At 59.8% G+C, this 110,079-nt stretch carries 119 protein-coding genes, 1 tRNA gene, 1 rRNA gene and 1 pseudogene (2 of these 122 only partly in view); 38 read left to right on the forward strand and 84 right to left on the reverse strand.

The features are described 5' to 3' along the window. Positions 1–536: ribosomal RNA gene (locus EPZ47_RS19925) — 16S ribosomal RNA — on the reverse strand (it extends 1,001 nt beyond the left edge of the window). A 671-nt stretch (positions 537–1,207) separates the two neighbouring features. Here EPZ47_RS19925 and rhtA point away from each other — a divergent pair. After that, a complete protein-coding gene (gene rhtA, locus EPZ47_RS19935) occupies positions 1,208–2,095 on the forward strand; it encodes a threonine/homoserine exporter RhtA (protein WP_135846370.1) in 888 nt (295 codons plus the stop codon). Positions 2,096–2,263: 168 nt separating this feature from the next. Further along, positions 2,264–2,545 (forward strand): hypothetical protein, encoded by a 282-nt coding sequence (locus EPZ47_RS19940; protein ID WP_042729241.1) that lies wholly within the window; start codon positions 2,264–2,266, stop codon positions 2,543–2,545. Between the two features lie 8 nt (positions 2,546–2,553). On the opposite strand, the gene EPZ47_RS19945 is transcribed toward EPZ47_RS19940, so the two are convergent. After that, positions 2,554–3,123 (reverse strand): TetR/AcrR family transcriptional regulator, encoded by a 570-nt coding sequence (locus EPZ47_RS19945; RefSeq protein ID WP_135846371.1) that lies wholly within the window; start codon positions 3,121–3,123, stop codon positions 2,554–2,556. A gap of 89 nt (positions 3,124–3,212) precedes the next feature. Here EPZ47_RS19945 and EPZ47_RS19950 point away from each other — a divergent pair, with 89 nt between their 5' ends. Further along, the gene (locus tag EPZ47_RS19950; protein WP_135846372.1) at positions 3,213–3,941 is read left to right on the forward strand and encodes an SDR family oxidoreductase; all 729 of its coding nucleotides are present in this window, start codon (positions 3,213–3,215) and stop codon (positions 3,939–3,941) included. A gap of 34 nt (positions 3,942–3,975) precedes the next feature. Continuing rightward, positions 3,976–4,566, forward strand: a complete 591-nt coding sequence (locus EPZ47_RS19955) for a 2-hydroxychromene-2-carboxylate isomerase (RefSeq protein ID WP_135846373.1) — start codon at positions 3,976–3,978, stop codon at positions 4,564–4,566. A 9-nt stretch (positions 4,567–4,575) separates the two neighbouring features. Here EPZ47_RS19955 and EPZ47_RS19960 read toward each other — a convergent pair whose 3' ends face one another. The 5 genes from EPZ47_RS19960 to EPZ47_RS19980 form a co-directional block, all read right to left on the reverse strand. Continuing rightward, positions 4,576–6,384, reverse strand: coding sequence for an aminopeptidase P family protein (locus EPZ47_RS19960; protein WP_135846374.1), 1,809 nt, complete (start codon positions 6,382–6,384; stop codon positions 4,576–4,578). A 50-nt stretch (positions 6,385–6,434) separates the two neighbouring features. Beyond that, positions 6,435–7,601 carry a cysteine desulfurase family protein gene (locus EPZ47_RS19965; protein WP_135846375.1) on the reverse strand — a complete coding sequence of 389 codons (1,167 nt, stop codon included), beginning with the start codon at positions 7,599–7,601 and terminating at the stop codon, positions 6,435–6,437. 159 nt (positions 7,602–7,760) lie between these two features. Further along, positions 7,761–8,375 (reverse strand): LysE family translocator, encoded by a 615-nt coding sequence (locus tag EPZ47_RS19970; protein ID WP_135846376.1) that lies wholly within the window; start codon positions 8,373–8,375, stop codon positions 7,761–7,763. A gap of 102 nt (positions 8,376–8,477) precedes the next feature. Further along, entirely contained in the window at positions 8,478–8,744 is a 267-nt protein-coding gene (locus EPZ47_RS19975) for a hypothetical protein (protein ID WP_135846377.1), read from the reverse strand. Between the two features lie 116 nt (positions 8,745–8,860). After that, complete coding sequence (locus EPZ47_RS19980) at positions 8,861–9,226, reverse strand: antibiotic biosynthesis monooxygenase (protein ID WP_135846378.1); 366 nt, start codon at positions 9,224–9,226, stop codon at positions 8,861–8,863. A 96-nt stretch (positions 9,227–9,322) separates the two neighbouring features. Here EPZ47_RS19980 and soxR point away from each other — a divergent pair, with 96 nt between their 5' ends. From soxR to EPZ47_RS20030, 10 genes are all read left to right on the forward strand, one after another. After that, a complete protein-coding gene (soxR, locus tag EPZ47_RS19985) occupies positions 9,323–9,775 on the forward strand; it encodes a redox-sensitive transcriptional activator SoxR (protein WP_135846379.1) in 453 nt (150 codons plus the stop codon). A gap of 105 nt (positions 9,776–9,880) precedes the next feature. After that, a complete protein-coding gene (locus EPZ47_RS19990; protein WP_135846380.1) occupies positions 9,881–10,339 on the forward strand; it encodes a VOC family protein in 459 nt (152 codons plus the stop codon). 235 nt (positions 10,340–10,574) lie between these two features. Beyond that, on the forward strand, positions 10,575–11,789 hold the full coding sequence (locus EPZ47_RS19995) for a PepSY-associated TM helix domain-containing protein (RefSeq protein WP_135846381.1): 1,215 nt from the start codon (positions 10,575–10,577) through the stop codon (positions 11,787–11,789). After that, positions 11,786–12,325 (forward strand): thiamine pyrophosphate-binding protein, encoded by a 540-nt coding sequence (locus tag EPZ47_RS20000; RefSeq protein ID WP_135846382.1) that lies wholly within the window; start codon positions 11,786–11,788, stop codon positions 12,323–12,325. Before EPZ47_RS19995 ends, EPZ47_RS20000 begins: the two co-directional genes overlap by 4 nt. After that, positions 12,322–12,648 (forward strand): hypothetical protein, encoded by a 327-nt coding sequence (locus EPZ47_RS20005; RefSeq protein ID WP_135846383.1) that lies wholly within the window; start codon positions 12,322–12,324, stop codon positions 12,646–12,648. The genes EPZ47_RS20000 and EPZ47_RS20005 overlap by 4 nt, the downstream gene beginning before the upstream one ends. Continuing rightward, a complete protein-coding gene (locus tag EPZ47_RS20010; protein ID WP_135846384.1) occupies positions 12,645–13,220 on the forward strand; it encodes a DUF6162 family protein in 576 nt (191 codons plus the stop codon). The genes EPZ47_RS20005 and EPZ47_RS20010 overlap by 4 nt, the downstream gene beginning before the upstream one ends. A gap of 34 nt (positions 13,221–13,254) precedes the next feature. Beyond that, positions 13,255–14,184 (forward strand): metal ABC transporter substrate-binding protein, encoded by a 930-nt coding sequence (locus EPZ47_RS20015; protein ID WP_135846385.1) that lies wholly within the window; start codon positions 13,255–13,257, stop codon positions 14,182–14,184. Then, positions 14,181–14,933 (forward strand): metal ABC transporter ATP-binding protein, encoded by a 753-nt coding sequence (locus EPZ47_RS20020; RefSeq protein WP_135846386.1) that lies wholly within the window; start codon positions 14,181–14,183, stop codon positions 14,931–14,933. Before EPZ47_RS20015 ends, EPZ47_RS20020 begins: the two co-directional genes overlap by 4 nt. Beyond that, positions 14,933–15,832, forward strand: coding sequence for a metal ABC transporter permease (locus EPZ47_RS20025; RefSeq protein WP_135846387.1), 900 nt, complete (start codon positions 14,933–14,935; stop codon positions 15,830–15,832). The genes EPZ47_RS20020 and EPZ47_RS20025 overlap by 1 nt, the downstream gene beginning before the upstream one ends. Next, positions 15,833–16,726 (forward strand): metal ABC transporter solute-binding protein, Zn/Mn family, encoded by an 894-nt coding sequence (locus tag EPZ47_RS20030; RefSeq protein ID WP_135846388.1) that lies wholly within the window; start codon positions 15,833–15,835, stop codon positions 16,724–16,726. Between the two features lie 119 nt (positions 16,727–16,845). On the opposite strand, the gene prpF is transcribed toward EPZ47_RS20030, so the two are convergent. From prpF to EPZ47_RS20065, 5 genes are all read right to left on the reverse strand, one after another. Then, positions 16,846–18,039, reverse strand: a complete 1,194-nt coding sequence (prpF, locus tag EPZ47_RS20040) for a 2-methylaconitate cis-trans isomerase PrpF (RefSeq protein WP_135846389.1) — start codon at positions 18,037–18,039, stop codon at positions 16,846–16,848. Positions 18,040–18,081: 42 nt separating this feature from the next. Further along, a complete protein-coding gene (acnD, locus tag EPZ47_RS20045; RefSeq protein WP_135846390.1) occupies positions 18,082–20,673 on the reverse strand; it encodes a Fe/S-dependent 2-methylisocitrate dehydratase AcnD in 2,592 nt (863 codons plus the stop codon). 201 nt (positions 20,674–20,874) lie between these two features. Beyond that, positions 20,875–22,002, reverse strand: a complete 1,128-nt coding sequence (gene prpC / locus EPZ47_RS20055) for a bifunctional 2-methylcitrate synthase/citrate synthase (RefSeq protein WP_135846391.1) — start codon at positions 22,000–22,002, stop codon at positions 20,875–20,877. 57 nt (positions 22,003–22,059) lie between these two features. Further along, the gene (gene prpB, locus EPZ47_RS20060) at positions 22,060–22,950 is read right to left on the reverse strand and encodes a methylisocitrate lyase (protein WP_135846392.1); all 891 of its coding nucleotides are present in this window, start codon (positions 22,948–22,950) and stop codon (positions 22,060–22,062) included. Then, on the reverse strand, positions 22,947–23,660 hold the full coding sequence (locus tag EPZ47_RS20065) for a GntR family transcriptional regulator (RefSeq protein WP_135846393.1): 714 nt from the start codon (positions 23,658–23,660) through the stop codon (positions 22,947–22,949). Before EPZ47_RS20065 ends, prpB begins: the two co-directional genes overlap by 4 nt. 282 nt (positions 23,661–23,942) lie before the next feature. Between EPZ47_RS20065 and rloA the strand changes: the two genes are divergently transcribed. From rloA to pabB, 4 genes are all read left to right on the forward strand, one after another. After that, positions 23,943–24,479 (forward strand): retropepsin-like aspartic peptidase RloA, encoded by a 537-nt coding sequence (gene rloA, locus EPZ47_RS20070; protein WP_025214775.1) that lies wholly within the window; start codon positions 23,943–23,945, stop codon positions 24,477–24,479. A gap of 5 nt (positions 24,480–24,484) precedes the next feature. After that, positions 24,485–26,017, forward strand: a complete 1,533-nt coding sequence (rloB, locus tag EPZ47_RS20075; RefSeq protein WP_135846394.1) for an osmotic stress tolerance membrane protein RloB — start codon at positions 24,485–24,487, stop codon at positions 26,015–26,017. Then, entirely contained in the window at positions 26,017–27,003 is a 987-nt protein-coding gene (locus EPZ47_RS20080; RefSeq protein WP_135846395.1) for an alpha-L-glutamate ligase-like protein, read from the forward strand. The genes rloB and EPZ47_RS20080 overlap by 1 nt, the downstream gene beginning before the upstream one ends. Positions 27,004–27,170: 167 nt before the next feature. Next, positions 27,171–28,514 (forward strand): aminodeoxychorismate synthase component I, encoded by a 1,344-nt coding sequence (pabB, locus tag EPZ47_RS20085; protein WP_135846396.1) that lies wholly within the window; start codon positions 27,171–27,173, stop codon positions 28,512–28,514. Positions 28,515–28,643: 129 nt separating this feature from the next. Here the strand turns inward: pabB and thrH are convergent, their stop codons facing one another. After that, positions 28,644–29,261 carry a bifunctional phosphoserine phosphatase/homoserine phosphotransferase ThrH gene (gene thrH, locus EPZ47_RS20095; RefSeq protein WP_135846397.1) on the reverse strand — a complete coding sequence of 206 codons (618 nt, stop codon included), beginning with the start codon at positions 29,259–29,261 and terminating at the stop codon, positions 28,644–28,646. Between the two features lie 173 nt (positions 29,262–29,434). Here thrH and EPZ47_RS20100 point away from each other — a divergent pair, with 173 nt between their 5' ends. The 3 genes from EPZ47_RS20100 to EPZ47_RS20110 all read left to right on the forward strand — a co-directional run bounded on the left by EPZ47_RS20100 (position 29,435) and on the right by EPZ47_RS20110 (position 32,953). Further along, complete coding sequence (locus tag EPZ47_RS20100; RefSeq protein ID WP_135846398.1) at positions 29,435–30,178, forward strand: phosphoadenylyl-sulfate reductase; 744 nt, start codon at positions 29,435–29,437, stop codon at positions 30,176–30,178. A 450-nt stretch (positions 30,179–30,628) separates the two neighbouring features. Continuing rightward, positions 30,629–32,158 carry an NCS1 family nucleobase:cation symporter-1 gene (locus EPZ47_RS20105; RefSeq protein ID WP_135846399.1) on the forward strand — a complete coding sequence of 510 codons (1,530 nt, stop codon included), beginning with the start codon at positions 30,629–30,631 and terminating at the stop codon, positions 32,156–32,158. A 66-nt stretch (positions 32,159–32,224) separates the two neighbouring features. Beyond that, on the forward strand, positions 32,225–32,953 hold the full coding sequence (locus EPZ47_RS20110) for an aspartate/glutamate racemase family protein (protein ID WP_060741345.1): 729 nt from the start codon (positions 32,225–32,227) through the stop codon (positions 32,951–32,953). Positions 32,954–33,099: 146 nt separating this feature from the next. On the opposite strand, the gene EPZ47_RS20115 is transcribed toward EPZ47_RS20110, so the two are convergent. Continuing rightward, entirely contained in the window at positions 33,100–34,023 is a 924-nt protein-coding gene (locus EPZ47_RS20115; RefSeq protein ID WP_135846400.1) for a LysR family transcriptional regulator, read from the reverse strand. 126 nt (positions 34,024–34,149) lie between these two features. On the opposite strand from EPZ47_RS20115, the gene EPZ47_RS20120 reads away from it, so the two are divergent. After that, positions 34,150–34,896 (forward strand): 3-oxoacyl-ACP reductase family protein, encoded by a 747-nt coding sequence (locus EPZ47_RS20120; protein ID WP_135846401.1) that lies wholly within the window; start codon positions 34,150–34,152, stop codon positions 34,894–34,896. Positions 34,897–34,965: 69 nt separating this feature from the next. Here the strand turns inward: EPZ47_RS20120 and EPZ47_RS20125 are convergent, their stop codons facing one another. The 5 genes from EPZ47_RS20125 to EPZ47_RS20145 form a co-directional block, all read right to left on the reverse strand. Beyond that, entirely contained in the window at positions 34,966–35,661 is a 696-nt protein-coding gene (locus EPZ47_RS20125) for an HAD-IA family hydrolase (RefSeq protein WP_135846402.1), read from the reverse strand. Between the two features lie 143 nt (positions 35,662–35,804). After that, on the reverse strand, positions 35,805–36,017 hold the full coding sequence (locus EPZ47_RS20130; RefSeq protein ID WP_135846403.1) for a hypothetical protein: 213 nt from the start codon (positions 36,015–36,017) through the stop codon (positions 35,805–35,807). Positions 36,018–36,085: 68 nt separating this feature from the next. Then, positions 36,086–36,259 carry a hypothetical protein gene (locus EPZ47_RS30240; protein WP_178084270.1) on the reverse strand — a complete coding sequence of 58 codons (174 nt, stop codon included), beginning with the start codon at positions 36,257–36,259 and terminating at the stop codon, positions 36,086–36,088. A 119-nt stretch (positions 36,260–36,378) separates the two neighbouring features. After that, positions 36,379–36,789 (reverse strand): glycine zipper domain-containing protein, encoded by a 411-nt coding sequence (locus EPZ47_RS20135; protein ID WP_025214787.1) that lies wholly within the window; start codon positions 36,787–36,789, stop codon positions 36,379–36,381. A 661-nt stretch (positions 36,790–37,450) separates the two neighbouring features. After that, on the reverse strand, positions 37,451–39,640 hold the full coding sequence (locus tag EPZ47_RS20145; RefSeq protein WP_135846405.1) for a GAF domain-containing hybrid sensor histidine kinase/response regulator: 2,190 nt from the start codon (positions 39,638–39,640) through the stop codon (positions 37,451–37,453). 115 nt (positions 39,641–39,755) lie between these two features. Here EPZ47_RS20145 and EPZ47_RS30485 point away from each other — a divergent pair. Further along, positions 39,756–39,983, forward strand: a pseudogene (locus tag EPZ47_RS30485) (short-chain dehydrogenase); the annotation flags it as partial. Positions 39,984–40,084: 101 nt separating this feature from the next. On the opposite strand, the gene EPZ47_RS20150 reads toward EPZ47_RS30485, so the two are convergent. From EPZ47_RS20150 to EPZ47_RS20160, 3 genes are all read right to left on the reverse strand, one after another. Then, on the reverse strand, positions 40,085–40,918 hold the full coding sequence (locus EPZ47_RS20150; RefSeq protein ID WP_135846406.1) for a suppressor of fused domain protein: 834 nt from the start codon (positions 40,916–40,918) through the stop codon (positions 40,085–40,087). Further along, positions 40,915–42,012, reverse strand: a complete 1,098-nt coding sequence (locus EPZ47_RS20155) for a sterol desaturase family protein (protein ID WP_135846407.1) — start codon at positions 42,010–42,012, stop codon at positions 40,915–40,917. Before EPZ47_RS20155 ends, EPZ47_RS20150 begins: the two co-directional genes overlap by 4 nt. Positions 42,013–42,294: 282 nt before the next feature. Then, positions 42,295–42,804 carry a GNAT family N-acetyltransferase gene (locus EPZ47_RS20160; protein ID WP_135846408.1) on the reverse strand — a complete coding sequence of 170 codons (510 nt, stop codon included), beginning with the start codon at positions 42,802–42,804 and terminating at the stop codon, positions 42,295–42,297. 248 nt (positions 42,805–43,052) lie between these two features. Between EPZ47_RS20160 and EPZ47_RS20165 the strand changes: the two genes are divergently transcribed. Further along, complete coding sequence (locus EPZ47_RS20165) at positions 43,053–43,472, forward strand: hypothetical protein (RefSeq protein WP_238346666.1); 420 nt, start codon at positions 43,053–43,055, stop codon at positions 43,470–43,472. A gap of 39 nt (positions 43,473–43,511) precedes the next feature. Here the strand turns inward: EPZ47_RS20165 and dapF are convergent, their stop codons facing one another. The 3 genes from dapF to EPZ47_RS20180 all read right to left on the reverse strand — a co-directional run bounded on the left by dapF (position 43,512) and on the right by EPZ47_RS20180 (position 45,617). Beyond that, positions 43,512–44,318, reverse strand: coding sequence for a diaminopimelate epimerase (gene dapF, locus EPZ47_RS20170; RefSeq protein WP_135846409.1), 807 nt, complete (start codon positions 44,316–44,318; stop codon positions 43,512–43,514). A gap of 135 nt (positions 44,319–44,453) precedes the next feature. Further along, positions 44,454–44,831, reverse strand: coding sequence for a hypothetical protein (locus tag EPZ47_RS20175; protein ID WP_135846410.1), 378 nt, complete (start codon positions 44,829–44,831; stop codon positions 44,454–44,456). 12 nt (positions 44,832–44,843) lie between these two features. After that, positions 44,844–45,617, reverse strand: a complete 774-nt coding sequence (locus tag EPZ47_RS20180) for a PDZ domain-containing protein (protein WP_135846411.1) — start codon at positions 45,615–45,617, stop codon at positions 44,844–44,846. 515 nt (positions 45,618–46,132) lie between these two features. Between EPZ47_RS20180 and EPZ47_RS30145 the strand changes: the two genes are divergently transcribed. Continuing rightward, positions 46,133–46,552, forward strand: a complete 420-nt coding sequence (locus EPZ47_RS30145; protein ID WP_158296373.1) for a S1C family serine protease — start codon at positions 46,133–46,135, stop codon at positions 46,550–46,552. Between the two features lie 31 nt (positions 46,553–46,583). On the opposite strand, the gene EPZ47_RS20190 is transcribed toward EPZ47_RS30145, so the two are convergent. Then, positions 46,584–47,399 carry a helix-turn-helix domain-containing protein gene (locus tag EPZ47_RS20190; RefSeq protein WP_135846413.1) on the reverse strand — a complete coding sequence of 272 codons (816 nt, stop codon included), beginning with the start codon at positions 47,397–47,399 and terminating at the stop codon, positions 46,584–46,586. Positions 47,400–47,516: 117 nt separating this feature from the next. On the opposite strand from EPZ47_RS20190, the gene EPZ47_RS20195 reads away from it, so the two are divergent. Further along, positions 47,517–47,843 (forward strand): DUF2834 domain-containing protein, encoded by a 327-nt coding sequence (locus EPZ47_RS20195; RefSeq protein WP_135846414.1) that lies wholly within the window; start codon positions 47,517–47,519, stop codon positions 47,841–47,843. Between the two features lie 51 nt (positions 47,844–47,894). Here EPZ47_RS20195 and EPZ47_RS20200 read toward each other — a convergent pair whose 3' ends face one another. The 4 genes from EPZ47_RS20200 to EPZ47_RS20215 all read right to left on the reverse strand — a co-directional run bounded on the left by EPZ47_RS20200 (position 47,895) and on the right by EPZ47_RS20215 (position 50,441). Next, a complete protein-coding gene (locus EPZ47_RS20200; protein WP_135846415.1) occupies positions 47,895–48,296 on the reverse strand; it encodes a PaaI family thioesterase in 402 nt (133 codons plus the stop codon). A gap of 92 nt (positions 48,297–48,388) precedes the next feature. Next, positions 48,389–48,952 carry a GNAT family N-acetyltransferase gene (locus EPZ47_RS20205; RefSeq protein WP_135846416.1) on the reverse strand — a complete coding sequence of 188 codons (564 nt, stop codon included), beginning with the start codon at positions 48,950–48,952 and terminating at the stop codon, positions 48,389–48,391. Positions 48,953–48,997: 45 nt separating this feature from the next. Beyond that, entirely contained in the window at positions 48,998–49,579 is a 582-nt protein-coding gene (locus tag EPZ47_RS20210; protein ID WP_135846417.1) for a hypothetical protein, read from the reverse strand. A gap of 232 nt (positions 49,580–49,811) precedes the next feature. After that, complete coding sequence (locus tag EPZ47_RS20215) at positions 49,812–50,441, reverse strand: hypothetical protein (RefSeq protein ID WP_135846418.1); 630 nt, start codon at positions 50,439–50,441, stop codon at positions 49,812–49,814. Between the two features lie 188 nt (positions 50,442–50,629). On the opposite strand from EPZ47_RS20215, the gene EPZ47_RS20220 reads away from it, so the two are divergent. After that, positions 50,630–51,112 (forward strand): GNAT family N-acetyltransferase, encoded by a 483-nt coding sequence (locus tag EPZ47_RS20220; RefSeq protein ID WP_135846419.1) that lies wholly within the window; start codon positions 50,630–50,632, stop codon positions 51,110–51,112. An 18-nt stretch (positions 51,113–51,130) separates the two neighbouring features. Here the strand turns inward: EPZ47_RS20220 and EPZ47_RS20225 are convergent, their stop codons facing one another. From EPZ47_RS20225 to EPZ47_RS20240, 4 genes are all read right to left on the reverse strand, one after another. Then, a complete protein-coding gene (locus EPZ47_RS20225) occupies positions 51,131–51,358 on the reverse strand; it encodes an integrase (RefSeq protein WP_003204158.1) in 228 nt (75 codons plus the stop codon). A gap of 198 nt (positions 51,359–51,556) precedes the next feature. After that, positions 51,557–52,045: a nuclear transport factor 2 family protein gene (locus EPZ47_RS20230; RefSeq protein ID WP_135846420.1), complete on the reverse strand. Its 489-nt coding sequence runs from the start codon at positions 52,043–52,045 to the stop codon at positions 51,557–51,559. Positions 52,046–52,251: 206 nt separating this feature from the next. Further along, positions 52,252–53,454, reverse strand: a complete 1,203-nt coding sequence (locus EPZ47_RS20235; RefSeq protein WP_135846421.1) for an MFS transporter — start codon at positions 53,452–53,454, stop codon at positions 52,252–52,254. A gap of 215 nt (positions 53,455–53,669) precedes the next feature. Further along, positions 53,670–53,759 (reverse strand) — tRNA-Ser (locus EPZ47_RS20240). A gap of 308 nt (positions 53,760–54,067) precedes the next feature. Between EPZ47_RS20240 and EPZ47_RS20245 the strand changes: the two genes are divergently transcribed. The 3 genes from EPZ47_RS20245 (at position 54,068) to EPZ47_RS20255 (ending at position 56,859) form a co-directional block, all read left to right on the forward strand. After that, a complete protein-coding gene (locus EPZ47_RS20245) occupies positions 54,068–54,757 on the forward strand; it encodes a crotonase/enoyl-CoA hydratase family protein (protein ID WP_135846422.1) in 690 nt (229 codons plus the stop codon). Positions 54,758–55,028: 271 nt separating this feature from the next. Then, positions 55,029–55,751 (forward strand): 1-acylglycerol-3-phosphate O-acyltransferase, encoded by a 723-nt coding sequence (locus EPZ47_RS20250; protein ID WP_135846423.1) that lies wholly within the window; start codon positions 55,029–55,031, stop codon positions 55,749–55,751. Positions 55,752–55,887: 136 nt separating this feature from the next. Continuing rightward, on the forward strand, positions 55,888–56,859 hold the full coding sequence (locus EPZ47_RS20255) for a magnesium and cobalt transport protein CorA (RefSeq protein ID WP_135846424.1): 972 nt from the start codon (positions 55,888–55,890) through the stop codon (positions 56,857–56,859). A 26-nt stretch (positions 56,860–56,885) separates the two neighbouring features. Here EPZ47_RS20255 and EPZ47_RS20260 read toward each other — a convergent pair whose 3' ends face one another. The 3 genes from EPZ47_RS20260 to EPZ47_RS20270 all read right to left on the reverse strand — a co-directional run bounded on the left by EPZ47_RS20260 (position 56,886) and on the right by EPZ47_RS20270 (position 61,083). Further along, a complete protein-coding gene (locus EPZ47_RS20260; protein WP_135846425.1) occupies positions 56,886–57,620 on the reverse strand; it encodes an amidotransferase in 735 nt (244 codons plus the stop codon). Positions 57,621–57,707: 87 nt separating this feature from the next. Continuing rightward, positions 57,708–59,852 carry a 3-hydroxyacyl-CoA dehydrogenase NAD-binding domain-containing protein gene (locus tag EPZ47_RS20265; protein ID WP_135846426.1) on the reverse strand — a complete coding sequence of 715 codons (2,145 nt, stop codon included), beginning with the start codon at positions 59,850–59,852 and terminating at the stop codon, positions 57,708–57,710. A 25-nt stretch (positions 59,853–59,877) separates the two neighbouring features. Beyond that, on the reverse strand, positions 59,878–61,083 hold the full coding sequence (locus tag EPZ47_RS20270) for an acetyl-CoA C-acetyltransferase (RefSeq protein WP_135846427.1): 1,206 nt from the start codon (positions 61,081–61,083) through the stop codon (positions 59,878–59,880). 608 nt (positions 61,084–61,691) lie between these two features. On the opposite strand from EPZ47_RS20270, the gene EPZ47_RS20275 reads away from it, so the two are divergent. After that, entirely contained in the window at positions 61,692–62,504 is an 813-nt protein-coding gene (locus EPZ47_RS20275; protein WP_135846428.1) for a c-type cytochrome, read from the forward strand. Positions 62,505–62,621: 117 nt separating this feature from the next. Here the strand turns inward: EPZ47_RS20275 and EPZ47_RS20280 are convergent, their stop codons facing one another. From EPZ47_RS20280 to EPZ47_RS20345, 14 genes are all read right to left on the reverse strand, one after another. Further along, complete coding sequence (locus EPZ47_RS20280) at positions 62,622–63,422, reverse strand: transglutaminase family protein (RefSeq protein WP_135846429.1); 801 nt, start codon at positions 63,420–63,422, stop codon at positions 62,622–62,624. Next, positions 63,419–64,369 (reverse strand): alpha-E domain-containing protein, encoded by a 951-nt coding sequence (locus EPZ47_RS20285; protein ID WP_135846430.1) that lies wholly within the window; start codon positions 64,367–64,369, stop codon positions 63,419–63,421. The genes EPZ47_RS20280 and EPZ47_RS20285 overlap by 4 nt, the downstream gene beginning before the upstream one ends. A gap of 9 nt (positions 64,370–64,378) precedes the next feature. After that, positions 64,379–65,788: a circularly permuted type 2 ATP-grasp protein gene (locus EPZ47_RS20290; RefSeq protein ID WP_135846431.1), complete on the reverse strand. Its 1,410-nt coding sequence runs from the start codon at positions 65,786–65,788 to the stop codon at positions 64,379–64,381. A gap of 305 nt (positions 65,789–66,093) precedes the next feature. Then, on the reverse strand, positions 66,094–66,435 hold the full coding sequence (locus EPZ47_RS20295; protein WP_135846432.1) for a ribonuclease E inhibitor RraB: 342 nt from the start codon (positions 66,433–66,435) through the stop codon (positions 66,094–66,096). 203 nt (positions 66,436–66,638) lie between these two features. Further along, the gene (locus tag EPZ47_RS20300; protein WP_135846433.1) at positions 66,639–66,875 is read right to left on the reverse strand and encodes a hypothetical protein; all 237 of its coding nucleotides are present in this window, start codon (positions 66,873–66,875) and stop codon (positions 66,639–66,641) included. Positions 66,876–67,014: 139 nt separating this feature from the next. Continuing rightward, positions 67,015–67,623 carry an START domain-containing protein gene (locus EPZ47_RS20305; RefSeq protein WP_135846434.1) on the reverse strand — a complete coding sequence of 203 codons (609 nt, stop codon included), beginning with the start codon at positions 67,621–67,623 and terminating at the stop codon, positions 67,015–67,017. A 39-nt stretch (positions 67,624–67,662) separates the two neighbouring features. Further along, positions 67,663–67,917: a YkgJ family cysteine cluster protein gene (locus EPZ47_RS20310; protein ID WP_135846435.1), complete on the reverse strand. Its 255-nt coding sequence runs from the start codon at positions 67,915–67,917 to the stop codon at positions 67,663–67,665. A gap of 147 nt (positions 67,918–68,064) precedes the next feature. Continuing rightward, positions 68,065–68,535: a translation initiation factor 2 gene (locus tag EPZ47_RS20315; protein WP_135846436.1), complete on the reverse strand. Its 471-nt coding sequence runs from the start codon at positions 68,533–68,535 to the stop codon at positions 68,065–68,067. Between the two features lie 85 nt (positions 68,536–68,620). Next, complete coding sequence (locus EPZ47_RS20320) at positions 68,621–70,063, reverse strand: aminotransferase-like domain-containing protein (protein WP_072406270.1); 1,443 nt, start codon at positions 70,061–70,063, stop codon at positions 68,621–68,623. A 200-nt stretch (positions 70,064–70,263) separates the two neighbouring features. Then, a complete protein-coding gene (locus EPZ47_RS20325) occupies positions 70,264–71,073 on the reverse strand; it encodes an OmpA family protein (RefSeq protein ID WP_135846437.1) in 810 nt (269 codons plus the stop codon). Next, complete coding sequence (locus EPZ47_RS20330) at positions 71,070–71,429, reverse strand: DUF4398 domain-containing protein (protein WP_135846438.1); 360 nt, start codon at positions 71,427–71,429, stop codon at positions 71,070–71,072. The genes EPZ47_RS20325 and EPZ47_RS20330 overlap by 4 nt, the downstream gene beginning before the upstream one ends. Before the next feature lie 9 nt (positions 71,430–71,438). Next, positions 71,439–72,263 carry a substrate-binding periplasmic protein gene (locus EPZ47_RS20335; protein ID WP_135846439.1) on the reverse strand — a complete coding sequence of 275 codons (825 nt, stop codon included), beginning with the start codon at positions 72,261–72,263 and terminating at the stop codon, positions 71,439–71,441. Between the two features lie 91 nt (positions 72,264–72,354). After that, complete coding sequence (locus EPZ47_RS20340; protein WP_135846440.1) at positions 72,355–73,284, reverse strand: electron transfer flavoprotein subunit alpha/FixB family protein; 930 nt, start codon at positions 73,282–73,284, stop codon at positions 72,355–72,357. Between the two features lies 1 nt (position 73,285). Beyond that, the gene (locus EPZ47_RS20345; RefSeq protein ID WP_003179445.1) at positions 73,286–74,035 is read right to left on the reverse strand and encodes an electron transfer flavoprotein subunit beta/FixA family protein; all 750 of its coding nucleotides are present in this window, start codon (positions 74,033–74,035) and stop codon (positions 73,286–73,288) included. Between the two features lie 546 nt (positions 74,036–74,581). Here EPZ47_RS20345 and EPZ47_RS20350 point away from each other — a divergent pair. Beyond that, positions 74,582–76,246, forward strand: a complete 1,665-nt coding sequence (locus EPZ47_RS20350) for an electron transfer flavoprotein-ubiquinone oxidoreductase (protein WP_135846441.1) — start codon at positions 74,582–74,584, stop codon at positions 76,244–76,246. A gap of 185 nt (positions 76,247–76,431) precedes the next feature. Here the strand turns inward: EPZ47_RS20350 and EPZ47_RS20355 are convergent, their stop codons facing one another. Next, entirely contained in the window at positions 76,432–77,322 is an 891-nt protein-coding gene (locus EPZ47_RS20355; RefSeq protein WP_135846442.1) for an AraC family transcriptional regulator, read from the reverse strand. Between the two features lie 177 nt (positions 77,323–77,499). On the opposite strand from EPZ47_RS20355, the gene EPZ47_RS20360 reads away from it, so the two are divergent. Next, positions 77,500–78,552: an NAD(P)-dependent alcohol dehydrogenase gene (locus EPZ47_RS20360; protein WP_109754364.1), complete on the forward strand. Its 1,053-nt coding sequence runs from the start codon at positions 77,500–77,502 to the stop codon at positions 78,550–78,552. A gap of 3 nt (positions 78,553–78,555) precedes the next feature. Here the strand turns inward: EPZ47_RS20360 and EPZ47_RS20365 are convergent, their stop codons facing one another. The 5 genes from EPZ47_RS20365 to EPZ47_RS20385 form a co-directional block, all read right to left on the reverse strand. After that, entirely contained in the window at positions 78,556–79,359 is an 804-nt protein-coding gene (locus tag EPZ47_RS20365) for an IclR family transcriptional regulator (RefSeq protein ID WP_013693986.1), read from the reverse strand. Between the two features lie 59 nt (positions 79,360–79,418). Continuing rightward, positions 79,419–80,729: an MFS transporter gene (locus EPZ47_RS20370; protein WP_135846443.1), complete on the reverse strand. Its 1,311-nt coding sequence runs from the start codon at positions 80,727–80,729 to the stop codon at positions 79,419–79,421. Positions 80,730–80,916: 187 nt separating this feature from the next. After that, entirely contained in the window at positions 80,917–82,065 is a 1,149-nt protein-coding gene (gene dgoD / locus EPZ47_RS20375) for a galactonate dehydratase (protein ID WP_135846444.1), read from the reverse strand. 49 nt (positions 82,066–82,114) lie between these two features. Continuing rightward, positions 82,115–82,735: a 2-dehydro-3-deoxy-6-phosphogalactonate aldolase gene (locus tag EPZ47_RS20380; RefSeq protein ID WP_135846445.1), complete on the reverse strand. Its 621-nt coding sequence runs from the start codon at positions 82,733–82,735 to the stop codon at positions 82,115–82,117. Between the two features lie 17 nt (positions 82,736–82,752). Beyond that, the gene (locus tag EPZ47_RS20385; protein ID WP_135846446.1) at positions 82,753–83,736 is read right to left on the reverse strand and encodes a 2-dehydro-3-deoxygalactonokinase; all 984 of its coding nucleotides are present in this window, start codon (positions 83,734–83,736) and stop codon (positions 82,753–82,755) included. Positions 83,737–83,924: 188 nt separating this feature from the next. Here EPZ47_RS20385 and EPZ47_RS20390 point away from each other — a divergent pair, with 188 nt between their 5' ends. After that, entirely contained in the window at positions 83,925–84,557 is a 633-nt protein-coding gene (locus EPZ47_RS20390; RefSeq protein ID WP_135846447.1) for a glutathione S-transferase family protein, read from the forward strand. A gap of 5 nt (positions 84,558–84,562) precedes the next feature. Here EPZ47_RS20390 and EPZ47_RS20395 read toward each other — a convergent pair whose 3' ends face one another. Then, a complete protein-coding gene (locus tag EPZ47_RS20395; RefSeq protein WP_135846448.1) occupies positions 84,563–85,045 on the reverse strand; it encodes a GNAT family N-acetyltransferase in 483 nt (160 codons plus the stop codon). A gap of 109 nt (positions 85,046–85,154) precedes the next feature. Here EPZ47_RS20395 and EPZ47_RS20400 point away from each other — a divergent pair, with 109 nt between their 5' ends. From EPZ47_RS20400 to EPZ47_RS20410, 3 genes are all read left to right on the forward strand, one after another. Then, positions 85,155–85,808 carry an HD domain-containing protein gene (locus tag EPZ47_RS20400; RefSeq protein WP_135846449.1) on the forward strand — a complete coding sequence of 218 codons (654 nt, stop codon included), beginning with the start codon at positions 85,155–85,157 and terminating at the stop codon, positions 85,806–85,808. Positions 85,809–85,891: 83 nt separating this feature from the next. Next, positions 85,892–86,236, forward strand: a complete 345-nt coding sequence (locus EPZ47_RS20405; RefSeq protein WP_135846450.1) for a hypothetical protein — start codon at positions 85,892–85,894, stop codon at positions 86,234–86,236. A 32-nt stretch (positions 86,237–86,268) separates the two neighbouring features. Then, a complete protein-coding gene (locus tag EPZ47_RS20410; RefSeq protein WP_135846451.1) occupies positions 86,269–86,649 on the forward strand; it encodes a Rho termination factor N-terminal domain-containing protein in 381 nt (126 codons plus the stop codon). Between the two features lie 148 nt (positions 86,650–86,797). Here EPZ47_RS20410 and araH read toward each other — a convergent pair whose 3' ends face one another. The 23 genes from araH to EPZ47_RS20525 form a co-directional block, all read right to left on the reverse strand. After that, the gene (araH, locus tag EPZ47_RS20415) at positions 86,798–87,766 is read right to left on the reverse strand and encodes an L-arabinose ABC transporter permease AraH (protein WP_135846452.1); all 969 of its coding nucleotides are present in this window, start codon (positions 87,764–87,766) and stop codon (positions 86,798–86,800) included. 9 nt (positions 87,767–87,775) lie between these two features. Continuing rightward, complete coding sequence (araG, locus tag EPZ47_RS20420; protein ID WP_135846453.1) at positions 87,776–89,320, reverse strand: L-arabinose ABC transporter ATP-binding protein AraG; 1,545 nt, start codon at positions 89,318–89,320, stop codon at positions 87,776–87,778. Positions 89,321–89,385: 65 nt separating this feature from the next. Beyond that, a complete protein-coding gene (locus EPZ47_RS20425) occupies positions 89,386–90,390 on the reverse strand; it encodes a substrate-binding domain-containing protein (RefSeq protein ID WP_135846454.1) in 1,005 nt (334 codons plus the stop codon). Positions 90,391–90,565: 175 nt separating this feature from the next. Next, positions 90,566–91,384: an SDR family oxidoreductase gene (locus EPZ47_RS20430; RefSeq protein WP_135846455.1), complete on the reverse strand. Its 819-nt coding sequence runs from the start codon at positions 91,382–91,384 to the stop codon at positions 90,566–90,568. A gap of 215 nt (positions 91,385–91,599) precedes the next feature. Then, complete coding sequence (locus tag EPZ47_RS20435; RefSeq protein WP_135846456.1) at positions 91,600–92,496, reverse strand: SMP-30/gluconolactonase/LRE family protein; 897 nt, start codon at positions 92,494–92,496, stop codon at positions 91,600–91,602. Then, positions 92,493–93,239: a FadR/GntR family transcriptional regulator gene (locus EPZ47_RS20440; protein ID WP_135846457.1), complete on the reverse strand. Its 747-nt coding sequence runs from the start codon at positions 93,237–93,239 to the stop codon at positions 92,493–92,495. Before EPZ47_RS20440 ends, EPZ47_RS20435 begins: the two co-directional genes overlap by 4 nt. Before the next feature lie 177 nt (positions 93,240–93,416). Further along, positions 93,417–93,977 carry a DUF1285 domain-containing protein gene (locus EPZ47_RS20445; RefSeq protein ID WP_135846458.1) on the reverse strand — a complete coding sequence of 187 codons (561 nt, stop codon included), beginning with the start codon at positions 93,975–93,977 and terminating at the stop codon, positions 93,417–93,419. Positions 93,978–93,990: 13 nt separating this feature from the next. Beyond that, positions 93,991–94,596, reverse strand: a complete 606-nt coding sequence (locus tag EPZ47_RS20450) for a DUF4823 domain-containing protein (RefSeq protein WP_135846459.1) — start codon at positions 94,594–94,596, stop codon at positions 93,991–93,993. A gap of 134 nt (positions 94,597–94,730) precedes the next feature. Beyond that, entirely contained in the window at positions 94,731–95,699 is a 969-nt protein-coding gene (locus tag EPZ47_RS20455; RefSeq protein ID WP_135846460.1) for a GTP 3',8-cyclase MoaA, read from the reverse strand. A 136-nt stretch (positions 95,700–95,835) separates the two neighbouring features. Next, positions 95,836–96,474: a TetR/AcrR family transcriptional regulator gene (locus tag EPZ47_RS20460; RefSeq protein WP_060741238.1), complete on the reverse strand. Its 639-nt coding sequence runs from the start codon at positions 96,472–96,474 to the stop codon at positions 95,836–95,838. 384 nt (positions 96,475–96,858) lie between these two features. Then, positions 96,859–97,653, reverse strand: coding sequence for a TatD family hydrolase (locus EPZ47_RS20465; protein ID WP_135846461.1), 795 nt, complete (start codon positions 97,651–97,653; stop codon positions 96,859–96,861). A gap of 11 nt (positions 97,654–97,664) precedes the next feature. Beyond that, positions 97,665–98,021, reverse strand: a complete 357-nt coding sequence (locus EPZ47_RS20470; RefSeq protein WP_135846462.1) for a PilZ domain-containing protein — start codon at positions 98,019–98,021, stop codon at positions 97,665–97,667. A 33-nt stretch (positions 98,022–98,054) separates the two neighbouring features. Beyond that, positions 98,055–99,041 carry a DNA polymerase III subunit delta' gene (locus tag EPZ47_RS20475; protein WP_135846463.1) on the reverse strand — a complete coding sequence of 329 codons (987 nt, stop codon included), beginning with the start codon at positions 99,039–99,041 and terminating at the stop codon, positions 98,055–98,057. Beyond that, a complete protein-coding gene (gene tmk, locus EPZ47_RS20480) occupies positions 99,034–99,666 on the reverse strand; it encodes a dTMP kinase (protein WP_135846464.1) in 633 nt (210 codons plus the stop codon). The genes EPZ47_RS20475 and tmk overlap by 8 nt, the downstream gene beginning before the upstream one ends. 19 nt (positions 99,667–99,685) lie before the next feature. Beyond that, the gene (gene mltG, locus EPZ47_RS20485; protein WP_135846465.1) at positions 99,686–100,822 is read right to left on the reverse strand and encodes an endolytic transglycosylase MltG; all 1,137 of its coding nucleotides are present in this window, start codon (positions 100,820–100,822) and stop codon (positions 99,686–99,688) included. Between the two features lie 3 nt (positions 100,823–100,825). Beyond that, the gene (pabC, locus tag EPZ47_RS20490; RefSeq protein ID WP_135846466.1) at positions 100,826–101,641 is read right to left on the reverse strand and encodes an aminodeoxychorismate lyase; all 816 of its coding nucleotides are present in this window, start codon (positions 101,639–101,641) and stop codon (positions 100,826–100,828) included. After that, positions 101,641–102,885 carry a beta-ketoacyl-ACP synthase II gene (gene fabF, locus EPZ47_RS20495; RefSeq protein ID WP_135846467.1) on the reverse strand — a complete coding sequence of 415 codons (1,245 nt, stop codon included), beginning with the start codon at positions 102,883–102,885 and terminating at the stop codon, positions 101,641–101,643. The genes pabC and fabF overlap by 1 nt, the downstream gene beginning before the upstream one ends. A 108-nt stretch (positions 102,886–102,993) precedes the next feature. Further along, on the reverse strand, positions 102,994–103,230 hold the full coding sequence (gene acpP, locus EPZ47_RS20500) for an acyl carrier protein (RefSeq protein WP_003442511.1): 237 nt from the start codon (positions 103,228–103,230) through the stop codon (positions 102,994–102,996). 191 nt (positions 103,231–103,421) lie between these two features. Next, a complete protein-coding gene (gene fabG, locus EPZ47_RS20505; protein WP_025214858.1) occupies positions 103,422–104,165 on the reverse strand; it encodes a 3-oxoacyl-ACP reductase FabG in 744 nt (247 codons plus the stop codon). Between the two features lie 15 nt (positions 104,166–104,180). Then, positions 104,181–105,119 (reverse strand): ACP S-malonyltransferase, encoded by a 939-nt coding sequence (gene fabD, locus EPZ47_RS20510; RefSeq protein WP_135846468.1) that lies wholly within the window; start codon positions 105,117–105,119, stop codon positions 104,181–104,183. A 123-nt stretch (positions 105,120–105,242) separates the two neighbouring features. Next, a complete protein-coding gene (gene plsX, locus EPZ47_RS20515) occupies positions 105,243–106,253 on the reverse strand; it encodes a phosphate acyltransferase PlsX (RefSeq protein WP_135846469.1) in 1,011 nt (336 codons plus the stop codon). Between the two features lie 3 nt (positions 106,254–106,256). Continuing rightward, entirely contained in the window at positions 106,257–106,439 is a 183-nt protein-coding gene (gene rpmF / locus EPZ47_RS20520; RefSeq protein WP_003179396.1) for a 50S ribosomal protein L32, read from the reverse strand. Between the two features lie 13 nt (positions 106,440–106,452). Then, positions 106,453–106,980, reverse strand: coding sequence for a YceD family protein (locus tag EPZ47_RS20525; RefSeq protein ID WP_018613526.1), 528 nt, complete (start codon positions 106,978–106,980; stop codon positions 106,453–106,455). A 105-nt stretch (positions 106,981–107,085) separates the two neighbouring features. On the opposite strand from EPZ47_RS20525, the gene EPZ47_RS20530 reads away from it, so the two are divergent. Then, on the forward strand, positions 107,086–107,664 hold the full coding sequence (locus EPZ47_RS20530) for a Maf family protein (RefSeq protein ID WP_135846470.1): 579 nt from the start codon (positions 107,086–107,088) through the stop codon (positions 107,662–107,664). 60 nt (positions 107,665–107,724) lie between these two features. On the opposite strand, the gene EPZ47_RS20535 is transcribed toward EPZ47_RS20530, so the two are convergent. The 3 genes in view from EPZ47_RS20535 to rluC are tightly spaced (at most 20 nt apart) and all read right to left on the reverse strand, a layout consistent with a single transcriptional unit that may run on beyond the window. Further along, positions 107,725–108,714: a S49 family peptidase gene (locus EPZ47_RS20535; RefSeq protein WP_135846471.1), complete on the reverse strand. Its 990-nt coding sequence runs from the start codon at positions 108,712–108,714 to the stop codon at positions 107,725–107,727. 20 nt (positions 108,715–108,734) lie between these two features. Next, on the reverse strand, positions 108,735–109,397 hold the full coding sequence (locus EPZ47_RS20540) for an HAD-IA family hydrolase (RefSeq protein WP_135846472.1): 663 nt from the start codon (positions 109,395–109,397) through the stop codon (positions 108,735–108,737). Beyond that, on the reverse strand, positions 109,387–110,079 hold the 3' portion of the coding sequence (gene rluC / locus EPZ47_RS20545) for a 23S rRNA pseudouridine(955/2504/2580) synthase RluC (protein ID WP_135846473.1). 264 nt of this gene lie beyond the right edge of the window; the window shows 693 of its 957 coding nt (coding positions 265–957); its start codon lies off the right edge, out of view; its stop codon occupies positions 109,387–109,389. Before rluC ends, EPZ47_RS20540 begins: the two co-directional genes overlap by 11 nt.

Raw genomic sequence — 110,079 nt, forward strand, 5'->3', positions numbered from 1 at the left:
CCCTCTGTATTACCGCGGCTGCTGGCACAGAGTTAGCCGGTGCTTATTCTGTCGGTAACGTCAAGACAGTCACGTATTAAGTAACTGCCCTTCCTCCCAACTTAAAGTGCTTTACAATCCGAAGACCTTCTTCACACACGCGGCATGGCTGGATCAGGCTTTCGCCCATTGTCCAATATTCCCCACTGCTGCCTCCCGTAGGAGTCTGGACCGTGTCTCAGTTCCAGTGTGACTGATCATCCTCTCAGACCAGTTACGGATCGTCGCCTTGGTGAGCCATTACCCCACCAACTAGCTAATCCGACCTAGGCTCATCTGATAGCGCAAGGCCCGAAGGTCCCCTGCTTTCTCCCGTAGGACGTATGCGGTATTAGCGTCCGTTTCCGAGCGTTATCCCCCACTACCAGGCAGATTCCTAGGCATTACTCACCCGTCCGCCGCTCTCAAGAGGTGCAAGCACCTCTCTACCGCTCGACTTGCATGTGTTAGGCCTGCCGCCAGCGTTCAATCTGAGCCATGATCAAACTCTTCAGTTCAAACATCTTTGGGTTTTGAGAAAACCCTAAACTTGGCTCAGCAATCGTTGGTTACATCTTTGATTTCTCGCGGAGTAACTTGCGATGCTGATAATCTGTTGACTAGCAGTCTGACTCCACAAGCACCCACACGAATTGCTTGATTCAGTTGTTAAAGAGCGGTTGGTTAAGATCTTTCGTCTCAACCGAGGCGCGCATTCTACAGCGCCCCGTGTATCTGTCAAGCGGTTATTTTAAGAAGTTTTCAAAGTTTCCTTTGCAACTTCAACCACTTGCGCTTCCGATCTCTCGTTAGCGGGAGGCGAATTCTACAGCGTTACTCGCTGCTGTCAACACCTCTTTTTCTCCGCTTTCGACCGAGACGATCGAACCGCTGACAAGGCCAAACAACACCGCCTTATCAACTCCTTCCTGGCTTCGATGAACTGAAGCCCGACACCTTCAAAACAATGGTAACTCATTGATACTCAAGGAGTTTTCCGTTTCGACTGCGCCGGAAGTGGGGCGAATTATAGACGTCCAGAATTTGCCGTCAACCCTTAATTTGTTTTTTTATCCATAAGGTGCCTCTCCCATTTAAATCCACCTTGTATATAGACGGAAGCGTTTCGAATGCGCAGTATATTGCGCAAATCAGCCCTCCCCGCCTTCATTCTGGACGATACTTCGTAATGACTCCCCCACATCGCAGCCTGGCATCCACCCTGTACCCGGTTGCCTTGCTATTAATAGCCATGGCCTCCATCCAGTCTGGAGCCTCCCTGGCCAAAAGCATGTTCCCTATAGTGGGCGCACAAGGCACCACGACCCTGCGGCTCATTTTTGCCAGCATCATCATGCTTATATTGCTTCGCCCTTGGCGCGCCAAGCTCACCGCTCAATCCCTGCGCACTGTAATCGTCTATGGGATGGCCTTGGGCGGTATGAACTTTCTCTTCTATATGTCACTGCGCAGCGTTCCGCTGGGAATCGCCGTAGCGCTGGAATTCACAGGGCCCCTGGCGGTAGCCATTTACGCCTCCCGCCGGGCAATCGACTTTCTCTGGATCGCCCTGGCAGTGATTGGCCTGCTTCTGTTGATCCCCACCGGCGCCGCCAGTGCCGGCATTGACTTGGTAGGAGCCGGCTACGCACTGGGCGCGGGTGTCTGCTGGGCGCTGTACATTCTATTTGGCCAAAAGGCCGGCGCAGACAATGGCGTGCAAACCGCCGCACTGGGCGTCATGATCGCCGCCCTCTTCGTCGCTCCTATAGGTATTGTTCATGCCGGTGCTGCGCTACTGACACCGAGCCTGATTCCAATCGCCATCGGTGTCGCCATCTTGTCCACGGCCCTGCCCTATACCCTGGAGATGATCTCCTTGACTCGAATGCCAGCCCGCACCTTTGGCACCTTGATGAGCATCGAACCCGCATTCGGCGCCTTGTCCGGGCTCGTATTCCTCCAGGAGTACTTATCACTGGCCCAATGGGCAGCCATTACCTGCATCATCCTCGCCTCGGTCGGCGCAACACTGACCATGGGCAACACAGCAAAACCCGCCGTCGCGGCAGATTGAAGCAGGATTTAACGAAGGACTGGTATTTACCCCGCATTTAGGCCATGTTTAGGTCCGTAACCCAATGCCATACATGGACTTTTTTCATACAGGACGTCATGAACGCTTCAAGCGAAAGCGAACGCAACCGTAGGTGGGCATAAGATCCACGACGGTATAAGGACGGGAATGAAACGAATTTTGATATTGATCGCCGTACTTGCAGTTGCGGGCTGCGCGGCGACAACGAAAACTGAAGTCAAACGCGGTAAAAAGGGTTTGCACATCAACTGCTCCGGACTTTCTTCATCCTGGGACCAGTGCGCCGCCAGCGCCGCCAACTCATGTGCCCCCAAAGGTTACAAGGTCATCGCCAAATCGGGTGACGCGGTCGAGGAGCCGGGGGATTATCCCTTCGGACTCAACCCCGCCGGCTATACCAGCCGCAGCATGATTGTCATCTGTAAATAGGCGTCGGGTCAGTCAACCCGTTGCTCGGCCATACGACGACTGATTTCGTCGTAGCTGGATTTCAGGACATCACGCTGGACCTCTGGCGTGGCGAGCATCCGCGCAACTACCAACGCACCCACGCATTGCGAGAGGATGGCCCAGGCCAGGCTGTCACTTCCCAGTATTTGCGCCCAGCTTTCATGCAAGCGACAGATCCACGTCTGCGCCGCTTCCCTCACCTGCACTTCCGATCGCGCGATCTCGGCGCCCAGTACCGGCAGCGCACAACCTGCCTCCGGCTGCTCGACGTGACTCATGCTCAGGTACTGCCTGAGGCAACGCTCCAGTTTTGTCGCGTCCATGGCACTGTCGCCACTCAAGCGGTCCAGGCTCTGGGCCAACTCTCGCTCGACAATAGCCTTGAACAGCTCATCCTTGGATGAGAAGTGGCTGTAGAAAGCCCCACCGCTCAACCCGATCGCTTTCATCAAGCCATCGACGCCGACCGTGGAAAACCCCGATTTCTTGGCAGATTCGGCACTGCTGGAAAGCAGTTTTTCTCGGGTTTCCATTTTGTGATTGGCTGAATAACGCATAGTCCTGCCTCTAATTGCTCACCTTGACGCTCGCCGGATCTTAGCATAACGTCCGTTTAGTTAACGATCGTTTACCAATGAGGCTAATCATGAATAACAAGAAGGTCGTACTGGTTGTTGGCGCGGGCGATGCCACGGGTGGCGCGATTGCCAAGCGTTTTGCCCAGGAAGGTTTTATCGCCTGTGTGACCCGCCGTAGCGCCGACAAACTCGAGCCCTTGGTTGAGGGGATCCGCGCCCAGGGCGGCGAAGCCCACGGCTTTGCCTGCGACGCCCGAAAAGAAGACGACGTGATCGCGCTGATCGAAGAAATCGAGGACCAGATCGGCCCGATTGAAGCCTTTGTATTTAACATCGGTGCCAACGTGCCTTGCAGCATCCTCGAAGAAACCGCGCGCAAATATTTCAAGATTTGGGAGATGGCCTGCTTCTCCGGGTTTCTCAATGCACGGGAAGTGGCCAAGCGCATGGTCAAGCGCGAGCGCGGGACGATTCTGTTTACCGGGGCAACAGCGGGGTTGCGCGGCGCTTCAGGGTTCGCCGCATTCGCAGGCGCCAAACACGGCATCCGGGCATTAGCCCAGAGCATGGCTCGTGAACTGGGACCGATGAATATTCACGTAGCCCATGTGGTGGTGGACGGTGCTATCGACACGGACTTCATCCGCGATAATTTTCCGGAAAAATATGCAACCAAGAATGAGGACGGCATCCTCGATCCCGATCACATCGCCGACAACTATTGGTATCTGCACAGCCAACCTCGCGACGCCTGGACCTTTGAGCTAGACCTGCGCCCTTGGAGCGAACGCTGGTAAGCCCTCCCCTCACAACAACAAGAGAGCAGATACCATGAGCAAATCGGTAGAATTTTTCTTCGATCTCGGCAGCCCGACCACCTACCTGGCCTACACCCAGTTACCCGCGCTTTGTACACAGACCAATAGCAAACTGATCTACCGTCCAATGCTACTCGGCGGCGTCTTCAAGGCCACCGGCAATGCATCACCCGTTACCGTACCTGCCAAGGGGCCTTATCTATTCAAGGATCTGAATCGTTTCGCCGTGCGCTATGGTGTCGCCTTCAAGCTCAATCCCCACTTCCCTATCAATACGCTGTTACTGATGCGCGCCGTGACGGGCATGCAACTGCGCCATCCTGAACGTTTCGAGGCTTTTATCGACTGCCTGTTCCGCGCCCTGTGGGTGGACGCCCGTAACCTCAACGACCCGGCGACGGTAGCAGCGGTGCTGGATGAAGGCGGCTTCGATCCCGAATATGTGCTGGCCCTGACGACCGACGCACAGGTCAAGGACGCACTCAAGACCGTCACCGAAGAAGCCATTCGACGGGGCGTATTCGGCGCTCCGAGCATGTTCGTCGGCAACGAGCTGTTCTTTGGTCAGGATCGGCTGGACTTCGTCCGTGAAGCCCTGGCCTGATCCCTTACTTCAGATCGGCATTGTCCGCGTGTTCAGCCATTGCAGCGCGTCGCCCTCCAGCAACGGGCTCAAGCGACGCTGGACCTCGGCGTGGTAGGCGTTGAACCAGTCTTTTTCGTCCTGGCTCAGCAACGATGGCTCCAGGCAGCGGGTGTCGATCGGGCACAGGGTCAAGGTTTCAAACGCGAGAAACTCGCCGAACTCACTGCTTCCCGCCTCGCGGTTCAACACCAGGTTCTCGATGCGCACGCCCCAACGGCCCGGACGATAAGTACCCGGTTCGATGGAAGTGATCATGCCCGCCTGCATCGCCGTTTGCGGCGCTGCGGCGGCTTGATAGGCAATCACTTGCGGACCTTCGTGAACATTGAGGAAATAACCAACGCCGTGCCCGGTGCCGTGGCCGTAATCCACCTGCTCGGCCCAGATCGGCGCGCGGGCGATGGCATCCAGCAAGGGCGATAGAATGCCCCGTGGGAACTTGGCCCGGGACAAGGCAATCACGCCCTTGAGCACGCGGGTGCAATCACGCTTCTGCTCGGCAGTGGGTGTTCCGACCGGCACCATGCGGGTGATGTCGGTCGTGCCGCCGAGGTACTGGCCCCCGGAATCGATCAGAAGCAAGCCATCACCTTCGATGACTGCATGGGATTCTTGCGTAGCGTGGTAATGGGGCATCGCGCCGTTGGCATTGAACGCGGCGATGGTGTTGAAGCTCAGGGAGACAAAATCCGGCCGACGGGTGCGGGCCGCAGTCAGGTGCTCGTCGATGGTCAGTTCGGTGATTCGCTCGCGGCCCCAGGCACTTTCCAGCCAGGCAAAGAACTCACAGAGCGCCGCGCCGTCCTGCTCCATGGCCCGGCGGATATGCTCGGCGTCGGCCAGGCTTTTACGGGACTTGGCCAACGTCGTCGGATTGAGTCCTTCGACCAGCTTCACGCCGCTGCCCAGGTTATCCAGCAAGCCAACCGTGACCCGCGCCGGATCGATCTGCAGAGTCGCCCCACCCGGCACTTCACGCAACGCGGCGGCCGCTTCGCTGTAATCGCGCAGGGTCACGCCGTCCTGCTCAAGAACGGCCCGCAGCGCTGCATCAACCTTGTCCAGGGCGACGAACAGCGTGGCCTGTTGCTGGCTGATCAAAGCAAAGGAGACGAACACAGGGTTGAAGGACACGTCCGCGCCACGCAGGTTGAACAGCCAAGCGATGTCATCCAACGTGGCGATGAAATGCCAGTCGGCGCCGCGGTCCTTGAGAGATTCGCGAAGCTTGGCGAGCTTCTCGACCCGGCTGACGGTCGCCTGGGGTGGCAAGTGCGCGTAGACCGGTTGATCAGGCAGGCTTGGGCGATCGGTCCAGACTTCCTTGAGCAGGTCGATGTCGGTGCGCAACCGCGCGCCTCGCTCCTCAAGCTTGCCACCCAGGGTCCGCGCCGATGCTACGGCCATGACCTCACCGTCGACCGCAACCACTGCGCCTTCAGGCGTTTGTTCGGCCAACCAGTCCAAGGGCCCGGGCTGGCCCGGAACCAGCTTGACCAACTCGATGCCACTGCCCGCCAGTTCCTGGGTGGCCTGCTCCCAATAACGGCTGTCGGCCCAGACGCCGGCGAAACTGCCGGTCACGATCAAGGTGCCCACTGAACCATGGAACCCCGACAGCCATTGCCGCCCCTGCCAATAGCCCGGCAGGTACTCCGACAGATGCGGATCAGCCGATGGCACCAGCAGCGCGTGAATACCCTCACGGCTCATTAGTTGGCGGATTCGGGCCAGGCGCTGGGGAACCAGTCCATGGGTCAAAGACTCGGTGCTCATCGTTTCTCCTGTTCATTAATAATTGTTGTTCGTTGCCGAAGACGCTCGGTTTAAGGGGTCGTGACCCAGAATGCCGGCGCCGTCGCGCACGCAGCCTTGATCAACCGCACGGCCTCGTCGATATCCTGCTCGCTGGTAAAACGGCCCAGGCTCAAACGAATGGTCCGTCCGGCCGCGCGGGCATCGTGCCCCAAGGCCAGCAACACGTGAGACGGGGTGTTATTCGCCGAGTTGCAGGCCGAGGTCGCGGAAAATGCAATCGACGCGCCCAATGCAGCCGGGTTGAACTCACCTTCGTTGAAGGTCAGGCTCAGGGTGTGAGGAATTCGCTGGGTCGCACTGCCGTTTATACGCACACCGGGCAAGGCCAACAGCGGCTCGAGCAAACGATTGCGCAATCGGTCGATTTTAGCGAGCTCATCGTCAAAAGACTGAGCCGCCAGTTCGAATGCGGCGCCCATGCCCGCGATCTGATGGGTCGCCAAAGTGCCGGAACGCAAACCACCTTCGTGCCCGCCGCCATGAATCTGCGCCGACAGCCGCGGGCGGGCACGCTCGCCGACGTAAAGCGCACCGATGCCCTTGGGCCCGTAGACTTTATGGGCGGAAAAGGACATCAGGTCCACCGGCCAGCGGGCCAGATCAATCTTCACCTTGCCAGAGCCCTGGGCCGCGTCCACATGCAACAGCGCGCCATGCTCGCGAACGATCTCGCCAATGGCGACGACATCATTGACGGTGCCCAACTCGTTGTTCACCAGCATCAGCGACACCAGGAATGTGTCTTCGCGCAACGCCTCGCGAACAGCCTGCGGGTTGATCAGGCCCTCGGCGTCCGGCGCCAACCAAGTCACCGCGACACCACTGTCCTCAAGCTGCCGGGCCGTATCGAGAATCGCCTTGTGTTCGATCAGGCTGGTAATCACATGGCCGCCGGAACCACTGCGCGCCTGGGCCACACCTTTGAGGGCCAGGTTGTTGGATTCGGTGGCGCCGGATGTCCAGACGATCTGTTCGGACTGTGCGCCCACCAGTTCCGCCACCTGCTGGCGCGCCCGTTCCACCGAGCGGCGGGCCTCCTGGCCAAAAGCATGGGAACTGGAGGCCGGGTTGCCGAAGTTACCGTCAAAGCCCAGGCATCGGACCATGACCTGGATAACCCGCTCATCCACCGGCGTGGTGGCGGCGTAATCGAAATATAAAGGACGTTTATTCATGGGAAACTCGCAGAGCCTGCTCCGGGATCAGGCGCCCTCGTTGGGTTCGAGACTAGCAATACCTGATCAAAGACCTTAAAGAAGTCGGACTTCGTTTAAAAGTGCGTAGGAACGCTCCTGGACAGCGAGCTTAGCAGGCATCGCGTCGAAGCTCAGCCCTCAGCGGATGCTTTCGAGCAACAACGGATACAGGGAAGCGACCAACAACAGCGCCATGCCCCAGTTGAACAAGCGCAGCCAGCGACGATCACGCAGCAAATTGCGCAACAGACTGCCGCAGATCACCCACAGGCTGACGCTCGGCAGGTTGATCAGGGCAAACACCGACGCAATCACCACCACATTGAAGAAATAACCTTGAAGCGGCGTATAAGTGCTGATGGCACCAATGGCCATGATCCAAGCCTTCGGATTGACCCACTGGAACGCCGCTGCGCCCCAGTAACTGATCGGCGTATGTTCCCCTGCCTGGTTTTCCGAGACCGGGCCGGAGTGGGCAATTTTCCACGCCAGGTACAACAAGTACGCCGCACCGACGTAACGTAGCAGCGTGTAAAGCAACGGGTAAGTCTGGAACACCGCGCCCAGGCCGAGGCCCACCGCCAGCACCAGGAAAAAGAAGCCGCAAGTAATGCCCAGCATGTGGGGGATGGTGCGGTTGAAACCGAAATTGACACCCGAGGCCAACAACATGGTGTTGTTAGGGCCAGGCGTGATCGAGGTCACCAGGGCAAACAGGGCGAAGCCCAGCAACAGGTCAAGCGAAAGGGTCATGGCAGGTCAATCCATCGGGGCAGTCAGTCAAGTCATGACCCTACCCCACGTCCTGGCGCAAACCCATGGACAGTTGGGCAAAACTTCGAGCAGTACAGTCTCTCAGCTTGACCGGCCTGGTTGCTGCACGACCTGCTCGGCACTCATCTGGCCCTGATCGTCGAAGCCCACGTTTTTTTGCGCCGTACCGAGCAACTCGGCTTTTTTCGCGTGATATTCGTCGAACGACAGGCCTCGGCGATTCAAGGCTTCAAGGGCCAATTCACGGGTTTCGTCGGCGGTGTACGGGCGCAGCTCTGGAGACGAGGCGGCGCAACCGCTCAATACGGTGGCAGTCAACAGCAGCAAAACGGCAAGGGTACGGTTCATGGCGGGTGTCCGGTGTTCTGAAGTTGGGCGATGAACAAAGGCTACTCGCCGGCCCCGCACGGCAGAAATCAACCCTCTTGATAGTGGGTATCGCCCCCTCGGATCACCTGTTGCGCTCAATCGACTAACTGGCAGTGCAACGCGTTGTCCAGGCTGCGCTCGATGTTGTGCAGTACCTGAAACGAACCAAATGTCACGGCTTTGGCGCGGTGAGCCTGAATCAGCCGCCAGAAATCCTGCTCGCCGCTTTCGAAGCTTCGAAACGCCGCCTCGCCCGCCTCTCGGGTTTGCCATTGCAAGTAATTGAGGACGCGTCGGCCGTCTTCACTGGCCTGGATACTGGCACTCAGAAAGCCCTTATGGTCCCGCGCCAGGCGCTCGGTCTGCTCCGACAGGGCCGTTACCAGCGCCTGCAGCCATTGCGGCTCGATGTCGAACGCCATGAGTTGGGTGAAGCTGCGATTGTTCCTTGGCGATTGCATGAAAGGTCCCCGATGCTCGTAAAGCGAATCTTGCGATCCGAAGGCGTGCAGGGTAAAACCTCTAGTTAACTAGAGGTCAAGCGAGTAATTCAGGCGATGACGCAGATAAATGTCCACAAGGAGCTCACCGTCGGCCAACTGGCCGCCCGCAGCGGTGTGGCGATCACGGCCCTGCACTTTTATGAATCCAAGGGGTTGATCAAAAGCACGCGCAACCCAGGCAATCAGCGGCGTTATCCGCGGGAAGTGCTGCGCCGTGTGGCACTCATCAAGGTCGCCCAACGCCTGGGCATTCCCTTGGCTGAAATCGGCGAAGCATTGAAAACCCTGCCAGACAACCGCGCCCCAACGGCCGCCGACTGGAAGACTCTGTCGCAGCAGTGGAGCCGGGAGCTGGATGAGCGCATCAACCAATTGATGCTGCTGCGCGATCGGCTCAACGGTTGCATCGGCTGCGGTTGTCTGTCGATGGAAGCGTGCCCGCTGCGCAATCAGGCTGATGTGCTGGGCAAGCGCGGGCCGGGCGCGCATCTGCTGGGCCAGGCGTAAGACGTTCGTCGGGCCAGGAGCTGATCCCGGGTCGCTGTCCTATAGTGGATGGGCGCAAATCGACGAAGGCTCTCTTCGCCTCCCATAACAACAAGGAGAAACGTCATGGGCGTCAAATCCACTCCCGAAGGTTTCAATAACATCACGCCCTACCTGGGCATTCAAAAAGCCGCCGAAGCCATCGACTTCTACAAAAAAGCCTTCAATGCCACCGAAGTCATGCGCCTGGCCATGCCCGATGGCGGCATCGGGCATGCCGAGCTGCGGATCAACGGCTACCCGATCATGCTCGGCACGCCTTGCGATCAAGGCCCTCTGAGCAGCCCGGACCAATCGCCATCGGTGGGCCTCCATTTATATGTTGAAGACGTGGACAGCGCCTTTGCCCAAGCAATTGACGCCGGTGGCACGGTGATTTCCGAGGTCAAGGATCAGTTCTATGGTGACCGCACCGGGACGTTGAAAGACCCTTATGGGCATGTGTGGTTCCTGGCCACCCATAAGGAGGATCTGACCCAGGAGCAGATCGAACAGCGGGCCCGAGAAATGTTTCAACAGGGCTGACGTGCCCCAAGGCTAACTGGCCCCCGTGGTGAGGGAGCTTGCTCTCTCACCACAAAAACAGGGATGGCAAACGCGAAACATTTTCTTTCATCTTCCGCTTCAGGATTTCAGTTGCTCGTTCGTCTTAATTAGATGCAGCAGACCGCGTCGGCAAAAGCCACGGTCGGCTTTTCAAGGTTCATGGGATTGCGAAGCCCGTAATCCGGAACCTTTCATCGAATCAAGACGTTCAATCATGTCGAAGAAGTCCCGCTCCAAACTCTGGTTCCTGGTCCACAGCTGGCTGGCATTGCCCATCTGGTTTTTCGTGCTCATCGTCTGCGTGACCGGCACCCTGGCGGTGGTCAGCCAGGAGATCGTCTGGCTGGTCAACCCTGAGATGCGCGCCAGCAAACCCTCGGACGATGCGCCGCTGCTCAGCTATGACCAGGTCATCGCCGCCATCAAACAAGCCCAGCCGCAGACCCAGGTGCAAAGCATCGTGCGTCCAGACGAGTCGCATTTTGCGCTGGAGGTCGGCGTGACTTACCCCGACGGGCGCCCCGACAAGGTCTACGTCAACCCTTACAGCGGCGTCATCCAAGGCTCGGCGCCGGCGTTCAACTTCAGGGGGTTTACCCGCGCCCTGCATGGCTGGTGGCTGGTGCCGTTCACCAACGGCTACAGCTGGGGCTGGTACCTGGTGTCCTTGCTGGGGTTGCCGTTGCTGGCCTCCCTGGTAACCGGGCTGGTGGTCTACAAGCGTTTCTGGAAAGGTTTTTTCCGTCCGACCCTGCGGATCCGCCACGGCGCACGGATCTTCTGGGGCGATTTCCACCGGCTCAGCGGTATCTGGTCGATCTGGTTCATCGCGGTGATTTCCATTACCGGCACCTGGTTCCTGATCGAAGCCCTGCTGTCGGACAATCAGATTTCCATTTCCAGCGCGCCGGTCATTCCGGTGGTGGCGCGTGAAAGTGTTCCGCTGTCAGCCGATGCTCTTGCGCCCCCGCAACTGAACCTGGACCGCGCGATCGAAATCGCCCAGCAGCGAATCCCGGGCTTGGAAGCGAGTTTCGTCAGCCTGCCCGGCAACGCCTACAGCCACTTGGAAATCGGCGGCCGCGGTTGGTATCCGCTGATGTTCCAGACTGCCACCATCAACCCCTACAACGGTGACGTGGCCGCCTCGCGACTGCTGTCGGACCGCACGACGCTGGAGTTCGTCACCGAATCCATGCGCCCCTTGCACACCGGGGATTTCGGCGGCCTCTGGATCAAGCTCATCTGGTTCTTCTTCGGTTTGGTCCTGAGCATGATGGTCCTCAGCGGGCTGCTGATCTGGACCAAGCGCACAGCCCTGGCCACCGCCAATGCCTTCAAGCGCAGTCAGAAACCCACCCGCGCAGCTCGAATTGCACGATCACCGCAGCCGTCCATCCACCGTGAATCACCGGAGGGCAACCTGTGAATCCGTCCACCACGGCCTCGCCGTCACGCCTGAGTCTGTTCTGGCATAAATGGCGCTTCCACCTCAACGTGTTGTTGTTGCTGATTCCCCTGGGTTTCATGCCCAAGTATTTCTCGGAAGCGGCACTGTTCCGCGGGGATACCGGGCTTGGCGAACGGGAGGTCGGCGAAGTCCAGGTCGGCCCCTGGAGCCTGCGTCTTGCCGAGTTTCGCAACGAAGCCCCCCGCCCCGACGGCCCGGCCAGGTATATGAAACATTTCAATGCGGCCCTTTGCGAACGCTGCATCGGCCAGGTCAAGGCCACCTACCTGCGTATCGGCAAGCCCCGCAGCCTGCGGGCCGCCGGGGTCATTTTCTTCGGCTCGCCCTATCGCATGGGAGCCTCGTTGCCGGTGCCGCAAAAGACCCCGCTCGACGCCGAACTGTGGATAACCCTCGAGGGCTGGGACGGCTCGATGCACCAAGCCGCCATTCCCCTGAGCCAGGCCTCTCCCGCCACCATTGCCTGGCTGAAAACCCAAGGAGCCCAACCATGACCCCCCGCGCCTCTCTCAACAGCCTGGCGCTGCTGCTCTGCGCCGGTTTCGCCAGCAGCGCCCTGGCCCACAACCCGATGTGCGAATGCAAGGCCATCGACGCCGAGCAGATCCAGTGCACGGGTGGTTTTTCCGATGGCAGTGGTGCGCCTGGAGTCACGCTGGACGTGATCGGCTATGACGAAACCATTCTGGTACCGGGCAAGCTCGGCGCCGATTCGACGCTGACCTTCAAAAAACCGAACGCCGAATTCTACGTGCTCTTCGACGCCGGCCCCGGCCACGTGGTGGAAATCGACCAAGCCGATATCGAGGCCCCATGAACGATCCCACCACCCAAGTCATCCGCCCCGCGGGCGCGGGCCATGAAACCCTGTATGTGTTGCTGCTGTGCCTGATCATCGTGCTGGTGGCCGGGTCGGTTGTGGCCTGGCACGGCGAAGCCGAAGACACCGGCCACCTCGCTACGAACCAACTCGATGCCCGCCGCGATCTCAGCGCCGCCGAACAAGGCATCTATGCCGATCTGCGGGTGACCCTGGATGAAATCCGCCTGCTGCGCGAAGAACAACAGGCCCTGCCCAGCCCACAGACGCTGGCCGATGAAGGCTTTGCCCCGTTCGCCCAGGACGCCAGTTCTGTCAGCCGCGGCGGCCATGCCTGGCAGCAACTGGAAGACCGGGCCTACTTCGGCGCGAGCAGCAACTCATCCGTCGCCGGGTCGTTTCTGATGCGCATCGGCGAAGCATCCGACGCCGCTCCCGACATCTGGCTCAATCGCAGCAAGGGTTTGGCTGCCCCCGCCGTGTTGGACGATTCCGCGTTGTCCGCCGCCGGCTGGCAACAGATCGTCGCGCAATTCGACGCTGGCGTAACCCGCCAGCACCGGCACTGATCCCAAGCCTTATTCGAGAGAAGACCCTTCGCCCATGCCTATTGCATCTCAACGCCGCCCCTTGCTGCGCCTGCTGTTGATCGGCCTGCTGGCCTGCCTGTTCACCTCGCAGGCCAGCGCCGAAACAGCCAAGCGCCTGCGCATCGGCATCACCCTGCACCCCTATTACAGCTACGTGGCGAACATCGTCGGCGACAAGGCCGAGGTCGTGCCGCTGATCCCGGCCGGTTTCAACCCCCATGCCTACGAACCACGGGCCGAGGACATCAAGCGCATCGGCGGACTCGACGTGATCGTGCTCAACGGCGTGGGTCACGACGACTTCGCCGACCGCATGATCGCCGCCAGCGAAAACCCGAACGTGAAAGTGATCGAGGCCAACGAGAACGTGCCGCTGCTCGCCGCCACCGGCACGGCGGCCCGAGGCGCAGGCAAGGTCGTGAACCCGCACACGTTCCTGTCTATCAGCGCCTCCATTGCCCAGGTCAATAACATCGCCCGGGAGCTGGGCAAGCTCGACCCGGACAACGCCAAGACCTACACCCAGAACGCCCGCGCCTACGGCAAGCGCCTGCGGCAGATGCGTGCCGCCGCCCTGGCGAAGCTGACCCAGGCACCCAATGCCGAACTGCGGGTCGCCACGGTGCATGCTGCCTACGACTACCTGTTGCGCGAATTCGGCTTGGAAGTGACCGCCGTGGTCGAGCCCGCCCACGGCATCGAGCCGAGCCCCAGCCAGCTGAAGAAAACCATCGACCAATTGCGCGAGCTGGACGTGAAAGTGATCTTCTCGGAAATGGATTTTCCGTCCACCTACGTCGACACCATCCAGCGTGAATCGGGGGTGAAGCTGTACCCGCTCTCGCACATTTCCTACGGCGACTACAGTGCCGAGAAGTATGAAAAGGAAATGGCCGGCAACCTCGACACCGTGGTCCGGGCGATCCAGGAGTCCGGCGCATGACCATCCAGGAAACCCTCACTCTGCAACGCGCTGGGCCATTGATTGAGTTCGCCGATGTCAGCCTGAACCTGGGCCGCACCACGATCCTCGACAATGTGGGGTTTCAGGTGCAGCCCGGCAGCATCCATGCCCTGGTGGGCCCCAACGGCGGCGGCAAGAGTTCGTTGATCAAGACCTTGCTCGGACAGATGCCGCACCAGGGACGCCTGAGCCTGCAATGGCCGGGTGAACCCGGTGTCATCGGCTATGTGCCCCAGGCGCTGGAGTTCGACCGAGGCCTGCCCATGACCGTGGATGATTTCATGGCGGCGATGTGTCAGCGGCGCCCAGCCTTCCTCGGCCTGAGCAAGCATTACGCCGGCGCCATCGGCCAAGCCTTGGAGCGGGTGGGCATGCAGGACAAACGCAAGCGGCGCATGGGCGCGCTGTCCGGCGGCGAGCGCCAGCGGGTGTTGCTGGCCCAGGGGCTGATTCCGTCGCCGCAGTTGCTGGTGCTGGATGAGCCGATGTCGGCGCTGGATGAGGCCGGCATCCAGGTGTTCGAACGGTTGCTGCAGGACTGGCGTCAGGCCGGCATCACCGTGCTGTGGATCGAACATGACCTGGAAGCCGTCGGGCGCCTGGCCGACCGTGTCACCGGCCTGAACCGCCGAGTGCTGTTCGACGGCCCGCCACGCCAAACCCTGACCCCAGAGCGCTTGCTGACGCTGTTTTCCACCCATCCACGCACGAATGGGAGCGCTGCCTGATGAGTTATGAAGCCTTTCGCTTGATGGTCCAGGGTTGGGCCTCGTCCGGTTACTTGCCCGAGGCGCTGGCCTACGGGTTTGTGGTCAATGCGTTGCTGGCCGGGCTGTTGATCGGCCCGGTGCTGGGCGGTCTCGGCACGCTGGTGGTGGTCAAGCGCTTCGCGTTTTTCTCCGAGGCGGTGGGCCATGCGGCGCTGACCGGCGTGGCGGTCGGCATCCTGCTCGGCGAACCCTACACCGGGCCTTACGGCAGCCTGTTCGGTTACTGCCTGCTGTTCGGCATCCTGCTCAATTACCTGCGCAACCGTACCGGCCTGGCGCCGGACACGCTGATCGGCGTCTTCCTCTCGGTGTCCCTGGCCCTGGGCGCGAGCCTGCTGCTGATCCTGGCGGGCAAGATCAACGTGCACATTCTGGAGAACGTCCTGTTTGGTTCGGTACTGACGGTCAATGGCAATGACCTGCTGGTGCTGGCCGTGGTCGGCTCATTGGTCATGGCCCTGGCCTTGCCGCTCTATAACCGCATCATGCTCGCCAGCTTCAATCCGCAACTGGCGGCGGTACGCGGGGTGGCGGTCAAGACCCTGGATTATTTGTTCGTGGTGCTGGTGACGTTGATCACCGTGGCGGCGGTGAAAGTCATCGGGGCGATTCTGGTGGGGGCGCTGCTGGTGATTCCAGCAGCAGCGGCGCGCCTGCTCAGCCAATCGCTGAAAGGCTTTTTCTGGTGTTCAGTGCTGATCGCCACTGTCAGCACCTTGTGCGGGATTCTCGCGCCAATTGTGTTCGACCTGCCGATCCCGTCCGGCGCCGCGATCATCCTGGTAGCCGGCATCGCTTTCGCCCTGAGCGCCATCGCCCGTGGCGTCGTCCCCAGCCTCAAAGGGAATCTTGGATAAATGGTTTTTTCATTACGACAACTGACCCTGGCCGTAGCGCTGTGCAGCGTGGCCATCACCTCGTCATTTGCCAGCGAAAAAGTGCGTCTGCTGGCATCGCTGCCGGTCACCTACGGATTAAGCGAAGCCTTGCTCAAGGGCACCGACGTCAGCCTGGAACGGGCCGCGCCCGCGAATCTGCCCGGCACCCGCCAGAGCGCCTACTTCAGCGGTCGTGGTGCGCCGACATTGAGCAAACTGGCCAGCGAGGCCGACGGGGTGATCGGCCTGCGTTCGCTGTGGCCGGACGATCCGTTGTACCCCATGGCCCGCCGCAGCAATATTCGCATCGTCGAAGTCGACGCCGCCCGCCCGGTAGACGGCGCCCTGCCCGGTATCGCCGTGCAACCGGGCATGGCCGACGGCCTGGCGAGCCAGCCGTGGATGGCCAGCCATAACCTGGGACGCATGGCCGATGTGATCGCCGCCGACCTGGTGCGCCTGGCTCCGGCGGCCAAACCGAAGATCGACGCCAACCTGGCGACCCTCAAGCAACGCCTGCTCAAACTCAGCGCCGACAGCGAAAAACAGCTCGCCAGTGCCGACAATCTGAGCGTGGTCAGCCTGAGCGAGCACTTGGGTTATTTGATCAGTGGGCTCAACCTCGACGGCATCAGCACCGATGCCCGCCCCGACGCCGACTGGACAGCCGAAGCCCTCAAGCAATTGACCGCCACCTTGAAAGACAACGACGTGGCGCTGGTGCTGCATCATCGCCAGCCTTCGGATGCCGTGAAGGCGGCCATCAGCGAGGGCGGCAGCCGGCTACTGGTGCTGAACACCGACTCCGCTGACCCCGTGGCGGAGCTGGAAAATAATGTGGGGCTGGTCATCGCAACGCTGACAGGGGGCTGACGGCAGGAATGCGTTCCACTGTGGGAGCGGGCTTGCTCGCGAAAGCGGTGTGTCAGGCGACATCAATGCTGACTGTACCGGCCTCATCGCGAGCAAGCCCGCTCCCACAGGTAGTTATGTCAGTTCAGGACATCCCCCGGCACCCGCACAAACCCTTCCATCAACACCCGCGCGCTGCGGCTCATGATGGCTTTGTTCACGGTCCATTCGCCATCGACCTGGCTGGCCTCGGCGCCGACGCGCAGGGTGCCGGACGGGTGGCCGAAACGTACGGCGTTGCGTTCGATACCGCCCGCCGCCAGGTTCACCAAAGTGCCGGAAATTGCTGCGGCCGTGCCGATGGCGACCGCCGCGGTGCCCATCATGGCGTGGTGCAGTTTGCCCATGGACAGGGCGCGTACCAGCAAATCGACGTCCCCGCTCGCCACAGCTTTTCCGCTGGATGAAATGTAATCCGCCGGCGGTGCGACAAACGCCACTTTCGGCGTGTGCTGGCGCTGGGCCGCTTCGTCCAGGTGCTTGATCAAGCCCATGCGCAAGGCGCCGTGGGCACGGATGGTCTCGAACATGGCCAACGCCTTGGGATCGCCGTTGATAGCACCCTGTAACTCAGTACCGGTATAACCGACGTCCCGGGCATTGATGAAAATCGTCGGGATCCCGGCGTTGATCAGGGTCGCCTTGAAGGTGCCCACACCCGGCACCTCGAGGTCGTCCACCAGGTTGCCGGTGGGAAACATCGAGCCGCCACCGCCCTCTTCTTCTGCCGCTGGGTCCATGAACTCCAGTTGCACTTCGGCCGCCGGAAAGGTCACGCCGTCGAGTTCAAAATCACCGGTTTCCTGCACCGCGCCGTCGGTGATCGGCACATGGGCGATGATGGTCTTGCTGATGTTGGCTTGCCAGATCCGCACCACGGCCACGCCATTTTGTGGGATGCGAGCGGCGTCCACCAAACCACTGCTGATGGCGAATGAACCGACCGCCGCCGACAGGTTGCCGCAATTGCCACTCCAATCCACGAATGGCTTATCGATGGACACCTGGCCGAACAGGTAATCGACGTCGTGGTCGGCCCGGGTGCTCTTGGACAGGATTACAGTCTTGCTGGTACTGGACGTCGCGCCGCCCATGCCATCGATCTGCTTCTCATATGGATCGGGGCTGCCGATCACCCGCAGCAGCAAGGCATCCCGGGCCGGGCCTGGGACGCGAGCCACTTCGGGCAGGTCCTGCAAGCTGAAGAACACGCCTTTGCTGGTGCCGCCACGCATGTAAGTGGCGGGTATTCTGATTTGCGGTGCGTGAGCCATGATGCTCCTCAAGCGGACACGCAAGGTGTCCGCAGCTGTGATTTAGACGGCAACCGCCGATTCAAGGAAGTCCTGGGCAAAACGCTGCAGCACGCCACCGGCTTCGTAGATCGACACTTCTTCAGCGGTATCGAGGCGGCAGGTCACCGGCACTTCGACGCGCTCGCCGTTCTTGCGAGTGATGACCAACGTCAGCGTCGCCCGCGGGGTGCGCTCGCCGATCACGTCATAGATTTCGCTGCCGTCGATGCCCAGAGTCTTGCGGTCGGTGCCGGGCTTGAACTCCAGCGGCAACACGCCCATTCCCACCAGGTTGGTGCGGTGGATGCGCTCGAAACCCTCGGCGGCAATCGCCTCGACACCGGCCAGGCGTACACCCTTGGCCGCCCAGTCTCGGGACGACCCCTGGCCATAGTCGGCACCGGCAATGATGATCAGCGGCTGCTTGCGCTGCATGTAGGTTTCGATGGCTTCCCACATGCGCATGACCTTGCCTTCCGGCTCGACCCGGGCCAGGGAGCCCTGCTTGACCTTGCCGTTTTCCTGAACCATTTCATTGAACAGTTTCGGGTTGGCAAAGGTCGCGCGTTGCGCGGTCAGGTGGTCGCCGCGGTGGGTGGCGTAGGAGTTGAAGTCCTCCTCCGGCAGGCCCATTTTCGCCAGGTATTCGCCGGCGGCGCTGTCGAGCATGATGGCGTTGGACGGCGACAGGTGATCGGTGGTGATGTTGTCCGGCAGCACCGCCAGCGGGCGCATGCCCTTGAGCGGCCGCGCACCGGCCAGCGCGCCTTCCCAGTACGGCGGACGACGGATGTAGGTGCTTTGTGGGCGCCAGTCGTACAGCGGCGTGACTTTCGGCCCGGTGTCTTCCTGGATGGCGAACATCGGGATGTACACCTGGCGGAACTGCTCCGGCTTCACCGAGGCCTTGACCACCGCATCGATTTCTTCGTCGCTCGGCCAGATATCCTTGAGGCGTATTTCCCGACCGTCCACCACGCCCAGCACATCCTTCTCGATGTCGAAGCGGATGGTCCCGGCGATGGCATAAGCGACCACCAGCGGCGGCGAGGCGAGGAACGCCTGTTTGGCATACGGGTGGATGCGCCCGTCGAAGTTGCGGTTACCCGACAACACAGCGGTGGCGTACAGGTCGCGGTCGATGATTTCCTGTTGGATCACCGGGTCCAGAGCACCGGACATGCCATTGCAGGTCGTGCAGGCGAAAGCCACCACGCCGAAACCCAGCTTCTCGAGTTCGGACGTCAGGCCCGCTTCATCCAGGTACAGCGCCACGGTTTTCGAACCCGGCGCCAGGGACGACTTGACCCACGGCTTGCGGGCCAGGCCCAGGCGGTTGGCGTTGCGCGCCAGCAGGCCGGCAGCGATCACGTTGCGCGGGTTGCTGGTGTTGGTGCAACTGGTGATCGCGGCGATGATCACCGCGCCGTCGGGCATCTGCCCAGGCACATCGTCCCACTGACCGGAGATACCTTTGGCGGCCAGATCCGCAACCGCGACACGGGCGTGAGGGTTGCTCGGGCCTGCCATGTTGCGCACCACCGAGGACAAGTCGAAGGTCAGGCCACGCTCGTATTGCGCGCCCTTGAGCGTGTCGGCCCACAGGCCGGCCTGCTTGGCGTAGGTCTCGACCAGTTGCACCTGCTGGTCTTCGCGACCCGTGAGTTTCAGGTAATCGATGGTTTGCTGGTCGATGTAGAACATCGCCGCCGTGGCGCCGTATTCCGGAGCCATGTTGGAAATGGTCGCGCGATCGCCCAAGGTCAGGGCACTGGCGCCTTCGCCGAAGAACTCCAACCAGGCGCCGACGACTTTTTGCTTGCGCAGGAATTCGGTCAGCGCCAGCACCATGTCGGTGGCGGTGATGCCCGGTTGCAGTTTGCCGGTCAACTCGACGCCGATGATTTCCGGCAGACGCATCCACGAGGCGCGACCGAGCATGACGCTTTCGGCTTCCAGGCCTCCGACGCCAATGGCGATCACGCCGAGGGCATCGACGTGGGGCGTGTGACTGTCGGTGCCCACGCAGGTATCGGGGAATGCCACGCCGTCACGCTGCTGGATCACCGGGGACATTTTTTCCAGGTTGATCTGGTGCATGATCCCGTTGCCCGGCGGAATCACGTCAACGTTCTTGAAGGCTTTCTTGGTCCAGTTGATGAAGTGAAAACGATCTTCGTTGCGCCGGTCTTCGATGGCGCGGTTCTTGGCGAACGCCTGAGGATCGGAACCGCCGCTTTCCACTGCCAGGGAATGGTCGACGATCAATTGGGTCGGCACCACCGGATTGACCTGCGCCGGGTCACCGCCTTGCAGGGCGATGGCGTCGCGCAGGCCGGCCAGGTCCACCAGGGCGGTCTGGCCGAGGATGTCATGGCAGACCACCCGGGCCGGGAACCACGGGAAATCCAGATCGCGCTTGCGTTCGATCAGTTGCAGCAGCGACTCGCCCAGCGTGGCCGGGTCGCAACGTCGCACGAGGTTTTCCGCCAGCACCCGGGAGGTGTACGGCAGACCGTCGTAGGCGCCGGGCCGAATGGCCTCCACGGCCCCGCGAACGTCGAAATAATCCAGCGAAGTGCCGGGCAGCGGTTTGCGAAATTCTGTGTTCATCGTCAGGACTCGGGTCACGGTGGTTTCAGAAAGGGCTGGCGCAGCCACTGAAGTGAACTCGGTCCACTGTGGGAGCGGGCTTGCTCGCGAAGGCGGTGTATCAGTCGGCATCAATGTTGGATGTCAGTTCGCATTCGCGAGCAAGCCCGCTCCCACAAGGGGTTTTAGATTCCTTCAGTTGCAGCGTCAGCGCCCTCCAGCTCAGCGTTGTTCGATTGGCACGAACTTGCGCTGTTCGACGCCGGTGTATTCGGCGCTCGGTCGGATGATGCGGTTGTTGGCGCGTTGTTCGTACACGTGGGCGGCCCAGCCGGTCAGGCGCGAGCAAACGAAGATCGGCGTGAACAACTTGGTCGGGATGCCCATGAAGTGGTACGCCGAGGCGTGGTAGAAATCGGCGTTGGGGAACAGTTTTTTCTGCTCCCACATGGTCTTGTCGATGGCCTCGGAGACCGGGAACAGCACCGTGTCGCCCACTTCGTCGGCGAGTTTCTTCGACCAGCCCTTGATCACCTCGTTGCGCGGGTCGTTGTCCTTATAGATCGCATGGCCGAAGCCCATGATCTTGTCTTTGCGCGCGAGCATGCCGAGGGTGCCTTCGATGGCTTCCTGCGGCGAGCTGAAACGCTCGATCATTTCCATTGCCGCTTCGTTGGCGCCGCCATGCAACGGGCCGCGCAGCGAGCCGATGGCGGCGGTGATGCAGGAAAACAGGTCCGACAAGGTCGAGGCACAGACCCGCGCGGTGAAAGTCGAGGCGTTGAATTCGTGCTCGGCATAGAGAATCAGCGAGACGTTCATCACCTTGACGTGCAACTCGCTCGGCTTCTTGCCATGCAGCAGATGCAGGAAATGGCCGCCGATGGAGGTTTCGTCGGTCACGCATTCGATGCGCTGGCCTTCGTGGCTGAAGCGATACCAGTAGCACATGATCGCCGGGAACGCGGCCAGCAGGCGGTCGGTCTTGTCGTGCTGTTCGGAAAAGTCTTTCTCGGGCTCCAGGTTGCCCAAAAACGAGCAGCCCGTGCGCATCACATCCATCGGATGGGCGTCGGCGGGAATGCGCTCCAGCACTTCTTTCAAGGCTTGGGGCAAGTCCCGCAGTTGGCTCAGTTTGCGCGTATAGGCATCCAACTGGGCCTGGGTCGGCAGCTCGCCGTACAGCAGCAGGTAGGCGACTTCTTCAAACTGCGCGTCCGCCGCCAGGTCACGAACGTCGTAGCCACGATAGGTCAGGCCCGCGCCCGACTGGCCCACGGTGGACAACGCGGTTTGCCCGGCCACCTGGCCACGGAGCCCGGCGCCACTGAGTACTTTTGCTTCGGCCATTTGCTGCCTCCATTTTTTGAATTTGTAGGGAATCGGCAAGTTGTAGGGAGTCGCGCCTTACTTCTTCGACGCGAACAACGCATCGAGCTTCTGCTCGAAGGTGTGGTAGTCGATGCGATCGTAAAGCTCCATGCGCGTCTGCATGGTGTCGATAACGTTCTGTTGCGTGCCGTCGCGGCGGATGGCGGTGTAGACGTTCTCGGCGGCCTTGTTCATGGCGCGGAAGGCCGACAGCGGGTACAGCACCAGGGACACATCGGCGCCGGCCAACTGTTCGGTGGTGTACAGCGGCGTTGCGCCGAATTCGGTGATGTTGGCCAGGATCGGCGCTTTCACGCGGCTGGCGAACAGCTTGTACATTTCAAGCTCGGTGATGGCTTCCGGGAAAATCATGTCGGCACCGGCCTCGATGCAGGCGGCGGCGCGGTCCAGGGCCGACTCCAAGCCCTCCACGGCCAGGGCGTCGGTGCGGGCCATGATCACAAAACTGTCGTCGGTGCGGGCATCGACGGCCGCTTTGATGCGGTCAACCATCTCCTGCTGGGAGACGATCTCTTTGTTCGGACGATGGCCGCAGCGCTTGGCGCCGACCTGGTCTTCGATATGAATGGCCGCCGCGCCGAACTTGATCATCGACTTGACCGTGCGAGCCACGTTGAACGCCGAGGAACCGAAACCGGTGTCCACATCCACCAGCAGCGGCAGGTCACAGACGTCGGTGATACGGCGCACATCGGTCAGCACGTCATCCAGGCCGGTGATGCCCAGGTCCGGCACGCCCAGGGAACCGGCCGCCACGCCACCGCCCGACAGGTAGATCGCCTTGAAACCGGCGCGCTTGGCCAGCAGCGCGTGGTTGGCGTTGATCGTGCCCACCACTTGCAGCGGATGCTCGTTGGCGACCGCATCGCGGAAACGCTGGCCTGGCGTGCTGTTGCTGGAACTCATGACTCACCTCGTTCAGTGGCGGCGCTGTCCTGGAAATGACGCGCAATGTTGCGTTTGGAGGCGCCGATGTGCCGGCGCATCAATAATTCAGCCAGCTCGCCGTCACGGTCGGCGATGGCGTCTAGAATCCGGTGGTGCTCGGCAAAGGCCTGGCGCGGACGGTTGGGCGTGGTGGAAAACTGGATGCGGTACATGCGCACCAGTTGATACAGCTCGCCGCACAGCATTTGCGTCAGGGTGCGGTTGCCGCTGCCCTGGATGATCCGGTAGTGAAAGTCGAAATCGCCTTCCTGCTGGTAATAGCCGACGCCGGCCTGGAACGCCGCATCGCGCTCGTGGGTTTCCAGGACGCGACGCAGTTCGTCGATTTCCTCCAGGGTCATGCGTTCAGCCGCCAAACGGCAGGCCATGCCTTCGAGGGACTCACGGATTTCGTAGAGCTCCAGCAACTCGGCGTGGCTCAGGGATACCACCCGGGCGCCGACATGGGGCACGCGCACCAGCAGGCGCTGGCCTTCCAGGCGATGGATCGCCTCGCGCAGCGGCCCGCGACTGATGCCGTAGGTGCGCGCCAACTCGGGCTCGGAGATCTTGCTGCCGGGGGCGATTTCACCCTTGACGATGGCGGCCTGGATACGCCGGAAGACGTTCTCGGAAAGGGTTTCCGAGTCGTCCTGCGCCATCACCGGGGATTCGACCTGATCGAGCATATTGTCGACACCTTGAAAATCAATATGGCAAAAACTAACCAATAGTGGCGATAACGTCAAAACAAAAATCGATATTGTCGACAATCGTCTAATAAGCTCGCCCGCCATAACTGGTCATTTGAATGCGTCGTAGCCTCCGGCCAGCGGTGGCGTCAGAAAACCACCGTGCTAGAATGCCGCCGCTATTTGTCGCTCTCTTCTATATAGAGAAGGCTACCGAAGGAGCTTGTGCAGTAATGCCAGGGCCTGAACCGATAAACGGAACGCTGCGCACCAGGATCTATGACACTCAAGCCCTTATCTGCTGTTCTTTATTTCATGTGCCTGCCGGGGCTTGCCGTGGCGGGTGAAAAAACCGTGTACGGCCTCAATGAATACGCAGCCCTGCAGGGCATCGACCTGGAGGTCGCCGCCAAGCTCGACACCGGCGCCAAGACCGCTTCGCTCAGCGCCCGCGACATCAAGCGCTTCAAACGCAACGGCGAATCCTGGGTACGCTTTTACCTGGCCATCGACGCGGCCCACTCACACCCCATCGAACGTCCGCTGGCCCGGGTCAGCAAGATCAAACGCCGCGCCGGTGACTACGACCCGGAAGAAGGCAAGAAATACACGGCCCGGCCGGTCATCGAACTGGACATCTGCATGGGCTCGGCCCTGCGCAGCATCGAAGTGAACCTGACCGACCGTAGCGCCTTCCAATACCCGTTGCTGATCGGTTCCGAAGCACTCAAGCGCTTCGACGCACTGGTCGACCCCAGTCTTAAATACGCTGCCGGCAAACCCGCCTGCGCCAATGCCGCTCAAACCGCAGAGTAATTCCAATGCGCTCCCTTACCCTCCATCTGAAAATGCTGATCGCCATCCTGGTGGTGCTGGGCCTGTCGGTGACGGCCTATCAGATTTTCGTGCTCGGCATTCCGGTGACCGAAGACGCCACCGACGACTTGTGGAACATCGACGCCAAGGTCGAGTTCGTGCCCAATGCCAAGGATCCGGTGAAGATCCAGATGTTCGTGCCGCCCCTGAGCCGCGACTACGTCAGCCTCAACGAGAGCTTCATTTCCAACAACTACGGTGTGGCGGTGAACCGGGTCGACGGTAACCGCAAGGTGACGTGGTCGGCGCGCCGGGCCAAGGGCAACCAGACACTGTATTACCGCCTGGTGCTGACCAAGCGCTACAGCGCTGAAAAAACCAAGGTCAAGGGCCCGACCTTCCGCGACAGCATCGCCGTCGAAGGCCCGGAGAAGCTCGCCGCCGAAGCCTTGCTCGCGCCGATCCGCCAGCATTCGGCCGACGTCGAAACCTTCATCAGCGAAGCCATCAAACGCGTCAACAACCTCAACGACGACAACGTCAAGCTGCTGTTGGCCGGCGATCCGTCCTCGGCGCACAAAGCAAAAATCGTCGAACTGGTGCTGTCCATCGCCCACGTACCGGCGGAAAAGGTCCACACCATCCGCCTGGTGGCCGACCAACCGCAGACACCTGAACTGTGGCTGCGCAGTTTCAACGGCACCGACTGGCTGTATTTCAACCCGGACACCGGCGAACAGGGTCTGCCCACCGACCGCTTGTTGTGGTGGACCGGCGATGAAAACCTGATCACCGTCGATGGCGGCAAGAAAGCCACCGTCACCTTCAGCATGAACAACAGCGAAATGAACGCCATTCGCCTGGCCAAGCTGACCGACGAGAACACTGACGCCAATTTCCTCGAATACTCGCTCTACGGCCTGCCGCTGCAAACCCAACAGACGTTCATGATCATGGTGATGATCCCGATCGGCGTGCTGGTGATTCTGGTGCTGCGCAACCTGATCGGCCTGCAGACCCTGGGCACCTTTACCCCGGTACTGATCGCCCTGGCCTTCCGCGAAACTCAACTGGGCTTTGGGATCATCCTGTTCACGGTGATTACCACCCTGGGCCTGTCGCTGCGTTCGTACCTGGAACATCTCAAGTTGCAGATGCTGCCAAGGCTCTCGGTGGTGCTGACGTTCGTGGTGGTGCTGATCGCCGCCATCAGCCTGTTCAGCCACAAGCTGGGCCTGGAGCGCGGTCTGTCGGTGGCGCTGTTCCCGATGGTGATCCTGACCATGACCATCGAACGCCTGTCCATCACCTGGGAAGAACGCGGCGCCGGCCATGCGATGAAAGTCGCCATCGGCACCTTGTTCGCCGCGTCCCTGGCGCACCTGATCATGAGCGTGCCAGAGCTGGTGTACTTCGTGTTCACATTCCCGGCGGTCCTGCTGATCCTGGTCGGTTTCATGCTGGCCATGGGTCGCTATCGCGGCTACCGCCTGACCGAGCTGGTACGGTTCAAGGCCTTCCTCAAGGCTGACTCGTAATGTTCGGCCTCTGGAAGACCTGGAAGGCCCTGGAAGCCCGGGGCATCATGGGCATCAACCGGCGCAATGCCGACTACGTGCTCAAGTACAACAAGCGCAGCCTGTACCCCATCGTCGATGACAAGATCATCACCAAGGAACGGGCCATCGCCGCCGGCATTCACGTGCCGGAACTGTACGGGGTGATCTCCACCGAGAAGGAAATCGACAAACTCGACGCGATCATCGGCGGGCGTACCGATTTCGTGATCAAGCCGGCCCAGGGCGCTGGCGGCGACGGCATCATTGTGATTGCCGACCGCTTCGAGGGCCGCTATCGCACGGTGTCCGGCAAGATCATCAGCCATGAGGAGATCGAGCACCATATCTCCAGCATCCTCACCGGCCTGTATTCCCTGGGTGGGCACCGCGACCGGGCGCTGATCGAGTACCGCGTGACGCCGGACCAGATCTTCAAGAGCATCAGCTATGAAGGCGTGCCGGACATTCGCATCATCGTGCTGATGGGTTATCCGGTGATGGCCATGCTGCGCTTGCCGACCCGCCAGTCCGGCGGCAAGGCCAACCTGCACCAAGGCGCCATCGGCGTGGGCGTCGACCTCGCCACCGGCCTGACCCTGCGCGGCACCTGGCTGAACAACATCATCACCAAACACCCCGACACCACCAACGCGGTGGATGGCGTGCAGTTGCCCTATTGGGACGGTTTCATGAAACTGGCCGCCGGTTGCTACGAGCTGTGCGGGCTGGGCTACATCGGCGTCGACATGGTGCTGGATCAGGAGAAAGGCCCGTTGATCCTGGAGCTGAACGCTCGGCCGGGGCTGAACATCCAGATCGCTAACGATTGCGGCCTGACCCTACGCACCCATGCCGTGGAAGCCCACCTGGAAGAACTCAAGGCCCGGGGCGTCGTTGAAACCGTGGAAGAACGCGTGGCGTTCGCCCAGACGTTGTTTGGGCATATTCCGCCGGTTGAAGGCTGAAGGCTGAACACCTTGTGGCGAGGGGATTTATCCCCGCGCCACAAGGTGTTCACACTCCAATATTTTTGATGGCCCCATACTTACTCATCTCCGACATCCCTCTAGGAGCAAATCCTACAGAGGGATTACAATCGCCACCCCGCCTGAACGGCTGATCCGCCCTGCCCATGCCAACCTGCTCCGTACACCCGCTGCCCTACCGCGCCAACCCCGCCGAGTATTTCGCGGCGATCCGTCACGCTCCCGGCAGTGTCATGCTCGACAGCGGCCGGCCAAGTGCCGAGCGCGGGCGTTATGATCTGCTCAGCGCGTGGCCGCTGGAGCAACTGGCAGTGTCGTCGGACGAGAGCGGGGCCGATTTCCTGCAACGCTTGCGCATTCAGCTGACACAGCTGGGGCACGCCGTACTACCGCCCACAGTGCAATTGCCCTTCGCTGGCGGCCTGATCGGCTACTTGAGCTACGACTTCGGCCGACACCTTGAAGCGCTGCCGTCCCACGCCAAAGACGACCTGCAACTGCCCGAGGCGCGTTTCGGCGTATACGACTGGGCGCTGGTCACCGATCATCAGGCCGGCACCAGCCAACTGGTGTTCCATCCCCATTGTGGCGAGGGCGAACGCCAGCGCCTGATCGCGCTGTTCAGCCAGCCGACTGCAGCCCCCGTTGGCGTCTTCAGCCTCCAAGGGCCTATGGCACCCGACCTCAGCGCCGAGGCCTATCGACAGGCGTTCGAACGTATCCAGGCGTATATCCAGGCCGGAGACTGCTACCAGGTCAACTTTGCCCAGCGTTTTCGCGCGCCCTGCGAAGGCGACGCCTGGGTCGCCTACCAGGCGCTGCGCGCAGCTTGCCCGACACCGTTTTCCGGTTTCCAGAGTCTGCCGGAGGGCGGCGCGGTGCTGAGTCTGTCGCCCGAACGCTTCGTCAAGGTCTGCGAAGGCCATGTCGAAACCCGGCCGATCAAGGGCACCCGCCCCCGTGGCACGACGCCTGGCGAAGACGCGGCCCACGCCGCCGAGCTGCTGGCCAGCCCCAAGGACCGGGCGGAAAACCTGATGATCGTCGACCTGCTGCGCAATGACCTGGGGCGCACCTGCCGCATCGGCTCAGTGCGGGTGCCGGAGTTGTTCAGCCTGGAAAGCTACCCGAACGTGCATCACCTGGTCAGCAGCGTGACCGGCGAGCTGGCCGATGAGAAGGATGCCCTGGACCTGATCGCCGGCAGCTTCCCCGGCGGTTCGATCACCGGCGCCCCGAAAATCCGCGCCATGCAGATCATCGACGAGCTCGAACCGACCCGCCGCGGGTTGTATTGCGGCTCGTTGCTATATCTGGACGTGCGCGGGGAAATGGACAGCTCCATCGCCATCCGCAGCCTGCTGGTCAAGGATGGCCAGGTGTGTTGCTGGGGCGGCGGCGGGATTGTCGCCGATTCGGATTGGCAGGCGGAGTATCAGGAGTCGATTACCAAGGTTCGGGTGTTGCTCGATACTTTGCAGAACCTGTAACCACATCACAAACAACACATGACCCCTTGTGGGAGCAGGCTTGCTCGCGAAAGCGGTGTATCAGTTGACATCAATGCTGTCTGACACACCGATTTCGCGAGCAAGCCCGCTCCCACAGGGGGATTGTATTTACAGGCTGAGGTTGCGGTTCGAAGCCTTGAGGAATTCCTGCTTCAACTCGGCAAAACTGTGCACCGCCGGGAATTGCGGGAACTCGCGGATCACATTCTCCGGCGCATGGAACAGAATCCCGGCATCGGCTTCGCCCAGCATCGTGGTGTCATTGTAGGAATCCCCCGCCGCAATCACCCGGTAGTACAGGCTCTTGAAGGCCAAGACCGACTGCCGCTTGGGATCTTTTTGACGCAGTTGGTAGCCGGTCACCCGCCCGCTGTCATCGGTAATCAGACGATGGCAGAGCAAGGTCGGGAAACCCAACTGACGCATCAAGGGTTGGGAAAACTCGTAGAAGGTGTCGGAAAGAATCACCACTTGGAAGCGCTCACGCAGCCAGTCGACGAACTCGATGGCGCCGTCCAGCGGCTTGAGCGTGGCAATGACTTCCTGGATGTCGGAGAGTTTGAGGCCGTGCTCGTCGAGGATGCGCAACCGTTGCTTCATCAACACGTCGTAGTCGGGAATGTCCCGAGTGGTCGCCCTGAGGGACTCAATACCGGTTTTTTCAGCGAAGGCGATCCAGATCTCCGGGACCAGCACACCTTCCAGGTCGAGACAGGCAATTTCCACAAGACACTCCCATATTTTTGATGTTTATCGGTTGAGCGAACAAAAGGCCTGCCGACTCTAGCCATTCACCGAAGGCTACGCAACGCACAGGAGCGCGCCAGCTTCGACAGCTTTTGTTACCATCAGCCCCATATAGAGCGCCCAGCGCCACCGACCTGTAGGAAACCGCCCTGATGAGCCCATCGTTTGATGTCGTGGAACTCGCCACGACCTATGCCAACAAGTCCCCGCAGGACATCCTCAAACTGGCCTTCGCCGAATTCGGCGATGACCTGTGGATATCTTTCAGCGGCGCCGAAGACGTGGTGCTGGTGGACATGGCCTGGAAGCTGAACAAGAACGTCAAGGTGTTCAGCCTCGACACCGGCCGTCTGCACCCGGAAACCTATCGTTTCATTGATCAGGTGCGTGAGCACTACAAGATCGAGATCGAACTGGTGTCGCCGGACTACACGAAACTTGAACCCTTCGTGAAGGAAAAAGGCCTGTTCAGCTTCTACAAGGATGGTCACGGCGAGTGCTGCGGTATCCGCAAGATCGAGCCGCTGCGGCGCAAACTGGGCGATGTCCGCGCCTGGGCCACCGGCCAACGTCGCGACCAGAGCCCCGGCACCCGCAGCCAGGTGGCCGTGCTGGAAATCGACACGGCGTTTTCCACCCCGGAGCGCACCCTGTATAAATTCAACCCGCTGTCGCAAATGACCAGCGAAGAAGTCTGGGGCTACATCCGCATGCTGGAGCTGCCCTACAACAGCCTGCACGAGCGCGGCTTTATCAGCATCGGCTGCGAGCCCTGCACCCGCCCGGTACTGCCGAACCAGCACGAACGCGAAGGCCGTTGGTGGTGGGAAGAAGCCACGCAGAAAGAATGCGGGCTGCACGCCGGGAACATCATCGCCAAATCCAAGACCGTCTAAGCGTCCGCCGCACCCTGTGCACAAAAATGTCACTACAAGTGGCATTTTTGTGTGCAATTATTCCGTTACTGCCCCCAAAGGTTACACACACCTTCCCGTCTCGCCTGCCCTTCCAACTCCACTGGCGTTCGCCCAAAAATAAATACCTGTTTAAATGGTCAGTTTTAAATCACGGTATTTCAGTTAGTTACCCAAAGATCATAACGAAACGAAATTTGCGCTTCTTCGAATAGATCCGTAAGTGGCATAGATCTGGCTTGAGTCGACACATGTTTTGTATACAACTTATATAAAACATACACACACTTTAGATCCGCAAGCCTGAAGCGCCCTATCCCGTACAGGCTGCAGATGCCCCGTAACCAATGATGCTCACCCGCCGCGACGAAGATTTGTCGAGCCTCGCGCTCATGCACAGTCATCGCGGCCGAGAATCAGGAGCCTGCCGGAATGCGTACAAGTCTCTCCAATAACATCGCGCTGGATCTGCCCTCCTCCACCACTGCCCTTGATGATAAAACCCCGGCCCCCCTGGCCTTGAGCCCGCGGCTGCATAACAAGGACCTGGCGCCGACCAAAGTCGAAGGTCGCCGCTGGGGCCGCTACAGCATCTTTGCCCTATGGACCAACGACGTACACAACATTGCCAACTATTCCTTCGCCATCGGCCTGTATGCGCTGGGCCTGGGTGGCTGGCAGATCCTGCTGTCCCTGGGGATCGGGGCGACGTTGGTGTATGGCTTCATGAACCTGTCCGGCTATATGGGACAAAAAACCGGGGTGCCGTTTCCGGTGATCAGCCGGATCAGTTTCGGTATACACGGGGCGCAAATTCCTGCCTTGATCAGGGCCGTCATCGCCATTGCCTGGTTCGGTATTCAGACGTACCTGGCGTCCGTGGTCTTGCGGGTATTACTCACCGCGATCCACCCCGGTTTCGCCGACTACGACCACGATTCGATCCTCGGCTTGTCGAGCCTGGGCTGGGTGTGTTTCGTGGCGATCTGGTTCGTGCAACTGGTGATCCTGGCCTACGGTATGGAAATGGTACGCCGTTACGAAGGGTTTGCCGGGCCGGTGATCCTGGTGACCGTCGCGGCCCTGGCCGGTTGGATGTACACCCAAGCCAACGCCACCATTGCCTGGTCGATCCGCGAGCCCCTGAGCGGTGGCGAAATGTGGCGCAACATCTTTGCCGGCGGCGCGCTGTGGCTGTCGATCTACGGCACCTTGATTCTCAATTTCTGCGACTTCGCCCGCTCCTCGCCGTGCCGCCGGACCATCGTCGTCGGCAATTTCTGGGGCCTGCCGGTGAACATCCTGGTGTTTGCCGGAATTACCATCCTGCTCTGCGGTGCGCAGTTCCAGATCAACGGGCAAATCATCGAAAGCCCGACGCAGGTCATCGCCTCGATCCCCAACACCTTCTTCCTGGTGCTCGGTTGCCTGGCATTCCTGATCGTCACCGTGGCCGTGAACATCATGGCCAACTTCGTCGCCCCGGCCTTCGTGCTCAGCAACCTGGCGCCCAAGTACCTGACCTTCCGCCGCGCCGGGTTGATCAGCGCCGCCATTGCCGTGCTGATCCTGCCGTGGAATCTCTACAACAGCCCGCTGGTGATCGTGTATTTCCTGTCCGGCCTCGGCGCCCTGCTCGGGCCACTGTACGGCGTGATCATGGTCGACTACTGGCTGGTGCGAAAAGGCCGCATCAACGTGCCGCAACTGTACAGCGAGGACCCGAACGGTGCGTATTTCTACAGCAATGGGGTCAACCTCCGCGCGGTGGTGGCGTTTATCCCGGCGGCCCTGATCGCGATTATCCTGGCGCTGGTGCCCGGTTTCGACAGCGTTTCACCGTTCTCCTGGCTGATTGGCGCTTCGATTGCAGGGTTGCTGTACCTGATCATCGCCAAGCGCCAAGCGTATTACGAAGATGTCAGCGGCGAATCCATTGCGGTGGATAACGTCAGTCATTAATTGAATTGGCTCGCAACGGCCCGCCAGGTTCGGGCCGCTTATTTTCTATGTAAAGGAGGACAGCTCATGCGAATTCTCGTGGTCAACGTCAACACCACCGAATCCATCACCCAAGCCATCGCCCGGCAGGCCCAGGCCGTGGCCGCGCCCGGCACCGAGATCGTCGGACTCACGCCGCATTTCGGTGCCGACTCCATCGAAGGCAATTTTGAAAGCTATCTGGCCGCCATTGCGGTGATGGACCGAGTGATGTCCTACGACCAGCCATTCGACGCGGTGATCCAGGCCGGTTACGGCGAACATGGTCGTGAGGGCTTGCAGGAACTGCTGAACGTGCCGGTGGTGGACATCACCGACGCTGGCGCCAGCACCGCGATGTTCCTCGGTCATGCCTATTCGGTGGTTACCACCCTGGACCGCACCGTGCCGCTGATCGAAGACCGCCTCAAGCTCTCCGGCCTGTTCGACCGCTGCGCCTCGGTGCGGGCCAGCGGCCTGGCGGTGCTGGAGCTCGAACAAGACCCACAACGGGCGGTTGAAGCCATCGTCCGGCAGGCCGAACTGGCCGTCAGCCAGGATAAGGCCGAGGTGATCTGCCTGGGCTGCGGCGGCATGGCCGGGCTCGATGAGCAAATCCGCCAGCGCACCGGCGTGCCAGTGGTCGATGGCGTGACCGCGGCGGTGACCATCGCCGAATCCCTGGTGCGGCTGGGGTTGTCGACTTCGAAAGTGCGCACCTATGCGACACCTCGGCCCAAGACCATCATTGGCTGGCCGGGGCGGTTTGGGCGGTGAGTTCACGGCTTTAGACCGCATCGCCCCCTTCGCGAGCAAGCCCGCTCCCACATTGAATTGTGCTGATCATGAGATTTGTGTACGACACAGATCCATTGTGGGAGCGGGCTTGCTCGCGAAGGCCGCGCCTCGGTCTGGAGCCCAGCTCATACCGCGCTAAACCGCGCCCCCAACCCCTGCGCGGCAAACTGCTCGATGATGAAGTCCACAAACGCCCGGGTCTTGCCCGGCAATAGTTTGTGCTCGGCGTAATAGATGGAGATGTTGCCATCGTCGACATACCAGTCCGGCAACACCCGCTGCAGGGCCCCGGATTCCAGAAAGGGAACGGCTATCGGCATGCTCACCAGCCCGATGCCCAACCCTTGGGTGGCGGCCGCGCAGTCGGCTTCCGAATCGCTCATGGTCATGCGTGTCTTGAGCGTCAGCGGACGGTGTTCCCGACTGCGACTGGTCAGTTGCCAGGAACGCACGCGCCCGGTTTGTGGCGAACGAATCAGAATGCCTTGATGCTGTGACAGATCTTCCGGCTCAACCACTGCAGCGTGGCTTTGCACATAGTCCGGTGATGCAACCAGCACCCGATGGGCCACCGTCAATTTGCGCGCCACCACGCCTTGGGGCAGCTCGAAACCGCCACCGATGGCCGCATCGAAGCCTTGGCCGATCAGGTCGACCTGGCGATTGTCGAAATGCCAGTCCGGATTGATCGCCGGGTAGCGCTGCAAAAAAAACCCCAGCAACGGCACGACATACAATCGACCGAACGCCGTGCCCATGCTCACTTTCAAGGTGCCCGCAGGCTGCCCACCGGCGCTGGCCAGATTGGCGACGGCGTTCTGGATGGTATTGAAACTGGTGCCCACTTCCCTCAAGAACAACTGGCCAGCTTCGGTCAGCGTCAAGCTACGGGTGCTCCGCTGGAACAGGCGTACACCCAGCCGCGCTTCGAGCTTGGCCACGCTTTTACCCACCGCAGCAGGCGTCACACTCAAGCGCCGCGCCGCTTCGGCAAAGCTGCCAACTTCAGCGCTGCGCACAAAGCATTCGATACTGCTGAAGGTTTCCATAGGGCCCACTCTAAACTTTTGGTTTACACAGACTGTATCAATAGGCGTCTACACAGCCGATACCCGATTCCTGATACTCGCTCCCATCAACCGCGGCATCTCGCCTCGGCACGTTTGGAGCACCTCATGAATACTCAATCCTTGAGCGGTAAAGTCGCCTTGATCCAAGGCGGTTCCCGTGGCATTGGCGCCGCGATCGTCAAACGCCTGGCCGCCGAAGGCGCCGCCGTGGCATTCACCTACGTCAGCTCTGCCGCCAAGTCTGAAGAACTGCAAAACAGCATCACCGCAACCGGCGGCAAGGCCCTGGCGATCAAGGCTGACAGCGCCGATGCCGACGCCATCCGCCACGCCGTCGATGCCACGGTCGAGGCCTTTGGCCGGCTGGACATCCTGGTCAACAACGCCGGCGTGCTGGCCATGGCTCCGTTGGACGAATTCAAACTCGAAGATTTCGACCAGACCCTGGCCATCAACGTGCGCAGCGTGTTCATCGCCACCCAGGCCGCCGCACGACACATGGGCGAAGGGGGTCGGGTCATCAACATCGGCAGCACCAACGCCGACCGCATGCCCTTCGCGGGTGGCGCGCCATACGCCATGAGCAAATCCGCACTGGTGGGCCTGACCAAAGGCCTGGCCCGCGACCTCGGCCCACGTGGTATTACCGTCAACAATGTACAACCCGGCCCGGTAGACACCGACATGAACCCGGCCGACAGCGAGTTCGCCTCCAGCCTGATGTCGCTGATGGCCATCGGGCGCTACGGTAACGTCGATGAAATCGCCAGCTTCGTCGCTTACCTGGCAGGTCCGGAAGCCGGCTATATCACCGGTGCCAGCCTGACCATCGACGGTGGTTTCGGCGCCTGATCCTGGCATGAAAAAACGCCGGTCATGGCTTCAACCATGACCGGCGTTCTGCTGTGTCGCGTTGTGTCGTCAGGCCCATTCCAGTTCCGGCAAACCGCACAGGCTTGGCTGGAACAACTTCAAGGAGCGAATGATCCCATCAGCATGGGCATATTTTTCGTCAGCCATGGCCGAATCCGGGATGGCGATGGCGGTCATGCCGGCAGCCTTGGCCGCCGTCACGCCGAACGGTGAATCCTCGAACACCAGGCAGTCACGCGGTGCGACGCCCAGGCGACGGGCGGCGGTGAGAAAGATATCCGGCGCCGGTTTCGCCGCGCCGACTTCGGGGTCGTCTGCTGTCACGATGAAATCGAACAGCGCGAACCAGTCCCTGTGCAAGGTGGTTTTGAGCGCGAACGACTGGCTCGACGAACTGGTACCCACCGCAATCGGGATGTTGTGGGCCTTCAAATGCCGCACCAGGTCCTCAGCGCCGGGCATCCCCAAGGCATGGGGAAAACGCTCGCGCATCAAGGGTTCGCGGATGACCAGGAACTCCTCCGGGGTGATCGGCAATTCCAGGGCCTGGACGACATAATTGGCCAGATCCCCGGCACCGCGCCCGATGATGTTCTGCTTGACGCTCCAGTCGAACGTGCGCCCGTAGCGCTCGGCGATGATGGACGTGACCTCGGTATAAATGCCCTCGGTGTCCAGCAACAGCCCATCCATGTCGAAAATCACAGCCTTGATCGGGCCAAACTCTTTTTGCGGTGCATTCATCGCATCTGATCCGTTATCAACACAACATTCCAGGGATGGCTCAGGTGCGGCCAGGGGTGCGTGTTCGCCTTAAAGGATTCAGCAGGATAACGAGCAGAGCTTGGGACAGGCAATGGGAAATCTGGATGAGACGCAACAGGCTCTCAGCTCGGCTCGCCAGAAGCATCGTCACCGGCAATGTCCGGGTCATCCGGACTCACTTCGATATTCTCATCCTCATCCTCGCTCGGCACCTGCTCTACACCGGCCTCATCATCGTCAGGTGGACGCTGGTCACGGCTCAGGGGGTTGGTTGGCGACGGCAGCGGGTATTCCGGGGTTTCATCGTCGCTGGGGACAGGCGAATCGGCAGACATATAACCTCCTGGCAGGTGAAATCACCTGTCGTGCAGTTGCGAGAATGCGACGGTCGGCTTGAGCGAGTTCAATCGTAGGATTCGTCCTCAAGCTCAGCGTCTTCATCCTCGATCAACGGAACCTGGGCGTCATCCATCAACGAACCAGGATCTTCATTGCCGGGGTCATTGGGGCCTGGATCATTGACGAAGGGAACGCCCGTGGGGCCTTTTTCTTCCTTGCCTTCAGTTTCCGGCGTCATGGCACACCTCGCGATTGCTGATGGATGTATGAATTCGAGGCGGGGAGAGGCCAATCGTTCCAGATAGATGCTCAAGAAAAAACCCGGCACAAGGCCGGGTCTCTTTATCAAACATCTGCTTAGCGGTGCTTTCTCTTATGCTTGTGCTTCTTGCCGCCCGAGTGACCGTCGTTGTCATTGGACAGGTTGCTGCCCAACGCGCCGCCAGCCGCACCGCCAATGCCGGCACCGATGGTGGAACCGGTGGAGCCGCCCAGGCGGTTACCAACAATCGAACCACCGGCTGATCCCAAGCCACCGCCAATGGCCGCTTCCGTACGGCTGCCCTTGCGCGCGCCTACCGCACTGCCGGCTGCACCACCAACACCCGCACCAATCGCAGCGCCTGTGCTGCCGCCCATCTGCTGGCCGACCACATTACCCAACACACCGCCCAAACCCCCGCCGACTGCAGCGGTACCATCACCGGCAGCCATCGCACCCTGGGCAACCAACAGCCCAAGTACCAAGGTGGACAAAGTCAAACGCATGATAAAAACCTCAAGAATGCCGCATCGGGGAAAGATGGCCGGTGCTCGCGAGCGTCAGTTTACGCTAGATAGCGATCAGCCATACCCGTTGGACAACAAACGGAGAGGTAGTTTTATGACAGGCAAAAAAAAGCCCGCTGGGGAAACGGGCAGGTACTGCTTTCTAACGGATGAGCTAAGACTACGTGCACGCTTGTGAAAGAAACGTGAAAGAAACTGGCGGTTGAAAAAAGATGAAAAATATTTACGAGACTTTCTATTTTCCTGGCGAAATCCGCCTGAAAAAAAAGCCCCGTTCGGTGACGGGGCTGCGCTTGCGGTTATTTCCTGGTCGGGACTCTGGGCAAAAACTTGGCCTTTTCCCCTCGCTGCACTTTGGCCACCTTCGTCCGGATGGACTTGATCGGCTCGTCGCCAAAGTCTGCATGGTAGGCCGATTGGCCACACTGCAACCCTTCATTGATCGGATACGCGGCTGCGGTCTCCTCGCTGTACGGTGCTCCCATCGCCTTTCCCCTCTCGTCGAGGCCCATACCGGCAACAAACCCATTGCCTGAAAAATATTGACCTTCGATTTCAGACTAGCCGGTCATCTACAGACTTACCGTTCAGAAGGGACCTTACCGACGAATGGATCCATGTTGTTTCAAAAGCGAAACACTCAGTCAGTGCCCAACATCGTCCGGCTTAAAACCCGGGAAACCTGGTCGGCCGAATAGGGTTTGGACAAGAACTCAAAACCACCATGACCGCTGTGAGCCAGCTCCTCGCTGTAACCGGATGTCAGGACCACCGGCAGGTCCTTGCGGCGCTGGCGCAATTCTTTCGCCAAGGCGACACCACTGATCCCCGGCATGACCACGTCAGAGAACACCGCGTCGAATGCCATCGCATCCGGGCCAACCATTTCCAACGCCTCCTCGGCGTTGGTCGCCCAGGCCGTTTCGTAGCCCAGGTCCTGGAGGATCTGGTTGGCAAAACGCCCCACCTCCAGGTTGTCCTCCACGATCAATACCCGACGCCTGCCCTTCTCCAGCACCAGAGGCGTGATTTCCTCCTTGAGGGGCTCATGGTTCTTTTCGGGCGCCACTTCCGGAAGGTACAAAGTAAACACCGTTCCCTCTCCAACCACAGTCGAAACATCGACGTTACCGCCGGACTGCTTGGCAAAACCGAACACCTGAGACAACCCCAGCCCCGTGCCCTTGCCCACTTCCTTGGTCGTGAAAAAAGGCTCGAAGATATGCTCGAGTACGTCTGGGCCAATACCCGTGCCGGTGTCCGCCAGGGCGATGGCGGCAAAAGATTGCCCGGCTCCGGCATGACCGCGGATCGACGGCATGCCGTCGCCGCAACTGAGCCGCAGCCACAGCGAGCCCTGGCCATTCATCGCATCCCGGGCATTCAGGGCCATGTTGATCAGCGCTGTTTCAAACTGGCTCAAATCGGCCCGGATGTAACAAGGCCGGTCGCACAACTCGACAATCACCTGGATCCGCGCGCCCGTGACGGTTTGCAGCATGTCCCCCAGGCTCTGCACTTGTTGGCCCACGTCGATGACTTCCGGTTTCAGGGGCTGGCGCCGGGCAAACGCGAGCAATTGGCTGGTCAACTTGGCGGCGCGGTCCACCGTTTCGGAAACCGCCGTCATGTAGCGTTGACGGCGCTCTGGGGAGAGGTTGGGCAGGCGCAAAAAGTCGACAGAGGAACGGATGATCGTCAGCAGGTTATTGAAGTCATGGGCGACGCCACCAGTGAGCTGGCCGATGGCTTCGAGCTTTTGCGACTGGCGCAGCGCCGCCTCGGTCTGTTTGAGGCGGGTGGTGCGCTCCTCGACCCGCTCCTCCAGCGTCGCATTCAACTCAGCCAAGGCAGCCAGGCCTTCACGCACGGCGGCGTCCGCACGGGTGCGTTCGATGTGGGCCCAGGATCGCTCCGTGACCTCCATCAACAGCGCCAGGTCGTTGGATGACCAGACTCGGGGGGTTTTATCGTGGATGGCCATCAATGCGGTCAAACGCCCGTTCTTGATCAGCGGCACGCAAATGGTGGCCGCGATACCGATCGCCTGGAACGTCGCCGCTTCTTCCGGCGCCAGCTCCTTGAGATTGTCGTTGACCACCAGTGGCTTGCCGGCCCGCAGGTTGGCGACCGCCAGCCGACCGAAATCCGCCAACCGATAATGCCCGACGATATGCGGCGAACCGGCCCTGGCCCAATCGCCACGAATGGTGAAACCGTCCTCGTCCTCATCCATGTCTGCATAGGCGCAGTTGGACAGGTTCAAGTGCGCCGCCAGAATCCGCGTGGTCGTCGCCATGATGGCCTGCGGGTCGGTGGCATTGGCTACGGCATTGCCAATCGCATCCAAGACCGCCAGGCGTTGGGTCATGAACACCGTCGAGGTGGTCTCGGTGACCGTATCCAGCATGCCCACGACCTTGCCAAACTGATCACGAATGGGGCTGTAGCAGAAAGTGAAATAAGCCTGCTCGGGGCCACCGCCGCGCTCGATGACCAGGGGGAAGTTTTCTATGTAAGTCGCCTGTCCGTTAAAGGCGCCCTGCAAGATCGGCGCAATATCGCTCCAGACCTCCTGCCACACCTCGTCAAACCGCCGCCCCAGCGCCTCGGGCTTGTTGCCGAGGATCGGCAGGAACGCATCGTTGTACAAGGTGATCATGTCCGGCCCCCACACAATGGCCTGGGGGAAATGCGAGGCAAGGCTCAGGGCCACGGTGGTCTTCAAGACATCGGGCCACTGATTCGGCGGCCCGAGCGCGGTGGCGTCCCAATCATGGCGGCGTATCCGTTCGGCCACCTCTGCGGTGCTCTGCAGCCAATGTGTCATTGCGATTGATCCTTCTCAGCCGCCAATACAATCAGGGGGGAAGCGATTGTGACCTCAAGCCGGGCCGTATTATCCCGCGTGGAGTGGGAATGCGCGATTGGATTGTGGAAGGTAGGTCGACACCACCGCCCCGCTACGCATCCTGCTCGATGCAGCAACCTACCGAATCCGTTCCGCTACCCAGTTTCTGGAGAACCTGGCGATGCGCGATGAACAGACCATCGACCCCGCGCCCCTTCAAGATCTGGCGCAGCTTTGCTGTATCCCACTGCGTGACGGGGGCGACGTGATGGATGTGATTGCACGACGATTGGATGCGGCGCCGGCAGGTTCCACTTTATAAGCCTGCCACAGGTTCATCGTTTGCTTAAGTGCGCATTACCGAGCTGTAGGTAGAGGACTTTCCAACGTCCCAAACAGCTTCTGATCGATAGCCGCTTGGTATCACACAACACTCGCCCGCTGCAGACTGCTCATATGCCCGACACCCGCCACCTTCAAACGGCTCACCAAATCATCCCGCGCCTCTCGCCCACCAGAACGGACATACTCCAGCTCCGTCGCGGTGATCAACACCACCGGCACCAATCTGACCGGGGATAAGGGCATGTCATCCAAACGAGTAGAAAAATCCGGCTCCGGGGCGCCCAGCAGGACGCCGGCGGCGTCGTCATCGGTCACGAAGTGTTTGGGCAGTTGATCACCCATGTGATGCGACTGGCTGACTCCGGGAAGTTCGAGAGAGAGTGCGCCGTGTTGTTCGAGTTGGTGAGTGATCCCTCCAGCCTCGGCCACCGTCTTGGCAACATGCTCCACCAACTCGAATGCCCAACTGCGCTTGAAAGGATCGACCTCACCCACGGGGCCATAGGCGTGCTCGGGGATATCGGCGGTTTCCATGAACAACTCCATCTCGAAACCATTGCCCATTCCCTCAGCATCATCGAATGGATCTGACAGGCCTTCGGTGGCGAGAATGATTGTGGCGCCACGACGAACCACTCGGTAGGCCTGACGGGTCGAAGGCCAGTACGGGCCACCGGAAAAGCTCGGACTGATCAGGTATGAGAGGACGTCCCGCTCGACCATTCCGACCGAGTTCCAATGACGATCCAGGCACGCTTCGCTGGCTTGTCGAGCTGCTTGATTAGCCGCTTCAACCTCGGTCGGGTTGTTGGGTGCGACCGGCTCGGGGCGTTCGTGGGATTGCGGTGTGGGCTGGACGTCTTGGGCGGCGGGACCTTTCAATGAAACGAGAAGCTTCTTGAAGAAATTCATGGGCGTTCCTTGCTGGATGTTGACTCCGTCTCACAAGTGTCAGCACTTGCAGATCGAGGGAGAAGCGTTGAGCGCATTGTGGCGAGGTAGCTTTGATATGAAAACCCAGGCAGCAACTTGCGCGCAGTTTCGACAAAAGGCGTGACGATCAGGCTATAGACCGTCAGGTAGCGCGCCTGATCCTGTTCCCCGGTGCCAAAGCGCAAGTCCTCGGGCTGCGCGCGAGTGACATAGAGCGTGCCGAACATCCAGTCCCACAGCGACAGGTTGGTGCCGAAGTTGCGATTGAAATGCCGGGGCGCGTCGCTGTGATGGATCTGGTGCTGGGCCGGGCTGTTCAGCACATGTTCCAGCACCGGGCCAAATGACAGCCAGACATGGGTATGACGCAGATTGGCCGCCAGGCTATTGAAGATGAACACCAGATACGTCACGCCGAACAACGTATAGCGGCTGACCTCACCACCGCAGGCATACCAGAAGCTACCCGCGAAGAGCCCCAGGCACGCGGTGACGCCGAGCTTCTCGACGATCTTCTCCACAAAGTGCACCCGGCTCGCCGTGGCCGGCACCAGCACCGGTGCCGAGTGATGAACCTTGTGAAACGCCCACAGCCAACGCGAATGAAAGGCCCGATGCGCCCAGTAGTGGACGAAATCCTTGACCAGAAACACCCCCAACCCATAGAGCAAAGCGAGCGAAAGGTTCTCCCCCAGACGCGGGCGAGCGCCCCAGAGGTTGGTGAAAAAAGCATGGTAATCCGCGGAACGCAGAATGTACGGATCCACCAGATGGACGATGGGCAGCACGAGGGCAATCTTGAGAACGGCCCGCACGAAGTAGTAGCGATAATCCAGCAAGGCCGAACGATGCAGATGCACCCGGCTACCGCCGATGAATTGCCAGAACGAACGGGCGTCGGTCAGGCCGCGATGTTTTCTGAAGCGAAACAGGCCATAGGCGACACCGTAGGAGGCGCAGAGAAACAGGATCCCGAGGCGGCCGTTCAAGTTGAAAATGCCGAAGAACTGATCGGTGATGGGGGCGATGACCCACTGGATCAGTTGCTGATAGACAACGGAAAAAGCATCCACGAAATGCCAGCCTCGGTTGAAGGGCAGGCATTGTAAATCAATCGCGTTCAGGCTTGCTGTAACGTCAACGACACTGATGTAGCTTTCTGTCGTTCCCAAGCCCGTTTTATGGCCTCGATGCTCGGCACAAACCTGGACATATGCCGTATCCCCACGACGGGCACCTTACGGCTGCCGAATGTCGCGGTGAATCCATAAGTCGCCCGGTAGGAAGAAGAGTCGACGTGGTCCAGCGCTTCTCCCTTACCCAATCGCTCCCACAACATTTTGATGACCTGAACGTCAGGTTTTCAATAGCGTACATGTACTCAGAGAATCCAGCGCGCGACTCATATGAATGAGCGCTGTCCTTCGATTGTCCGCAGAAATTCGCTCCTCGATAGCAAAGGGTAAGAAACCCAGCTTTGGATACAGCAGCAAACCCGCCGTATTTTCATTGAAGCAAGATATCTGCACCTGCGTGGCGTTATAGCGATCAAACGCCAGGGCCGTCATCGTTTCCACGAGGAAGGTCGCAACACCTTTACCTCGTGCCTCTTGGGCAACGATGACATTGCCGATACAGCAAATTCCGCCCGTTTCGGCCCGGTAGAAGTTGGCAAAGCCCATAACGCGGCCTTCCGTCTCCACGACCGTCGAGTCGAATCGTTGAGTGATGGCGTTGGAGAGTTGAGCCTCAGTCAGAGGGTATTGAGCTTTCGGGAACATATAAAACAGTTCCTGAGCATTGAGCGGAAAGCTGCAGATGGTTTTGATGTCATCAGCCTTCACTGGCCTGTGTCGCAATATCATCGCGGGTCCTTGAGTTCTATGCGTCCGGCATTCTAGCGCACCTGGACTTGCTCAAACATCTGACCCGATCACGGCTTCTGGCCGATCCGCTCATGCCCCCTGGCGCTTGCGGCAACGCTTTGCCCATCTCGGCAAGCGCGTGCCTCCCAGCCATTGCGGCGACGGGGTCAATGCCCCGTTAAAGATAGGCCTAAGCCAATGGCCCGGCTTTTGCTCTGCTTCTCGGCTACCCACCAAGGAGTACCAACATGATAGGAAGCACCTTACGTTCGCTGCCGTACGTGGATAACCTCAGAAAGGCTTTGGAGAGTGGCACAGCGACGGCCGGCAGAATTCAGGTCGCAAACGCAACGCCGGAAATCGAGGCCCGGCTCGACGAAAACTTTCGCGATACACAACGGACTCTTGAACAACTGGCAGCCAGCTCTAAAGCTGGTTCCAGTTGGGCGACATTCGACGAGAAAAGCAACGCTGTCGACCTGCCCAATGTGGAAACCCTCAGCAACAGCGACGCCTCCCAAGTACTGAACAGTCTTCAACACTTGATCGACATCGGACGCCTGGAGGGGAAAACCATTAATGCCAAGAATGGCGACCAGGCGACTGACAGCGCTGCGGTCTACCAGCAATGGCTACTGGCGCGTGTGGGCGTGGATGCATACGCGTAGGCCGATTGGGATCGGCCTCTGTTTGTCACGCTGTTGCTGTTAATAGCTGTCTGCGGTCATCCCCGAAAAACTTACCTCCACCGGCCCAATGAGGAAGACCGCACCCACGCCATCCCATCGAACCATCACACTTCCGCCATCACACTCAACCTCAACGCAACTGTCCAGCAAGCCACGCCGTATCCCGTTAACAGCAGCACCGCACGAGCAGGAACCCGAACCGAGCGCAATACCAGCGCCACGCTCCCAAATGCGCAACCGGATGTGCTTGCGGTTAATAACCTGGACGAAATGTACGTTGGTCTTGAGTGGAAAAAGGGAATTGCTTTCGATTTCCGGTCCGATCGTCGCGATATCAACGACGGCCAAGTCATCCACAAAATAAGTGCAATGCGGATTTCCCATGCTGCACGCCGCCGGGCTACCCGCAAGTGGCAGAACAGCGGTGTCCAGTTCCCGCGCCAAGGGAATGTCTCGCCAGTTGAAAAGCGGTTGCCCCATGTCGACAGAAATTTCCCCGGTTGAGGTCCGCTCGCAGGTGAGCAGACCACGGTGGGTGCGCAGCGTTATCGACGTCACATTTGATTCACGCATAAGCATGTCCGCAGCACCTCGAGTCGCGCTGCCACAGACATCCAGCGTAGAACCATCTGCATTCCAGAACATCACGCGGGCATCCGCATCGTCGCAATCGAGCAACACCGCGAGTTGATTGAAGCCCACGCCTCGGTGGCGATCCCCCATGCGCCGGGCCATGGCACTGGTCACCGGGCAATCTGAGTGTCGCGAATCGACGATAACAAAGTCATCGCCATTGGCATGCATTTTTTGAAAGTTCAGCGGCATGCAAACGCTCTACTGGAAATAGAAACGAAATTCCCGTCCCGCACATACAGCATGATTCGATTGAGTAGCGGTTCCATGCATTCTTCCTTGATCGCTACTGACGATTAGGCAACAGCCCCTGTTCACGATGACGGCTCAAGGCCAGTCAATGACCACCGCTTTTGGGTCTCCCTGGCGCATCTGGGCCAGTTCAGCATCCGCTTTGGCTTGCGTCGCGTGACAGAACTCGAAAGCGTTCTGAGTCTTACCGGTCGGTCCCTTGGCCTCGGCCATGCACACCACGGCGCTCGGTGCACAAACAGCGCTGTTAAGTTTGAAATCTCCCCAAACGCCGGGCTGTTGCTGTTTCACCTTAGCGATGTAGCTCTTGAGTGAGGGCTGCATGTCGTTCGCTGCCCCGGTGATTAACTTGACCGGGCTGACGGTAGCACCGTAAGTGTGCTGAGTGGCCAGCACTGCAGTGCAAAACATAGCACCGACTGCAGACGCGGCCGCGACACCATTGGCCGTCACTGTCGGCGTCACCTATACTTGAGTCCCTCCAGCCCCGACCACAACAGGAATGATGCTAAACGCGTTAGCTCGCCATACCTTCAGATTCACCCGCGAGCCGATTGAAGCTTTTGCAACGGCCACCCTGAAATCGATTGAATCGGCGATAGGCCGATCATCAACGGCCACGATCACATCCTGAGGCAATAGTCCGGCCTGTTGAGCACCGCTACCCGGAACAGTTGCCAGCACCACAACGCCTGCGGGGGGAAATGACAAGGCCATCGCCCGCTGCGGATCGATGGTGTCGATGTTCGCGCCGATCTTACCGCGAGGTAAATTGGCAAGCTGGCAACCTTTTTCAAGCCATACCTGGCTGGCCGCTTCTTTTCGAGCCGTGCCGACCTGCTTCAATATCGGCTCAGCACTCCCCTGGTACATCGGCACCTCACTAAGGGACATCTCAATGTACTCACACGATTTGGAACGATACCGGTCAGGTGTTTCCCGGGTCACCAGCTTTTGCAGGTCAATGGGGGGCAGCCCTTGGGGCGCGGCAACAGTGGAGGTCGCGGGAGAAACACTGGCAGAGTCCGCACTCGCCACCGAGGAGAGCACATAGGCACCGGCCGCTACGCCTACGGCAGTTGTCATTACGCTGGTGTCCACTCCAGCCGGCATGGGAAGGAACATCGCACCGATCACCGCAGCCTCACCGAGACCGCCATCAGAGGCACAGCCAGTCAGGCCGGTGAGCGACAGTGCAACGGCAAGCCGGGTGCTTGATTTGAAGGCAGTAGCAAACATTTCGCTTCTCAATGCTTAATTTGAGTTGATCGTCCCGCATCATGGCGAAGTGCCTTCAGGTTGTATATCGAATGAACGTCTGGTGGGATGCCGCTCGTCCAATCACCGCAGCAATGCGGTGCCTGGTTTGACGTTGGACAGCATGATGGCCAAATAGTACCTTGCATGGACTCGCTTAAACGCCACGACATCAGGGAAGTCCTATGCCGACAAAACGCCTTGCCGGAACGCTTGCTCTCTTCCCTCTTCTGGCGTCTTGCGTCAATCCCATGTACAGCTCAGCGGAGCGAGCCGAAACAGCGGAATACCTGCGCAAGGTCAGAGACCCGGCGACCTACTACGCCATGGATTGTGAAACGTTCCTGGCAACCAAACGAGGGTGGGAGCAATATCCGAGCATGGCGGCCGACCCCGTCAACCTTGTGATTCAACAGGTAGCCACGCAACGCGACTGCTCAGCCGGAAGCGCTCCCGCACCAAGCGTTGCTACAGTCCCCCCGACTACCGTGACGTCAGTGGCAACGCCTGTACCCACGGCGAACCAGACGGGGACGTTGGGCCTGCACATCACCGCCGTTACACCGACGGTGGCTCGGCAATTCGGCTTACCCACCGTCAGCGGTGTATTGGTCTTGGGGCCAGTGCCGGGAAGTGGTGCTGAAAAGGCAGGTATGTTGGCTGGCGATATCGTTTTGCAAGTTGCCGGGACTTCGGTCAATAGCCCAGCCGAACTGACCGCCGTCACCCGCCGCATTCGACCTGGTTTCACGGCGCCGCTGAAGGTGTGGCGTTACCGGGCAACCATCGACGTGCTGGTGGAAATAGGTGGCTCATCGGACGTGGCACAATCGGTAGCACCTGCGCCTCCGGCAGCCGTCGCGCCGAAATCGGGGCCCTCCCTGGCCATCGCGTGGCGTCCTTTGGCGGGTAAATAACTACCCGGCTGACCTCCATGGACAGTACGGTTCAGGTGTTCTCGTTTTGCGTCCGCTCGTAGGCATTGGTCATGACCTCCCAGGTCTTCGCATCAGCAGGAATCAGATGCTCAATGCGCAATGAGCTCATTGTGATATCGAGCGGCATGCCGAATGTGGTGAACGTTGACATGAACTTCAGCTCGCCATGGGGAGAGTTGATTCGCGTCAGCAACAATGGCAGCAGTTCTTCAGCCAGCGTTGAAAGGCTGTTCGGAACCGGCAGGCTCTTCAGAATCTCAGCCAGTGTGGAGTTGCTCGAAGCTTCTCGAGTTGCCCGTTGCCAGGCCACTGATCTTATTTCCTCCGCATTGCACAAATGGTCGCCCAAGCCGCCCGGTTGTAAGAGTGTCACTAAGAGGTTCAGCCCTTCTGCCGCGTCTTTGGCAAGGCCCACCAAATCGAACAAAACGCCAGTGCTGGCGTTGGCTGCAAGAACCTCCCAGTGACTGCCCAAAACAATCGCCGGAGCTGGATTGTTGGCGTGAAGTACATGATGAATGGCATCACGTACCACTTCCATTGACGACGATGTGAGCGGCGTCGTTTCGTAGCGAGGGGCATAGCCACTAGCGAGGAAGATGTCGTTGCATCGCTCCAAGGGAGCATCCAGGGCCGTCAGCAAGTTATGTAGAGTGCCAGGGCCTGGCTTGGCGCGCCCCGTCTCGATGCAACTGAGATGACGCTGAGATATCCCAGCTATCAGCGCGCAGTCCAGCTGACTTAATCCGGCTTGTTGGCGCAAATGACGCAGTTGCGCGCCAGCAGAAATTGGCGGCGTAGTTCGAGAAAAAGGTCGACTGCTCATGCGTTGACTCTGGCATTGCGGGTGGGCGGCGTCCATGACCTCAGAGGTCATTGAAACCATGACTGTCATATCACTAGCCTACCTCTACCGATCGATGATCTTGCCCAAGGAGGTAGAGTGAAGAAACCTTACATTGCACTTGTCACGCTGCTGCTTTTTTCCCTGTACACGACGAGCACTTTGTTTCTCGCCGAGCAATCGCTCCTGGCGTTCGGCATCAGGCTCATGTCTAGCCCAGACACCGCGCAGGTCGTCATCGACCTTTATCTGCTCGCTTGCATGGCGTGCATCTGGATGTACAGAGACTCACGCGCGAAAGGCAGGTCGTTCGTCTCGGTGCTGCCTTACTTGCTGATCACCGTGATCTTCGTATCGATCGGCCCGCTGCTGTACATCGTCATTAATGGATTTGCACACAAGCCGTTGGCGACAACCACTGAGTGAGACATCGAAAATTGCACCGTTCGCTCTTACGGCAAAAAACGTATCAGCGCTTTAGCTGAGCACCAGAAAAGATGCACTGGCTCGAACCACGCGCTCCTCTCCAGCTCTGATATAAGTATTGGCAAATACCAATCGACTACCGGTTTTTTGAATATCTACGGCAGCCTCCAACCAATCGCCGATCTTGGCGGAGCCAGCGAAATCAGTAGTCATCGTGGTCGTCACGAGCTTAAGAGGAGGATCTTTCGAGAAAGCTGCGCTGTAGCCTAGTGCGATATCAGCCAGCGCCATGAACAATCCTCCGTGAGCGAGTCCACGCGCATTGGTGTGTTTCTCCTCCACCCGAATCCCAACGGTAAAACCTTCGGAGTTTTCCCGATAATAAAAGGGACCCAGCAGGTCAAGGAAAGGGCTGCTACGAAATAACGGTTTGAAATCCTGTGGGATATCCATTTCACATTCCTTTACCCGTTAACCCGACAGAGTTCCTGGCGACGACCGTGGTAACTTGTCGTTCACCGATGAATTGACCCATTTGGCTCTGCTCAATTCGACCCCAACGCGGCCTTTTTCTCAAGCCAATTCCCACGCGTCATCTCCCAGATATCCTTAAGCAACGGCCCACAAACAAACTCCCCCTGCTGCGTCGCAATCATGCGCATGCCTTCATGTTCCGAAACCCTGCGCGAAGCATGGTTGCCCACCGCCTTGGGCACTTGCATGACGGGACGTTCCAGCGTTTCAAACCAATAGGCGTTGATCACTTCGCAGGCCTCGCGCATGTAGCCTTTGCCCTGCCATTGAGGCGCCAGCCAGAAACCACGGTTGTTGCCTGGCTGGTCGTACAGGCTGATGCTGCCGATGCTGTGTGCAGGATCTTCGGCAAGGCGGATCATCCAATGCCATTCGCGCCCCATCGCAATGGCAGGGAGCGCGTGGTCGCGAACGTAAGTCAGCGCGCCGTCATCCGGGTAAGGCCAGGGCACGCGGCTGTCCAGGTAACGGACCACTTCCCAGAGGGGAAACAACCGTTGAATCGCCGGTGCATCCGTCAGCTCCAAAGGCGTGAGGATGAGGCGACGGGTGTGCAAGGTGGGGAGGGTTTCCATCATGAAGCTCCTTTTCAAACGTTATGGCGTCCTTGGCAAACAACGCTAAAAGTTATCCGTCACCTTGCACAGTTTGCTTTCCTTCAAGGGTGAAGGGGAAAACGCGCCCGTCCCCACGGGCGTTTGTTGAAGCGTCACACCGCACTTATAAAGCCCTGCGGCGTCCAGTTGGTAATCCACGCCAGCCTTAGGGACAAAGCTGAACATGTTGTAGCAGCGAGCACCAATGTAATGAAAGGCGATGGGTTTCCCGGCGGGCACCAACAGCTCAGTCATAACCGTGGAAGATGGGCGCTCGCTGGTCGCCGGCATGCCCAGGCTTTCTCTGTTGCGATTGGCGTAGCCATCCCGGAACGCCACCATGACGCCAGCGCCCGGCAGGCGGAAGTCGACGCAATCGGACTTGGGCACGCCCCTGACCATGCCATCGCTGATGACCCGCAAGCGTGCGGTCTCGCCACCGTCAGGCGTTGAATAGGGCGTGGAGAATGAGCGGACATCCGTCAACGCGCCACATCCGCTGAGCAGGGCCAGGACACTGATGCTCAAGGCGGGCAGCACGCAAGACGACACGTTGCGCGAGCAGGTGTTAATTCGAAAGTTGAGGGCGCGCGGCGATTGGCTCACGATGATGCTCCATGCGGGTCAGATATCCAGGGGGCAAGACGATCAAGAAAGTCGTGATGTCAGCGCGGGATTTTATAGAGGGTTCGAAGGCTCGCTGCAATGCCTGTCCTGACCTGGGGCAGTTACCGGTCAATGGATGGGAGAGCCGGCTTATAAACGCCCACACAAACATCGCCGACCCCGACCTCAACAGTCCACGAGCCGTTTTTATGCAAACTGTTCCGGGTAACGCCTAGCCTGGAATATGAGTGTTCGTGCCATCGAACCTCTTGTATTTCCAGCTGAATCCGTCTCGCTGCACAGGCGCGAAACTTTTAAACCAATCCACCCAATTACTCGCCGAAGGCATCCACCAGCCCTTGACGGTATTACCCCAGTGAGCGAGTCCCAGCTCGGAAACCAGGTAGTGGCTATGGCTCACACAGTTCTGGTACTGGGTTTTGGCACTAGGAAGATTGGGCCAGAAGGCATCGTAGGAGGTCTTGGTTTTCTTTAGCTTGGCTTCAAGCTGCCGATACTTTTTCACGAAAGCTTTATTCACACCGATGTAATAGACATAGGTGGTCGCGCTTCCCGTGGCGCGAGCCCAATCGGTTGAGCCAAGAGCACCTGTATCGAATACCCACCCGTCGTCACTGATACCCGTCAGGGTGATGTTTCTGCCGTCGACGAGAAAGGTCGTGGCGTGCCCATCTTCGACAAGCTTGCCCAGTGTTTTTTTCCAAGAGCCAAGACTGAAAGGGCTGAAGCCTTTTCCTACGCCGCTCCAGGTAAGTATTGAATAACAGATCCCGAAAATCCCTGCTGCTCCGGGGATTGTCTCTAAACCGGCTACCAACTCAGTTCCTTTCTTGTTCGCCATTCCATGACTCCCTGGACACCGTGCAATAAGTACCGATGAGGTCCTGCTGATCAGAAAAGACTAGGACAGGGTGAGTAATGGCGCCAGGCCATAGAGCTAGAGGGGACAAGCTAGGTATTTCGACGCCATGAGCTGGTATCGTCAAGTTATCTATACTGGCTTCCCGGACGAAAACCAGAGCGTGAATAATGCCCCTCACCCGCCATCAAAATCCGCCCATCATTTTGGTCCCAGCTCAACAAAGCGACTCGGACGATCTGGTGGACATTCGAATCGAGGCCATGCGCGAAAGCCTGGAGCGCGTGGGGCGATTTGATCCCCTGCGCGCGCGCGAGCGGTTTCTTAGTGGTTTCGAACCTCGCTACACACGCTACATCGAACTGCAGGGAAAGAGGGTTGGGTTCGTTGTAGTCAAGCCTCTCAACAATGAGTTCTTGCTTGACCATTTGTATGTAAGACCAAGCGCACAAGGATCAGGAATAGGCGCTGCTGTTCTCAATCATATTTTCAAAGAAGCGGATGCAGCCGCGCTCCCGATAAGGGTTGGCGCCCTTAAAGAAAGTGCCTCGAATCGCTTTTACGTCCGCCACGGTTTCCAATTCGTCGAAAGCAGTGAGTTCGACAATTATTATGTCTGGCAGAGCGCTTGCGCGACTGGCCCGACTCGCTAGCTGGCTAATCGACGCAAGTCAACGCAGGATCAACACCGCAGCGACTGCAATCACGGCCACCACACCGAAGACCATTCGCGCGATCCAGGGCGCGGTGAGCCAGACGCCAGTCACCCCGGCTATCTGGCCCACGTTCTTCTCGGTCAAACGGAAACTCGGCTCCCGGAAAGGGTTGCCGCAATGCGGACAGGCATAGGCCTTGTCGGAAATTCGGGAAGCGCATTCGGGGCAATCGATCAGGCTCATTGTGCAATCTCAGGGCGAGTGGAATTTGGGTTTACAAAAGACTACCCGTTTCCGGTTTTTGTTCTGGATCAAGCTTAGCTTTTTAGATTCCGCTGTACGGAAACGCGAACGGCCTCATGGAAAATCCATAGCTGTTCACGCCCGAACACCCACTCCCCTTTGCACCACGCTAGGTCTGCTCCTGAAAATACCCTCCTATTACTGCGCAGGTTTTACGCGATGCATAAGGTCGTTCAACACATAGGTGTCCAGAAAGGCCTTTACCTGCGTGATCTGGCCGTCCTTGAATGTCATGTGCCACAAGTAGGTGTTTTTGTAGGGTTGGCGATCCAATGCGGTTGCTTCACCGCTCCACAGAACGACCACAACGTCCTCCTCGGCAACAATGCTTTGGACAGTGGGAGAAATCGCGGTCGCCAGCCGAGCCGTGATGGGTCGTACGGCCTGCTCCAGCAAGTCTTTTTTGCTGTTATACACACCCGATACGGGGCTTGATCCGGTCACGGTCCATATGGCGTTGGGCGCCAGCAGATCGAACACAGTGCCTTTGCCTTGCTGCCAGTTGGTGAACGCTTGGCGCACCCTATGCGCATTGGCGTCCTGAGTCATCGTTTCCGAAGCCCAGACCGGGCTCGTTGAAAGTACCCAGTACAGGGCGACAGTCTGAAGGCGCAAAGTCGAACTCATCCGTATGGTCATGATGTTGCCTCATAACAATGCAGTTGATAGGAAGCTCTTGAAGAGGAACCTTAGCGGCATGCACTTGAATGCTGTTGCTCGATACTGTTGCGAATTTGCCTGATGCTGTCTGGCGAAAAGTTCTGACGCGACTAGAGGGTACGAGTCGCACGAAATACCAACCTTCAACGAGGCACTTTATTCGTAGGTTTGCTTCATTCCGAGAGAGATACTGGTTTCCAGAATCGCCCAGCCAGCCAGCGACTTACACTCAAGGCCCAGGCAAGCAAAGCGATCAATCCGACACCCAGCAGCATCCCATTCACGCCCATGCTGCTGATGAGCCTGCCGGCGATAAAGGGAAACCCGAATACGCCAATAAAATAGGAGAGACTGAAAAGCAGGAGTGCCTGTGCGGTCAGTCCAGGTGGCGCCTCGTTGGCCGCCAAGCCATTAATGACCGAATAGTTGAGACCATAACCGATCCCAAGTATGGCAGCGGTCAACCCATAACTCAGACTGTCATGGACCCACACACCGAACCCCGTCACGGCGATCAACATCAGAGTGGTCAATAGACAGGAAGTCGCGAAGGGGTCACGACTGACGACCCACCCGGCAATCAACAACCGACAAGCGATAGCCGCCCCCATGAAACTGACGAAAAACAGGGAGTAGTCAAGCCCCTGGCTCGCTGCATAACTTGTCTGGAAACTGCCCAGGCCGCCGAAAATCGCGCCCCCTAGACCCACCATCAAAATGGACAACGCTGAACGTGAGCGTAGAACATCCGTCGCCGATCTCAGCCCCATCCGAAGCTTGTCGCCAGACCGGCGCTCCAACTCGGCGAAGCCAGTTCTCAACCACCAAAAATACAAACCACCCAGCAACGCCGAGGCCGCAGCACAGAAGAAAGCCGTCTGAATGGGCAGTCCTGCATAGCTTGCCAACTTGCCTGTGAGAGGGCCGCTGCCGATCCCCGTCAACATGCTCCCAGACAAAAGCGCGAAGCAATGAGTCCGCCTGGCTGGCTCGACCATCGCGGCCACCATGATGGGCCCAACCGTGTAAAACAGCCCCCATCCAATCCCCAGCATCATTCCACAAGCCAACAAGGCGATGCCAAGACCCGACAGCAGAGCAAACCCCATTGATGAAATGACCAGAAATACGGCGCCAAGGGCCATGCACGGTGCCGCGCCTACGCGCTGCATCAAATGCCCAGAGCCGACTACAGCTACCAAGGTACTCGTCATGGCAACGGCAAAGACTTGTCCTGCATCGCGCTCAGTTCCCCCTAGGGAGGACACTAGCAGCGAGACCAGGAAGGTGACGCCGTAAGAAATGGACAGAAGAAAACTGGCTACGCAAAACAGGCCGAATCGATGGGAGGGCCTGCCGTTGGAGAGCGCTGGCATCGGTGTTTTTCCAGGCGTTGAACAGGCCTTTTTGTAGCACGGCTAAACGTGGGGATAGTCATTGCGATGGTGGAGTCAAGGTTAGGAAATTCGCACCTTTTGCGCTGAGGGCGTATCACCTGGGCGCCATTGCCCATATCGTCATTTTTCAGACGGCAGAAACCACAAAGCCCCTGATTTTCTTGGAAAACCAGGGGCTTTATGTATATCGAATGTGGCGGTGAAGGAGAGATTCGAACTCTCGATACAGTTTCCTGTATACACACTTTCCAGGCGTGCTCCTTAAGCCACTCGGACACTTCACCGTATCTCGACAAACTGTTCAGTCTGTCGAGGCGCGCTAATGTAGTCGAAAGCTTTTCCGATGGCAAAGGTTTTTTTCAGAATTTTCATGCGGTTAAGCTTGGTCAGGCATTTTAAACGCACCTGGGCAGGGCAAACCGGCCAATCTTCGGGGCTGTGCAGGCGCAGCTCTATAGATGAAGGCTTGGCGGGATGGGCGGGCCAGGCTGTTTGCGGGGCTTGGGGCTGACCGGTGAGTCAGTCACGGCGCTTTACCTGGCCTGCGACGGTGGGTAACGTCTGCGTCACTTCTCTTACAAGGAATAGCGTCATGAGCGACCTGATTGCCTACCATCTCGAAGACGGTATCGCGACCCTGACCTTGAACAACGGCAAGGTCAATGCCATTTCGCCGGATGTGATCGCCGCGTTCAACGCTGCTCTGGACCAGGCGACAGCGGATCGGGCGGTGGTGATCATTACCGGGCAGCCGGGGATTCTGTCGGGCGGTTACGATCTGAAGGTGATGACCGCCGGCCCTAAGGAAGCGGTGAGTCTGGTCACGGCCGGCTCGACCCTGGCGCGTCGTCTGTTGTCGCACCCCTTCCCTGTCGTGGTCGCGTGCCCGGGGCATGCGGTGGCCAAGGGCGCGTTCCTGCTGCTGTCGGCGGACTACCGCATTGGTGTGGACGGGCCGTTCAGCATTGGCCTGAATGAGGTACAGATCGGTATGACCATGCACCACGCGGGTATTGAGCTGGCCCGTGATCGTCTGCGCAAGTCGGCGTTTCATCGCTCGGTGATCAATGCCGAGATGTTCAACCCGCAGAGTGCGGTAGATGCTGGCTTCCTCGACAAGGTGGTGTCGGTCGAGGAGCTGCAGGGTGCGGCGTTGGAGGCGGCGCGTCAGTTGAAGAAAATCAACATGACGGCCCACAAGAATACCAAGCTGAAAGTCCGCAAGGCGCTGTTGGATACACTGGACAGTGCGATTCTGCTGGATCAGGAGCACATGGGCTGACGCTCCCTGGTCACTCAAGGCTTACACGGGTCACCGTGGCGAGGGAGCAAGCTCCCTCGCCACGGTGTAGTGACCTTCCTTAAGCCCTTAGCGTTGGGCATTTTTCCTACGTGCGTCGTTTAAAAGCCCGCAACCGCTCTAGGCCGCTTCTGTCGCGTTATTTGGAAACATGCGCTTAAACATCGTCCATTTCCTACCTCTATAGGGACAATTGCCGAAAACAGTGCACATCCGTACACTGCGCCACCTTTTGTCCCGATGGGGCCTGTAGATGCTGTTTGTATTGCGTATGTTGTTGATGGGCCTGAATTTTGTCCTGGCTGGCGTACTCGGGGTGATTTTGGGGCTGTGCCGGCCGTTCAATCCAGACAACAGCCGTTTATGCGCAAGGTTGTACGCATTGCCGGCCATGTGCATTTTGCGCCTGCGGGTCCGGACGCAGGTCGACACGCTGGTGGATAAGCCCAACGGCTGTGTGATCATCGCCAACCACCAATCCAACTATGACCTATTCATGTTCGGTAACGTGGTGCCGCGCCGTACCGTGTGCATCGGCAAGAAGAGCCTGAAATGGGTGCCGCTGTTCGGGCAATTGTTCTGGCTGGCGGGCAACGTATTGATCGATCGGGGCAATGCGGTCAAGGCGCGCCGGTCGATGCTGACCACCACCCATACCTTGCAGAACGAGGACACCTCTATCTGGGTATTCCCGGAGGGCACGCGCAATCTTGGCAAGGATCTGCTGCCGTTCAAGAAAGGCGCCTTTCAGATGGCGATTGCTGCGGGAGTGCCAATTATCCCGGTGTGCGTCAGCAGCTATATCAAGCACATGCGCCTCAATCGCTGGCGCAGCGGTGACATCCTCATACGTTCATTGCCGGCAATTCCTACGGTGGGACTGAGCATGGATGACATGCCCAGGCTCATGGCCCAATGCCGCGAGCAGATGCGCGAGTGCATCGCGACAATGGATCGGCAGTTGCAAGCCGCTTGAATGGAAAACCCGCCCCACGGCGGGTTTTCTTTTGCCGTCGAACTACGCAGATTTTGCTGACTCTCAAGCAACAGGGCGCGCTAAGCTGAACGCTGCCTGCCACTGCCATTTTCACAATAAGAAGTGAACCACCATTATGGGTAGAGTCGTTGCTGCTGCGGTTTACAGCGCCGGAAAAAAAGTCACCGATATCACCCTCGACGAAGGCAGCGCCTGGGCTGCCAAGCCTGGTCATTTTGTCTGGATCGGTCTTGAAGAGCCCAGCGCCCTGGAGCTGACCAACCTGCAGCGTCAGTTCAATTTGCATGAGCTGGCGATCGAAGATGCGATGGAAAAGCACAGCCGCCCCAAGCTGGAGACCTTTGGCGATGCGTTGTTTATCGTCACGTATTCGCCGATACGCAAGGACGGCAAGCTGCTGTTTATCGAAACCCATATCTTTGCCGGTAAGGGCTACATCATCACCGCCCGTAACGGTCACTCAGCTTCCTACGCCCACGTCCGACAACGCTGTGAGGCGCGTCCTCTTTTGCTGAAACACGGGGAGGACTTCGTACTCTACGCCATCCTTGATTTCGTGATTGAAAACTACCAGCCCATGGGTGAAGCGATTCATGCCGAGATCGATGAGCTGGAGCACAACGTAATGTGCAGCTCCCTGAACGAGCGGGACATCCAGAACCTGCACAGTTTGCGCCGCGACGTATTGCGCCTGCGCCGTTATGCGGCGCCGATGGTGGAGATCAGCGAAGAGTTGCAGAGACTGGACTTCCCCTTCATCGACAAAAATATGAGTCCATATTTCCGTGACGTGCAGATTCATGTCACGCGGCAAATGGAAGACCTGACAACCCTGGCCGACATCGCCAGCCAGACCATCGAAGTCGGTGTGTTGCTCGAAGCGTCACGCCAGAGCGTGGTGCAACGCAAGTTCGCGGCCTGGGCGGCGATCCTCGCATTTCCCACGGCAGTGGCCGGGATCTATGGGATGAACTTCCAGGATATGCCGGAATTGAGCTGGCAATATGGGTATTTCGCGGTGCTTGGGGTTATCGCGGTGGGATGCTCGTCGTTGTGGTGGAGTTTCAAGCGTTCGGGCTGGTTGTAGGCGAGCTCCCACATTAGTAATGATCTTTAGCCTTGGGTGGCTTCGGCCTGCGGCTTGTGAGCGACGAACCGCATCATCCACTCCGCCACCGTCGTACCGTGGTGCTCATGGGCCAGGCTCGCCACGCCCTGGCTATAGATCTGCTCGCCGAGGTGTTGCTGGCGAATCTCCAGCAAGGCGCGGGAATAATCGTGGATGAATTCCGGGTGGCCCTGGAAACACAGCACCTGATCGTTGATGTGATAGGCGGCGAACGGGCAAAAATCGCTGGAAGCGATGACCGTGGCGTTCTCGGGCAATTGGGTGACCTGGTCCTGATGACTGATCAACAGGGTGAGTTCTTCCATCACTGGGCTCATCCACGGCGCCTTGGCCGCGAGTTTGTAGCGATGGGTGCCGACACCCCAGCCCTGGGTAGCGCGCTCGGTCTTGCCGCCCAGCAACAGCGCCAACAGTTGATGACCGAAGCACACGCCCAGCAGCTTGTCACCCCGCTGGTAGCGGTCCAGCAAGTAAGTCTTGAGCGTTTGAATCCACGGATCGGTACCGAAAGAATCAGCCTTGCTACCGGTCACGAGATAGGCGTCGAACTGTTCATCATCACTGGGGTAGTGGCCTTCCATCACGTTGTACACAGTGAACTCGGCCGCCACAGGTTGTTGTGAAAACAGGCGCTGGAACATCTGCCCGTAACCCTGATATTGATCGACCAGTTCCGGACGCAGGATATCGGTTTCCAAAATGCAGATGCGTAGCGACATAAAAAATACCTGACACGATGATGGGAATATTGCACACCCCAAAGCCTGCCCTGAACACGGTCCCAAGGCAAGCCCCTCACCAGGTAGTCAGAACAGTTCCTGCCTGGCTGCTTTTTCCAGCAACAAGGTCGGCGGTGAGAAACGCTCGCCGTATTGCTCGGCCAAATACTGCGCTCGCGCGACAAAATCCCGCAGACCGTACTGGTTGATGAACTGCAACGCACCGCCAGTCCAGGCCGCGAAACCAATGCCGAGGATCGATCCAACGTTGGCATCGGCCGTCGAGGTAAGCACCCCCTCCTCTACGCAACGCACGGTTTCCAAGGCTTGGATAAACAGCAGCCGATCACGGATATCCTGCGACGAAATCTGCCCGTCGGCTTTCTCGAAACGGCTTTTGAGCTGCGGCCAAAGGTACCTTTTCCCGTTGGCCGGGTATTCATAGAAGCCAGCGCCGGCGGCCTTGCCCGGCCGCTTGTATTCGTTGAGCAGCAAGTCAATCACAGCGAACGCTGGGTGCTCAATCGGCGTTTTCCCTTCAGCGTGCAGGTCCGTGGCGGTTTGCGCGCGGATATGGCTCATCAGGTTGAGAGAAACTTCGTCAGAGATCGCCAACGGCCCGACCGGCATCCCGGCCTTGCGCGCTTCGGTCTCGATCATCGGGGCGCTCACGCCCTCGCCGAGCATGGCGATACCTTCATTGATAAAGGTACCGAAGACCCGGGATGTGAAGAAACCGCGACTGTCGTTGACCACAATCGGTGTCTTGTTGATTTGCAGGACGAAATCAAAACCTCGAGCCAAGGTTTCATCGCTGGTGCGGGCGCCCTTGATGATTTCTACCAAGGGCATTTTTTCCACGGGGCTGAAAAAATGCAGGCCGATGAACTTCGCCGGGACCGGCACCGCCATGGCCAGGCCGGTGATGGGCAAGGTCGAGGTGTTGGAGGCGATCACCGTGTCATCGCCCGCCACGGCTTGGGCAGCGGCTGATACCTTGGCTTTCAGGGCACGGTCTTCAAACACCGCTTCGATGATCAGATCGCAACCGGCCAGGTCAGCATCGCTGGCCGTGGCATGGATCCGCTCCAGGGTGGCTTCGCGCTGTTCGGCGGTGAGTTGGCCGCGAGCGACCTTCTTGTCCAGCAGCACCGCCGAACGGGCCTTGCCCTTCTCAGCGGCGCTCAGGTCGACATCCTTGAGCACCACTTCAATGCCGGCCAAGGCGCTGACGTGGGCAATGCCGGCCCCCATCATGCCTGCACCAAGCACGCCGACTTTCTTTGTCAGATAGGGCGCAAAACCCTGTGGGCGCGAGCCGCCCGCCTTGATCTCGTTGAGCTGGAACCAGAAGGTGCCGATCAGGTTCTTGGCCACCTGGCCGGTGACCAGCTCGGTGAAATAGCGGGTTTCAATCAGATGGGCGGTGGCGAAATCCACCTGGGCGCCTTCCACTGCGGCGCAGAGAATTTTCTCCGGTGCCGGCAGGCAACCCTGGGTCTTGCTACGCAGGATCGAGGGCGCAATCGCCAGCATTTGCGCGAGTTTCGGGTCCGACGGCGTGCCACCCGGAATCCGATAGCCCTTCGCATCCCATGGCTGGACCACGCCGGGGTTGGCGAGAATCCAGGCCCGGGCTTTGGCCAGTAACTCGTCGCGATCCTTCGCCAGTTCTTCGATCAAGCCCGCCTGCAGCGCCTGTTGCGGGCCGACCTTCTTACCCTCGAGCAGATACGGCAAGGCCTTTTCCAAACCGAGCAGACGCACCATCCGTACCACCCCGCCGCCACCCGGTAACAGGCCAAGGGTGACCTCCGGCAGGCCGATCTTCACCGACGGATGATCCAGCGCCACGCGATGATGGCAGGCCAGGCAGATCTCCCAGCCGCCTCCGAGGGCCGCGCCGTTGATGGCCGCCACCACGGGCCTGCCCAGGGTTTCCAGGGCGCGCAGTTGCGCCTTGAGGCCCAGCACCATTTCGTAGAAAGCCTGGGCCTGGGGCTTGCCGACCTTGACCAGTTCATTGAGGTCACCGCCAGCGAAAAAGGTTTTCTTGGCCGAGGTGATGATCACCCCGGCAATCGAGTCTTTTTCGGCGATCAAACGGGCGACGCAGGCGGCCATGGCCTCGCGGTACACAGCATTCATGGTATTGGCGCTCTGCCCCGGCATGTCCAGGGTCAGGACGACGATCCGGTCCGGGCCGGTTTCGTAACGGATGGCATCGGTCATCAAAAGTGTTCCTTGAAGTCGTGGCTCAGAGGCGCTCGATAACGGTGGCAATGCCCATGCCGCCGCCGACACACAGGGTCGCCAGGCCATAGCGCAAGCGCCGCACCTCCAACTCATCGAGCAAAGTGCCGAGGATTGCGCACCCCGTGGCGCCCAAGGGATGGCCCAGGGCGATGGAGCCGCCGTTGACGTTGACCTTGGCGGGGTCGATGGCCATGTCCTTGATGAACTTGAGCACCACCGAGGCGAAGGCTTCATTGACTTCGAACAGGTCGATGTCCTCCACCCGCAGCCCGGCCTTGGCCAGGGCCTTGCGGGTAGCCGGCGCCGGGCCGGTGAGCATGATGGTCGGGTCGGTGCTGGTGACGGCCGTGGCGACAATCCGCGCCCGGGGTTGCAGGCCCATCGCACGCCCCTTGGCTTGGGAACCGATCAGCATCAACGCCGCACCATCGACGATGCCAGAGCTGTTGCCCGGCGTGTGTACATGGTTGATCCGCTCGACATGGCTATAGATCCGCAACGCCGTCGCGTCGAAACCCATTTGCCCCATGGCTTCGAAACTCGGTTTGAGCTTGCCCAGGCCTTCGAGCGTAGAGTCGGCACGGATGAATTCGTCGTGGTCCAGCAGCACGATGCCATTTTGGTCCCGCACCGCTACCAGGGATTTGTCGAAAGAACCGTCAGCCCGGGCACGTGTGGCTTTTTGTTGCGAGTTCAGCGCATAGGCATCGACATCTTCGCGGCTGAAGCCCTCCAGGGTGGCAATCAGGTCGGCGCCGACGCCTTGAGAAATGAAATGACCGTGCAGGTTCGATTGCGGGTCCAGGGCCCAGGCGCCACCATCGCTGCCCATAGGCACCCGGGACATGGATTCGACGCCACCGGCAACCACCAGGTCTTCGAACCCGGAACGCACTTTCATGGCGGCCAGGTTCACCGCCTCCAGGCCCGATGCGCAGAACCGGTTGAGTTGCATACCCGCGACACTGACATCCCAGTCGGCCACCAGGGCGGCGGTCTTGGCGATATCGGCGCCCTGCTCACCCACCGGTGTCACGCAACCGAGCACAATGTCGTCGACCTGACTGGTGTCCAGGCTCATGCGCTGCTGCAAGGCACTGAGCAGGCCGCCCATCAGGTTCACCGGTTTCACACTGTGCAAGGCGCCGTCGGCCTTGCCCTTGCCGCGAGGCGTACGCAATGCGTCGAAAATCAAAGCTTCGGTCATGACATCCTCAAACCACGGGGATAATGCGATGCCTCCAACCATAAGCCCGGCAGCGAAGGATTCAATGACCACAGTGCTCAATGACGTTGACGGCCACGCTCAGACGAACGGTAGCGAGCTATCGGGTTAACCGATTCAGGTGAGCAAGCTGTCTAGCCAAAGGGCCTTCAAGAAGATGGCAATGGGCCTCATGCCATTTAAATAGCAATAAATTCAGTATTGATACGAATTGGATCTAAGCCAAGGCGACTGCGGCCCCTAATGTAATCCTTGTACAAGAACAGTCGTCGGGTTTTGCCGAGGCGCTTGTCATACAGGAAGTGCAACGCCAGCCGTCATGGATATGCAGGCTGGCCTCAGGAAATAACAATAAAGGCGGGTCAGCCATGTTCAAACATTCGAAAGTTCGTCAAGCCGGACTCATTCTCTTTGCCACGACGCTGCTGTTGATTGTGCCGAATATCACCAAGGTGATCGGCTGAGTCCTGCGCGCGGGCATCTGCATTCTCAATATGTTGTGTCGCCAAAAAATGTGACGGGTTTATTGTTCGAGCCCCAGGGGCTGTGCCAACCTTTACGGCACTCCCTCGACATGGAAGGCGATCCACTTGAAAGCTCTCATTGTGATCGGGGCGTTGCTGCTCAGCACGCCCCTGTATGCCGCACAGCTGGTGCTGGAGCTGGGCGCGAAGACGCGCACCTGGCAAACCGAAGAACTGCTCAAGCATCCTGAAGCCCAGACGGTCCAGATCGCTGACGACGTTTCCTACAAGAAACCGATGAGTTATCGCGCCGTGCCGCTGACTGCACTGTTGACTGGCGTGCAGTCGGACGACCACCTGCAGGCCGTGGCGCTGGACGGTTTCGCCGCCGAAATGCCCGCTGCGCCGTTACTCAACAAACGTGGCGCCCGGGCCTGGCTGGCCATTGAAGACCCTGCCAAACCATGGCCCCCACTGGGTGAAGGCAAACACAGTGCCGGGCCTTTCTATCTGGTTTGGACCGACCCGCAGGCGGGTCATATCAGCCCCGAACAATGGCCGTACGCGGTGGCGAGCATCAAGCGCCTGTCAGCGGTGGCTGAACGCTTCCCAGCCCTGCTGCCCGCAGCCAACCTGGCCAAGGACGATCCGATCAACAAAGGGTTTGAGCTGTTCCAGAAAAATTGCCTGGCCTGCCATCGCCTCAACGGTGCCGGCGATGCGCAATTCGGCCCTGACCTGAACATCCCCTTCAACCCAACCGAATACTTCTCCGGGGATTTCCTCAAGCGTTATATCCGCGACCCGCAGGGCCTGCGTCACTGGCCCCAAGGCAAGATGCCGGGGTTCTCGGCGGCGGTGCTGCCGGATTCGGAGCTGGATCTGTTGGTGGGGTATCTGAAGCATATGGCGGGGCGTAAACAGCCTTTGAAGCAGTGAGCTTGCCCCCGCTGCCCCGCTGACAGGGCTGCGCAGCAGCCCCTCAAATAGCTTGCGAGCGCTTCGCACTCGAGCGGGAGCAAGCTCCCTCGCCACAAAAGCCCGCTCGCCACGCGGCTATTGTCGTTGCACCGTAAGCACCGGGGCCGGTGTCACGACCTTGGCATGCATCTGCTCACCGCCACCACCGCGGCGCATGCCGCGCACTGGGCAGGCGTCCAGGTAATCCAGACCCACCGCCAGTTTCAAGTGTCGCTCGGGACGGGCCAATTGGTTAGTCACGTCGAAGCTGTACCAGGCGTCGTCGAGCCATGCCTCGGCCCAGGCATGGCTGGCCAGGTGTTCGCTCTGCTCACTGAACAGATAGCCTGACACATACCGTGCCGGCACGCCCAGGCTGCGGGCGCAGGCCAGGAATGCGTGGGCGTGATCCTGGCACACCCCGCTACGGCTGGCAAAAGCCTGGGCCGCGCTGGTCTCGACTTCAGTGGAACCCGGGGTGTAGACCATGTGCTGGTTCAACCCGTGCATCAGGTCGATCAACGCGGTGCGATCGCGGCGCTGCTTGCATTGCTGCGCGGCGAAAGCTCGTAGCGCCTCGTCCGCTTCGGTCAACCGGGTGAAGCGCAGGAACGGCAGCGCCGACTGGCTCTCATGTTCGGCTTCACGCAACGGGTCGATGTCCACTTGGCCACGGGCACCAATGATGACCGTTTCGTGGGGCTCGTCCAGGGTCAGTACATGAAGGATGTTGCCGAACGGATCCAGCTGCGCACGTACCGGCCGTGGCAGATCAAGCTGCCAGCTCAGCACATGCTGGCGCTCGCTGTCGTGGGGTGTCAGGCGCAGGTACTGGATGCTGGCGCGAACCTGGTCTTCATAGTGGTAGGCCGTTTCGTGGCTGATTGAGAGTCTCATATGACCTCCAGGTAGGAACTGTGAATGGCGTTGCCCAGTTCGCGGACCAATGGGATGAATTCGGTGAGCCAGGCATGCAGGCCCCCGTCGAGGATTTCGTTAATCCCGGTGTAGCGCAGGCGCGCGTCCATTTCCGCGCCCAGGCGTTGTGCCTGCCGGCCGTTGGAGCCTGGTAGGCTCGCGAGGATCTGCTCGATTTCTTCGGTGCAGGCCCGCAGCGACCGCGGCACATCGGCGCGCAGCAGCAACAGTTCAGCCACATGACGCGCGCCCGGGGCGTCACGGTAGATTTCGGTGTAGGCCTCGAAGGAAGACAAGGCCCGCAACAAGGCGCTCCACTGGTAATACGCGTGGGCCGTGCCGTCGCTGACCGTGTCGGCCTGGTCACCGGCCATCTCGTAACGGGCGTCTAGCAAGCGCAGGGTGTTGTCGGCCCTTTCGATAAAGGTCCCCAGGCGAATGAACCTGAACGCGTCGTTACGCATGATGGTGCCGTAGGTTGCGCCTCGAAACAGGTGAGACCTTTCCTTGATCCACTCGCAGAAACGGCTCATGCCGTAGCGACTCAAGCCTTGCTCGGCGATATCGCGAATTTCCAACCAGGTGGCGTTGACGTTTTCCCACATGTCGGCGGTGATTCGCCCACGCACCGCGTGGGCACTGGCGCGCGCGGAACCGAGGCAGCTGTAGATGCTCGCCGGGTTGGCCGCGTCCAGGGCAAAAAAATGCAACAGGCGTTCGGCGTGCAAGTCGCCGTGTCGCTCCCGGTAATCATCCAGCGTGCCGGTGATCAGCAGCGGCATGGCCAATTCGTGCAGGCCATCGCCGCGCCCGTCCTGGGGCATCAAGGACAGCGAATAACTGACGTCGAGCATCCGCGCGAGGTTTTCCGCACGCTCCAGGTAACGCGACATCCAGTACAGGTCCGAGGCGGTTCTACTTAGCATGGCAGCTCCTCAATCCTCGACCACCCAGGTGTCCTTGGTGCCACCGCCCTGGGACGAGTTCACCACCAGCGACCCTTCGCGCAACGCCACGCGCGTCAGGCCGCCCGGCACCACACGGGTTTCCCGGCCAGACAGGACAAACGGCCGCAAGTCGATGTGGCGAGGGGCAATGCCATTTTCGACAAAGGTCGGACACGTAGAAAGCGACAGCGTCGGCTGGGCGATGTAGGCGTGCGGCTTGGCCTTGATGCGTTCGCGGAAGGCGTCGATCTGCGCCGTCGTCGCCGCCGGCCCCACCAGCATTCCGTAACCGCCGGAGCCCTGGGTTTCCTTGACCACCAGATCTGGAAGATTCGCCAGTACGTGGGAAAGTTCAGCAGGGTTACGACACTGCCATGTAGGGACGTTCTTCAGGATCGGCTCTTCGTCCAGGTAAAACTTGATCATGTCGGTGACGAACGGGTACACCGACTTGTCGTCCGCCACGCCCGTGCCGATGGCATTGGCCAGCACCACGTTGCCAGACCGGTAGGACGACAACAGCCCTGGCACCCCGAGCATCGAATCCGGATTGAAGGCCAGTGGATCGAGGAACGCGTCGTCAAGGCGACGGTAGATCACATCCACCGCTTTCGGCCCGTCGGTGGTGCGCATGAAGACTTTGTCGTCGCGCACGAACAGGTCGGCGCCTTCTACCAGTTCCACGCCCATCTCCCGGGCCAGGAACGCGTGCTCAAAGAATGCACTGTTGAAGCGCCCCGGCGTGAGCACCACGACGCTGGGGTCATCCAGTGGGCTGGCGCTTTTCAGGGTGTCGAGCAGCAGGTTGGGGTAATGGTCGATGGGGGCGATGCGCTGGGCGGCAAACAGTTCGGGGAACAGGCGCATCATCATCTTGCGATCTTCAAGCATGTAGCTGACGCCACTGGGCGTACGAAGATTGTCTTCAAGTACGTAGTACGTGCCATCGCCGTCGCGCACCAGATCGACGCCGCAAATGTGGGCATAGATGTCGCGGTGCAGATCCAGCCCTTGCATCGCCAGTTGATATTGCTCGTTGGCCAGCACCTGCTCGGCGGGGATGATGCCGGCCCGGATGATTCGTTGCTCATGGTAGAGGTCGGCCAGGAACATGTTCAGTGCCTTGACCCGCTGGATGCAGCCACGCTCGACGACCCGCCATTCGCTGGCGGGAATGCTGCGCGGGATAGTGTCGAAAGGGATCAGGCGCTCCGTGCCCTGCTCGTCCCCGTAAAGCGTGAACGTAATGCCGGCGCGATGAAACAACAGGTCCGCTTCGCGTCTGCGTTGTGCCAGAAGTTCGTCTGGCGTTTCGGCCAGCCAACGTGCAAACGCCCGATAATGCGGGCGGACCTGGCCGTCGGCCTCGTACATCTCGTCAAAACCAGTGCGGATCATGCCGTACTCCTTGTCACCCTGGCATCAGGCTTCGCAAGGCCCGTGCCATCGGCATAAACGCTTTATGATCAACGGGTTGGATTATCCACTGAGAGGCTGCGCACTCTTGTAGTGCGGCAAATCCCCCCACCCCGCTGCCCCCGCTTCATTGCGGCGCAGGGCCGTCGCTCCCCTGAGCATAGACACGGAAAAACGCCATAGCCTGGCTTGGATACAGTTAGGTACAAAACCTGGGGGTAAGATCGCTGACATGAAAACGGCCGACACAAAGGTCAGCCGTTGCTCTGGTTGCAGTGAGTGAAGTATCAGGCCTGCAAGCGCCGAATCTCTTGCTTGACGCCCCAGCCCTCGATGATGCCGCCCAACGGCTCAACCACGGCCTCAAAGTCTTGCTCGAAGTCTCCGATATCGTCGTAAGTGGCATACATCACCCGGCTCAGTTCCAATGACCAAGCCCCGTCGTCCCGTGCACTGATCTGCGCGTTCAGCGATTCGCCCCGAAATTGACCTGCCGCCCTGCGCGCCCGCTCCTCATCCGGGAAAATGGCGTAGAACTCGATGGGATGGAATTTTGAGAAATCGAAACCGCCTTCTTTCATGCGGCGCAACACACTGGTGCTGATGTCTTCTTGATAGGCTGTGCTCATGAAACGTCCTCCTAAAACCGATGGATAGACTTTCCGTCTTCCCGCGCAGGCAACCCGTAAGTTGCAGGCGTTACGGCATCAAATTACCGTCGGGACACAAGCATGTAGCTGACAAGACCGGACCTAAGCGATCCTTTCGCTGATCTCACTTGCAGAGTAGCCGCAAGTCGTGGCCACTGCCAAGCGGGGCCAGACAACGATTTTCATGAAATCGGTGTAATGCTGATGATTTCGATGCTGTGCTGGGACTTGAGGTTCTTGACCGTCGGGTCTTCAGTGCGCCCCTCCAGGTCATTGAGGTCCAACTCGCTGGCCACTGGAAACAGCCGTCCGCGAATCAGTTGTGCGGCCTGTTCCATGGTGGGCTCCTGGTCACAGTCGAACAGTTCTTCAGTGGTGTCGCCGTGATCATCCACGAAAGTGATTTCCCACTTCTGCATCGGTGTCTCCTCGATCAATTCAGGGCCTGGCTTACCTCTATCTCGACATTGAGGGCTGAACAATCGTTCCGCTGGGTTGTTGGGCGGCACACATGAAAAGACCGCCTCATGGGCGGTCTCCTGATGCAACCATGGCCGATTACTTTTCGGCGCGCTCCTTCAGCGCTTTCAAGGTGTTGAACGGCGCATCCACCACGAACTTGTTAGCCAGCCAGGACGGTACATCGCCACCGGGTTCGGTGTGGACCTGGTACGTCACTTCGACCTGGTTCGCGCCCTTGGGGGTGAATTTCCAGAAGCCGTCGACCTGGGTCACTCGTACAAAGCCCTTCTCTTCAGGCACGTAGGTCGGTACGCCTTTGAGATTGCGGGTCAGGCTGCCATCCGCGCCATCGACGGTGGTGACTTCCAGCACCGAGTCTCGGGAAGTGACTGGCCATGGCGTATTGAACTGAGTGTAGGTCCAGCTCTTGTCACCTTCGTGCTTGAGTAGCTTCTGGCTCTTGCACTCATGAATCCAGGCGCAGGCACCCGGGACATCTTCCTGCAGGGCCCGCAACTTGGCCATGGTGGTCTGCATGACAGTCACGCCGCGGTAGGCCTTGTACTTGGAGCCAGCCACTTCACTCAGGGATACCTTGATACCGTCCTTCTCCTTGGTGACCTGCCAGTCCTCTGCCTGAGCGCTGGCGGTTGCCAACAACACGGTCAAGCCACACAACACAGCCATACGATGCAGCGAACCCATAGTTTTTTCCTTATTGTCCAAGTTCTGATCATTGACCCATTACGCTGCCGTGACTTGCTCCCACCAACCGATCAGTCGGATGGCGTCTTCGCTGCTGCTGCCACAGACCTCGATGTCGGCCTCGAACGCCGAGCACACCGCGGGGCGTTCCGGCTGGCCGAAGATCCGGCACAGATTGTCGACCGACAACTGCGCGCAGCGTTCTCCCGCCGGTTTGCCTTGGGGCATGCCAGGGATCGGGGAACTGATGGACGGGGCGATGCAGCAGGCGCCACAGCCTTCACGGCATTTCATGACGACAACATCCTCACGACAGGTAATGGTTGGTAACAGCGCACAGAGTAACGGCTAAAACACTCGTTTAAAATTAAAGTCCGCAGGTTTTTTCGCCCACGGCGAGATGACCGAACGGTCAGCGACGAGCTGCATGCATGGCAAGGTTCACTGCTTGAATTCGAACTCCAGTGCCGCGCCTTCCACTTCATTGCGCTCCTGATTGCGCAGCGGCAGTTGCATCTCATTGCTCAGCAAACGCCCATTGAGTTGGAACGGTCCGGGTTTCTCCCCGAACATGGACGGCAACAGTGGCTGGTTTTTAGCTGACTGCACCTTACCCGGCGGTTGCAGTTCCTCGACCATGTCATGGGGCAAGCTCAAATCCAGCTTGGCCGCTGGTAATGGAGTCTTGGCAACCTCATGGGCGGATTTGCTCTTGGAAGCGATGGGCGCGCGTTTTTTCTTCGCCGCCGTTTTTTTCGCGGGAGCCTTCTTGACCACCGCCGTTTTTTTCGGCGCATTACTCGTCGCGCTGGCGACGGGTTTCTCCTGCGCCGAAGCCGCCACGACGCCTCCCGTATGGAAGGCGGTCAACAGGCCGATCAAAACCCAGGCAGCAGGAGCAATGGCTTTCATAAACACAACGGTACTTACGGCAGAGACCGCCATGCTCGCCTGATAATGAGGCGCTGACAAGCACATCAGACTAAGCCGCTGATTCCTATAAAAATCCGTTGGCAGTCTCTTGGCACAATTGAGTGGCCAGCAGGCCCAGCGTCATCAAGGCTCGCTCCGCCTCGCGGTTCCAGGGTGTGCCGCAATTCAGGCGGATGCAGTGATTGAACTGCTCGGTATTACTGAAAATCAGCCCTGGCGCGATACTGATGCCTTGCTGCAACGCCCGCACATGCAATTCCTGGGTGTTGACCCGCCCCGGCAGGCTGACCCACAGGATGAAGCCTCCGTTGGGGCGGCTCATTTGCGTGCCTTCGGGGAAATATTGCTGCACCGCCAGCTGAAAAGCGCTGAGGTTCTTGCGGTACTCCTGGCGGATATAGCGCAGGTGCCGGTCATAACCGCCATTTTCCAGATATGCCGCGATGCCCATTTGCGTAACGCTGCACGCCGAGTGAGTACTGAAGGTCTGGAGGCGCTGGATTTCCTGCTGGAATTTGCCGGCGATCATCCAGCCGATACGTACGCCCGGCGACAAGGTCTTGGAAAAACTCGAGCAATAGATCACCCGATCCAACCGGTCGTAGGCCTTGAGCGCCTTGGTGCGCCCCTGCTCGAACATCAGCTCGCCATAGATATCGTCCTCGACGATCTGGATGTCGAAGTCCGACGCCAGGCGCAGCAGTTGCTTCTGACGCTCCTCCGGCATGGTGCTGCCCAAGGGATTGCTCAGGCGCGTGGTCAACACCAGCGCCTTGATCGACCATTGGTTAGCCGCCAGTTGCAGCGCCTCGAGGCTCATGCCGGTGACCGGATCACTGGGGATCTCGATGACCTTGAGGCCCAGCAGATCTGCCAACTGCAGCAAGCCGTAATAGGTAGGTGACTCGGCAGCGATCAGATCCCCTGGCCGGGTCAGCACGCGCAAGGACATCTGCAGCGCATCGACACAGCCGTGGGTGATCACCACTTCGGAGGGGTCCACCACGACGCCAGCATCACGCATGCGAATCGCCACCTGACGCCGCAACGGCTCGAAGCCCGGGCTGAACATGTAGCTGAACGCCCGCGGGCTGTGAAAACGCGTGACCTTGGCCAATTGCTGGTGCAGCGCCCGCACAGGCAGGTAGTCGACGCTCGGCACCGCCGCCCCCAACGGGAATACCCCTTCGCGGCGCGACTCGACCAATACCTGCTGGATGATACTGCTGCGCGTCACCAACCCTGGGCGCTCGACCCGGGCGATGTCCGGCGTCGGCGCGGTAAGGGCCGGCGTCTGGTGCACGTAGTAACCCGATTGTGGCCGCGCGCGGATCAGCCCCTGGTCTTCAAGGTTGGCGTAGGCCTGCAGCACCGTGGCATGGCTGACGTTGAGCTGCGAGCTCATCTTGCGCACCGAAGGCACGCGTTCACCGGGCTGATACACGCCGCGCCGGATGTCTTCGGCCAGCTGTTGCGCAATACGTTGATAAAGCAGGAGGTTGGTCATGACGCAGCACTCGATTTCACGGGCATTTTATTTTTGTCGGAAACGATACCGGAACAGTTTAGAAGTGTACGGGGACAGTTGCCAGATTACTCGACAGTACAGCCCAGTGACAGCCCCAACTGTACTCATTGCGCCGCGATTTGCAGGTGTAAAAAAACCCGGCGCCTTTAAAGGGGCCGGGTTTTCCAGTGACGCAGCCCTCAGCGGGCGGCGCCGAGCTGGCCTTTTTCGTCGGAGAACACAATTTCCACGCGACGGTTCTGCGCCCGGCCACGCTCGGAAGCGTTGACGTCCACCGGAAATTCGTCACCGTAGCCTTCGACCTGGATGCGCTTGTCGTCAATGCCCAAGTCAACCAGCACGTCCGCCACCGCCTGCGCGCGGTCACGGGACAACTTGAGGTTTTCCTGCTTGCCGCCGGTGCTGTCGGTGTAGCCCTCGATGCGCACGACACGCTTGGGGTTGAGCTGCAGGAACTGCACGATCTTGAGCACGATCCGGTTGGCCGAGTTCTTCAATTCCGCTTCGCCGGTATCGAACAGAACGTCGCCCAGCGTCATCACCAGGCCGCGATCGGTCTGGGTGGTCGCCATCGCCATGATCTGTTCTTCAAGCCATTTGCCCTGCTGCTGCACACTCAGCAGTTTGGATTCACGCAGGGCCAATTGCAGGCGCTGGCGCTCCAGTTCGAGCTTTGCCGCACGTTCTTCATTGAGCACCTGGTTGCTGTGTTCCCGAGCAATCGCACTGTAGCGCTGGCTCAGGTAGGCGTAATGCTGCACATCCTCACCACTGCCCCAGTAGCTGGACAAGCGATCAGCACGGGCCAGGGATTCGCCGGCACGGATCACGTCCCTGGGCGCGGCGCGCAATACGTTGGCGTCTTCCTTGACCGTCTGGAAGTCGTTGCTGGCCTGCTCAAGCGCTGCTTCGCTGCGCTGTCCGGCGCAGCCATACAAACTGGCCAGGCTCACGAGGAGCAGACCGCCGAATACATGGGACTGCTTCATTGGGCATCATCCCTCAACTGTTTGCGCAAGCGCTTGATGCGGGTGTCGAGCACGTTCAGTTGCTCCTGGCTCTTGAGGGTCAGCACCTTCGCTTCAGCCAGGCGTGCATCCAGTTCGGCCTGTTCGGCCCGCATGCGCGCCTTCTTGTACGATTGGTCGGCCATGTTGGATTGGGCCCGGGCGAACTTTTCTTCTGCCAGTTTCAATTCAGGCACTTCGTCGGCAATGGCGCCCACGGCTCGGGCTTGTTTCAGTGCCTGTTCGGTCAGGCGGATCTGTTCATTCGGCGCCGGATCGGCTGCGCAGCCCGCCAGAGCCAGAACGGCCAGGGCAGCGAAAAGAGGTCGAATAGTCACTAATGTTCCCTACTGTTTTGGGGCGCTGACAGGTGGCTGCAACTGTGTGTTCCAACGCTCGAGATTGCGCTGCAACACAGCTTCCGTCAGGCCGGACGCGGCCAATTCTGTCATCTTTTGCGCCAGCTGTCCGCGTAACCATGGGTCATTGCAGGCGGAGTTATGGGAAACCGCCAGGAACAGCCCCGGTTTATCCACTGGCTGCGGTGCCGCCTGAAGGTCGTTCGCCATGCCCAGTGTCTGCGCCATCGCCAGGCCCGAATAGCGCCCCGCCAGGACATATTCCACCTCCCCCAGCAGCAATTTCTGAAAGGCCTGGGTCAGGTTGGGCGTGCGGGTCAGGGACAATTGCTGCTCGGCAAAAACGCCGAATCCCTGGGTCATACGGGCCTTTTCCGACAAGGCTCCGGGATGACCATGAAGATCCTCGGGCTGGTTGACGACCAAGGTCGAGTCCTTGCGTGTCCAGACCAGATGGTCGTTTTCCAGTAACGGTGGATGAACGTAGTCCAAGGCTTCCAGCCCAGTGCTGGTCAGTGGAGCGTCGGTGAGCAAGTCCATGCGACCACTGCGCACTTCGTCCAGCGCCTGGGCACGCTTGCCGGCATAAAGCAGTTCGATCTTGATCCCCAGCTCTCCTGCCACTTGTTGGAGCAAGTCGGCGCCGGCGCCGATCAGGTGCTTGGGGTCCTGGGGGTCTTGCCAAAGGTAAGGGGGCGCATCAGGGCTGCCGGTGGCGATCAGTCGCTCACACTTGCCGGCGGCAGTAGCCAGGCCCGGCATACCCGCCAACGCCCATAGCAATGACCAGCCAGCCAAACGGCGAAGATCCATGGCAGTACGCTCCCCTTGCAGCGAAAACAAATAGTGCAGAAATAAAAAACCCGGCCAAAGGGCCGGGCTCTTTATAAGTGAAGACGCCGGATTAGACCAGCTTCTCCAGCTCAGGGATGGCTTCGAACAGGTCCGCTACCAGGCCGTAATCAGCTACCTGGAAGATCGGCGCCTCTTCGTCCTTGTTGATCGCAACGATCACTTTGGAGTCTTTCATGCCGGCCAGGTGCTGGATCGCGCCGGAGATACCGACGGCGATGTACAGCTGTGGCGCAACGATCTTGCCGGTCTGACCGACCTGCATGTCGTTGGGTACGAAACCTGCGTCGACTGCCGCGCGGGAAGCGCCGACAGCAGCGCCCAGCTTGTCGGCCAGGGCGTACAGGTGCTTGAAGTTGTCGCCGTTCTGCATGCCGCGACCGCCGGAAACGACGATCTTGGCAGCGGTCAGTTCAGGACGATCGGACTTGGCCAGTTCTTCGTTGACGAAGCTGGAGATGCCGGCGTCGTGGGCAGCGCCTACGGCTTCAACGGCAGCCGAACCACCTTCGGCGGCAACCGGGTCGAAACCGGTGGCGCGAACGGTGATGACCTTGACCGCAGCGTTCGATTGCACGGTGGCAATGGCGTTGCCCGCGTAGATCGGACGCTTGAAGGTGTCGGCGCTTTCCACCGAGATGATCTCGGAGATCTGGTCGACGTCCAGCGCAGCGGCAACGCGTGGCAGGATATTCTTGCCGTTGGACGTGGCGGCAGCCAGGATGTGGCTGTAGCCCTTGCCCAGCTCGACTACCAGCGGAGCAACGTTTTCCGGCAGTTGGTGCGCGTAGGCAGCGTTGTCGGCCGCCAGCACTTTAGCCACGCCAGCGATTTTCGCGGCGGCTTCAGCCACGGCGCCAATGCCCTGGCCAGCAACCAGGACGTGAATGTCAGCGCCGATTTTGGCAGCGGCAGCCACGGTGTTCAGCGTGGCCGGAGCCAGCACCTTGTTATCGTGTTCGGCGATTACCAAGATAGTCATGTCAGATTACCTTCGCTTCGTTTTTCAGTTTCTCGACCAGTTCAGCCACCGACTTGACCTTGATGCCCGCGCTGCGTGCAGCTGGCGCTTCGACTTTCACGGTCTTGTTGGTGGAGGCGGTGGAAACGCCCAAAGCGTCCGGAGTCAGCACTTCAAGCGGCTTCTTCTTGGCTTTCATGATGTTTGGCAGGGACGCATAGCGCGGCTCGTTCAAACGCAGGTCGGTGGTGACGATGGCCGGCAGTTTCAGGGAAACCGTCTGCGCGCCGCCGTCGATTTCGCGGGTCACGGCAACGCTGTCGCCGGACACTTCAACTTTGGACGCGAACGTGCCCTGACCGTAGCCGCTCAATGCCGCGAGCATCTGGCCGGTCTGGTTGTTGTCGCTGTCGATGGCTTGTTTGCCGAGGATCACCAGCGATGGCTGTTCCTTGTCGACAACGGCCTTGAGCAGCTTGGCCACGGCCAGGGAAGTCAGGTCTTCGGCGGATTCGACGAGGATGGCGCGATCGGCACCCAGTGCCAGCGCAGTACGCAGTTGTTCCTGGGCGGTGGTCGGGCCGATGGAGACGACGACGATCTCAGTCGCCACGCCTTTTTCTTTCAGGCGTACGGCTTCTTCTACGGCGATTTCGCAGAAAGGGTTCATCGACATCTTGACGTTGGCGAGGTCGACGCCGGAGTTGTCCGCCTTGACGCGAACCTTGACGTTATAGTCGACCACTCGTTTGACAGCTACAAGAACCTTCATGGATTCCTCGTTACTCTCCGGTGAAAAGAAAGTCGCCTAGGCGAACCTGGCGGTTGATGCTCATGGGCGCAAGGGCACCTCTAAAAACGCCGGCATGAACCACACATGACCTTGCTCACGGGAGTGAAGACCGTTCGTCAGTGATGACTGATGAGTCATTCATTATCGCGGCGTGTAAACTGCGCGTCCGAACCACGCAATACGTCACTTTGTGCTGCCTTCGCCCTGTCTTTAGAGGTGCTCTTGAAACCAACAGTCAGCCTACGGCGAGCGCAAAACCGCCCGTATCTTGACCGGAACGCCTATTCCGGTCAATACGGCAAAATGGTCAGTCATAAGCCGCACGTCAGTGATTTATCTGGCCTGCGGCAATTTCAAACAAACGTTTGTATTGGACCCTGAGAGTGGTGTAGATATAATGCGCCGCTTAAGAGAGCACCGCGTGCCATTCCGTGTCGTTTTCGTCGCTTTTAGCAAAGAAACCACGGATGCAACGCTCAACCTCCAATTAGAAAAAACTGTAGAGCCTTGAGTAGGAGATAGCCTGTGGAACGCGAATACATGGAATTCGACGTGGTCATCGTCGGTGCCGGCCCCGCTGGCCTGTCTGCCGCTTGCCGACTGAAACAGAAGGCCGCCGAAGCCGGTAAGGAAATCAGCGTCTGCGTGGTCGAAAAAGGCTCCGAGGTCGGTGCGCACATCCTCTCCGGTGCGGTGTTCGAACCCCGCGCCCTGAACGAACTGTTCCCGGACTGGAAAGAACTGGGCGCCCCGCTCAACACCCCGGTGGTGCGCGACGACATCTATGTACTGCGCAGCAGCGAGACCTCCACCAAGGTGCCCGACTTCTTTGTGCCCAAGACCATGCACAACGAAGGCAACTACATCATATCCCTGGGCAACCTGTGCCGCTGGCTGGCCCAGCAGGCCGAGAACCTGGGCGTAGAAATCTACCCGGGCTTCGCCGCCCAGGAGGCGCTGTTCGACGAGAATGGCGTGGTCCGCGGGATCATCACCGGCGACCTGGGTGTCGACCGTGAAGGTCAGCCGAAGGAAGGCCTCTACACTCCCGGCATGGAACTGCGCGGCAAGTACACGCTGTTCGCCGAAGGCTGCCGTGGTCACATCGGCAAGCAGCTGATCAAGCGCTTCAACCTCGACAGCGATGCCGACGCCCAGCACTACGGCATCGGCCTGAAGGAAATCTGGGAAATCGACCCGGCCAAGCATCAACCGGGCCTGGTGGTGCACACCGCCGGCTGGCCGCTGGACATCATGAGCGCCGAAAACACCGGTGGCTCGTTCCTTTATCACTTGGAAAACAATCAGGTCGTAGTCGGCCTGATCGTTGACCTGTCCTACAGCAACACCTTCCTGTCGCCGTTCGATGAGTTCCAGCGCCTCAAGCATCACCCGGTCCTCAAGCAGTATCTGGAAGGCGGCAAGCGCATCAGCTACGGCGCCCGCGCCATCTGCAAGGGCGGCCTGAATTCGCTGCCGAAAATGGTTTTCAAGGGCGGTGCGCTGATCGGTTGCGACCTCGGCACCCTCAACTTCGCCAAGATCAAAGGCAGCCACACTGCCATGAAGTCCGGCATGCTCGCGGCCGACGCCGTGGCCGATCGCTTGTTCGCCGAATCCGAAGGCGGCGATGAACTGACTGCCTACGTCGACAGCTTCAAGAACAGCTGGCTCTACGAAGAACTGTTCGCCACCCGCAACTTCGGCCCGGCGATGCACAAATTCGGTCCGATCATCGGCGCTGGCTTCAACTGGTTCGACCAGAACATCATGGGCGGCAAAATGCCGTTCACTCTGCACGATACCAAGCCGGACTACGCCTGCCTCAAGCTGGCCAAGGACAGCCAGAAGATCGACTACCCCAAACCTGACGGCAAGCTGAGCTTCGACAAACTCAGCTCGGTGTTCATCTCCGGTACCAACCATGAAGAAGAACAACCCTGCCACCTGAAGCTGACCGACCCGAGCATCCCGATCAGCAAGAACCTGCCACTGTACGACGAACCCGCGCAGCGCTACTGCCCGGCCGGCGTGTACGAAGTGGTGACCAAGGAAGACGGCGAGAAGCGCTTCCAGATCAACGCCCAGAACTGTGTGCACTGCAAGACCTGCGACATCAAGGACCCTGCACAGAACATCACCTGGGTTTCGCCGGAAGGCGCCGGTGGTCCGACTTACCCGAACATGTAAGCTGATCCGCTGAACATCGAGGCTCCCGGAAGGGGGCCTTTTTGTTGTCTACGATTTCAAGAACCACAACAGATCAAAATGTGGGAGCGGGCTTGCTCGCGAAGGCGTCGTGTCAGTCGCTAAAGATACCGGCAGTAAACCGCCTTCGCGAGCAAGCCCGCTCCCACAGGGTGATTTGCGGTGGATCAGGCGGCGCGCTCTTCTCCAGGATTGCGCTCGAAGTAGCGCTTGTACTCGCGGCTGAACTGCGACGAACTCTGATACCCCACCTGATGCGCGACCTGGGCCACGCCCAAGCCTTCGCTAAGCAGCAATCGCTGCGCCTTGAGCAGACGCAAGCGCTTGAGATACTGCACCGGCGACAACAGTGTGCTGCGCTTGAAATGCTCATGAAAGGTCGAGGTGCTCATGTTTGCGCAACTGGCCAGCGTTTCGACGTTCAGCGGCTCGGTAAAGTGTGCATGCAGATGGCTCAGGGCAGCGGCAATCCGGGCGAACTGCCCTTGCTGTTCCACCAGTGCCCGCAATACATCGGCCTGAGGTCCACGCAAGGCGACGAACAGCAATTCCCGCAGCCGCGCCTGGCCCATGACCTGGCACTCCAACGGATCGTGCAGGCAGTGCAACAAGCGCTCGACGCACCCACGCATCGCGTCATCGAGCACGGCACAAGTCATGGACTCCGGCGTCTGCGGCGCCAGGCTCCGCCCCGCCACCAGCCCCATGGCCAGCACCAGTTCCCCCAGCATCACCCGATCGATCGCCACAGAAACCCCTAGCAGCGGGGCATTGGGCATGGCATAGGTTTCGCACTCGAACGGCACCGGCAACGCCTGGATCAGATAATTCCCGGCACCATATTCCAATGTGCGAGGTCCCAAGTACGCCAGTTTGCTGCCCTGGGCAATGATCACCAGGCTCGGCTCGTAAAGCTGCGGGCCGCGGGCCACATCCTGGCAGGCCCTGAGCACATGCACCCCGGGCAGCCGCGTGGGAACGAAACCATCGCGGATCGCCAAGGGCTCGATCAGCGAGACCAAGGCGGCGTTGGCATCAAGATGACGAGTCAACAACATAGGAAAACTTCACGAAAAAAGGATGAAGGCATCATCGCAGGTCTGCGTCTCGTAGAAATCAAATCATAGCCAGCGCCGGAGAAATAGGCATGACATACGTAGGAATCACCATCGCCGCAATCCGGCAAGACTCCCAGAATGGACCACCTCACCGTTCACTGCTTAGCGAGGCTCATTATGTACACTGCCATCGGATATGCCGCCCAGTCGGCCACCACTCCCCTCGCCCCCATGAAGTTCGAACGCCGCAGCCCGCGAGCCGACGATGTGGCGATCGACATTCTCTACTGCGGCGTCTGCCATTCCGACATCCACCAGGCCCGCAATGAATGGGGCATCGCCGTTTACCCGTTGATGCCCGGTCATGAGATTGTCGGCAAAGTTACCGCCGTCGGTGCGAATGTCACCCGCTATAAGGTTGGCGACCTGGTAGGCGTTGGTTGCATGGTCGACTCCTGCCGTGAGTGCGAAGCATGCCGCGCTGACCTGGAGCAATACTGTTACCAGGGCATGACACAGACCTACGCCAGCCCGGACCGTATCAGCGGCGGCCACACCATGGGCGGTTACTCCAACAGCATCGTGGTCAGCGAGCACTTCGTGCTGCGCATCCCGGAAACCCTCGATCCGGCCGGCGCCGCGCCGATTCTCTGCGCCGGCATCACCACCTACTCGCCCCTCAAGCACTATGGCGTGAAGGCTGGCGACAAGGTTGGCGTGCTGGGCATGGGCGGCCTCGGGCACATGGGCATCAAGTTCGCCAAGGCCATGGGCGCGGAAGTGACGTTGTTCACCCGCTCGGCGAGCAAGGCTGAAGAAGCCCGTCGCCAAGGTGCGGACCACGTGATCGTGTCCACCGACGCCGAGCAGATGGCCGCTGCCGCCGGGCGCTTCAACTTCCTGCTGGACACCATTCCGGTGCAGCACGACCTCAACCCCTACCTCGACACCTTGCGTTTCGACGGTGTGCACATCCTGGTGGGTCTGGTCGAGCCGATTGATCCGCCGGTCCATGCCGCAAAACTGATCATGGGCCGTCGGGTCCTGGCTGGCTCCTTGATCGGCGGTATCGCCGAAACCCAGGAAGTGCTGGATTTCTGCGCCGAACACAACATCAGCTGCGACATTGAAATGCTCGACATCCGTCAGATCAACGAGGCCTACAGCCGTATGATCGCCGGGGATGTGAAATACCGCTTTGTCATCGACATGGCAACCCTCAAGGCCTGACCCTCAGACCTTGGCACCAAGCTCCGCCGACAGCCGGGCTGTGACCCCTTTGACCAGGGGAATCAGCTCGGCCATTTTTTCCAACGGCATGTAGGGCACGGTGCTGGCGATGCTGATACCGGCAACGATGCGCTTGCCGGCGTCACGGATCGGCGCCGCCACGCAGCGAATCGACGGTTCGTTGTCTTCCAGGTCGAACGCATAGCCCCCCGCCACATACTCCACCATCCGTTGCTGGAACTGTTCCCAGGATTGCTCCTGATGCTGGGGCCAGAACTGATTCTTCCCACCGGCCGGCAGGCTGATTTCGTACAGCCTCTTCCATTGTTCCTGCGAGTCATCGAGCATCAGCGCCTTGCCGATCCCGGTACGTGCCAGCGGCATGCGATGGCCCACGCGCGAGCGCATCTCCGGGCCGTTGCGCCCGGGATTTTTCAGCAGGTACAAGACCTCATCACCCTCGCGAATCGCCAGGTGAACGGTGTCGCCGGTAAGCGCCGACAGTTCGTCCAGGTACGGCCCCGCCAGGCTCACCAACGGCAGTTCTTCCCGGGCCTGGAAACCCAGTTCGATCAGCTTCGGCCCCAGCAGGTAACCCACTTGCGGCACCACGCGCAGGTAACGTTCGTCCACCAGGCAACTGGCCAGGCGATGGGTGGTGCTGCGGGTGGTGCCGATCAGCCGGGCGATTTCCTTCAAGTCACGGGCGCCGCTGGCAACCGCCTGGACCACGCCCAGGCCGCGCAGCAAGGTCTGGGTGCCTGTGGGCGCTGCGTCCTTGGTGATTTTTGGATCGTCTTGCTGCATAGCCGGCCTTCAACAGTGAGCGGGGAACGGGCGGCATTATGGTCGCCCGCCCCGTCGGACTACAACTCGATGCGCTCGACCTTCCCCACCAGCAGGATGTAGGACAGCGCGCCAATCAATGCCAGAACGGCGATATAGGTGATGGCCGGGGCAAACGAATCGCCGCTGGCGAGGAACCCAATGACAATCGGCGTGGTGATGGCCGCCAGGTTGCCGATGAAGTTGAACACCCCACCCGTCAACCCGAGCAGCCGTGCTGGGGCCAACGTGGAAACCAGCGACCAGGTGATCGACGCCAGGCCATTGCCGAAGAACGCCAAGGCCAGGAATGCGATGACCAGCGGCGTCGATTCGACGAAATTGGCGCCGATGATCGACGTGGAGATCAGCAGCCCGCCGATGATCGGCAGCTTGCGCGCGAATCCCACGCTGGTGCCACGACGGATCAGCCAGTCGGAAAAGAACCCGGAACACAGCACGCCGACAAACGCCGCAAGGAACGGCAACGACGCCAGCAGGCCGGACTTGATGAAGTCCATGCCGCGATATTTCACCAGGTAGGTCGGGAACCAGGTCAGGAAAAACCACAGCGTGGAGTTGAGGCAGAACTGTCCCAGGTAAATGCCCCACAACTTGCGTTGGGTCAGGACGATCCCCAGGTCGGCCCAGCTGAATTTTGCCTTGGCCTTCGCGGTATCGGCCTGGATATCGACTAATCCGCCACCTTCGCGGATCAGTTCGATTTCAGCCGCATTGGCCCCTTTGAAGTCCCGTGGTTCGCGATAAACCGCGTACCAGATCAGCGCCCAGAGAATGCCCACCGCGCCCGTGGCGACAAACACCATGTGCCAGCCGAACGCATGTTGCAGCCAGGCCAATACCGGCGTCAGGAAGGCCAACCCGACGAACTGCCCGGAGGTGTAGAAACCGATGGCCGTGGCCCGCTCGCGCTCAGGAAACCAGGTGGTGACCACGCGACTGTTGATCGGATACGCCGGCGCTTCCAGCGCACCCACCGCCATGCGCAGCACGAACAGCGCGATGAAACTGGCGGCGAAGCCAAGCATCACCGTGGCCACCGACCACAGCAGCAGCGCCACACTGTAAAGAATGCGCGGCGGCACCCGGTCCACCAGCCAGCCACCAGGAATCTGCATGGCCGCGTAGGTCCAGCCGAACGCCGAGAAAATCAGCCCGACATGAATCGGATCGATGCCCAGGTCACTGGTCAGTGCGGGAGCGGCAATTGAGAGGTTACTGCGGTCCAGGTAATTGATCACCACGGTGATGAACAGCAGGACCATGATGAAAAAACGCTTGCGGCTGGGCGTCACCAACGACGCTTGCGCGCTCAGGGTGTGCGCTTGCATGTGAGGTGCCTCTTTTTATGTTTATTGAGGAATCGGGCGCATTGCTGGAGATCTCCCTGTTTAAGGAGATCGAGTGTGGGAGCGGGCTTGCTCGCGAAGAGGGTGTGTCAGTTAGCGGATGTATTACTGACACACCGTCTTCGCGAGCAAGCCCGCTCCCACATTTAAACCGAGTGAGTCAGAGCACTCACCACTCAGCAAAACTACCATCGGCATGCCGCCAGATCGGATTGCGCCAGCGGTGGCCGATGGCCGCGCGTTCGATGACGTATTCCTCATTGATCTCAATGCCCAGGCCCGGGCCGTTGGGGATTTTCACGAAGCCTTTGTCGTAGTCGAACACCTGCGGATCCTTGATGTAATCCAGCAGGTCGTTGCTCTCGTTGTAGTGGATGCCCAGGCTCTGTTCCTGGATGAACGCGTTGTAGCAAACCGCGTCCAATTGCAGGCACGCCGCCAGGGCGATCGGGCCCAGCGGGCAGTGCAGCGCCAGCGCTACATCGTAGGCTTCGGCCATGTTGGCGATCTTGCGGGTTTCGGTGATGCCACCGGCATGGGACGCATCCGGCTGGATGATGTCCACGTAGCCTTCGCTGAGCACCCGCTTGAAATCCCAGCGGGAAAACAGCCGCTCGCCCAGGGCAATCGGGGTACTGGTCAGCGGCGCCAGTTCTTTTAGGGCCTCGTAGTTTTCGCTGAGCACCGGCTCTTCGATGAACATCAATTTGTAGGGGTCGAGTTCCTTCATCAGCACCTTGGCCATCGGCTTGTGCACGCGACCGTGGAAGTCCACGCCAATGCCGACGTTCGGCCCGACCGCGTCCCGCACCGCCGCGACGTTGGCCAAGGCCAGGTCGACTTTTTCAAAGGAGTCGAGAAATTGCAGCTCTTCGGTGCCGTTCATCTTCACTGCGGTGAAGCCCCGCGCCACCGCCTCTTTCGCCGCACGGGCGGTGTCGGCCGGCCGGTCGCCGCCGATCCACGAATACACACGGATCTTGTCGCGCACCTGGCCGCCCAGCAAGTCGCTGACCGACACGCCCAGGGCCTTGCCCTTGATGTCCCATAGTGCCTGGTCAATGCCGGCCAACGCGCTCATGTGGATCGCCCCGCCCCGGTAGAAGCCGCCGCGATACAACACCGTCCAGATATCTTCGATGTTGCGTGGGTCTTTGCCGATCAGGTAGTCGGACAGTTCCTCGACGGCCGCCGCCACCGTATGGGCACGACCTTCGACCACGGGCTCGCCCCAGCCGGTCACGCCTTCGTCAGTTTCGATCTTGAGGAAGCACCAGCGCGGCGGAACGATAAACGTGGTCAGTTTGGTGATTTTCATCTTGTTGTCTCTCTTATCAGATGCAGCGCACGGGGCGCTGGAAAAGTCTTCAGTTCAAGGCATTCCACGCGGCCACGTAGGCCTTGGCGCGCACCGCCACTTCGTCCGCCGTCAGGCCCGGCTTGAACAGTCCGGAACCGAGGCCGAAACCCTTGACGCCGGCCTCGACGAACACCGCCATGTTGTCCGGCGTGATCCCGCCCACCGGCACCAGCACGGTCCCCGTGGGCAACACCGCCAGCCAGGCCTTGACCACCGCCGGGCCCATTTGCTCGGCCGGGAACATCTTCAGCACATGGGCGCCTTCGGCCAGTGCGGCAAAGGCTTCGGTGGGCGTGGCAACGCCGGGCGACAAGTACAGCCCTGCCGCTTTCGCCGCCCGCAGCACCTTAGGATCGCTGTGGGGCATCACGATGACTTGACCGCCAGCGGCTTTCACTTGCTCGACCTGTTCCGGCGTGAGCACCGTGCCGGCACCGATCAGGCAATCGGCGGGCAACGTACTGCGCAGGATGCGGATACTTTCGTACGGCTCGGGAGAGTTAAGCGGTACTTCGATGACGCGAAATCCGGCGCCATAAAGGACTTCGCCGATAGCGGCGGCCTCGTCCGGACGCAGACCGCGCAAAATTGCGATCAGCCCGTTGTGCGCCAGTGCTTGTGTGAGCATGTCAGACCTCCAGTCGTTTAACGCGATGCGGTGGAATCGAGCAGCCCGGCCGCCACGGCCAGTTGCCACAAACCACGCTCGGTGGCCTGTTCGGCCAGGGTCACCCGGGCAAAACCGCAGGCGTCGAGGGCCCGTTGATAACGGGCGCAGAGTTGGGAATTGCCGATCAGTACCACGGCCGGCAGGTGGATGCTGTCGCGGCGCCGGCGTTGTACGGTGGCCAGCGCCGTCAGCTCATGACCGATCAACAGGCCAGAGAGGTAGTCCGCCTGGGCGCTAGCCATCAGTTCGCCGGTCAAGCCCAGGCTGCGGGCGCTGAACACGGTGGACAACGGGCCGATCTGGCCATCCACCGACAACGCCACTTGCACGCCACGATCAAAGGCCAGGCCGTCGAACGTCGCGCTACGCTGCTGGGTACGGCCGAGAATGCTGTGGTCGCTGAGCACGGCGAAGATCTCACCGGTCATGAAGGTGTCGAAATGCTCGATGCAACCATCGGCCACTTCCACCCATTTCGAGTGACTGCCGGGCAGGCCGATCAGCACGGCTTCGTCCGGCAGGCTGTGCAAGGCACCGAGCACTTGGGTCTCTTCACCGCGCATGACATTGGGCAAGCGTGAACGCTGGATCACCCCAGGCACGATATGCACATCAACGCCGCGAAGACTCCGAACGGTTTGTAGGGAATGTCCGAGATTGGCGACGTTGGCGGGTGTGTCGCAGTAAGGCGCTTCGCGCCAGCCCTGAGCACTGCCGACCATGCCGCAGGCAATGACAGGCAAGCCAGGCTGTGCATCGAGCCAGTCGCCGCAGGCCTCATCGAAGGCCAATTCGAAGCCGTCGACGCACACCCGGCCGGCCAGGGTTCGCGGCCCGGAGGGCAACTGCATGATCCCCGTCGACAGCGAGCGCTGTTCGAGCACCTCGCCACCGGCGGCGAGTTTGTAAGCCCGTAATGAGGTGGTCCCCCAATCGAGCGCGATCAATTGCGCCTGCATCCGCTTCACCTGTTTTGTTTTTTGGCAGTGAGTGAGACGGACTATAAACCTGGGCGCGATTAAATCTCAATATATAAATATCACTCCCATATAGTGGGATATAAAGATCACCTACAAAGCCAATCGCCATTCAGCCACGACCCTGCTACGTTTCCTGTCCGGACGCCTTAGAATTCAGGGAACAAGTGATGGGACAACTGCTGAAAATCCTCGGTCGTACTTCCTCGATCAACGTCAGAAAAGTGCTGTGGACCTGCCAGGAACTGGAAATAACCTACGAGCGTGAGGACTGGGGTATCGGCTTTACGCCGACCCATGATCCAGCGTTCCTGGCCCTCAATCCCAATGCCCAGGTGCCGGTGATCATTGATGAGAACGGCGTGCTCTGGGAGTCAAATACCATCTGCCGCTACTTGGTAGGCAAGAACGGACGCAGCGACTTACTGCCCCTTGAGCCTGCAGCCCGGGCCCGCGTTGAACAGTGGATGGACTGGCAGGCAACGGAACTCAACCCGTCATGGGGCTACGCGTTCCACGCGCTGGTGCGCAAGAATCCGGATTTCCAGGACCCGCAGCGCATTGCCGCCGGCATCAAAGGCTGGAACGAGAAGATGGGTTTGTTGGAACAACAGTTGAACCGCACCGGCGCCTACGTGGCCGGTGCGCAGTTTTCCCTCGCGGACGTGCTCATCGGCCTGTCTGTGCATCGCTGGCGCCAGACGCCCATGGAGCGTCCCGACTATCCGGCCGTGGCCGCCTACTGCAAACGCCTCGAACGGCGGCCGGGGTTTGCCGAATACGCATCCGCGGCACACTCATGAAGCACTCAGTTGCCGTGGGCGAAATCCCGTAGCACCTTGCCATCCATCCGGTAGCGCACCCACTCTTCCTGGGGTTGCGCACCGAGGGATTTGTAGAAGTCGATGGCCGGGGTGTTCCAGTCCAGCACGCTCCACTCGAAGCGACCGCAATCGTTGTCACAGGCAATCTTCGCCAGATGCCGCAACAGTGTCTTGCCCGCTCCGCCACCGCGCTGGTCAGGCGTGATGTACAAGTCTTCAAGGTACAGGCAGTTGCTGCCCAGCCAGGTGGAATAGCTGAAGAAAAACACCGCAAAACCAATCGGCACGCCGTCCCGCAGGCAGATCAGCCCATGGGCGGTCGCGCCTTCGCTGAACAGACTGCGTTCGATGTCAGCCACACTGGCAATGACTTCGTGGCGAGCCTTTTCGTAATCGGCCAACTCAGTGATGAAAGCAAGGATTTGAGGCGCATCGCTGGGTTGCGCAGGACGGATCTCGATCGACATGAACAGGCCTTGTAGCCAATTGAAAGCGCCATACTAAGCCGCCACAGGGCGCTCGTCACACATGAAAAAGAACATCTCCATCGAAGTACCTGCAAACAAAGGATCTGTCATGACCGCCGCCTTTGCGCCACTACAAACCGTCGCCGCTCAATTGTTACCCCATGCGCTGGAGCCTTCGGAGGACGGCGCGCACGATCTGTCGCACCTGCAACGGGTCTGGCACAACGTGCGTACCCTCCAGGGTCATGAGGGCGGTGATCTGTCTATTCTGCTGGCGGCGACGTTGCTGCATGACTGCGTGGCTGTGGAAAAGAACTCACCCTTGCGCGCCCAGGCTTCTCGACTGGCGGCAGACAAGGCATCGACCCTGTTGTCGACGCTGAACTGGCCAGACGAAAAAATCAGTGCCGTCGCCCATGCCATCGAAGCTCACAGTTTCTCGGCCAATATTCCTGCCGTCACGCTCGAAGCAAAAATCCTCCAGGACGCCGACCGCCTCGACTCACTGGGCTTGCTCGGAGTCGCGCGGACGTTCTACGTTGCCGGACGCATGGGCAGTGCGCTCTACGATCCCGAGGATCCGCAAGCCAAGTCGCGAGATTATGATGATCGTCGTTTCTGCCTCGATCATTTCCAGACCAAGTTGTTGCACCTGGCCGACGGTTTCCAGACCGTCACCGGGCAACACATGGCGCAGGTCCGTCACGAAAAGCTAAAAGGCTTCATGGAGCAATTCATCGAAGAAGCCGGACTCGACGCCTAGACCATTCGTCGCGCCCGAGGCACCAACGCAAATCCAGCGCAGCCCAAGACCAGGCAAGCATTCTGAAAAATGGAGGCGACACCATGATCACTTCAAGGCTGACTGCACTCACATTGGCCACGCTGCTGTCCTCGGTGGCCTTCGCGGCCTCTACCTCCGGCACCGGGCCGACCGATCCCGTGGAGCCGCCCAACTCCCCCGCCACGCAAGGCCTGCCCAAGTTGAACACCGACGGCACCGGCGGCGGCCTGAACAATGGCCAGCCACCGGCCACCGGCACCGATCCGCGGGTGCAGGGTAATGACACGGGGCGCCAGGGGGGCATGAATACACCGGACTCGACCACGCCTGATAACGCCGAGACTGGGGTAGGCTCGAAAACCACAACCGGTGGTTCGGGCTCCGAAGGTGGCGCCGCCAGCCAGTAGCCTCTGCCCGGACATTTGAGGAGGAACATCCCATGCCTCGTGGAAGCAAAGAAAAATACACCGCCGAGCAAAAGCGCAAGGCCGAACACATTGAAAAGAGTTATGAGAAAAAGGGCGTGTCCGAGAACGAGGCCGAGGCACGGGCTTGGGCAACGGTGAACAAGCAGTCCGGTGGCGGCGAACGTTCTGGTGGCTCTGGCAAGGAAAAACCGGCGGCGGCCAAGAAAACCGACCGCAAGGAATCAGCCCGCCGCGCCGCCAAGACCCGCGAAGGTCACCCGCGCACCAGCAAAGCCTCCCACGGGACCCAGACCGTGGACAGCCTGATGAAGGAGGCCCGGGCGAAAAATATTCCCGGGCGCTCGAAGATGCGCAAGCAGGAATTGGTCGAAGCGTTGCGCAAGGCGGGGTGATCGTTGGCGTCAGGGAGGACGCTATCGCGAGCAAGCCCGCTCCCACATTGGGTCTGTGCTGTGCCGAGGTTCTGAGCCCTGACACCAAAACCTGTGGGAGCGGGCTTGCTCGCGATAGCGGTAGAGCAATCGCCAACGATCTCTGTTTTCAGCGTTGCTTCAAGCGGTCAATCACCACCGCCAGCAGCAGGATCGAGCCGCGAATGACGTATTGGTAGAAAGTGTCGATGTTCTTCAGGTTCATCGCGTTTTCGATGATTGCCAGAATCAGCACACCGGCGATGACATGGCGGATCATGCCGATACCACCGCTCAACGACACGCCGCCGAGCACGCAGGCCGAGATTACGGTCAGTTCGAAGCCCTGGCCGATCATCGGCTGGCCCGAAGTCATGCGCGACGCCAGGATCACCCCGGCCAAGGCACCGATCACGCCATGGACGGCGAAGATGATGATTTTGGTGCGATCAACGTTCACCCCGGCCAACAATGCCGCTTCCTGGTTGCCACCGATGGCCATGGTGTTGCGCCCGTAGGTGGTGTAGTTCAGCAGCCAGCCGAAAAACAGAAAGCAGACGATGGTGATCAGGATCGGCACCGGCACGCCAAACATCTGGCCATTGCCGAATACAAAGAACGATTCCTGGGACACCCCCACCGCTTTGCCGTTGGCAAAAATGTAGGCCAGGCCACGGACGATCTGCATGGTCGCCAATGTGGTGATCAACGCATTGACCCGCAACTTGGCGATGACGATGCCGTTGATCAGGCCAACGATCAGCCCCATCACCAGCGCTGCGCTGATGCCGAGGAACACGCTGTTGGTGTCACGCATCACCACCGCCGCAACCACGCCGGCACAAGCGATCACCGAGCCGACCGACAAGTCGAAGTGTCCGGACGCCAGGCAATACAACATGGTGCAGGCGGCGATGCCGGTGGTGGAAATCGCCAGGCCCAGTCCGCGCATGTTCAGCGGCGACAGGAAGTTGTCGATCATCAGGGTGCAGAGCACGAAGATGCCGACGGCCGCCAGCAGCATGACCCAGTCATCCAGGAAGCGACGCAGGTCCAGGGGTTTGCGTGCCGTTGGCAGTGCATTGTTTTGAATGGTCATGATTACCTCTCAGTTCGCCGCGTCGGCAACGCGTTGGCGTGGCAGCGCCAGTTGCAGCAGGTTGGATTCGTTGGCCTGGTCACGCGGCAACTCGCCGCGCATGGCCCCTTCGCAGAGCACCAGGATTCGGTCGGAAATACCCATCACTTCCATCAGGTCGCTGGACACCACAATCACCGCGATGCCGTCGGCCGCCAGGCTGTGGATAATCTGGTAGATCTCGGCCTTGGCACCGATGTCGATACCGCGGGTCGGCTCGTCCAACAGCAGGACTTTCATCGGCATCGACAGCCAGCGACCGAGGATCGCCTTCTGCTGATTGCCACCGGACAGGTACATGATTTTCTGCCCCGCCGTCGGGGTTTTCACTTTCAGCGCCTTGATCTGTTTGTCGGCGTTGCTCCGCTCCCAATCGCCACGCAACAGGCAGCCGAGGGTGGAATGGCTGCTGCGGGCGCTGATGTTGATGTTCTCGCTCACGCTGGCCAGCGGCATGATGCCTTCTTTCTTGCGGTCTTCCGGGCAGAGCAGCACGCCGGCGGCGATGGCATCGCGGGGCGAACGCAATTTCAGTTCTTCACCATGCAACACCAGGCGCCCGTCCGTCTGACGCTCAAGGCCACTGAGCAAGCGCAGCAGCTCGGTACGACCGGCCCCCACCAACCCGAACAGCCCGAGGATTTCCCCCTTGTGCACTTGGAAACTCACGGGCTCGCGCAGTCCCGGGCCGAGCAGGCGATCAACCTGCAACGCCACGTCGCCGCGCTCGCGGGCACGGTAATCGTAGATGTCCTGGATATCGCGACCGACCATGCACGTCACCAACTGATCGTGGGTCAGTTCACTCATGTTCTCGAAGGTCCGTACGTAGCGGCCGTCCTTGAACACCGTCACCGCGTTACAGATGCGGAACACTTCTTCCATGCGGTGACTGACGTACAGCACCACTTTGCCCTCGTCCCGCAGGCGGGTAATGATCGCCATCAAGCGGTCGATTTCCCGTGCCGAGAGGCTACTGGTGGGTTCATCAAAGGCAATGACATGGGCGCCACGGGACAAGGCCTTGGCGATTTCCACCAGTTGGCGCTGGCCGAGGGACAGACGACCGACTTTTTCCTGGGGGTCGATTTCATCGGCCAGGCCTTTGAGCAGCGTCAACGCCTGCTGGCGCAGCAGCCCACGATTGACCAGGCCGAAACGGGCCGGCAAATGGCCAAGGAACAGATTCTCGGCGACAGTCATTTCTGGCACCAGGTGCAGCTCCTGGTGAATCACCGCCACGCCGCTGGCAATGCTGTCGGCGGTGGATTTGAAGGCCATCGTCTGCTCGCCGATCTGTAAATCGCCGCTGCTCGGGATGTAGGCACCGCCGAGGATCTTCAACAACGTGGACTTGCCCGCGCCGTTCTCGCCCATCAAGGCATGAACCTGCCCCGGATGAGCAACGAAACTGATATTGGCCAGCGCCTGCACGCCAGGAAAGGATTTACCGATCCCGTTGAACCGCAAGCTGCCGCCGATGTTGTGTTGCTGTGTCGCTGTTTGCGCTTGCATAACCACCTCGAACTCACAGAGATCAAGCGACCCCGTTGCCGGGGTCGCTTTGAATCAATCGGCCATCAATTCCACAGGCCGATTTTTTCCAGCTCTTGCTTGAAGTTCTCCCGAGTGATCAGCGTCACTTCGTCCATGGCGGTGTACTTCGGCGGCTCCTTGCCGGTGGTGACCCACTCGAACATCATTTCGGCAGTTTTGTAGCCTTCGATGTGTGGGCTAGGCAGCATCGAACCGAAGAAACCGCTGTTGGGTTTTTTCAGTTCGCCGATGGCGTCAGTGCCGTTGATGCCGATACCGATTACATTGGCCGCCGCAAAACCGGCGCTTTCAGTGGCGCGCACGCCGCCCAGCACAGTGTTGTCGTTCATGCCACCGATGATCAGGTTTTTCGCGCCGCCGGGCAGTTTCACCAGGGCCGAGTTGGTGGCATCCATGCTGCCGGGTACATCGAGGGTTTTCAGCGCGGTGTAAAGAATGTGATCGTCTGGAAAGCCGGCCTTCTTCAGGGCGTCCACCGAACCGTCGGTGCGCTTCTTGCCAGTGTCCAGTTCGTTATAGGTGTTGATCACCGCGTAGGTGTCTTTCCAGTCCCAGCCGCGTTTTTTCGCTTCAGCGGCCATGGCGCTGCCCTGCTTCTGGCCTACTTCGAACGCGGCCATGCCCAGGTACGGCACGTCTTCCATGAACTTGCCATCGGAACCGACGAAACGGTCATCGACGGCAATCACTTTCATGTCGTTGAGCTTGGCCTTGGCCATGATGGCTGGGCCGAGGGACACGTCGGGCGGGCAGATTACAAAGCCCTTGGCGCCGTTGGCGGCGAGGCTGTCGATGGCCGAGAGGGTCTTCTCTCCGTCGGGCACGGCGATCTTGATCACCTTGAAGCCCTTGTCCTTGCCCGCCTTTTCGGCGAACGCCCATTCGGTCTGGAACCAAGGCTCCTCGGCCTGCTTGACCAGAAAACCGATTTTCACTTCTTCAGCCGCCAGCAAGCTGCTGCTGAGGCTGACCGCGGTAACCGCCAGGGCGGCGCGGCACAGGGAACGGATCCCACGACGATGATTCATAGTTGACTCCTTGTTTTTTTTATTGAAAGCCAAACGTCCAGGGTTCTGCTCCACCATCGGTGGAAATGCGCAGGCTGGGCGGTCAAATCAAGTTGCTACACAGCATAGGCCCAAATAGTCATATCGTATGATGATTGGATTACAGGCAAAGTTTCCGACTGCAACCCAGGAATATTCAGTCGTGGTACATGACCGAACGTCCACCATCGATGGTGATGCATGACGCGTTGATAAAAGGTGCTTCATCGCTGGCCAGGAACACGGCCGTCATTGCCACTTCGATCGGTTGCCCGATACGCTTTGGCGGGTGCAGATCCAGCGCACGCTGGCGTTCGGCATGAGGATCGGCAAAGCCGTTCCAGTAGTCGACATTCAGTTGGGTTTCGATATAACCCGGCGCAATGGCGTTGACCCGTACCCCTTTTGGCGCATATTCGATACCCAGGGCGCGGGTCAGGCCAAGCAGGCCGTGCTTGGCCACCGGGTAAGGGAAACAGCCGGGAATGATGTGGGACGAATGGGTCGACGCGATGTTGATGATGCTGCCCACGCCCTGTTCGATCATCTGCGGCAACACCGCCTTGCAGCCATACCAGGCGCCATCCAGGTCGATGGCGAAGCAGCGACGCCAGTCTTCTTCACTCATTTCCAATGGGTCGCGGAACACGTTGACGCCGGCGCAATTCACCAACACGTCGATACGGCCGTGCAGCTCGACCGCACGGCGGGCCATGGCGTGCAGGTCCTGCTGGTTCGACACATCGGCTTTCAGCGCCTGCACGTCCGACCCGCGCTCACGCCAGTGGGCGGCGACTGTCTCGACCTTCTCGGCCTGAATGTCACTGATCACCAACCGTGCCTGTTGCGAAGCGAACGCGGCGACGATGGCCTCGCCGATACCCTGGGCAGCGCCAGTCAGCAACACGACCTTGTTCTTCAGTCGCTCGCCCTTCGGTGGCTCGGGCACTGGCGGCAAGGCAAGGGCTTCAGCCATGGCTCAAGACTCCTGCTCGCAGGCACGACAAAAACCGGGCCTCCAGGGATGACCGGTCACAAGGCATTGTAAAAAACCGTGAGTCTCGTACGCCGCCAGGGCGTACGGGGGAGGATCGTTGCATCACTTCACCTGTTTTGTTTTTTTAGTGTGAGTGCGTATCGCTGATGGAGCCGACTATAAACCCGACCACCAAATAATCTCAATATATATATTTACATCCCATATTTTGGGACAATCCCAGCAAACCGAGTACAGGCCACACCAGGGACATCCACCCGCATCGACAGCACGGCACCGTCCAGCGGATGGCCCAGCGGACTCGCCGCGCTGGTGATGTACAACGTCTTGAGGTCCTCACCACCGAACACACAACTGGTCGGTCGACTGACGGGCAACTCGATCACCCGATCGACATGACCGTCCGGGTGCAACCGCAGCAGGCAACTGCCATCCCAGCGCGCGTTCCAGATATAACCTCGGGCATCCATTGCCGAACCGTCCGGCCCACCACGGGGGTGGGGGCCAAACCAGACCTGCGCGGGCGCCAGGTTGCCCTCAGGGTAGATAAAGTGTCGGTACAACGTGCCATCGAGACTATCGCCGAAATACACCGTGGTGCCATCGGGGCTCCATAGCAAGGTGTTGGGAATGCCCAGCCCGCGCAACAACGGCATGACCCGACCATCACTGCTGACGCGAAACAGCCCGCCGGACCGCTGCTCGACAGGCAAGTCCTCGCCCTCTTCGCCGATGTTGTTCTGCATGGTGCCAAGCCAGAGTTGGCCCAGGGCATCGCAACGGGCTTCGTTGGGCCGATTTCCGGGCTGGGGATCGGCCATGCACAGCAGCGTCAAGCGGGGTTCCAGCCCCGGTGAGTCGAGATCCAGCCGGTACACACCACTGCTCAGGGTCACCAGCGCGTCGCCACTCTGGGTTGGAATGAAGGCAGACACATGCTCGGGCATCTGCCAGATCTGCACATTGGCGCCGATCAGTCGCAGCGCCTGCTTGCCGGCGATATCAACCCAATACAGTGCTTGTGTCGGCACATCCCAGAACGGCCCCTCACCCAATGTCGCCCGATGTTCCGTCACCGCTGTCCACTTCATTGAAACCTCCTGTTTCCAGCTTGCCCGGCAGCGTCTGTTCGACCGGCCATGACATTTGGGTAAAAGCGCTTGATCGCCAGGTCGGCATTATCGATCAGCGTCATGCAGGCCCAGACACCGCGCGCCGCGTCACGGGCGGCGATGGCGTCGGCGATGTCCTTGTGAATCGGCAAGGTGCGGCGCAGCTCATCCGGGTCGGCGGCCGACACCTCGAACGACACCGCCAGCAGCGCGCCCAGGGCCGGGACCATCTGTTCGATGAATTGATTATGGCTGGCCGCGAGGATGCACTCGTGGAAAAACTGGTCGGCGCGGTTGTAATCGGCGCCGCTGTCCACCGCCCGCTCCAGGGCATGGTAGGCCAGGCGGATCGCCTGCACCTGGTCGGCCGTGGCCCGCTCGCAAGCCCAGCGCACCGCCATCGGCTCGATGGTACGGCGCAGGTCCAGCAAGTCATCGACAAAGTTTTCCGGCAGGCCGCTGCGCGACAGCCAGCCGACCACCTGCGGGTCGAACAGGTTCCAGCGCCGCACCGGCAACACCCGCGTACCGACTTTCGGCCCGACTTCGAGCATGCCTTTGGCCACCAGGGTCTTGATCGCCTCGCGAATCACTGTGCGGCTGACGCCCAGTTGCTGGCCCAAGTCCGCCTCGACCTTGATGGTCTGCCCAGGCTTGACCTGGCCGGCGGCGATCCAGCCCCCCAGCCAATCGACGGTCGATGCATGAAAACTGCTGGACATGAAAACCCCGTGGGCCACTCTTATTGGTGGTCCACGCTAATCATCATATGATTGGGTGTCAATTTGAATTTTACGCAAACCACCTGTGGGAGCGGGCTTGCTCGCGAAAGCGGTGGGTCAGCTGAGAAGATGTTGGATGTGCTGGCGCCTTCGCGAGCAAGCCCGCTCCCACAGGGTTTACGGTTCCAGGCCAATCGGGAAGAACACCCCACCACTCCACACGCCCAACCACCTCTGCCCATCGATCTCGCGGCTGACCGCCAGTTCCACCAGTTGGTAGAACACATTGCGGTGGATCAGCGCTTCGAGGTTGCTGCGCACATGCACGTAGGGCGCAGGCTCCTGGGTCTGGGGATCGATCACCACCCGCAGCGGATGCTCGGCACCAGCCTCGGTGGTTTCCTCGACATTGGTGGTGAAGCGCAACAACTGCCCTTCCCCTTGACCTTCAACCTCGAGGGTCACGGCCACGAACGGCGCATCGTCGACCTTGATGCCGACTTTTTCCACGGGGGTAATCAGGAAGTAATCATCGCCGTCGCGGCGGATGATGGTGGAGAACAGCTTGACCATCGGCTTTCGCCCGATAGGCGTGCCCAGGTAGTACCAGGTGCCGTCACGGGCGATGCGCATGTCGATGTCGCCGCAGAAGTCGGGGTTCCACAAGTGGACCGGCGGCAGGCCTTTGGTCTTGGGGATCTGCCCCAGCAAGTCATTGGCTTTTTGCGGTCCGCTCATGGTGACTCCTTATTTACTCGTCGCCCATCCCCAGCAAGGTGCGGGCATATTCACGCAAAGGCGCGGCGATGAGGTCTTGTGGTTGCTTGTCGTGCAACGTCAGTAAACCGCCACGACTCTTGATCCGTGCAGTATCAATCAAATACTGGGTGCTGGTCTCGATCAACATGATTTGAATCACGCTGGTATCCACACCCAGGCGATCCACCGCTTCTTCATCTTGCCATTCGTCGGTGTTGCCGATGCGGTTATCGGCCTTGGCGAACCGGGTGTAAAGCAAGTAATGGGCACCGGCGGCACGGGCTTCGCCCATGGCCTGGTCGAGGCCTTCGGGAACACGGGCGCGACGGACCATGGGGAAATATTCGATGAAACCGTTAAAGGCTTCTTCGGCCACGACGTTGGGACGCGGATAGGCGCTGCCGGGTGGCGCGAAGGCCCCCTGAGCGATGTAGATGAACGAGTCCGGCTGAATACGCAGGTTGTTTATACGACGGCTTTCGCTATGGTCCAGCAGGCCAGCGTCGCTCATGTGGTAACGAACGCCCTCCCCCATGTCGCTGACATTCATGCAGCCACCAAGCGCCAAAACGGCCAGCAGCAAAACCAGGCTACGCATCCTACCCTCCAAAAACCGGTGACGGAAAACCGGCGAATGGCCAGTGGATGCAGCTTTTGCGCCAGCTCATCGAAATACGGGTGTCAGACGGATCCAAGCAGAATGAAAAATGGCTATCGCGGGCAAGCCTTCGGTCAGCCGCCGATGATTTTCATGATGGTCGCGCCACCGGAGAACGCCACTTCCTGCTTATCTCCCAACGCCTTGACCAGCAGGCGCTGCAGCGCCGGCAATGCCTGATGACGAGGTTTATCCAAAAGGTCGCCGACGAAATGACGGTTACTCGACGACAGGCAGCCATGCAGCCACCCCGTAGAGGACAACCGCAGCCGGGAGCAGGTACGGCAGAAAGGCACGCTTTCGTTGGCGATCACGCCAAAGTGCCCCAACCCCGGGATCTCATAGCGCACCGCCGTGGCATCCACTGGCGCGTCGGCTTGCAGGTATTCGTATTGCTCGCCAATCAGGCTCAGCAACTGTTGAAGACTGACGAACTGCTGCAGGAAGGCGTTGGAGTCGCTGGCCAGGTGGCCCATGCGCATCAACTCGATGAAACGCAACTCATAGCCACGTTCCAGGCAGTATTCGAGCAAAGGCATCACCTGGTCCAGGTTCTGCCCGCGTAACGGCACCATGTTGACCTTGATCTTCAGCCCCGCCGCCCGGGCCTGTTCCATGCCGTCGAGCACGGTCGCCAGGTCGCCGCCACGGGCGATACTGCGAAACGCTGCGGGGTCCAGGGTATCGAGGGAAACGTTGATCCGGCGAATGCCAGCGTCTACCAGCAACGGTAGTTTTTTCGCCAGCAACTGACCGTTGGTGGTCAGGCTGATGTCTTCCAGGCCCATCTGCCCCACCGCCGTCATGAAACTTTCAAGCTTGGGGCTGACCAGTGGCTCGCCACCGGTGATGCGCAGCCGTTCGATGCCGGCGGCTTCGATCAGGTAAGCCACGCCCCGCGCCATGGCCTCGGCCGACAGTTCATCCTGCGCAGCCACCAGCCGCTTGCCGTTGGGCACGCAGTAGGTACAGGCGTAATTGCAGGCGGAAGTCAGGCTGATCCGCAAATTGCGAAAACGCCTGCCTTGACGGTCAACGATCATGGATCACTCCGGCGAAAGAAGAATCGGACCCGTGAAACTTGACCTCTAAATCAAGTTTTCGCAAGGCCCAAGCCTGAGTATATTCCTGGGGCACTGCGCCATGTAAGCGGACATGGCGCAATAAGGCATCTGAATGTCAGTTGCTCGGGACGTCGGTATCGCGCTTGCGCTTGTTGCCCATGCGCACGCCAATGTCCATCAGGAACTGGAAGAAGCCTTCCTGGTCTTCCAGCACGTTGCTCCAGAACGGCGAGTGATACAGCGCCACCGCGCCGTGCACCAACGCCCAGGCCGCGCAGTAATGGAAATAAGGCGGCACGTCTTCGAGCTTGCCTTCGCTGATCCGCCCCTTGATCAGCAGGGTCAGGCGTTCGAAGTTCGAGGCGCGGATCTTGTGCAGCTCCTCGACCATCTCCGGCACCTGATTGCCCTTGACCACCTTCTCTTCCAGGCGATCGAACAAGCGGTAGCGTTGCGGGTCGCGCATGCGAAACTCGAAGTAGGCCCGCGACAGGGCCTCCTTGTCCTTGTCCACATCAGCCGAATGCAGCAACTCGTTCAAATCGCGCTCGTAATCGAGCATCAGGCGCAGGTAGATCTCCGCCTTGGATTTGAAATGTTTATAAATGGTGCCTTTGCCGATACCCACGGCATCCGCAATCATCTCGACGGTGACGCTGTCTTCACCCTGGTCGAGGAACAACTTGAGCGCGGTGTCGAGAATTTCCTGCTCGCGGCGGCGAAACTCACGGACCTTACGGGGTTCTTTGTGCATAAGAAAAAGGTCTGAAGGGTCAAAATTCGAAGCCGGGTATTATGCCTAACTTACGCAAAAATGCACGGATCATCCGTTCTCGGCCACAGTTCTTCGGAAAACCGTGCAGGCCAGGCTTCCCGCTTTTCGCTCCAACACGCCGTCCTGGCAAGCCTTGGCGACAGTGAGAACTTATCCGAAGCGAGCGTATTCCAAATTTGTTTAAAAACCACCCTGCCCAGACTGGACGCGTGGGGATACTGATCAATACTTGAACTGTCGGGGCGACATCTCCCCCAAGTGACGCACCGATAAGGGTACCAATGGACCGCGTGCCTTTGTTTTACTCCTAATGGTCTTAACCCGGATTCACCCCCCAGAACCCGGGTTTTTTTTGCCTGAAGTTCAGGCGTGCGTCGGCCGCACGTGGGCCAGTGGAAACAATTGCTTAAAATTTTCTGTGGTCTGTTCGGCGAACCGCTCATAGGACTCACCACGCAACATCGCCAAAAACTCCGCCACCTCCCGTACGTATTGCGGAAGGTTCGGCTTGCCGCGATACGGAATCGGCGCCAGGTACGGTGAATCGGTTTCCACCAGCAGGCGATCAGCCGGCACTTTACTGGCCACGTCGCGCAGGGCGTCGGCATTGCGAAAGGTGACAATCCCGGACAAGGAAATGTAATACCCCATGTCCAGCGCCGCCTTGGCCATCTCCCAGTCTTCGGTGAAGCAATGCAGCACGCCAGCCTGGGGCAACCCAGCGTCACGCAGCAAGGCCAGGGTGTCGGCCCGGGCGCCGCGGGTGTGGATGATCACCGGTTTGCCGGTCTGGCGCGCGGCCTCCAGGTGCAGCCGGAACGAGGCCTGCTGGACCTCGGCGGCTTCCGGCTCGTAGTGATAGTCCAGGCCGGTTTCGCCAATGGCGACCACCCGTGGGTGATCGAGCTCTCGTAGCAGCCAGTCAAGGGCCGGTGCGGCATCGGGCTGGACATCCAGTGGATGGATACCGACCGAACAATCGACATCCGCATAACGTTCAGCCAGCGCCTTGACGTCGGCGGCGTTGTCGGCACTGACACCGATGCACAGGAAGTGTCCGACGCCCCGCTGGCGGGCAGCGTCCAGCGCAGCGTCCAGGGAGCCGTCATGGGCAGCGAGGTCGAGACGGTCAAGGTGGCAATGGGAATCTACAAGCATAGAGGGCTGGGCTACATCGTATGGGTGGGACGGTCGGACTTCAGGGTTCCGGCCAGGTGGGTTTCGATCTGATTGCGGGCCACATTGTCGCCGTCATTGAACTGCACGCCAACGCCAGCGGCCCGGTTACCCTGGGCACCTTTGGGGGTCATCCAGATCACCTTGCCGGCGACCGGGATCTTCTCTGGTTCATCCATCAGGCTCAACAGCATGAACACTTCATCGCCCAGGCGATAATTCTTGTTGGTGGGAATGAACAGGCCGCCATTCTTGATGAAGGGCATGTAGGCGGCGTAAAGCACCGACTTGTCCTTGATCGTCAGGGACAGGATGCCGTTGCGTGGCCCGGGACTGACAGGTTCGTTCATGCTGATCTCCCGCTACGATTGAGCAGAGTCTAGTCAGTTTCGACCAGGCAGACTCGCCCACTGCACCAACAGCGCCTCGAGCAACAGCACCCGATTGAGGTTCGCCTTGCTCAACACCTTTTGCCGTTGGGCAAGAATCCAGTCCTGAATGTTCAAGATTTTGTCCTGGCTGCTTTTTTGCGCCAGGTATTGGATCACCTTGCGCATGTCCGCCAACCCGAGGCCCGCTTCGTCCTCGGTGAGTTGGTAGCGCAGGATCAGGCTCGACCAGTCGCAGAACCAGTCGAACAGCAACAGCAATGGGATGGCATTCCAACCTTCAGCCAGTTGCGTGGGGGATTGCTGCTGCTTGAGCAGTTTTTTCACACCGTCCACTACCAGCGCCCGCTGCTCGCGCACGCCCTGGGCTTGAAGACTGACAGCCGCCAGGGGCGAACCGGCAGCGAGGGTCAGCAACTCGACACGCTCTTCATCAGAGTTGTCAGGCAGAGCCTGGGCCAGCCACTGCAAACTCATCGCCTCACTCGGCAGCGGGCAAGCCTGCTGCACGCAACGGCTCTTGATGGTCGCCAGCAAGCGACTCGGCTGATGGCTGACCAGCAACAGCACGGTGTCGCCGGAGGGCTCTTCGAGACTCTTGAGCAGGGCGTTGGCGGCGTTGATGTTCATCGACTCGACTGGCTCGATCAGCACCACTTTGCGCCCGCCCATTTGTGCGGTCTGGACCACGAAACTGACCAAATCACGCACCTGGTCGACCTTGATCGCCTTGTCCGCTTCCTCCGGCTCCAACACGTAATTGTCCGGATGGCTGCCCGCCTTGAGCAGCAGGCAGGACTTGCATTCACCACAAGCGTTCGCGGCACCCGGACGCTGGCACAGCAGGCTGGCCATCAGGCGTTCGGCCAGCGCGCGCTTGCCGATGCCGGCCGGACCGTGCAGCAGATAGGCATGGGCATGCTGGGCACGACCGGCCAGTTGCTGCCAGAGCCCCTCCTGCCATGGGTAGGCTTCAGCCACGGGCACGCTCCAGCAAACGTGGCAGCAAGCCGTCCAGGGACTGCTGGACCTGCATCAACGGCTGAGCGGCATCGATCAATAAGTAACGGGCTGGATCGGCCTTGGCGCGACTCAGGAAGGCATTGCGTACCGCGTTGAAAAACGCCTGGCCCTCGAGCTCGAAACGATCCAGCCGGCCACGGGCGCTGGCGCGGGCCAGGCCAATTTCCACCGGCAGATCGAACACCAGGGTCAGGTCAGGCCGCAGCTCACCCTGGACGAAGGTCTCCAGCGCGGCGATGCGCTCCAGGGACAAGCCCCGGCCACCGCCCTGATAGGCGTAGGTCGAATCGGTAAAACGATCGCAGAGCACCACCGCGCCACGGGCCAGCGCAGGGCGAATCACTTCGGCCAAGTGCTGCGCACGGGCCGCGAACACCAGCAACAGCTCGGTGTCAGGGTTCATGACTTCTTCGACCGGCGCCAACAGCACTTCGCGAATCCGCTCGGCCAACGGCGTACCGCCAGGTTCACGGGTCAGTACCACCTCAAGGCCGGCAGCCCGCAGGCGTTCGGCCAGGTATTCGCGGTTGGTGCTCTTGCCGGCGCCCTCGGGGCCTTCCAGCGTTATAAACAAGCCAGTCACGGGCGATCCTTAATCAAAGTCATTGCGGGCTCGGCGGCTCGCTGGCATTCGGTTCGGGTGCAGGTTGCTGTTCAGGTACTTCGGGCGACGGCGCGGGAATCGGCACCTGCTCGTCCGGCGTGCCCGGAGCCGGGCTGGAACGGTAATCGGCGCGGCGCTTGAGCTGAAACTCACGCACCGCGTTGTTGTGCGATTCCAGGTCATCGGAGAACACATGGCTGCCATCACCGCGGGCGACAAAGTAAAGGCTGTTGCCCGACACCGGGTTCAACGCGGCATGAATCGCTTCGCGCCCCACCATCGCAATCGGCGTGGGCGGCAGGCCTGGAATCAAATAGGTGTTGTACGGATTTTCTTCTTTCAGGTGGGCACGGGTGAGTTTGCCGGTGTAGCGCTCGCCCAGGCCGTAGATCACCGTAGGGTCGGTTTGCAGCAGCATGCCCAGGCGCATGCGGCGCACGAATACACCAGCGATCTGCCCGCGTTCCTGGGGCACACCGGTTTCCTTTTCCACCAGGGACGCCATGATCAGCGCCTGGTAGGGCTGGGTGTAAGGCAGATCGGTGGCACGCTGGGCCCACTCTTTGGCAAGCACGTCTTCCAGCCGGGCATAGGCTTTTTCCAGCAGATCGGCATCCGAGGTTCCGCGCACGAAGCGATAGGTGTCCGGGAAGAACCGACCTTCGGGAAATACCCCGGAATGGCCAAGACGCTCCATCACCTGGCTGTCGCTCAGGCCAGCGAGGGTCTGCTGGAGTTTTTCATCCTTGGCCAGCGCCGCGCGGACCTGACGAAAATTCCAGCCTTCCACCAGGGTCACGCTGTACTGCACCACTTCGCCGCGCTTCCAGACGTCGATCAGGCCTTGCATCGTCATGCCCGGCACCATCCGGTACTCACCGGAGTGCAATGGCTGGTCGGCGAGATTGAAGCGCCAATAGACTCGCAGCCAAAAGGCGTCCTTGATCAGGCCGTCGGCTTCGAGGCGTTTGAGGGTTCCAGTCGGGGTGGTCCCGTTGGGCACGTCCAGCAATTCTTCCTGGGTGATATTCAGCGGCTGTTGCAGCGCCGAATAAATCTTCCAGGCCGAAGCGCCCAACAACAGCCCTGCCAGAACCAGTCCGGTTTCCAGCAGCAGCAAGAATTTACGTCTCACGAATCAAGCATCCAATAGCGCGCGGGCAAGGGTCTGCAGTTTACGGGTGAGCGGCCCAACCGACCAGCGCGCCGAACCACATGTGTGCACTGGCCACACGCCATAGACGCTGTTGCAGACGAAGACTTCATCGGCCTGGTGCAGCTGTTCAAGGCGAATGTCGGTGATTTGCGTGGCGATACCTTGAGACTCGGCTTGAAACAATAATTCTGCGCGCATCACGCCGGCCACGCCGCAGCGGCTCAGATCCGCCGTGATCAACACGCCATCGCGCACCAGGAACAGGTTACTGAAGACCCCTTCGATGACCCGCCCGGATGTATCCAGCATCAAGCCTTCGGCATGTTCCGAGTCGTTCCATTCGGCGCGGGCCAGCACTTGTTCAAGGCGATTGAGGTGCTTGAGGCCGGCAAGCAAGGGCTGCTCCGACAGGCGCACGGTGCAAGGAAACAGGCGAACACCTTGTTCGGCATGTGCAGCAGGATAAGCGGCCGGCGGGTTCCCTTGCAGGATGCGTCGGGCCGGGGCCGAGGGATCAGCAGCATAACCGCGCTGGCTGTCGCCACGCGTGACGATCAGCTTCAGCACGCCGTTGCCCAGGCCTCGGGCGTAGGTGCTCAGTTCAGCGCTCAAGTCGTTCAGGTCGACCTTGAGCGCCAACCGCCGGCAGCCCGCTTCCAGGCGCTGCAGATGACGCGCCAGCAACACCGGCTCGCCCTCATGCACGGCGATGGTTTCAAACAGCCCATCGCCGTAAGCCAGGCCGCGATTTTTCAGCGACAGGACGTCGGCCGGCTGACCGTCGACCCAGCTTTCCATCAACCGGCGAACCGGCGGAACACCAGCGAGCCATTGGTCCCACCAAAACCGAAGGAGTTGGATAGCACCACATCGATGTCCATGCTGCGGGCCGTGTGTGGCACGAAGTCCAAGTCACAGCCTTCATCCGGCTCATCGAGGTTGATGGTCGGCGGTGCCACCTGGCTGTTAATCGCCAAGACACTGAAGATCGCCTCCACCGCACCTGCGGCGCCCAACAGGTGACCAGTCATGGACTTGGTCGAGCTGACGGCCAGCTTGTAAGCGTGATCGCCGAACACCGTCTTGATCGCCTGGGCTTCGGCCAGGTCGCCCGCCGGGGTGGAAGTGCCGTGGGCATTGATGTACTGCACCTGCTCGCCGTTGAGTTTCGCGTCACGCAAGGCGTTGGCGATACAACGGGCAGCACCTGCGCCATCAGCCGGTGGCGACGTCATGTGGTAGGCGTCGCCGCTGGTACCAAAACCGATCAGTTCGGCATAGATGGTCGCGCCACGTGCCTTGGCGTGCTCCAGCTCTTCGAGTACCAACGCACCGGCACCGTCGGACAGCACGAAGCCATCACGCCCCTTGTCCCATGGGCGGCTCGCCCGGGCCGGTTCGTCGTTGCGGGTCGACAACGCACGGGACGCACCAAAGCCCCCCATGCCCAAACCGCAAGCGGCCATCTCGGCGCCACCGGCAATCATCACGTCGGCTTCGTCGTACATGATGTTACGCGCGGCCATGCCGATGCAGTGAGTGCCAGTGGTGCACGCCGTGGCAATGGCGTAGTTAGGTCCCTGCGCCCCCAGATGGATGGACAGGAAACCGGAAATCATATTGATGATCGAGCCCGGCACAAAGAACGGAGAGATCCGTCGCGGCCCCGACTCGTGCAGCGTGCGGCTGGTTTCTTCGATATTGGTCAAACCGCCAATACCCGAGCCCATGGCCACGCCGATGCGTTCACGGTTGGCGTCGGTGACTTCCAGACCGGCGTTACGCACCGCCTGGAAACCGGCTGCCAGGCCGTATTGAATGAACAGGTCAAGCTTGCGGGCTTCCTTGACCGACAGGTATTCCTCGACATTGAAGCCCTTTACCGAGCCGCCAAAACGGGTGGAATAGGCAGAAAGGTCAGTGTGTTCGATCAGACCAATGCCACTGCGGCCAGCCAGAATGCCCTGCCAGCTGCTCGGCACATCCGTGCCCAGTGGCGATAACATACCCATACCGGTGACTACGACGCGTCTACGCGACACAGCACTCTCCTTTTTCTAATGACGACTTTGCATCAGGCCTAAAGAAAAAACCGCACGCCGTGATGGCAGTGCGGTTTTTCCATGACAGCTAGCGACGACTAAAAACGATTACGCCTGATGGTTGGTAACGTAGTCGATAGCAGCTTGTACAGTAGTGATCTTCTCAGCTTCTTCGTCAGGAATCTCGGTCTCGAATTCCTCTTCCAGAGCCATCACCAGCTCAACGGTGTCAAGGGAGTCGGCACCCAGGTCTTCAACGAAGGAAGCGGTGTTCACAACTTCTTCTTCTTTAACGCCCAGTTGCTCGGCAACGATTTTCTTGACGCGCTCTTCGATGGTGCTCATACCTTGTTTTCACTCCTAATGGACAAATTCAGGCAGCTGGCCGGTGGGTAAGTGTATAGAAGAACTTTTCGGTTTTTCAACCGAAAGCTTCACTCCTCAAACCCTGCGGCCCGCCGTCTATAAATTGATTGCAGCTTTATAACGGATTTTAGACAGCTCGTATGACATTTTTTTGAAGCGATCCGTCACATTTAACTCATGTACATCCCGCCGTTTACCGGGATTGTAGCCCCGGTCACGTATGCCGCACCGTCTGACGCAAGAAAAGCGACCACAGACGCGATTTCTTGAGCTTGCCCCAGACGACCCAGCGGAATTTGTGTCAGCAAGGCTTCACGTTGCGCCTCTGGCAGTTCACGGGTCATGTCGGTGTCGATAAAGCCCGGGGCTACCGAGTTTACCGTAATCGAGCGCGAACCCACTTCACGGGCCAGTGCACGGCTGAAACCTTCCAGGCCGGCTTTAGCCGCAGCATAGTTTACTTGGCCTGCGTTGCCCATGGCACCCACAACCGAACCGATACTGATAATTCGCCCCCAACGAGCCTTGGTCATGCCACGCAGAACGCCCTTGGACAGCCGGTACAGGCTGTTCAGGTTGGTGTCGATCACGTCGAACCATTCGTCATCTTTCATGCGCATCATCAGGTTATCGCGGGTGATACCTGCATTATTGACCAGGATCGCCGGCGCGCCGAACTGCTCCTGAATGCTGGCCAGCACCGCCGCAACGGATTCGTCGCTGGTGACATTCAGTTCCAGACCGGTGCCTTGAATGTCGTTTTCCTTCAGGGTTGCGGCGATGCGCTCAGCGCCCGAAGCGGAAGTCGCGGTACCAACAACGATGGCACCTTGACGACCCAATTCCAGGGCAATGGCCTGGCCGATGCCGCGGCTTGCACCGGTCACCAGTGCAACTTTACCTTGCAGACTCATGCAAGCTTCTCCTGTTCAGGCCTGCGCTGCACGGGTGGCAGCGAAAGCGTCTGGGGTATTGAGGTTGGAAGTCGACACGCCTTCGGCGCAGCGTTTGTTCAGGCCGGCCAGCACTTTACCAGGACCGCACTCGACCAGTTCGGTCGCGCCCTTGGCTGCCAGGGTCTGCACCGATTCGACCCAACGAACCGGTTTGTAGAGTTGTTCCAGCAGATCGCGCTTGAGGGTTTCGAGATCCGGCGCCACGTTGGCGCTGACGTTCTGCACCACGGGAATCTGCGGAACCTGCCAATCGATGGCGGCGATGGACTCGGCAAAACGCTCGGCGGCCGGACGCATCAGCTCACAGTGCGACGGCACGCTGACCGGCAGCGGCATGGCGCGCTTGGCACCACGAGCCTTGCAACCTTCGATAGCGCGCTCGACAGCAGCCTTGGCACCGGCGATCACCACCTGGCCCGGCGAGTTGAAGTTCACCGCACTGACCACATCGCCTTGCGCCGCTTCGGCACAGGCCGCCAGCACATCAGCGTCTTCCAGGCCGAGGATCGCGGCCATGCCGCCCTGCCCGGCCGGAACGGCCTCCTGCATCAACTGGCCACGACGCTCCACCAGCTTCACCGCGTCGCCCAGGCTCAGGCTGCCAGCGGCCACGAGGGCGCTGTATTCGCCCAAGCTATGACCGGCGACGAACGCAGGGCGCGCACCACCTTCAGCCAGCCACAGGCGCCAGAGCGCGATCGAGGCGGTCAGGATGGCCGGCTGGGTTTTATCGGTTTGATTGAGTTGCTCTTCCGGCCCTTGCTGGGTCAGTGCCCACAAGTCATAACCGAGAGCATCGGAAGCTTCTTTGAATGTTTCGAGGATCAGCGGGTATTGCGCGCCCAGCTCGGCCAGCATGCCGAGGGACTGCGAGCCCTGCCCTGGAAAGACGAATGCGAGGGAAGCAGACATGAAAACAAAGCCCCTAATGATCTTGTCGTCAAAAATTGACGCCCCTGGGGGCGCTAGGAAACTGACAGTTGGATGGCCGGTTGGACCGACCGGTCACATTTAAGCATTGTCGGACGAAAACGCCTAAGTTAACAAATCTTCGAGGCGGCCATGCAGGCGCTCGGGCAAGTTTTCCTGGATTTCGATCACCGCCCGGTTAATCGCACTCTGGAAACCCTGCACGCCCGCCGAGCCATGACTCTTGATCACGATGCCCTGCAGGCCAAGGAAACTCGCCCCGTTGTGCCGCGCCGGCGCCAGGTCCGCCTGCAGCCGTCGCATCAAAGGCAACGCCAGCGCACCCACCACCCGCGAAGCCAGACTCTGCCGGAACAAGCTTTCGATGCGCGCACCGATCATGGTCGCCAGGCCTTCGCTGGACTTGAGCAGGATATTGCCGACAAAGCCGTCACACACCACCACGTCCGCCTCGCCGCGGTACAAGCCATCACCTTCGACGAAGCCGATGTAATTGATACCACGCGCACCCTGCAACAACGTGGCAGCCAGCTTGACCTGCTGGTTACCCTTGATGTCTTCGGTGCCGATGTTCAGCAGCGCCACGCGAGGGCGCACGATGCCCAGCGTTTCCGCGGCCACCGAGCCCATCACGGCGAACTGCAACAGATGTTCGGCGCTGCAATCGACATTGGCGCCCAGATCGAGCAACTGACAAAAACCGCGCTGGGTCGGAATCGCCGCAACCATCGCCGGACGGTCGATCCCTGGCAGCGTCTTGAGTACGTAGCGCGACAGCGCCATCAGCGCACCGGTATTGCCCGCACTGACACACGCCTGGACCTTGCCATCGCGCAGCAGCTCAAGGGCCACACGCATCGAGGCGTCAGGTTTGCCACGCAGGGCCTGGGCCGGCTTTTCGTCCATGGTGATGACTTCGGACGCCGGAGTGATTGTCAGGCGCGCACGATCCACAGCCGATTGGCCGTTGAGCATTTCTTCCAGAAGAGAGGGTTGACCGACGAGGGTCAGGTGCAGCGAGGGCGTAGCATTCAGACAAGCAAGGCTGGCCTGAACAATGCTGCGGGGACCGAAGTCCCCGCCCATTGCGTCAATCGCGATGACTTGAGCGGACAAGGATTACTCGTCAGCGCCCTTGTCGATCACTTTGCGACCACGGTATACGCCTTCTGGCGATACGTGGTGACGCAGGTGAACTTCACCGGTGGTTTTTTCTACAGACAGGGTGCTAGCCTCAAGAGCGTCGTGCGAACGGCGCATGTCACGGGCAGAGCGGGATTTTTTGTTCTGCTGAACAGCCATAATTGATTAACTCCTAAACGTTTGGGTCACGCTTTAACTGCGCCAATACACTGAACGGGTTGGACCGCGTTACCTCGTCCTCGCTCGGTTCGGGCTCATCTGCTCCCGCCGGCTGCTGGCATTCTTCCGGATGATGAGCAGGCACAATGGGCAAGGCGAGCAGAAGCTCCTCCTCGATCAGTGACTGCAGATCCAATGGATCTTCGCCCAGTTCCAGCACGTCATAACCTTTCGGCAACGACTGGGTATTCGCACCCTCCTTCACCACGGCGTAACTGCATTCGCTGTGGATCGGCAGGGTGACCAGCTCAAGACAACGCTGGCAAACCATTTTGACTTCAGTGTCGATAAAGCTGTGGATTACCACAGATTTACGTTCATCTCGTTCAAAAACGAATTTGGCCTGGACCGTACCGACATCGTCGGAAAGCGGGTCGCAGAGTCTCTTCAAATTGGCCAGCAGCAGTTCACCTTGAAGGGTGGTGCCACGATCAGCCAATTTGCGCGGGTCAACGTGAGGTGGAATCGGGTCATTCAACATAGGCGCAGCATTATAGGGATGCACCCAGCCATGTCAAAGGAAATTCAGCCCTGTCCGTTACTTGCGTGCCTCGCTAGAATTCGACCCTGCCTTTTGGAGATGCCCATGCTGCCTTTATTACTTGCCTCCAGCTCGGTCTATCGGCGCGAATTACTCGCCCGCCTGGGACTGCCGTTCGTCTGCAGCTCGCCGGACATCGACGAAAGCCATCGTCCCGGCGAGCCCGCCATCGAGCTGGTAAAACGCCTCTCCCGGGAAAAAGCCCTCGCACTGGCCAGCAGCCACCCTGCCCACCTGATCATCGGATCGGACCAGGTCGCCGTGCTCGGCGAGCGCGTCCTGGGCAAGCCTCACACCTTCGAGAACGCCCGCGAACAACTGCTGGCCGCCAGCGGCGCTCAAGTCACGTTCCTGACCGGCCTGGCGCTGCTCAACAGCCAGACCGGTGCCTGCCAGGTCGACTGCGTTCCGTTTACCGTGAATATGCGCTTGCTGGACCCGGAACGGGTCGAGCGTTACCTGCTGGCCGAGCAACCCTACGACTGCGCCGGCAGCTTCAAGGCCGAGGGACTGGGCGTAAGCCTGTTCCAGAGCACCGAAGGCCCGGACGCCACCAGCCTGGTTGGCCTGCCACTGATTCGCCTTGTGGATATGTTGCTGGCCGAGGGCGTACCGGTGCCTTGAGCCGAAACCTCGCTACAGGGGACGGCATCAGCCCTCCCCTGCACTCAAGCCCCAAGACAATCAGCGCAACGCTGGCCCCTGGAACCCCATCCACATCGCCAGGTGCTCGGCAATGCTGGCGCCCAGCTTTTTCGAGAAGCGGTCAATCGGCGACTCTTCGATGGTGAAATCCACCAACTCCTTCTCGCCAATCACATCCCGAGCCACCGAACTGGCACTGCCCAATCCGTCGATCAGCCCCAGCGGTAACGCCTGTTCGCCAGACCAGACCAGGCCGGAGAACAGCTCTGGATGCTCCTTGTCTTTCAGCCGTTCGCCCCTGCCTTTCTTGACGCTGGCGATGAACTGTTTATGGGTAGTGTCGAGCACGCCCTGCCAGAACACCGTTTCCTCAGGCTTTTGCGGCTGGAACGGATCAAGGAAGGATTTGTGCTCGCCCGCGGTATAGACCCGGCGCTCCACCCCAAGCTTGTCCAGCGTCTCGACGAAACCATAACCCGCTGCCGTCACACCAATGGAACCCACCAGGCTGGCCTTGTCGGCATAGATCTGATCCGCCGCACTGGCGATGTAATAGGCACCGGAGGCGCCGAGATCGGAAATCACCGCGTAGACCTTGATATCCGGATGCGCAGCACGCAAGCGGACGATTTCGTCATAGACGTAGCCAGCCTGCACCGGGCTGCCGCCCGGACTGTTGATGCGCAGCACCACCCCTTTGACTTTCGAATCTTCGAACGCAGCCCGCAGACTGCCAATGATGTTGTCCGCGCTGGCCACTTCCTTGTCGGCAATCATGCCCTCGATGTCGATGACCGCCGTATAGGCCGCACCACCTCCCGGACTCTTCTTCCCATCAAGCGCCTGGAAAATCATCGCCAAGCCGAAAAACAGATAAATGAAGACCAGGCACTTGAAGAAGATCCCCCAGCGGCGCGCACGACGCTGTTCCTCCACCCCGGCCAACAAGGTTTTTTCCAGCAATTTCCAGCTCTTATCGTCACCGTTGTCAGCGCTCGCCTTGGCCGGTGCCTTCCATTCATCGGTCATACATGCATCCTCAACAGACTTTAATCGGTGCGCCGGCTCAGCCAGGCGTGCAATTCAGGAAAATGGTCGATCGCCAGTCGCGGCTCGAATGCCCGGAGCGCCTCGATGGACTGCGCGCCATAGCTCACAGCCACCGACCCCATGCCGGCGTTGCGCGCCATTTGCAGATCGAACGACGAGTCCCCCACCATCAATGCCTGCTCCGGTCGCATCTCGCAATGCGCAAGTATCTGCTCGAGCATCAGCGGATGCGGCTTGCTGGCGGTTTCATCCGCCGCACGAGTGATATCGAAATAATCGTCCCAACCATGGGATTTCAGTACCCGATCCAACCCACGACGAGCCTTGCCGGTCGCGACAGCCAAGTGATAACCCTCGGCTCGCAGGACTTCAAGGGTGTTGACCACACCGTCGAACAAGGGCGAAGGCTCAGCCTCCAGCGCAATGTAATGATCGGCGTAATGCTGGCGAAAAACCACCAACTCATCGTCACCGATCTCCGGATACAAGCTACGAATCGCTTCTGGCAAACCCAGGCCAATGATGCCTTTGACTGCAAAGTCATCACATCGGGCAAACCCGGTACGATCCGACGCGACATGCATCGACTCCACGATCCGACCTATGGAATTGGCCAGAGTGCCGTCCCAATCGAAAATCAGCAGCTTGTAGTCAGGATGCACTCAACCGCTCCACGGTCTTGGCCCACATATCATCCACAGGGGCCTGCAATTTCAGTTCACCGCCGTCGGGCAGCGGCACGGTGAGCATGTAGGCATGGAGGAACAGGCGTTTTCCGCCCAGATCACGGATTTCCTTGGTGAAATCGTCATCGCCGTATTTGCTGTCGCCAGCAATGCAATGCCCGGCATGCAGGGTGTGGACGCGGATCTGGTGAGTACGGCCCGTCACCGGCTTGGCCTCGACCATGGTGGCGAAGTCACCGAAGCGGCGCAGGACCTTGAACACCGTGAGCGCCTCCTTGCCCTCTTCGTTGACTTCCACCATGCGCTCGCCGGAACGCAGGTTGCTCTTGAGCAACGGCGCACGAACCTGCTTGATGGATGTGTCCCAGCGACCGCGCACCAGCGCCATGTAGCGCTTGTCAACGCCATCACCGCGCAACTGCTCGTGCAAATGACGCAGCATGCTGCGCTTCTTGGCGATCATCAGCAGGCCAGAGGTGTCGCGGTCCAGGCGATGGACCAGCTCCAGCTCCTTGGCGTCGGGACGCAACTGACGAAAGGCTTCGATCACGCCGAAATTCAGCCCGCTGCCGCCGTGAACCGCAATGCCCGCGGGCTTGTTGATCACGATCAGGGCTTTGTCTTCGAAGACGATCGAGGCCTCGAGACGCTGCAGCAG

Origin of the sequence: Pseudomonas viciae, from assembly GCF_004786035.1 — a bacterium.
GTDB classification, from domain to species: domain Bacteria; phylum Pseudomonadota; class Gammaproteobacteria; order Pseudomonadales; family Pseudomonadaceae; genus Aquipseudomonas; species Aquipseudomonas viciae.

Bases quoted from the DNA above. Each gene is read 5' to 3' on its own strand.
- rhtA (WP_135846370.1), top strand. From the start codon at position 1,208: ATGACTCCCCCACATCGCAGCCTGGCATCCACCCTGTACCCGGTTGCC.
- EPZ47_RS19940 (WP_042729241.1), top strand. From the start codon at position 2,264: ATGAAACGAATTTTGATATTGATCGCCGTACTTGCAGTTGCGGGCTGC.
- EPZ47_RS19945 (WP_135846371.1), bottom strand. From the start codon at position 3,123: ATGCGTTATTCAGCCAATCACAAAATGGAAACCCGAGAAAAACTGCTT.
- EPZ47_RS19950 (WP_135846372.1), top strand. From the start codon at position 3,213: ATGAATAACAAGAAGGTCGTACTGGTTGTTGGCGCGGGCGATGCCACG.
- EPZ47_RS19955 (WP_135846373.1), top strand. From the start codon at position 3,976: ATGAGCAAATCGGTAGAATTTTTCTTCGATCTCGGCAGCCCGACCACC.
- EPZ47_RS19960 (WP_135846374.1), bottom strand. From the start codon at position 6,384: ATGAGCACCGAGTCTTTGACCCATGGACTGGTTCCCCAGCGCCTGGCC.
- EPZ47_RS19965 (WP_135846375.1), bottom strand. From the start codon at position 7,601: ATGAATAAACGTCCTTTATATTTCGATTACGCCGCCACCACGCCGGTG.
- EPZ47_RS19970 (WP_135846376.1), bottom strand. From the start codon at position 8,375: ATGACCCTTTCGCTTGACCTGTTGCTGGGCTTCGCCCTGTTTGCCCTG.
- EPZ47_RS19975 (WP_135846377.1), bottom strand. From the start codon at position 8,744: ATGAACCGTACCCTTGCCGTTTTGCTGCTGTTGACTGCCACCGTATTG.
- EPZ47_RS19980 (WP_135846378.1), bottom strand. From the start codon at position 9,226: ATGCAATCGCCAAGGAACAATCGCAGCTTCACCCAACTCATGGCGTTC.
- soxR (WP_135846379.1), top strand. From the start codon at position 9,323: ATGACGCAGATAAATGTCCACAAGGAGCTCACCGTCGGCCAACTGGCC.
- EPZ47_RS19990 (WP_135846380.1), top strand. From the start codon at position 9,881: ATGGGCGTCAAATCCACTCCCGAAGGTTTCAATAACATCACGCCCTAC.
- EPZ47_RS19995 (WP_135846381.1), top strand. From the start codon at position 10,575: ATGTCGAAGAAGTCCCGCTCCAAACTCTGGTTCCTGGTCCACAGCTGG.
- EPZ47_RS20005 (WP_135846383.1), top strand. From the start codon at position 12,322: ATGACCCCCCGCGCCTCTCTCAACAGCCTGGCGCTGCTGCTCTGCGCC.
- EPZ47_RS20010 (WP_135846384.1), top strand. From the start codon at position 12,645: ATGAACGATCCCACCACCCAAGTCATCCGCCCCGCGGGCGCGGGCCAT.
- EPZ47_RS20015 (WP_135846385.1), top strand. From the start codon at position 13,255: ATGCCTATTGCATCTCAACGCCGCCCCTTGCTGCGCCTGCTGTTGATC.
- EPZ47_RS20020 (WP_135846386.1), top strand. From the start codon at position 14,181: ATGACCATCCAGGAAACCCTCACTCTGCAACGCGCTGGGCCATTGATT.
- EPZ47_RS20025 (WP_135846387.1), top strand. From the start codon at position 14,933: ATGAGTTATGAAGCCTTTCGCTTGATGGTCCAGGGTTGGGCCTCGTCC.
- EPZ47_RS20030 (WP_135846388.1), top strand. From the start codon at position 15,833: ATGGTTTTTTCATTACGACAACTGACCCTGGCCGTAGCGCTGTGCAGC.
- prpF (WP_135846389.1), bottom strand. From the start codon at position 18,039: ATGGCTCACGCACCGCAAATCAGAATACCCGCCACTTACATGCGTGGC.
- acnD (WP_135846390.1), bottom strand. From the start codon at position 20,673: ATGAACACAGAATTTCGCAAACCGCTGCCCGGCACTTCGCTGGATTAT.
- prpC (WP_135846391.1), bottom strand. From the start codon at position 22,002: ATGGCCGAAGCAAAAGTACTCAGTGGCGCCGGGCTCCGTGGCCAGGTG.
- prpB (WP_135846392.1), bottom strand. From the start codon at position 22,950: ATGAGTTCCAGCAACAGCACGCCAGGCCAGCGTTTCCGCGATGCGGTC.
- EPZ47_RS20065 (WP_135846393.1), bottom strand. From the start codon at position 23,660: ATGCTCGATCAGGTCGAATCCCCGGTGATGGCGCAGGACGACTCGGAA.
- rloA (WP_025214775.1), top strand. From the start codon at position 23,943: ATGACACTCAAGCCCTTATCTGCTGTTCTTTATTTCATGTGCCTGCCG.
- rloB (WP_135846394.1), top strand. From the start codon at position 24,485: ATGCGCTCCCTTACCCTCCATCTGAAAATGCTGATCGCCATCCTGGTG.
- EPZ47_RS20080 (WP_135846395.1), top strand. From the start codon at position 26,017: ATGTTCGGCCTCTGGAAGACCTGGAAGGCCCTGGAAGCCCGGGGCATC.
- pabB (WP_135846396.1), top strand. From the start codon at position 27,171: ATGCCAACCTGCTCCGTACACCCGCTGCCCTACCGCGCCAACCCCGCC.
- EPZ47_RS20100 (WP_135846398.1), top strand. From the start codon at position 29,435: ATGAGCCCATCGTTTGATGTCGTGGAACTCGCCACGACCTATGCCAAC.
- EPZ47_RS20105 (WP_135846399.1), top strand. From the start codon at position 30,629: ATGCGTACAAGTCTCTCCAATAACATCGCGCTGGATCTGCCCTCCTCC.
- EPZ47_RS20110 (WP_060741345.1), top strand. From the start codon at position 32,225: ATGCGAATTCTCGTGGTCAACGTCAACACCACCGAATCCATCACCCAA.
- EPZ47_RS20115 (WP_135846400.1), bottom strand. From the start codon at position 34,023: ATGGAAACCTTCAGCAGTATCGAATGCTTTGTGCGCAGCGCTGAAGTT.
- EPZ47_RS20120 (WP_135846401.1), top strand. From the start codon at position 34,150: ATGAATACTCAATCCTTGAGCGGTAAAGTCGCCTTGATCCAAGGCGGT.
- EPZ47_RS20125 (WP_135846402.1), bottom strand. From the start codon at position 35,661: ATGAATGCACCGCAAAAAGAGTTTGGCCCGATCAAGGCTGTGATTTTC.
- EPZ47_RS20130 (WP_135846403.1), bottom strand. From the start codon at position 36,017: ATGTCTGCCGATTCGCCTGTCCCCAGCGACGATGAAACCCCGGAATAC.
- EPZ47_RS30240 (WP_178084270.1), bottom strand. From the start codon at position 36,259: ATGACGCCGGAAACTGAAGGCAAGGAAGAAAAAGGCCCCACGGGCGTT.
- EPZ47_RS20135 (WP_025214787.1), bottom strand. From the start codon at position 36,789: ATGCGTTTGACTTTGTCCACCTTGGTACTTGGGCTGTTGGTTGCCCAG.
- EPZ47_RS20145 (WP_135846405.1), bottom strand. From the start codon at position 39,640: ATGACACATTGGCTGCAGAGCACCGCAGAGGTGGCCGAACGGATACGC.
- EPZ47_RS20150 (WP_135846406.1), bottom strand. From the start codon at position 40,918: ATGAATTTCTTCAAGAAGCTTCTCGTTTCATTGAAAGGTCCCGCCGCC.
- EPZ47_RS20160 (WP_135846408.1), bottom strand. From the start codon at position 42,804: ATGATATTGCGACACAGGCCAGTGAAGGCTGATGACATCAAAACCATC.
- EPZ47_RS20165 (WP_238346666.1), top strand. From the start codon at position 43,053: ATGATAGGAAGCACCTTACGTTCGCTGCCGTACGTGGATAACCTCAGA.
- dapF (WP_135846409.1), bottom strand. From the start codon at position 44,318: ATGCCGCTGAACTTTCAAAAAATGCATGCCAATGGCGATGACTTTGTT.
- EPZ47_RS20180 (WP_135846411.1), bottom strand. From the start codon at position 45,617: ATGTTTGCTACTGCCTTCAAATCAAGCACCCGGCTTGCCGTTGCACTG.
- EPZ47_RS20190 (WP_135846413.1), bottom strand. From the start codon at position 47,399: ATGAGCAGTCGACCTTTTTCTCGAACTACGCCGCCAATTTCTGCTGGC.
- EPZ47_RS20200 (WP_135846415.1), bottom strand. From the start codon at position 48,296: ATGGATATCCCACAGGATTTCAAACCGTTATTTCGTAGCAGCCCTTTC.
- EPZ47_RS20205 (WP_135846416.1), bottom strand. From the start codon at position 48,952: ATGGAAACCCTCCCCACCTTGCACACCCGTCGCCTCATCCTCACGCCT.
- EPZ47_RS20215 (WP_135846418.1), bottom strand. From the start codon at position 50,441: ATGGCGAACAAGAAAGGAACTGAGTTGGTAGCCGGTTTAGAGACAATC.
- EPZ47_RS20220 (WP_135846419.1), top strand. From the start codon at position 50,630: ATGCCCCTCACCCGCCATCAAAATCCGCCCATCATTTTGGTCCCAGCT.
- EPZ47_RS20225 (WP_003204158.1), bottom strand. From the start codon at position 51,358: ATGAGCCTGATCGATTGCCCCGAATGCGCTTCCCGAATTTCCGACAAG.
- EPZ47_RS20230 (WP_135846420.1), bottom strand. From the start codon at position 52,045: ATGAGTTCGACTTTGCGCCTTCAGACTGTCGCCCTGTACTGGGTACTT.
- EPZ47_RS20235 (WP_135846421.1), bottom strand. From the start codon at position 53,454: ATGCCAGCGCTCTCCAACGGCAGGCCCTCCCATCGATTCGGCCTGTTT.
- EPZ47_RS20245 (WP_135846422.1), top strand. From the start codon at position 54,068: ATGAGCGACCTGATTGCCTACCATCTCGAAGACGGTATCGCGACCCTG.
- EPZ47_RS20250 (WP_135846423.1), top strand. From the start codon at position 55,029: ATGCTGTTTGTATTGCGTATGTTGTTGATGGGCCTGAATTTTGTCCTG.
- EPZ47_RS20255 (WP_135846424.1), top strand. From the start codon at position 55,888: ATGGGTAGAGTCGTTGCTGCTGCGGTTTACAGCGCCGGAAAAAAAGTC.
- EPZ47_RS20260 (WP_135846425.1), bottom strand. From the start codon at position 57,620: ATGTCGCTACGCATCTGCATTTTGGAAACCGATATCCTGCGTCCGGAA.
- EPZ47_RS20265 (WP_135846426.1), bottom strand. From the start codon at position 59,852: ATGACCGATGCCATCCGTTACGAAACCGGCCCGGACCGGATCGTCGTC.
- EPZ47_RS20270 (WP_135846427.1), bottom strand. From the start codon at position 61,083: ATGACCGAAGCTTTGATTTTCGACGCATTGCGTACGCCTCGCGGCAAG.
- EPZ47_RS20280 (WP_135846429.1), bottom strand. From the start codon at position 63,422: ATGAGACTCTCAATCAGCCACGAAACGGCCTACCACTATGAAGACCAG.
- EPZ47_RS20285 (WP_135846430.1), bottom strand. From the start codon at position 64,369: ATGCTAAGTAGAACCGCCTCGGACCTGTACTGGATGTCGCGTTACCTG.
- EPZ47_RS20290 (WP_135846431.1), bottom strand. From the start codon at position 65,788: ATGATCCGCACTGGTTTTGACGAGATGTACGAGGCCGACGGCCAGGTC.
- EPZ47_RS20295 (WP_135846432.1), bottom strand. From the start codon at position 66,435: ATGAGCACAGCCTATCAAGAAGACATCAGCACCAGTGTGTTGCGCCGC.
- EPZ47_RS20300 (WP_135846433.1), bottom strand. From the start codon at position 66,875: ATGCAGAAGTGGGAAATCACTTTCGTGGATGATCACGGCGACACCACT.
- EPZ47_RS20305 (WP_135846434.1), bottom strand. From the start codon at position 67,623: ATGGGTTCGCTGCATCGTATGGCTGTGTTGTGTGGCTTGACCGTGTTG.
- EPZ47_RS20310 (WP_135846435.1), bottom strand. From the start codon at position 67,917: ATGAAATGCCGTGAAGGCTGTGGCGCCTGCTGCATCGCCCCGTCCATC.
- EPZ47_RS20315 (WP_135846436.1), bottom strand. From the start codon at position 68,535: ATGAAAGCCATTGCTCCTGCTGCCTGGGTTTTGATCGGCCTGTTGACC.
- EPZ47_RS20320 (WP_072406270.1), bottom strand. From the start codon at position 70,063: ATGACCAACCTCCTGCTTTATCAACGTATTGCGCAACAGCTGGCCGAA.
- EPZ47_RS20325 (WP_135846437.1), bottom strand. From the start codon at position 71,073: ATGAAGCAGTCCCATGTATTCGGCGGTCTGCTCCTCGTGAGCCTGGCC.
- EPZ47_RS20335 (WP_135846439.1), bottom strand. From the start codon at position 72,263: ATGGATCTTCGCCGTTTGGCTGGCTGGTCATTGCTATGGGCGTTGGCG.
- EPZ47_RS20340 (WP_135846440.1), bottom strand. From the start codon at position 73,284: ATGACTATCTTGGTAATCGCCGAACACGATAACAAGGTGCTGGCTCCG.
- EPZ47_RS20345 (WP_003179445.1), bottom strand. From the start codon at position 74,035: ATGAAGGTTCTTGTAGCTGTCAAACGAGTGGTCGACTATAACGTCAAG.
- EPZ47_RS20355 (WP_135846442.1), bottom strand. From the start codon at position 77,322: ATGTTGTTGACTCGTCATCTTGATGCCAACGCCGCCTTGGTCTCGCTG.
- EPZ47_RS20360 (WP_109754364.1), top strand. From the start codon at position 77,500: ATGTACACTGCCATCGGATATGCCGCCCAGTCGGCCACCACTCCCCTC.
- EPZ47_RS20365 (WP_013693986.1), bottom strand. From the start codon at position 79,359: ATGCAGCAAGACGATCCAAAAATCACCAAGGACGCAGCGCCCACAGGC.
- EPZ47_RS20370 (WP_135846443.1), bottom strand. From the start codon at position 80,729: ATGCAAGCGCACACCCTGAGCGCGCAAGCGTCGTTGGTGACGCCCAGC.
- dgoD (WP_135846444.1), bottom strand. From the start codon at position 82,065: ATGAAAATCACCAAACTGACCACGTTTATCGTTCCGCCGCGCTGGTGC.
- EPZ47_RS20380 (WP_135846445.1), bottom strand. From the start codon at position 82,735: ATGCTCACACAAGCACTGGCGCACAACGGGCTGATCGCAATTTTGCGC.
- EPZ47_RS20385 (WP_135846446.1), bottom strand. From the start codon at position 83,736: ATGCAGGCGCAATTGATCGCGCTCGATTGGGGGACCACCTCATTACGG.
- EPZ47_RS20390 (WP_135846447.1), top strand. From the start codon at position 83,925: ATGGGACAACTGCTGAAAATCCTCGGTCGTACTTCCTCGATCAACGTC.
- EPZ47_RS20395 (WP_135846448.1), bottom strand. From the start codon at position 85,045: ATGTCGATCGAGATCCGTCCTGCGCAACCCAGCGATGCGCCTCAAATC.
- EPZ47_RS20400 (WP_135846449.1), top strand. From the start codon at position 85,155: ATGACCGCCGCCTTTGCGCCACTACAAACCGTCGCCGCTCAATTGTTA.
- EPZ47_RS20405 (WP_135846450.1), top strand. From the start codon at position 85,892: ATGATCACTTCAAGGCTGACTGCACTCACATTGGCCACGCTGCTGTCC.
- EPZ47_RS20410 (WP_135846451.1), top strand. From the start codon at position 86,269: ATGCCTCGTGGAAGCAAAGAAAAATACACCGCCGAGCAAAAGCGCAAG.
- araH (WP_135846452.1), bottom strand. From the start codon at position 87,766: ATGACCATTCAAAACAATGCACTGCCAACGGCACGCAAACCCCTGGAC.
- araG (WP_135846453.1), bottom strand. From the start codon at position 89,320: ATGCAAGCGCAAACAGCGACACAGCAACACAACATCGGCGGCAGCTTG.
- EPZ47_RS20425 (WP_135846454.1), bottom strand. From the start codon at position 90,390: ATGAATCATCGTCGTGGGATCCGTTCCCTGTGCCGCGCCGCCCTGGCG.
- EPZ47_RS20430 (WP_135846455.1), bottom strand. From the start codon at position 91,384: ATGGCTGAAGCCCTTGCCTTGCCGCCAGTGCCCGAGCCACCGAAGGGC.
- EPZ47_RS20435 (WP_135846456.1), bottom strand. From the start codon at position 92,496: ATGAAGTGGACAGCGGTGACGGAACATCGGGCGACATTGGGTGAGGGG.
- EPZ47_RS20440 (WP_135846457.1), bottom strand. From the start codon at position 93,239: ATGTCCAGCAGTTTTCATGCATCGACCGTCGATTGGCTGGGGGGCTGG.
- EPZ47_RS20445 (WP_135846458.1), bottom strand. From the start codon at position 93,977: ATGAGCGGACCGCAAAAAGCCAATGACTTGCTGGGGCAGATCCCCAAG.
- EPZ47_RS20450 (WP_135846459.1), bottom strand. From the start codon at position 94,596: ATGCGTAGCCTGGTTTTGCTGCTGGCCGTTTTGGCGCTTGGTGGCTGC.
- EPZ47_RS20455 (WP_135846460.1), bottom strand. From the start codon at position 95,699: ATGATCGTTGACCGTCAAGGCAGGCGTTTTCGCAATTTGCGGATCAGC.
- EPZ47_RS20460 (WP_060741238.1), bottom strand. From the start codon at position 96,474: ATGCACAAAGAACCCCGTAAGGTCCGTGAGTTTCGCCGCCGCGAGCAG.
- EPZ47_RS20465 (WP_135846461.1), bottom strand. From the start codon at position 97,653: ATGCTTGTAGATTCCCATTGCCACCTTGACCGTCTCGACCTCGCTGCC.
- EPZ47_RS20470 (WP_135846462.1), bottom strand. From the start codon at position 98,021: ATGAACGAACCTGTCAGTCCCGGGCCACGCAACGGCATCCTGTCCCTG.
- pabC (WP_135846466.1), bottom strand. From the start codon at position 101,641: ATGGAAAGCTGGGTCGACGGTCAGCCGGCCGACGTCCTGTCGCTGAAA.
- acpP (WP_003442511.1), bottom strand. From the start codon at position 103,230: ATGAGCACCATCGAAGAGCGCGTCAAGAAAATCGTTGCCGAGCAACTG.
- fabG (WP_025214858.1), bottom strand. From the start codon at position 104,165: ATGAGTCTGCAAGGTAAAGTTGCACTGGTGACCGGTGCAAGCCGCGGC.
- fabD (WP_135846468.1), bottom strand. From the start codon at position 105,119: ATGTCTGCTTCCCTCGCATTCGTCTTTCCAGGGCAGGGCTCGCAGTCC.
- rpmF (WP_003179396.1), bottom strand. From the start codon at position 106,439: ATGGCTGTTCAGCAGAACAAAAAATCCCGCTCTGCCCGTGACATGCGC.
- EPZ47_RS20525 (WP_018613526.1), bottom strand. From the start codon at position 106,980: ATGTTGAATGACCCGATTCCACCTCACGTTGACCCGCGCAAATTGGCT.
- EPZ47_RS20530 (WP_135846470.1), top strand. From the start codon at position 107,086: ATGCTGCCTTTATTACTTGCCTCCAGCTCGGTCTATCGGCGCGAATTA.
- EPZ47_RS20535 (WP_135846471.1), bottom strand. From the start codon at position 108,714: ATGACCGATGAATGGAAGGCACCGGCCAAGGCGAGCGCTGACAACGGT.